Below are 115343 nucleotides of genomic sequence, written 5' to 3'. Positions count from 1 at the left end.
CGGAAAGAGGAGCTGTACGACAGCTTCCGGGATCTGATTGCGTGGATGCACACGGCACTGCGTTCCGGCTATTCCATGGAAAATGCAGTGCTGGAGGCGGCAGGACAGCTGGAACAGTCGCTGGGAAAAGAAAACATTCTGGTACAGGAACTGCGCCGGATGCGTCATAAAATGATGATTTCCGTGCCGGTGGAACAACTGTTTCAGGATCTTGCGGTGCGAAGCCGCATTGACGATATTGCGACGTTTGCAAGTGTACTGGTGATTGCGAAGCGGACAGGAGGAAATGTCTGCGAGATCTTTCAGAATACGTGGGATATTTTCTGTACGAGAATTGACACGATGCGGGAAATCCGTGCGGGCGTTTCTTCCCGGCGGTTCGAGCAGAATATTATGAGTGTTGTGCCGTTTGGAATTCTGGGATATGTACAGCTTTCCTTTCCGGAATTCTTAAGTGTGATGTATGGGAATGTAATCGGAGTTTTCTTCATGAGCGGATGCCTTGCCGTGTATCTGGCAGCATGGGTGCTTGGAAAGAAGATTCTGGACATTGAATTTTAAGAAGCAATTGAAGTTTAAAAAGTAAGACTGCGAATCATAACGATTCGTCCGCAAAAAAAGGGAGGAATCAAATGTTGTGGATTTGTCTGACCGCATGGGCGGGGCTGTTCATCTGGTATTTCCGGATGAGAAAAAAGGCGGAAGATCACAAATTGGTGAGACGGATTTTCTGCCTTGCAGCGACAGGGTTTATAGCGGGCACTGCACTCTGCCTTCCGATCGGAGTGCGAAAAGTTTCAGGAGATGAAAAAGCGGAACTTCAACTGGAACGGGGTGCCTTAGGCAGCCAACCGACAGAGGAAAAACTTGAGGTTTCTGTTGGAAATCAGAAACCGGAAAGAATTACACTGTCTGTACCTGCAAGAGCTTACAGCGCAGAAGAGATAGAAGAGGCGTTCAGTGCGGCGATAGAGGCGCTGGATGAAATCATCTTAGGTGAGAATCTGTCTTTTCATACGGTAAACAGAAACATGGATCTGGTTACGGAAATACCGGGAAGCCCGGTGGCGCTTAGCTGGGAAACAGACAGGCCGTTGTTGATTGACAGCCGGGGTTTGCTGTCAGACGAGATTCCCGAAGAAGGAGTGGAGGTTACGCTGAAAGCGGAACTGGAACTTCAGGGGGAAACAACAGAATATATACGGAAGGTTCAGGTCTATCCACCGGAGATAAAAGGGCGGGATGCGGTTCTTAGGGCACTGAAAAAAGCAGTGGAAAAAGAAAACGAAGCGCATCCCGAAGAAACAGCCTATTATCTGCCGGAGACACTGAACGGAGAAACTGTAACATGGTCAAAAGTGCCGGATCTGACAGGTCTGGAACTTATGGCACTTGCCGCGGCGGCAGGAGCAGTCTGCTGGGCGGCAAAAGGAAGGGAACAAGAAAAAGAAAGGCAGAAAAGAGAAGAACAGATGCTGCGGGATTATCCCGAAATTGTCAGCAAAATGGTTCTTCTTCTGGGTGCCGGGCTTGGGATGCGGAAAGTACTCGAGCGGATTGCAGTGGATTACCGGAAAAATCTGGCGCTTGGCGGGCAGAAACGTTTTGCCTATGAAGAGATTGTATTTACCTGCCAGGAGATGGAAAACGGTGTTTCCGAGCAGGAAGCGTACCAGCGCATGGGAATGCGTATGGGAACCGGAGCGTATCGTTCCCTTGCTGTTCTGCTGACGCAGAATCTGAAAAAAGGCAGTAAAGGACTGCTGGAATTATTGAAACAGGAATCGCAGGAGGCCTTTGAGGAGAGAAGAAGGCAGGCGAAAACAACAGGAGAAAAGGCATCGACAAAGCTTCTTCTTCCGATGGGCATGATGCTTGCGGTTGTATTGGTCATACTCACGGTTCCGGCATTTTTGTCCTTTTATGCATAGGGGATGTTTTTATCCCCACAACAGCTGGTAAAGAGAGGGAGGTGGGAATTATGAAGCTGATATCGGAGTTCTGGAAAGAGGAAGATGCGGTGGGTGTTGTGGAAGTGATTCTGATTCTCGTTGTGCTGATCGGACTCGTACTAATCTTTAAAAAGCAGCTTGTGAGTCTGGTCAACAGTCTGATGGAGAAGGTCACAAACCAGAGCAACACCGTATAAACGGGAAAATGTCCAATACGGAACTCCAAAGAAAAATTTAGAAGCCGGTACGGACCTATATGTCATTTGCATATCTGTGTCTCGGTATATCCTTTATCCGATCCACGGCATCTAAAGTTCGAAAAAGTAAAAGTAAAGTGGAAGGAGCTGTATCCCATGAGGGAAAGAGAAAGACAGAAAAGATGGGCAGCCGGAAGCATAACAGCATATTTGTGTCTCGTTCTGATACTGATGCTTTCCCTGATTTCCGGGACAATTGCGTCGGTGCGAAATGCCCATGCACGGGTGATGACGGCCTGCGCAATGGAACAGGGACTGTATTCTCTGTTTGCCGGGTATGACAGAACACTGCTGGGACAGTACGAGCTGTTTTTTTATAACGGCGGGGATAAGAGCGGTGTCTGGAAACCTGAAACCATGAGCAGAAAAGTCGCAGAAACTGCGGGAGAAGTTCTGTCCCCCACTGCATCGGGGATGGGAATTCTATCAGGCAGTTTATCTGGCGGACAGGTTACAGAAGTTTATCTCGGCGGCTATCGTCTTGCGACAGACGAGGAGGGAAGTGCTTTCTCCCGTCAGATCTGTGAGGCAATGAAAGCCAGCCTTGGAACTTATGGAATACAGCAGCTTTCCCAGAAATTAAGAGGAGAACAGGAAACCGTGAAACGTCAGGAGGACGGACAGAGCGGTTACGAGGAAGAGGAGGTTTTAAAACAGTATGAAGAATCCAAACAGTCAGAAGAGGGAACAGAAAAAACAAAAGGTGAAGGAGAATCTGGAAACGGCACGCCTTCGGAACCGGATCAGAAGCAGCCGGTACCGGAAGATTTTGTGAATCCGATTGAGGTCATTCAAAAAGTAATGAAAATGGGAATTTTAGGACTGGTCCTCCCGGAAGGGCAGGCACTGTCGCAGGGGGAAACGGATGTATCGTTTCTTGCATCAAAACGGGAGCTGCAGAGCGGGTTTGGCATGGCAGAGTGTGGAAAAGAACTGAGCTTTGTGGATAAGATACTTTCGTCCGAATATATTCTGTGGAAATTTCCGTGCTATACCAGCAAGGAGAAGAAGGAAGGGCTGCAGTGCCAGGTGGAATATGTGCTCTGCGGAAAAAACAGTGATCAGGATAATCTGGCGGGAACCGTGAACCGTCTGCTGGCGCTGCGGGAGGCGGCAAATCTGGTGTATCTGGCGAAAGATGCGCAGAAGCAGGGCGAGATGGAAGCAATGGCGGGGGTAATTGCCGCGTCGTTTGGAGTTCCGGCGGCGATGCCGGTTGTGAAAATGGCACTTGCCGTGTGCTGGGCATTTGCAGAAAGCATTCTGGATCTGCGGGAACTGCTGGATGGTGGAAAAGTAGCACTGTTCAAAACGGCAGAATCGTGGCAGCTTTCTCTGGAACAGCTTCCGAAACTGCTGGAAACAGGGGATCAGAGCAGAAAAAATGCACCGGGCGGCATGGAGTATTCCGATTATCTGCGGCTGCTTTTGATGCAGAAATCGGGAAAAGCGGTAACGTTTGGAGCGATGGATCTGGTGGAATACAATATGCGGACAGAACAGCAGCAGCCGGGTTTCCGACTGGATTGCTGTGTCGATGAACTGGAAGCCGGTTTTACGGCGGTAATTGGGAAACGAGAGTATGAGATTACGAGAAATTATGGATATGAGATGCAGGGAGCAGCCTGAAAAATGGGATGACTCCGGCAGGGATACAAAAGGGTGTTCTTCTGAACGGCACATTTATTTCTGGAACCTTATCAAAAAACTTATCCACTCTTCCGGGAATTTTTATAAATCCGGATCAGGAGAGCAGCCTTTTGTAAAACGAAAATGGAACAGGGCAAGCCTGACGGTGGAAGCTTCACTGGCACTTCCTGTTTTTCTGATCGCGGTTCTTGTGTTATTAAAAATCGTGGATCTTTACCGGCTGCATGGAATGCTGACGGTATCTCTGCAGGAGTCCGCGCGGTATCTTTCCGTCTGTGCCTACGCGGTGGATGAGACGGGAAAAGAAACGTATGAAATACCAGAAACGGCTGCGTGCATTGCTTATGCAGAAGCAAAGATTCCAAAAGAAATCCGCGAAAATGGAATGGTGACACTGGCAGGAAGCCGTGTGAAAAATGGATGGCTGGAACTGAAAGCGATTTACTGGCCGAAAATGGGAAACCGCCTCGTTCCGGTGCGGAACCGGGGAATTGCAGCGTGTGCGAAAGTGCATCTGTTCTGCGGAAAGACAGAAGAGGAGGCGGATGAAGAAGAGGGCGAAGCAAAACAGATGGTGTGGGTGACTGAGAACGGCAGTGTGTATCATACCGATTCGTCGTGCAGTCATATCAATCTTTCGATCCAGGTTTCCTCACCGGGTGCGCTTGCGTGGAAACGGAATCAGGATGGAGAAAAATATAAGGAATGCGAACAGTGCGTGGGAAATGGCGCTGCGGGTGCGGAAGTTTACTATACGAAATACGGAAACCGGTATCATAACAGTCTTTCCTGCAAAGGGCTGAAACGTAAAGTAAAACTTGTAGCACTGGAACAGACGGATGGACTGCCGCAGTGCTCGAAATGCGCGAAAAAGGCGGCGTAAGAAAGCCGGATATGAGCAGAGCAGGTGTCTTCTTTCCGGGTGAGACTGGAAAGAAGGACGGTAAACAGAAACTCGGGTTTGCGGAAAGGAGGCCGCGGCTGTGTATCAGGAAGAAGTAAAGAGTGCAATTATATTGCTGTATCTGGGGATTCTTGCCGGAATGGATGTGAGGAAACGGCAGATCAGCCTTGTCCTGACCGGTGTTTTATTCCTTGCAGGCATTGGATGGCAGATTCTGGTGGAACAGACATCGTGGCTGGAATGGCTGCTGTCCCTGCTGCCGGGAGCAGGATTTCTGACGCTCAGTTATATATCACGGGAACAGGTGGGATACGGGGACGGCCTTCTGCTTCTGACGGTTGGAATCTGGCTGGGATTTGGGCAGACATTCGGCGTTCTGACGCTGGGACTCATTCTCTGTTCGGTACTCTGCGGAGTCCTTCTGATGCGGAAGAAAATACGGAAACAGGATTCCATACCGCTGGTGCCGTTTCTGCTGCTTGGATTTGTGGGGAGGTGCGGAATGCTTTGAAAGTGAAAATGAGAAAAGCAAGTATTACGGTAGAGGCAGTTCTGGTCGTGCCGCTTGTTCTGATGGTGATTTTTCTTCTGCTGTCGCTGACCTTTTTTGTACACGCACGGAGCTGGTATACATTTGCGGCATATGAAAGCACAATGCTTGCCGCCAGTGAAGGCCGTCTGTCTGTGGAAAAAGGAGAGGCAGCCGCCCAAAGCCGGATGGAATGGTGGATTTCCCAGATACCGCTTCCGGCTGAACCGGTGACCGTACAGACGGAATGCAGAGAAAAAGAGATTCAGATAAAAGCAGAAGGAAACATTCTGCCAATCTGGAGCCGGAACGCGTGGGAATATTCGGTTTTGAGTGAAAGCAGGAGAAACAATCCGGTGAAAACGATCCGGAAGATACGGGCAGTAAAACAGATCTGGAACCAGAAGTAAGGACGGAAGCGGAGAAATGCAGATTGATTATAAAAGAGATTTGAATCATACATATGTTATTTTACAGGAGGAAAAAGAGCCGGACACGGCGTCGTATCAGATCCGTATGCTGCTGACAAACACAATCCCAGGGCTTTTGGACTGCAAAATCGGGAAAATGGATGATAAAACATTGTTTTACTATGAGGTGACATCAAGGCAGTCGCTTCAGAGTGTGTTTGAACAGCGCTCGATTGGGGCGGAGGCGCTGCGGAAACTATTTGAACAGCTGCTGGATCTTCTCGAAGAACTGGGGCAGTACCTGCTTGCACCGGACGGCCTCGTTCTGCAGCCGGAGCTGGTTTTTGCAGATGCAAATCTGGAGAACTTTTCCTTCTGTTATCTGCCGGGAAAGCAGGGACACACAGGCTGTTTTCAGAAGCAGATCCGGGAGCTGATGGAATATCTGCTGCCGAAGCTGGATCACCAGGAGCAGGATGCGGTAGTACTCGGGTATGGACTGTATCGGGAGATTTCGGCGGAGATCTTTTCGGTTGAGATGATTCAGGCACTCTTATATCAGACAGGGAAAGAGAAGAAAGAAACGACGGAGCAGGAGGGAAAAGAGCGTCCTAGGGAAGAAAATCCGCCTGTACAGATGGAGGAAACACTTTGGGGAGAACAAGAAGCGGAAGCGGCGGAAAATTTTTTTGTGGAAGCGGAGGAAGAAAAGGATGAAGGACGCTGGAAAAATATTGTGGAAGCAGTGATCTGCATCGGATTTCTGGGAGGTGTGCTGGCACTGCGGTGGACACAGGCCGAAACTGTTTGGTATCTGGTGCTGGGAGGAGCGGCGGCTGTTGTGGGAATTGTAAGTCTGGCATTGGAACTTGCCAGCCGATGGAAAAAGCGGCAGTCGGGAACAGAAACAGGAAGCTATGGGAAGGCCGCAGGAATCCGGAAACAAGGAGAAACAGGAGATGTATTTTCGGAATATCAGAATCGGAAGGGCTTAAAACAGAAAGATGGAACATGGAATCCGAAAAGCGATACAGAACAGCAGGGATGGAAAAGGGATTCCTCAGTCGAAAAAGAGAAAACATGGGAAAAGAATGAAGAACAGGAAAACAGAAAGATGCACAGCCTGATGGAATTGGAGGGGCATGAAGAGGATCTGTTTGGAAAAACGGAACTGCTGACCAGCCCGGAGGATGAGGGAAGGGCATATCTGATTCCGATAGATCCGATTGATCTTCCGCTGATTCCGATTGAACGCGGAAGCACATTGATTGGAAAACTGTCAGCGGCGGCAGATGTAATTCTGCCATACCGTACGGTAAGCCGCCTTCACGCAAAGCTGGTCAGTACAGAAGAGGGAGATTATCTGCTGGATCTGAATTCGCGGAACGGAACAACGGTGAATGGCGTTCCATTGATGGGCGAGACAAAAAAGAAGCTGGAGGATGGAGACGATATCTCATTTGCCGGGAAGAAATACCGGTATAAGGCGGGAGAGAAAAACAGAAATTAGAGAAAAATGACGCATTACACTTTTTCGATTTGGAGAAAGCGCTGGATGCGTTATTTTTAATATGGCAGAATGATCAAAGAAAAAAGTTATGCGAATGAAACAAAAATATTATAGAAAAGAAAATTATGCATAAAATTAAAAAAAGAAATAATGTAAAAAATAATGTCATAAAACGTCGAAAGCCGTCGTGAAGCGTCAATAATTGTCGAAAAACGTTTATCAAAAAAGAAAAAAATTTGACGATTTCTTGCATTTACAAGTGAATTAAATTATAATAAAAAAATAGCACAGATAAGGAAATGATGTAATGGAAGAACAAAGGAAAAACAGTTACGATCCGAACGAAGATATCGTGGACCGTATGTGGAAGAGGTCAAAAAACAGCATCAATCTGGTCATCGTTGTATGCAATATTCTGGTATTCCTTGCAGTCACACTGACCGGAGGGACAGAGAGCTCCAGACATATGATGGACTGCGGTGCGGCGTATGCGCCGCTGATTGAGAGCGGAGAATACTATCGCCTGTTTACGAGTATGTTTCTTCACTTTGGCATCCAGCATCTGATCAACAACATGCTGCTTCTTTTGTTCCTTGGGGATTACCTGGAACGCGCAGCTGGAAAGATCCGTTATCTGGTCATCTATATGGGCGGCGGACTCGTCGGAAATCTGTGCTCGTATCTGCATGAACTGTTCCTGATGAAAACAGGGGAAGCACCGGCAGTTTCCGCCGGCGCTTCGGGAGCGATTTTTTCTGCAGTCGGAGCGATGCTTGTTCTTCTGGCATTTCGGAAAGGAAGGCTGGAGGATCTCACCTTCCGGCGGATGGCCGTCATGGCTGTCCTTTCGCTGCTGGTCGGATTCCAGTCTTCAAATGTGGACAACTTCGCACACATCGGCGGTTTTTTGGCAGGTGCAGTCCTGATGGCGGTTCTCTATCCGGGAATGGCAAGGATCAGGAAAAGGGGAAAACGACCGTAAAGGTGCTTCCTTCCCCGGGCACGGAAGAAACGGAAATCGTGCCGTCGTGTGCAGTTACAATTTCCTTGCAGATGGCAAGTCCAAGGCCGGTTCCGTTTTTCTTATGTGTGACAAAAAGGTCAAAGAGAGTCGGCAGATCCTCGGCGGGGATTCCGCAGCCAGTGTCCTGCACACGGATGGTCAGAAAGTCACCGTCGAAACAGAGAGAGATTTTGATCGTTCCGCCGGAAGGCATTGCTTCCGCCGCATTTCGGATCAGGTTCAGAAAAAGCTGACGAAATTGCGTGGTATCAAGGGCAAAGCGCGGAATGGCAGATTCCTTGACAAGTTCAATGGAAACCTGTTGTTTTTCGAGGAGAACGCCGGTATCGGCACAGAGATTCTGGAGCAGAAGATAAGGATTCACGTAAGCGCGTACCGCCCGATATGAATGATTATAGCAGGAGAGCTCATCGAGCAGGGAGTTCAGAAAAGCCATATTTTCCTGGATTTTCTGAAAATAGAGATCGTTGGAAAGCTCCGGATGCGCTAAAAGAAGAAGCTGATGAAAGCTGTGGATAACCGCAACAGGATTTCGAACCTCATGTGAAATCCGGGAAATCATAGCGTGACATTCTTCCGATAAGCCCTGTGAATTGGTTGTTGGTTCTTTTGACATAGCCGTATCCTCCTTATGATGCGTAGGTAATGATTTTTGATTAGGCAAAAGTTTAGCATTGAAAAGGGGGAGCGCGCAACAAAAAGCGTTCTGCATTATTTGACATTTTTCGACAAATAGTGAGAAAATAGAGTTGTTCGGAACCGTGCAGAACGGGATTCTGAACAACAGAAAAATTAAAAAAAGTAAAGGAGAAAAAGATCATGGATTGTATTTTTTGTAAATTAGCAAACGGAGAAATTCCAACCGCGACACTGTATGAGGACGATGAGTTCCGTGTCATTCTGGATCAGGGACCGGCAACGAAAGGACATGCGCTGATTCTTCCAAAACAGCATTTTGCAAACATTTATGAAATTCCGGATGAAACCGCAGCGAAAGCAATGATTCTCGGCAAAAAAATGGCAACAGCCATGACGAAAGCGCTTCATTCCGATGGCTTCAATCTGGTACAGAACAATGGTGAGGCAGCAGGACAGACGGTATTCCACTTCCATATGCATCTGATTCCAAGATATGAAGGTGACAATGCCGGTATTGCTGCATGGAAGCAGGGAACTCTCGAGGATGCGGTAAAAGAGCAGATCATTGAGAGCGTGACGGCAGAGCTGAAGGCCTGAGAAAAGGCTGGCAGCAGCCAGAAAAAGAATCAATGACAGACGAACAGGGGCGGAGAACAATGGACAAAAATAACTTTTCAGAAATATATAAAAAGTATGTAATGACAGCCTATTCAGCCGCAATGCAGGTGGTGCACAATGAAGCCGATGCGGATGATATCGCACAGGAAACGATGGTGAAACTGTACCTGAATATTGATGCGCTGGATGAAGACAGAGTAGAAGGCTGGGTCCGTGTCGCTGCAAAGAATCTGGGAATTGATTATCAAAGAAAAACACAACGTTTTGACTGGAACGAACTGGATGAGGATCTTCGGGCGGAAGAGATGGAACTTCCGACGCTTGCAGAGGAAGAAAAGCAGGAGAGAAATCATTTTTTTCAGGAAGTGATGGATGCACTGAAAGATCATGATGAATCGGGTTATTATATTACGCGTGAAATCAAGGTGCATGAGCGTTCGGAAAAGGAAGTAGCATCCGAAATGGGTATCACCATCGGAAATCTGCGGGTGAAAATGACCCGGACGAAAAAATGGCTTTGCCAGCACTTTGCTGACAAAGCCAGAGAAAGGGGATTTCTGTAGTTACTATTTGCGTTCGCATTCCTGGATCAGGGAAAGGATGCGGCCGATGGAATCGGTGTGGCTGCTCTTCTTCATCGCATTGATGTAGGTCTGACGGTTTTCGTAAACCTCACGGATTGCGGACTGAAGAGTCTGCGCATTCACGGATTCTTCTTCCAGAACTTTACTGTAACCCTGACGCTCAAAGGAACGCGCATTTAAAATCTGGTCTCCGCGGCTGGCATTGGCAGAAAGCGGAATCAGAATGTTTGGTTTTGCCAGAGCACTGATTTCGCAGATCGCATTTGCGCCGGCGCGGGAGATGATCAGATCTGCTGCGGCGAAGAGATCCGGGAGCTCATCTTTGATGTACTCGAACTGAACGTAACCTTCGGTACCATTTAAGGATGCATCCAGTTTATCTTTACCGCAGAGATGAATCACCTGGAAATCTTTCAGAAGTTCTGGTAAAATAGAACGGACCGCATGATTGACAGCGACGGAACCGAGGCTTCCTCCGATGACGAGAATAACCGGTTTTGCGGCATTGAATCCGCAGAACTTCAGGCCTTCCCGTGCATCGCCGGACAGCAGTTCCTGGCGGATTGGCGTTCCGGTCAGAACGGCTTTGTTTTCCGGGAGACATTTAACGGTTTCCGGGAAATTACAGCAGACCTTTGCAGCGGACGGAATACACAGCTTATTTGCCAGGCCAGGCGTCATATCCGATTCATGGATGAGCGCCGGGACTTTACATGCTTTGGCGGCAAGGACAACCGGTACCGAAACGAAGCCGCCTTTGGAGAAGACAACGTTTGGTTTCAGCTTTTTGAGCAGTTTTTTTGCTTCAAAGTAGCCTTTTACGACGCGGAATGGATCGGAAAAGTTTTTCGGATCGAAGTAGCGGCGCAGCTTTCCGGATGAAATTCCGTAATACGGAATGCCGAGATCTTCGATCAGCTTGCGCTCCATACCGTCGTAGGAACCGATATAAGAGATTTTATAACCTGCTTCCTTTAATTTTGGAATCAGGGCAATATTCGGGGTAACATGGCCGGCGGTACCTCCGCCTGTCAGAACAATATGCTTCATGAGAATTCCTCCCTGGAATTTGATAATATCATTTGGCTTTTATTATCCCCTCAAGAAGAAAAAAAGTCAAGAGCGGTTACAACATGGAAAATGCCGAGGAACGGAAGAAGATGAAAAAGATAGAAAAAGAAGAACAGCTGAAAAAGAAACTGGAGCAGACGATGGAAGAAAAAATGGCTGCGGATTCGAAAACGGTGGAAGGGGAATCGGCAGTTGTAAAGGCAGAGGAAGGAAACACAGCAACAGAACAGGAGCCGGAGGCTGCGCCTGCACTTTCAGAGGAAGAACTGAACGCAATGTACGAGCGCTTCCAGCAGCGACTCCAGAAGGAAGGACTCGCGGACGCGGAAGGCAACCCGACAGAAAAAACACTGGAGATCCGCCGCCAGATCGTGGAGAGAAAGGCAGAACGCGAAAAGCAGGCGGAGAGACAGAAGAAGATTGCGAAGAGAGCGAAAACAACAAAACACTGGGTACGGACGGCAAAGGCAGCTGGTGTTGTGTTGGTTGTGGGGGCGTGCGTTTTTGGAGCGAGTATGACGAGCGAGGCGAATCGGATTCGGTTGGTGGAGACGATTAGTGGGGTTCGGAATTCGGGTGATGTGACTTGGACAGATAATGGTGAAAATCGAGATGATTCAGAATCTAATTTTGAACAAGCGAAGACAGAGATTGTAGAAAAAATTCATATTGCAGTACCAGAATTCTATTATATTCCGGAAGGTATGGAGTACAAGGATTTTTTTATAGTACCGGAAGCACAAATGGCAGTAATTAAATACAAATATAATGAAAATTTTGTATATTTTCATTTGTTGGGGAATGAAAAAGATTTGTCGCAAGGAAATTGGAAGGATAGGGAAAAAGTTCAAATAGAAACTTTAGATGATGTGTTAGATGTTGAGATGGGAACAATGTCTGAAAATGAGGAAGAAAATTATTATGCGGTTTGGAAATATAAAGATGCGTATTATGAATTAAGTGGACAGATAGAAAAGAAAGAGCTAGTAAAAATTTTAAATGAAATGCAGTATAATTTGTAATCATTTTTAAATGTGTACGTATATATAATGTAGATGAGGACGAGGGGAAAGAGGAAGTATGAAAAAGGTTATGAATTTAAAACACTTACTCTTTTGCATGATGCTCGTCTTAGCGATGTCATTGAATGTAGTAAATGTAGAAGCAGATGCTTTGGATTATCTTGGTGATACAATTGATGGATCTGTATTGACAAACGATTTAGAATCAAGCGGTGATTATCAGAGTGTAGCAAGAAGTACATATCTGCATCAGGGATTTGTTAGGATTACGAATAACGGAAATGGTTATGTTGGAATTGCTGCTGGAACGGAATGTAATGTTACATGCAACACTGTGAAATTGAATGTTTACTTAGAGCGTTCAAAGGGTGATGGTAATTTTTATAGCTATGAAAAGTGGGGAAAAGTGGACTATAACACTGAGAGTTTGTATATGGGAACACAAGTAAAGGTAGAAAAAGGTTATTATTATCGTTTACGTGGTTATCATTCATGCACTAAAAATGGTGTTACTGAAAATGGCGGAAGTTCAACTAATGGTATCTATATTGGATAATTAAAATTCTATAAAATCAATAGCTTCGAACAAAGGCACAAGTGAGTAGTGTAAACAAACGGAAACAATTTTTAGCCCAGTAGTTCACCACCTCCCTCCCCCTTAAAAAACCGGGGCCAGTCCCCTATAGAAACCTTATAACAATGAATATATTAAGACGAAAACGCAGATCTTTCAGGATTTTCAACGCGTCGAAATTCCTTTTTCCAACCACAATACAGATCTGAGTCATCATGTGTTACTATGTTCAGCGTGTGAGTGATCATACGGAACATCGGCTGGCCCCGATAAGTGAGGCATCGGTATTACTGCAGGAATACCGGTGCCTCTTTTCTATGCACTTCCGGCGGCCGATGCCCATAATTGAACAAAAATATCAAGATTGTTGTGCAATCTGCCTTAAAATTCCGTTGGAATCTGCCAGGTATTATGCTATAATAATCAAAAAAGAGAGAATAAGCATAAAATACAAAAGAAATTTCAGATTATTTTCGCGGACAACGCGTCAAAGACCATGCTGGCATGAGAACTTGATGACTGCTGGCCGCGATAACGGGCCAAACGCATAACGCGTGTTTTGACCCGTAGTGACAACATTTTGTCCCCGAACAAAACGGGAGAACAGGAGGCATCTTATGCGTCTTACATTTCTTGGAGCAACACATGAAGTGACGGGCAGTTGTTATTATCTGGAGGCTGCCGGAAAGAAGTTTTTAGTGGACTGCGGTATGGAACAGGGACCGAATATTTACGAAAACAAACCAATTCCGGTCCCGGCATCCCAGCTTGATTTTGTATTGATCACGCACGCGCACATCGATCACACCGGAAATCTGCCGCTGTTGTATGCGCACGGCTTCCGCGGCCCAATCTATATGACTCCGGCGACGGTAGCGCTTTCGGACATCATGCTCCGGGACAGCGCACACATTCAGCTTGCCGAGGCCGAGTGGCGGAACCGCAAGAACCGCCGGGCGGGAAAAGAAGATTACGTCACACCATACACAATGGAGGACGCCCTCGGCGTGATCCGCTTGCTGGAGGGCATTCCGTATCATCAGCGTGTGACACTATCGGACGGCATTCAGATCCGTTTCCTCGATGCCGGTCATCTGCTCGGTTCCGCATCCATTGAGCTGTGGCTGACAGAGGACGGTGTGACGAAAAAACTGCTCTTCTCCGGCGATATCGGAAATATCCATCAGCCGCTGATCAACGACCCGGAGTACCCGGAGAGCGCTGATTACGTGATTATGGAATCCACCTACGGTGACCGGAGCCACGGTCCGAAACCGGATTATGTACCGGAGCTGGCAAAAATCATTCAGGAAACGCTCGACCGCGGCGGCAACCTCGTGATCCCGTCGTTTGCTGTTGGAAGAACGCAGGAGATGCTGTACTTTATTCGTGAAATTAAGGCAGAACATCTGGTTCACGGCCACGGCGAATTCCCGGTTTACGTGGACAGTCCGCTTGCCGTTGAGGCAACCAATATTTTCCGCGATCATCAGAAAGAGTGCTACGATTCCGATGCGGCTGCGCTCCTTGCGCAGGGCATTAATCCGATTCTGTTTCCGGGCTTAAAGCTCTCGATTACATCCGATGAGTCGAAAGCCATCAACTTCAACGAAACCCCGAAGGTCATCATATCCGCAAGCGGCATGTGCGATGCAGGCCGAATCAAGCATCATCTGAAGCACAACCTCTGGCGGCAGGAGAGCACGGTTCTCTTCGTCGGCTATCAGGCCGTCGGTACACTGGGACGGGCGCTGATCGGAGGCGCGAAGGAGGTGAAACTGTTCCAGGAAGAGGTTCATGTGAACGCGCACATCATCCAGTTTCCGGGCATGAGCGGCCACGCAGATCAGGAAGGACTGCTCAAATGGGCGGGCAGTCTGCAGGCAAAACCGGACCGCGTTTTCGTAACGCACGGCGAAGATAAAGTGACGGAAATTTTTGCAGAAAAACTGTGGGACGAATTCCGCTACCCGGCGATGGCTCCGTTCTCCGGCACGGTATTTGACCTGAAAGAAAATGAATTCATCGAAAAAACCGTTGGCATTCCGATCCAGAAGGAAACAACGGCAAACGCAGGAACACTGCGCACGAGAAGCAGCGGAAATGCCGTCTTCGATCGTCTCGTTGCGGCTGGTCAGCGGCTGCTCACCGTCATTACAAGAAACAAAGGCGGTGCTAACAAAGACCTTTCGAAATTTGCCGATCAGATCAACAGTCTCTGCGACAAATGGGACAGATAAAGCAGTCCGGTGGCTGGAAGAAAGACTGTGCTATTAATATAGAAGAAAAACCGGAAGAAAGCAGGCGGCAGGGAAGCTGTGCTGCATCAGAAAAGAAAAAACAGAAGTGGATAAATTACAAACTCCCCGGGGTGAGCATTCCCCGGGGAGTTATTATAATAAAAAAGAGCAAGCGTAAAAAAAGTTATTTCTGGATAGCCTGTTCCAGCGCTTTTGCAAGCTGGTCTGGACATGATGTTCCGCGTCCGTTGCAGTCGATGCCTTTCATGCGGGAGATGGCTTCGTTTACGTCCATGCCCTCAACGAGTCTTGCAACACCCTGTGTGTTTCCGTTGCATCCGCCTACGAACTGTACGTTGTGTACTTTACCGTCTTCTACCTCAAACAGAATTTTTCTGGAACAGGTACCTTTTGTTGTATATTCCATCGATAGGATCCTCCTTTGTGAATAAAAAATTAGAACATTATCGTGAACTTTAGCCACGATAATTCTTCGGTTCCTGCTATTATACCATAGATTACGAAAACAGCAAAGAAAAAAGATACCACAGATCCCAAATTTATTGTATACTGTAACAGGAATTACAAAGAAACCAGAAGGAAAAGAAAATGGACTCCCGGAGTTTTCCGTTCTTACTTTAGCGGCTGACCGCTGACAAAAATGATTTCATAAAAGCAAGAACAGAAAGAATCGGAGAGTACATGTAAAGTTATTGGAGGATATCATAAACATGAAGTTAATTGGAATTATCGGTGCAATGGAAGTTGAAGTTGCAAGCTTAAAGGAAATGATGACGGATGTTACAATCCGCACGAAAGCATCCATGGAGTTCAATCACGGTTACCTGAACGGAAAAGAAGTGGTTGTTGTGCGCAGCGGAATCGGCAAAGTAAATGCCGGTATCTGCACCCAGATTCTTGTAGATGATTACGGCGTGGACTGTGTCATCAACACCGGAATTGCAGGCTCCCTGCGGAATGAAATCAACATCGGCGATATCGTCATCTCGACCGATGCTGTTCAGCATGACATGGATGTGCGCATCTTCGGATACCCGCTCGGCGAGATTCCGCAGATGGGTGTTTTAAGCTTCCCGGCAGACGAGCACCTCGCAGAGGTGGCAGAGGAAGTCTGCAAGGAAGTCAATCCGGAAATCCAGGTATTCCGCGGACGCGTGGTCAGCGGTGATCAGTTTATTTCCAGCAAAGAAGTGAAAAACCGTCTGATCGAGGAATTCAACGGTTCCTGCGCCGAGATGGAGGGCGCTGCGATTGCGCAGGGCGCTTATCTGAACAAGATTCCATACGTCGTACTCCGCGCCATCTCCGACAAAGCAGACGACAGCGCAACAATGGACTACCCGACCTTTGAGAGCGAGGCAGCCCGCCACTGTGTCAACCTGCTGCAGGAAATGGCAAAACGCCTGTAATCTAAAAAAAGCAAGAAGAAAAAATCGACAAACGGGCAGGCGAAAACCAGCGAAACCACGCGAACCGGCACGAAAGCAGTCCCCTGAAGGAACGAAAAATAAAAATTCACGCGAAAAAGCACAGAATCACAAAGAATTTGACGAACGTTTTTTGTTTCCAAATTTTTCCGGCGGTGCTATACTGTGGCACATCGGAGGAGGAGACGTCCTTCTGTCCGATATGCCAGCGGAAGAATCCTGTGCGCGCAAATTCTGCCGCGGCATCCGCCGATGCACCGCAACGGAAGCACCGGCATATGATCATGACAGGCAAATTCAAAAATCATCAGGGGGAATAAGAATGCTGGAGTTTTGTGTGAAACAAAATGTGTTCTTATACGCAATGATAGCAGCAGGAATCGCCGGTGTGTGGTGCCTGTTCTGGAATAACCGTTTCTACACCCGGGCCATCCGCGATCTCGGAAGGCTGAAGGAACCAAAGTCGAAATGGACCAGGTCGGTGCTGGAAACGTGTCAGAGAAAAGCGCATCCCTTTTCGAATGCCGGGGCGTTTATGCGCAGCCAGATTGCACAGGGCAGGTCAGCGGGAATGGCAGTCCCGACGCTTCTGCGCGGAAGCCAGAATATGATCCTCACGGTTCTGGCGCTGTCGATTCTTTCGCTGTGGGCGATCTACCGATACCGTTATGGAGAGGCGGAGCTGATGCGCTACCTCGGAACGGGCATCGCGCTCGCCGGAGGCCTTGTCTTTTTCCGGCTCTGTCTGGATTTCGGCGGAAAAGAGGAAATTCTGCTGAACGGCTGGACAGACTATCTGGAAAATGAGTTTGCAGCGACGAAACAGAGTGCGGTGCTGGAAACCGTACAGCAGACCGAATGGCAGCCGGTGCAGGCGGAAACCATGGCACAGGCAGGAACCGGAGCGGCGAAAGCAAAACCGCAGACTGCGGGAAGCGAGTCCGCCAAAGAGCGGAATGAACTGTTCGCAGACCCGGAAAAAGAAGCGAGGATTTCGAAAGTCAGGGAGGGCATCCGCCAGACCGCCGCGGCCGAGAGCAGGTTTGCCGGAATGCTGACGCCCGAGGAAGAGAAGCTGATGAGGGAAATTATCAGCGAATACGTGTAAATACCAGGGGATCAGGCCGGGGAGCATGGCATATCGACATGACCATATTTCCGAATCGGCAGTCCGCAGGTATCTAAGATAAAAATATTTCAGGCAGTGCTGTCTTTCAAAACAGACAGGCGGCACTGCTTTCCCGGATAAAGCAGAATCATCATCTGCAAAAGGAGGAACCAACATGAGACTTGTAATTCTTGAGGCAGAGTCACTGGGAAAGGACATGGATCTGTCCGGCTTTTCCCGTTTTGGAGAAGTGACAGTATATGAAAAAACAACGGAGGAGGAATGCCCGGAGCGTGTGCGGGAGGCGGATATCGTCATCTGCAACAAGGTGCGCATGTGCAGCCGCACCCTGTCCGGCGCGGAGAACCTGAAACTGATCTGCGTCACCGCGACCGGCATCAACAACATCGATCTCGATTATGTGAAGCGCCACAACATCGCCGTGACGAACGTCGCCGGCTATTCCACCGTCAGCGTGGCCCAGCACACCTTTGCGATGTACTTCTATCTGGCAGAAAAACTCCGTTATTACGATGATTACGTAAAAAACGGCAGCTACGCCGCCAGCAGTCTTTTCACCTGCATGGACAGACCGTTCACCGAGCTGGAGGGCAAGACGTGGGGCATCATCGGCCTTGGCGCGATCGGCAGAAAAGTGGCTTCGATTGCACAGGCATTCGGCTGCCGTGTGATCTATTACTCCACCTCCGGTGCACACGATGATCCGGACTACGAGCGGGTCGATCTCTATCGTCTGCTGAAGGATTCTGATGTGGTTTCCATCCACGCCCCGTTAAATGAGGCGACCGAGAACCTGATGAATATCGAAACGTTTGCCAACATGAAGCGGAACGCAATTCTGATCAACGTCGGCCGCGGCTCGATCGTGAATGAGCGTGACCTCTGCTGTGCCCTGCGCGAGGGCCTGATCGCCGGAGCAGCGCTCGATGTACTTTCCAGCGAGCCGATCCGCAGTGACAGTCCGTTGCTGAAAATGGCGGACGACGACCGCCTGTACATCACGCCGCACATCGCCTGGGCATCGAAGGAAGCCCGCACGCGCCTGATCGGACTGGTGCAGAAAAATATTGCTTCGTACCTGGAAGGCGGCATGGAAAACCGCGTGGTATAAAAGGGGTACAAAGCCAGGGACAAAATACATAAAAAGAGCCGGACATCCGACGGAACCGCAGAGGGGACTGTAAGAACAGCCGCTCCCAAGTTCCGCCGGATGCCCGGCTTTTGCATTTGCTTTATTCGCTGCAAAAACGAGAGAACATTATTCCTCTGTAATCTGAATTTCCAGATAATCAAACTCCAGCGATTCAATAAAATTATCCTGTGTGAACCGCGTTTTCGATCTCCGTTTAAACTCCGAAATATTCGTATCGAGCCAGATCGGCTTCGCCAGATTCCAGGCATCACAGATTTCATCGAGCGCACGGAAGACCTTGTGCGTTCTGGTATCCTCATCGTCGATGCAGACGGTAAGATCCTGAAGAATATGATTGTTTTCCACTAATTTTCCCCACATCTGAAACATATTAAAAATCCTCCTGAAAAGTACAAAGTGAACAGTGCATTTGGAACGACCGTGTTAATCGCTGGTAACGGTATGCAGTTCTTTAAAATCCTTCGGCGAGATCCCGTACTCTTTTTTAAACGCGCGGTAAAAACTCGAATAGTCGTGAAATCCGAACAGCAGATACACCTTTGTGACCGGTACATCGCCGAGCAGCGCTTCACGGCACCTTGCCAGCCGCTTTTTGGAAATGTACTGGTGGATCGACATACCGATTTCATCCTTGAAAACGTGTGCAATGTGATATTTGCTCACAAAAAGTTCCGCCGCCAGCCGTTCGAGCGACAGATCCTCGGACAGGTGCTCATCAATATAGAAACAGAGCTGTTCATACAGCGAGAGCTGTGCTTTCCGGGTGAGCGGGTGATGCTGCTCATACACCGTTCGGTTGATCTGCATCAGCAGGTCGCTGACGTAGAGAAAAATCTGCGTCTCTTTTCCAAAATGATCGGACCGCATTTCTTCGATCAGGCGGATGGTGCGGTACTGGATCGTGTTGAACTCGACGGAATCGAGCGGGAACAGATATTTCTGATTTTCGGCAGCGTATTCCATCAGGTAAACGTAGTCGGCGGAACGGGCGCGGAGCTGTTCTGCAAAAGCGGCGCTGACCCAGAACACAAAGCGGCGGTACGGCACAGACAGGTCGTGCATCACCAGATGATGCGGCACGCCGGGCGGAATCAGAAGAAGATCGCCGGGCGTCGGTGTGTAGAGCACTCCGTCGATTTCCAGTGAGATCGCCCCTTCGAGAAAGAGATAGAACTCATAATGCGTATGCGTATGTTCTTTTACGCCGGGCACATCGTCGGTGCTGTAATAGTATAACTCAAACGTATCCGAAATCATGTACTGCCGGGTGGCAAATTTCGTCTGCAGTTTTTCTTTCATAATAAAAGCATCCTTGCAAAAAAATGATATTTTTGAACCATAACAACAATTCCCAGCATATCACAAAACAGCAAGTTTTACAATGTATTCGGCAATCCGCACAATAGAAAAAAACAATTTGTCCGGTTATGATACAAGGGAATAAAATAAAAACAGAATGCAGAATAAATTTCAGATAAAGATCAAAACGGAGGAACAGCTATCATGAATCAGATTCTCGAACAGCTTGGAACATACGGCATTGTGCCGGTTGTCGTTTTACAGGATGCAGCAAAAGCAGAGCCGCTTGCCGAAGCTCTCTGCAAGGGCGGACTTGCCTGCGCCGAAGTGACCTTCCGCACCGATGCGGCAGAAGAATCCATCCGCATTATGAGCGAAAAATTCCCGGAAATGCTGGTGGGAGCCGGAACTGTGCTCACAACTGAGCAGGCGGACCGCGCCGTGAAAGCCGGAGCAAAATTTATCGTCAGCCCGGGCCTCAATCCGGAGGTAGTAAAATGGTGCCAGGCACACGAAGTACCAGTGATCCCGGGCATCGTGACCCCGACGGAGATGGAGCAGGCGATCGGTCTTGGGCTCACCATGGTGAAATTCTTCCCGGCAGAACCGGCAGGCGGACTGAAATACATCCGTGCCATCGCAGCACCGTACACCATGATGAAATTCATGCCGACCGGCGGCATCAACCCGCAGAATGTAAGAGAATACCTGGCATACGACCGCATCGCAGCATGCGGCGGAAGCTGGATGGTAAAAAATACGATGATTGAAAACAACGAATTCGACCGCATCGAAGGGCTGGTGAAAGAGGCGGTTGAGATCGTAAAGGAAAGCCGGACGTGACGACATCCTTCCCGCAGCCGCTGGGCACCGACCGTTGACCTCGAGCGTGATCCGAGATGGGGAAGAAACGAGGAGGGCTACGGCGAGGACCCTGTGCTGACCGGAAAAATGGCCGGCGCTTACATCGAGGGAATGCAGGGCGACGATCCAAAATATCTGCGCTGTGCATCAACCCTGAAACACTTCTATGGAAACAACACCGAGGTCGGCCGCGGCTGGAAGAACTCTTCGATTGACCCGCGGAATAAATACGAGCTGTATCTCGAGCCGTTCCGCAGATGTATTGAGGAGAGCGGCGCAGAGGGCATCATGACGGCGTACAACAGAATCAACGGCACCGTCGGCGGAATGGTCCGGGAAAACATGGAAAACTCGGAATCCGTCATCATGAAACAGGCGGACCAGAAGATGTATGAAAATAAAAAAAGTTCACGGTGAATCGCCGCAATGGATTGTCCCCGCGGGTCTTTTCGTGGTACAATGAAACATAACCGATAAAAAGAAAAACGAGGGCAGAACATGAACGAATTATATGAAATGATTGAAAAGAAAATCAAAGAATCCGGCTATCCGCGGCCGATTTCGGGAAGCGATGTTTACGATGACATCTGCGACCAGATCGAGGGAAAAGAGAACGGTTCCTATGTGGTATTATCGAAATTTGATGATGATGTGATTTTCGAGTACCACATCACGGTGATGGATGATGAATTCAACCTCGGCGTGCTGACGATGCGCACCCCGGAGGGCGTGTTTGAGGCTGATTTTGACCAGTAAAAGAGAAAAGAAAGAGGTTGTTACTTATGCCGAATGTTGAAAAAATCACAAAACAGACGGAAAATCCGTTCGTAAATCTTTACCTGGTGGAAGGAACAAACAAAGTAAACCATCACTTCCGCTATTATGTGGCTTCCCGCGCAAAATCCATCGAGCAGATGAAGATCAAAACAAGAAAAAATACGCCGGACGGCGTGCTGATGTACAGTTTGTACGGGGAAAAGCGCGACAAAATTGTTCTGGTGCGCCAGTACCGCGTTTCTATTGACGACTACATCTATGAATTCCCGGCAGGGCTGGTAGAACCGGGCGAGGAGTTCCACGAGGCCGCCGTGCGCGAGATGCATGAGGAGACTGGTCTTACGTTTCACCCGTTGAAAGTAGATCCCTGCTACGAGAAACCGTTCTTCACCACAATCGGCCTGACCGATGAAGCATGCTCTGCCGTTTACGGCTGGTGCGAGGGCGAGATCAGCCGCAAATACCTCGAAGAGAGCGAAGTGATCGAAGTTGTCCTTGCTGACCGCGAGGAGGCAAAGAGAATCTTAAAGGAAGAAAATGTAGCGATTATGTGTTCTTATCATCTGATGCATTTTATTCATGATGAGGAGCCGTTTGCATTCCTGAAATAAGTGGGGGGAGCCAGAAAAACACAACCCCTGGAAGTTCTTAGCACGAACTGCCAGGGGTTGTGTTTTTCTGACTCCCATTTACGTTGTGGGGGACGGGAGGGTGAGGACTCAGGTGTAGTATTGGGCCTGGGTTTCGTAAAGATTGGCGTAGATGCCGTGGTTTGCGAGGAGGGTGTCGTGGGTTCCGTCTTCGGCGATGCGGCCGTGGTCGAGGACGATGATGCGGTCGCAGAATTTGCAGCTGCTCATGCGGTGGGAGATGTAGACAGCGGTTTTGCCGGCGGTCATCTGGCTGAACTGTTCGTAGATTTCAGCCTCAGCGATCGGGTCGAGGGCTGCGGTCGGCTCGTCGAGGATGACGAACGGGGCATCCTTGTAGAGGGCGCGGGCGATGGCGGTGCGCTGGGCCTCGCCGCCGGAAAGGTCGACACCGGAGCCGTTGTTGTTGTAAAGGCGGGTGCGGACGCCCTGCGGGAGTTGCTGTACACGGTCGGTGAGACCGACTTTTGCAAGAGAGGATTGCAAAGCAGCTTCATCAATCTCGGTTCCGGCGGCGATGTTTTCGTCGAGCGGGAGGGAAAACAGGTGGAAATCCTGGAAAACGACGGAGAATGCCTGCGTGTACTCTTTGTAGCTATATTTGCGGATGTCAATGCCATTCAGGGTGATGTAACCTGAAGTTGGCTCATACAGGCGGCAGAGCAGCTTGATGAGTGTTGTCTTTCCGGCTCCGTTACGGCCAACGAGGGCGGTTTTGTCGCCGACGGCAAAGGACAGTGTCACATGCTCGAGCACCGGAAGATCCGTGCCGGGATAGGAGAATGAGACATCGTGGAACGCAAATTCGTACTGGCCGTCGTCGCGTTTCTCAATCGGCAGTGTACCGTCGTAGGCCATAGACGGCTGCGCGATGAAATCCTCATAGGTCGAGAGATAGGAATTGATATAGTCGAACTCCGATCCGGTTGCGAGAAATGTCTGAAGATCACTCATGGCGCGTGTCACGGAACCGGCATACAGAAGAACATCCCCGATGGGGAGAACGCCGTACAGAGCCCTGGCGCCGATCACAAGGTACGCAGCGAAATTGGAAAGGAGCGAAAGCAGCGCGTTTTTTCCGTCTGTGATGGCGGAGAAGCGGGCGAAGTCGAGGTACATCGGCAGGAAATGTTCCATGGCCTTTCCAAACTGTGTGTCGAGAAAGTGATCAAAATGACCGATGCGGATATCGTCCGCGCGCCGTTCTTCCAGCGTCGCATTGGCGAGATAATTGGCAACCGAGTTGGAATGGTCGTTGCCCTGGTTCAGCTCTATCTTTTTCTGTGTACTCTTGCGGTTGATGCGGGAGGAAAGTGCAAGCTGCACACCACAGAGCAGGAGCAGTGCAAGCATCGAAAACGGCGAGGTGAAAAAGTTCTTCCTGCTGCTGTCGGACAGAAGAAACAGACGGAGCAGGAAAAACAGGGCATAGAGAACCGAGAGCAGGGAAGTGATCAGCGTATGAATGACAATGAGCTGGTCACCCACATTTCCCGATCCCATGGAGGAGACGTTAGTGCGCCGGATGGCATCCATCGTCTCTGTTTTTTCGAATTTCTCAAACTCCAGCTCCAGCGCCTTTGCGGTGATTTTCTGTTCCGTGCGTGCAAGACAGAGTTCTTTTTGGCCGTCGAGATACTGACGGCAGATTTTTTCAAACAATCCCAGCCCATACTGCGTAAGCAGAAAGACGACAACCGTATACAGACAGGCGCGGTACGACTTTGCAAGCAGTAAATTCAAAATTCGCGCCGAGAAAAACAAGGAGAGATACGGCAGCGTTGCAGCTGCAAAAGCGCTTCCGAGAAGCCAGAACAGCACGCGGTGATTGCCCTGGCTCACCATAGTTAAAAAGCGGCAGATGGCATGAAACCGTTCTTTCATTTTCATCAGATATCTTCCTCCGTTTCCTGATAATACTGGCTCTGCACCTCAAACATATGCGCATACGATCCGCCAAGGGCAATCAGCTCATCGTGGGTTCCGCATTCTTTGATCTTTCCGTTTTCGAGAAACAGGATCGTATCGCAGAAGCGTGTCGATGCAAGACGGTGTGAGATGAAAAGCGCAGTCTTATTTTTCAGCAGTGTGCTGTAGGTTTCGTACATTTTATTTTCCGAGATTGCATCGAGCGCAGCCGTCGGCTCATCGAGCAGGAGCAGATGGCAATTTTTATAGAGTGCCCGCGCCATCATCAGTTTTTGCATTTCACCGCCGGAAAGCGTAATGCCGTCGTCCGCCATATCCTTGCCAAGATAGGTTTCTTCTTTCTGCGGCAGACTTGCAATTTTTTCCCAGAGTCCGGCGCGGATGAGTGCTTCTCGGCAACGGTTACGATCGGTCTCTTCCAGTGGGGAGCAGCTCACATTTTCTGCAATCGAAAACGAGAGTGCAAACGGGTCCTGAAAGACCGCCGCGATTGCTTTGTAATACTGTGCCGGATTCAGACTGCCAAGGGGAATGCCGTTGATGGTGATATTCCCTTCCGTTGGCTGATATAGCCCGCAGATCAGCTTGACAATAGTGGATTTTCCGGCGCCGTTGATGCCGACAAGTGCCGTATGCTCGCCCGCATGGAGTGTAAAACTGACATCATCGAGGATCCTTTTATCGCCGCCCGGATGGGAAAACGAGACGTGGGAAAAGCAGATTTCCAGCGGTTTTTCTTCCGCAAGTTCCGGCCGGAACGGCAGCGTGTGGCCTGCAGGGAACGGGAGATCGAAGAATTCCCGCAGCCAGCGGATCTGCTCGAGACAGAGCACGGATTTGGAGAGCGCGGCGGTGATCTCGTTAAAATATGAAGAAAAACCGGAGACGGCACCGAGCGCAAGCACAAAGCCGGATACGGTCATCGTGCCGTGGGATAGACGGTAAATCAGAAAGCCATAGCAGATTCCGTCGCGCAGAAGCTGTAGTGTAAGTGTCAGCAGATCATTTGCAAAGTAGGCGCTGCGGATGCGGAACAGAATTTTCTGATACCGCTTGTTGAGCTGGCGATAAACACCATCGAGCCATCCGTTCAGCTGATACAGACGGATATCCTTTCCGGCGGATGTGTTGTACGACTGTTTCTGGAAATAGCGCTGCGATACTTCAATTTCAGACAGATCGTCTCTGCGGCGGACTTCGTAAGAAGACGCGCGGCGGTAGCTGAGAAACTGCAGAACCGAGAGCACAAGCAGCAGAAGAATGATAGCCGGATGGACGGTTCCGATCAGTCCTGCGTAGAGAATCAGCCCAAGAAACGAAGAATAAATTGTGACATCGTATCGGAACATGCCTTCCACGCCGACCCAGTTGCTGCAGGTGGCTCCGACGGCTTTTTCGGCGAGCTGCAGCGTTTTTGGTTCTGTCAGAACCGCATAATCTATCTGCATGAAATGACAGAGAAGGCGGCGCGTAAAAAAGCCGGTCCGGAATTCGGTATACTGCCAGGCGTTCCGCGATTGCAGAAAGGTGTGGCTGACAAAAACAACGGCATAGCAAAGAAAGAGAACGAGCGTTCCAAGTGCAAATCCGGAAAAGCCGCTGCTCTGTTCCAGAAACAGGAGAATCCCGGCAGGAAGCAGAATCCCGAAAAAGCCGGTGAGCACCTGTGAGACGATTTCGAGTGCCTGAAAGAGAAACGGCTTTTTGCTGTAATGCCACAGCTCCCGATGAATATAAATGTAGTTAGACCATAATGAATACATAAAGACCTCCTCTGTCACATGTCTTTCGTGAACTGTAGTTATCCTACCATATTCATGCAAAACACGGGGGAAAAGTACGTAAATGGAACAAAAAAGAACGCGAACAGCAAAAAAAGTGTTCACGTTCTGCAAAATTTCTCTGTAGAATCATCGGACAAAATCAAAAAATCCTGGAAAGAGCTTTTTACAGCGGCAGCATAATCTCCGTCACGAAAACGCCGGGCTCGTTCTGCCGGTTGATATATCCTTCGTACTTTTCCACAACAAGATTGATCCGTTTCAGCCCATGCCCGTGATTTCCGCGCTTCGTGGTGATATACTCGCTGTCCAGCTTCCGCACAGTATCCTTTGTTGCATTCGTAACGGAAATATACAGCTGGTTTTTCAGCACACCAATATAAAGCCGGATATAGGGATCCGCAAGTCCCTCGCATGCTTCCACCGCATTGTCAATCAGATTTCCGATCAGCGCGCAGAGATCAATATCACTCACCGTAAGATTGGCCGGGCAGGCTGCCTTGTAATCCACGCGGATGCCGTTCTTTTCGGCGAGTGAAATTTTGGAATTTAAAATCGCATCGAGATTCACATTCCCCGAGTCGCAGAGCTGGTTGACCTGATCGAGATCATTTTCGAGCAGCCCGAGATATTCCTGCAGCTTATCATACTGTCCCATCTCAACATATGCCTTCATTGACTGCAGATGATTGTGGTAATCATGGCGCCAGCCGCGCATTGTCAGATAGATATTCTGCACTTCCTCGACCTGGCGGGCGAGAAGCTGGTTCTGGTATTCGATATTTTTGCGTTCCAGATAATGGGATAAAAATGGAATGTGCGCCATGAAACATCACCTCGGTTCGTTCGGAATTGGAAATTAAAAAATGCAAAACCTTTAAAACGCATTCGGCCGGTAAAACTGCAGGAACGCATGGTTGAGTGATGCATAGCATCCGCGGCTGACCGGAATTTTTGTTCCGTCCGACAAGAGACATTCCGTCCGCGTGATCCGCTCCACATGAGCGAGATTCACAAGATAACTCCGGTGTGCGGCCGCAAAACATTCCCCCGTCTCACCAGAAGCCTGCCATGCGGCAGAAAGTTCTTCGCGGAACTCCGACAGATTTTTCTTAAAAGTTTCCATTCCGGCGGCTGTATGCAGCGTCAGATAATGATTATCGGATTCCACAAAAAGCAGGTCGGAGAGAAACAGCTTCTGCGTCTCCCCGCCAAGTGAAAGCAGCAGATGCGGCTTTTCCTGTCCGCGCATCGCCTGCAGCTCCTCGAGCAGCGGAAACAGTGTATCCTCTGTCACCGGCTTTAAGAGATACCGGAACGCCTGCACCTCATATCCTTCGAAAACATATTCTTTATGATTCGTCAGAAAGAGAATCGGCACCTCACTGTCCGTTTCACGGATTTTCCGCGCCAGCGCCATGCCGTCCATTCCGCCGAGATCAATATCGAGAAAGATGAGATCGAACGGATACGAGTCAGGGTACTGGAACAGAAAAGCAGCGGAGTCTGAAAAGGCTTCCACGGTAAGAGGAAGCCTTTTTCGCTCCGCAAAGGTGTGGAGCAGCAGTTCCATCCGGGAACGCTGCGCCGGTTCATCTTCGCAGTAAGCAATTCTCATGTCATTCACCTAAACATTTTTTGAAGAAGTTATCGTAAACGGTAATCATTTCCTCGGTCCAGAACGCTGCTCCGCCGTGGTCTGCGCCGCGAAGAAGATACAGCTGTACATCTTTTCCGGCATCCTTTAATGCGTGGTAGAGATCGACACTCTGCTGGCAGAACACCATCGTGTCCTTCGTGCCGTGTGCGATCAGCATCGGCGGGAAATTCTCGTTCACGTATGTTTTGGAGCAGGCTGCCTTAGCCTCCTCAAGATGCTCGGTGATGTCATAGCCCATCAGCATGCCCTCCGGGCTGTCCGGTTTCTGATGGTTCAGCGTTATCGGATAGCCGTACGGCAGTGTCACATCAACAGCTCCGTACAGATCGATAATACCGCATACCTCGCAGCTTTCCTCATTGATCGGCTCGTCAAGTTTTCCGCTCTTTGCGGTCATGCCGGCAACGGAAGAAACCTGTCCGCCGGAAGAATCTCCCATCAGGAACATCTGCGATGGATTCAGCTTGTATTCCTCCGCATGCGCACGCAGAAAACGTACCGCATTTTTCGCATCGATGATCTGTGCCGGGAAATGCGCGATGCCGCTGTGACGGTATTCCACGATGGCAACAACGTAGCCGCGCTGTGCGAGGCGGGCGATCATGCCGACTTTCTGATAGACATACTGTTTCATCCAGGCAGATCCCTGAATAAATGTGATGCACGGCCAGGTGCGCTCCGGGTGCGCCATCTGGAATGGTGTGAAAATTTCCAGATGAAGATTGTGCGCCTCGTCGTAGACAACTTTATGCGCATAGCGGATCTCCATTTCCTCTCCGGTCACTGAAATTTCCACGGCGCCGTCTACCGCGTCTGTGTAGTCCGGCATTGTCTCATACGTGTAGTTTGATGGTTCAATGATCATGTGTAAAAACCTCCTTTTTCAAAAACCCATTTTTCGGTCCGAAACAGCAATCCACAGGATTTACGATTTCTTCGACTCCTCATATGATTTTAACTCAGAAAGTGCCTCGCCTGCAAGTGGATACAGTGCAATAATGTTGAAAATTGTCATCAGTCCGATGCCGACATCACCAAGATCCCACACAAAAGTGTATGCGGCAATACCGCCGATAAACAGCATCACAAGTGCAAGAACCTTGTAAGCGGTCTGGAAACACCACTTGTCACCGAACAGGTAGGCAACGTTGCTTCTTGCATAGAACAAAATGCCGAGGAACGTGGAAAAGCTGAACAAAAACAGCGTAAGTGCGATAAAAATCACACCGAATTTTCCCAGATGATACTGCATGGCGGTCTGTAAGAGATCCATGCCGGAAAGGCCATCAATCAGATCCTTTGGTGCGAGCAGCATGATCATTGCGGTGCAGCTGCAGATGACGATCGTGTCAACGAAAACGCCGAGCGCCTGTACAAGGCCTGCTTTGGCCGGGCGGTCACATTCTGCGGCGGCAGCGGCGCATGGAGCGGAGCCGGAACCGGCCTCATTCGAAAACAGACCACGCTTTACACCGTTCATCAGAACAGCACCAAAACCGCCGGCTGCCATCTGACGAAGTCCGAAGGCTTCCTCAAAAATGCGTGCAAACACAGAAGGAATCTGACGGAGGTTGACTGCGATGATAAACAGTGTGATAAAGAAATAGCAGACTGCCATGACAGGAACTATAAAATCCAGCACCTTTACGGTTGCATTTTTCCGCAGTACGATGATTGCAGAAAGAATCACCAGCATGATACTGGTGTAAAGCGGCGGAATGGAAAATGCATTTTTAAAAGAAGAAGCCACGGAGTTGCTGATTACCTGACTGATACCGCACCAGCAGATCAGACCGGCAATGGCAAACAGAACAGCCGGCAGAACGTATCGTTTTTTCTTCTTGAGGTGGTCTTCAACCAGATCGTGAATGTAGTAGGCAGGACCGCCGCGGTAGCCGCCGTACAGAGGATCTTCTTCTTTGTGAAGCTGTGCGAGCGTAGCTTCGATAAACGCGGTAGACGAGCCGATGATAGCCGTCACCCACATCCAGAACACAGCACCTGCGCCTCCGGCGGAGACTGCAGCGACAACGCCGACCAGATTTCCCATACCGACACGCGTTGCGGTGGAAACGATCAGTGTCTGAAAAGAAGAAAGGCTGCTTTTTTCATTTTTCTTTTCCGACAGGGCACGGATCATGTCCGGGAACAGACGGATAGGAAGAAAACGTGTCCGGATCGTAAAATAGATGCCGGTTGGGATCAGCAGAAGAATCAGAAGGGAGATTCCGAGACTGCCGCCGCCCGGGAGCGGAATCGTAAAAAGATCGCCCCAGAGAAAGTTGTAGACTGTGGTGATGAGATTGACAATCATGTTTTCAAAAACCCTCATTTCAAAATATTTGCGGCACTGTGAAACGTCAAAGCATAAAAGCACCGTTACCTGCTATTATATCGGTTTCTGTTTGGAATGTAAAGAAGGGAAGAGAAAAGATAAGAGGCAAATATCAGCTTTTTCCGAAACCAGAAAAAGTTGATATCTGCCTCTTAAAAATTTTTCAGTCGTATCAAAAGATCAGCCTGCGAGATGCAGCATCTCGATCAGGAACAGCCAGCTCAGGCCATAGAATGTAACGACAGCGACAAGGTCGTTGACCGTCGTGATGAGCGGACCGGAAGCAACCGCCGGATCGATGTGGATCTTTTTGAAGAACAGCGGAATGCAGGTGCCGACGGCACTGGAAATCAGCATTGCCAGCAGCAGTGCGATGCCGATGCAGGCGGAAACGGAAAATGCGAACATCATGGTCTTTCCCTTGAATAAGAAGATGAAAAGTCCGATGACAGCAAAGGACAGAACACCAAGCAGAAGACCATTGCAGAAACCGATGCGCATTTCCTTGAAAACAAGCTGTAATTTCTGTTTTCCGGTCAGGGACTCATCCATCAGGACACGGATGGTAACAGCCAGGGACTGGGTACCAACGTTTCCGGCCATGTCGAGGATCAGGGACTGGAAGGTCATGATGATCGGAAGGGTTGTGACAACCTGTTCGAAAATACCGACTACAGAAGAAACCAGCATGCCAAGACCGAGCAGGATGATCAGCCATGGAAGACGTTTTTTCATACTGTCTTTTAACGGCTCTTTTAAATCCTCCTCTGCGGTCAGACCTGCGAACATCGCGTAGTCCTCACCCATCTCATCATCAACCAGGTCGATGATGTTTGATGATGTGATGACACCGAGCAGGCGGTTGTCATTGTCGAGGACCGGAATAGAATCCTCGGAATAATCCTTCAGTTCTTCGATACACTCGTTGATCGGCTCCTCTGCATATACGTACGGGTAAGAAGTTACGGTCAGATCCTCGAGCGTCTCGTCGCGTCTTGCGATGATCAGGTTTTTCAGATCGATCGCTCCGTAAAATTTCTGCTGCGCATTGACAACAAAGATGGTAGAGATGTTGTCGTTCTTTGCGGCCTGATCGATCAGGCTGCTCATCGCCTGTTTGACATTCAGATCCTCGCGGATGATGATGCAGTTTGTCGTCATGCGGCTACCGATTTCATCTTCATCGAAGGAGGCGATCATCTCAATATCGTGGCGTACTTCCGGATCGAGCAGTTCGATCAGAAGTTTTTTCTTTGCTTTGTCGAGTTTCTGCAGAACCTCGGCCAGTGCATCGGTCTCCATTTTGGAGAGGATGGAAGCGGCTTTTTTGACATCCATCTCTTCGAGGTACTCGGCTACGTTGTCGGATTCAGCATACTCAAAAATATCGGACAGCATGTCCGTGTCCAGAATGCGGTACAGTTTGCATCGCTCCGGAACCGTTAAAAGCGGCAGAACATCTGCCAGGTCATTTTCGTGGTAATCTTCCAGGCGGCTGCCCATGACAGCCGGAGAAGAGTTACTGCGGATTGTATCCAGGATCTCCTGGGTATAATCCTGTACTCGTTTTTCCATTTTTTCGTTATCCTCCATTCTTTTTTTTGACAGCAGAAAAAAACATGCGTGCTGTCGGTGCGAAAAAGCATGTTGGAACCCTCACAGGGCAGTAAAAGCACACGAAAAAAGAACCAGAGAATTACGTTTCAAAACTGGTTTGGATCATGTGTCTTACTTCGGGTTTTCATAGGATAAGAAGGGAAAATATTTAAGATTAAAGCAGGACAGAAGGATGGCCGTCATCCTGCATATTTTCCGGTTCCCGTCCTATGCTGGTACTTCGCCCATGAGAATCACAACTATCCATTCTGTTCACCTGCCTTTTTTTAGAAATTTTTTGATCAAACAGCCGTTTTTGCCGGTCTGTTTCGCTTGAAATACGGGATTCAAAAATCATCCCTCAAGTATTCTAACTGCTTTCCAGAAAAAAATCAATTCCTATTTTGGTAAAATTTTCGCAACATTCTTATCTCGTTTCTGTTTCTCCTCGTAAAGCATTGCATCCGCATGCGCGAGCATCTCCGGAAGTGTGGAATCCATGTCTTTCGGAAGCAGATAAAAGCCGGTGGAAACGGTAATATTATATGCTTTTTCGCTCGTTCTATTAAAAATGTCGAATGCGGAGTGCAGCGTCCGGTACAGATCCCTGGACATTGTTTCGTCGGAACACGGAACAAGACATGCGAATTCATCGCCGCCGATGCGTCCGCAGACACCGCGTTTGCCGATGGAATCCTGCAGAAACTGTCCGACAAGGCGGATGGAGAAGTCCCCTTCTTCATGCCCGTACCGGTCGTTGATGATCTTTAAATTATTGAGATCCGCATAGACGGCAAGCAGGATGTGCTAAGAAAATAATTGCAATTGTCTAAAAAATGTTTGAGCTCTGAATTCACAGACAAAACTTTATAGAAACTTAAGATTTTCCTTTGCGGACCTAAAGATTCCTTTGGTACAGTAAGGATGAAAACAAAAGACATCTGGCAACTTGAGGGAATTTGCGGTACAATCATCTTTGAATCATGTGGGAGGTCCGGCGCGGAAAAAAAGTGCCGGAAAAGAAAAAATGAAAGGTGGAGAAAGAAGAAATGTACAACATTTTAGTATGTGATGATGATAGAGAGATTGTAGACGCCATTGAGATTTATCTGACCCAGGAGGGCTATCATGTGCTGAAAGCATATGACGGCATGCAGGCCATCCAGATGCTCGAGAGGGAGGAGATTCAGCTGCTGATTATCGACGTCATGATGCCGAAACTGGACGGCATCCGTGCGACGCTGAAAATCAGGGAAAAGAGCAGTATTCCGATCATTATTCTGTCCGCAAAATCAGAGGATGTGGACAAAATTCTGGGACTGAACATCGGCGCGGATGATTACGTGACGAAGCCGTTCAATCCGCTCGAGCTGGTGGCGAGGGTGAAATCTCAGCTGCGGCGCTACACGAAACTTGGAAATCTTCCGGCGGACGACGGAGAAAATGTGTATCAGGTCGGGGGTCTTCTCGTCAACGACGATTTAAAAGAAGTCAGCGTCGAGGGCGAACCAGTCAAACTGACCCCGATCGAATACAATATTCTCCTGCTGCTGGTAAAAAATCCAGGCAAGGTATTTTCGATTGAACAGATCTACGAGAGCATCTGGAACGAGGAGGCGATCGGTGCGGACAACACCGTTGCGGTCCACATCCGTCACATCCGTGAGAAAATCGAAATCAACCCGAAGGAGCCGCGCTATCTGAAAGTTGTATGGGGAATTGGGTATAAGATTGAGAAACAATAATAAGGAGTGAATAATTGTGAAAGAACGAAAACTCTACAGCCTGACGGGGAAGCTGATCGTTTTTCTTCTGCTGATCGTTTTTGCCGCCAGTGCGCTGTTCGGGGGCATTCAGACACTGATGCTTTCCAGCGTCGGCCTGACGCCGAATGCGGCAGCAAAAAAGTATGCGTTTGAAGAAACCACCGCATGCGGCACACTGGTGCAGCGGCAGCTTCATAACGTCATGAGCTACTATAATGATATGAGTAAATTCGGCACAAACGGTCGATACGACGGAACAAAAGAGATTGATTACCGTGCCTTTGCAACCGATGGAGAGGGAAGCGGCGGGATAAGTACAACGTACACCATTGACCAGCTTGTCAAGATGTACGATGACGGCAGCAGCGCAGACCTCAATGAGGTGGCAGCGTATACTGCGGACAATTATGCGACGAACGATGCCGGAATTGACAAAGAAGCCTATCTTGCATACGAAGATGGAACTGACGTGAGCCAGGAAACAGAAGAGACGGATGTAGCCGCACTCACCGAAGAAGTGAGCGCGGCAGATGCAGAGACGTTTGACAGCTTTTCCCCGGACGGCGAGGTCTACTTTCCTTCCGATAATGCAGTGAAAAGCCTGAAAGAGAAAAAAATTGATCCTGCTGATGTTTCCTCCCAGTTTTTGTATCTATACGATCAGGGAATGAGCCTGGAAACGCAGAAAACGAAAGCGGGAACGTACCTCTATGAGTACGCGGCGGCAAATCTGAAAAAGGTATCCATCCGCGATCTGTATATGACACTTTCCGGGGTCACGGAAGAAGTTGCTGCTTTTAAAAACCAGGAGAGCGGCATCAGCGTCGATGCGGACGATGCCAATCTCTGGTACTGTCTGGAGGATAAAGAAGGAAATATCTATACGAATGTGGATTCCTGGAAAAATGGTTACACAACAGCCATTGCGCAGAAATCGCCCTATCCGTTCGCCTTTGCTGTTGACCGGACCGGCGGTGCCGACAAAGTCCGTTCTTATGCAACAAGAAAAAACAGCCCGGCCGTGGAAGCAGCGAGAAGCTATCTGCTGAACAATCAGATTGCAGATAATTATCAGAAGATCTTTGTTGCACTGGATCCGGATCTGGCAGCAAGCGACTATTTCTCCCAGTACAGTGAGATCTACAGCCAGTGGCTTCCGAAAATGCAGCTCCTTCTTCTGATGATTGCAGTTGGCGGAATCGGAACGCTGGTCTGCCTGGTCCTGTTCACACTGCAGGCAGGAAGAAATGGAAAAAACAAAGAAATCCGCCTTTACTTTTTCGATCAGTGGTACACGGAAATCGCAGCTGCAGCCGCCATCCTGATTGTGATGGGAGCAGTTGGAATCGTTGCTGTCTGCATCGAACTTTCCTATGGCGGCGTTCATTATATCCAGAATTTTGACGGAAACTACATCTACAGCGGATCCTATGGAAATGAAGCAGATACATGGCGAAGCCTGGTGGCCGCATCGGGCATCCTCGCCGGATTTCTGATCACACTGATTCCGTACTGCTCACTGGTGCGCCGGATCAAAGCACGCAACGTCTGGAAACAGTCGTTTTTGTACTGCGTCGGCCACCGGATCGTGTCTGCCGGAAGAACCTTCTATGAAGGCAGACAGGAGTCGGAGCGAACGATCCTTATGTTCTGCGTTTTCTGCGGCGTGCAGATCATTCTCTGCTGCGGCTTCGGAATGTTCGGCGTATTCCTTACTCTGGTGATGGATGCCGCAGTGCTGCTTCTTCTGCTGCGCGAGGCATCCGGAAGAAAACAGATTGAACATGGCTTAAAAGAGATTGCTGCGGGCGATCTGGATTACAAGGTTGACCTGACGGAGCTGCAGGGGGAAGACAACCTTCAGCTTGCCGGAATTGTCAATTCGCTCGGAGAGGGAATGAAAGCGGCAGTGCAGGAGCAGATGAAGAGCGAGCGCTTAAAAGCGGATCTGATCACCAACGTATCCCACGATATCAAGACACCGCTTACTTCTATTATTAATTATGTCGATCTGCTGAAACGGGAAAATATTGAAAACGAGAAAGCGAAAGATTATATCCGCGTACTCGACGAAAAATCACAGCGCCTGAAACAGCTGACGGAGGACCTTGTCGAGGCATCGAAGATCAGCTCCGGAAATATTAAACTGGAATTCATGAACCTGAACCTGAATGAACTGGTACAGCAGGTGAACGGAGAATTTGCGGAGCGGTTCGAAGGCCGCAATCTCGACCTGATCTGTATTCTCCAGCCGGAACCGCTTCTGATCCGTGCGGACAGCCGCCGCATCTGGCGCGTGCTTGAGAACCTGTACGTAAATGTCTGCAAATATGCCATGCCGGGAACACGGGTTTATGTGGATGCCATCAAAAAAGACGGAAAGATTCAGCTCTCGATTAAGAACATTTCCGAGAACCCGCTGAACTTCCAGGCAGATGAACTGACGGAGCGTTTTATCCGCGGCGATGTCAGCCGGAGCACCGAGGGCAGCGGCCTGGGTCTTTCAATCGCAAAGAACCTAACGGTATTGCAGCATGGAAGCTTCAACATTTATCTGGACGGCGACCTGTTCAAGGTTACGATTACGTTTGATGAAGCTGTAAAGGAGAAAAAACCGATGCCTCCGATGATCGTACCGGAAGCGGTACAGGAGGAAGCACAGCAGGATGCCTGAGAAGTGTTGAAAAATAAAAGAGAATAGAAAACGACAACTCCCCGCCGGGAAACACGCAGCAGATGCGGTTCCCGGCGGGGAGTTGTTTATGAAATGCAGTTTATTTATTCGTTTGTTTCGTCTGTTTCTGTCTGTTCAGCCGGGCTTGCAGATTCCTCTTCCGAAGCAGTTTCTGCAGCATCGGTAGTTTCAGCCGGAGCAGCGTCATCGGAACGTTCAGTCAGCGGGCTTGGTCTGTCCATTGCTTCGAGTGCCCGTAAGGATTCTTCTTCCGGTGTCAGAACCTCGTTTTCTTCCTCAGGCATATAGAATGGGAAGATTTTGTTTACGAAGAACCAGGAGCATCCAAGCGCTACCGTGGAAAAGCCCAGAAGGAACATCAGAAGAATCAGATAGCTGACAATCTTTGTCGTGGAGAATACATAGATCAGCAGCGGACAGAGATTGACGAGCAGGATCATGATGGTCCACGGCAGGTGGCGGATTGCCATCAGGATGGAGTTCTTGATCGTGTTTTTTACAGTATTGTCAAAGCGGCTCAGTACCGGAAATACATAGGAAAGTACCATGGCCTCGAAAAAGATCAGTACCAGGAAAACAAAACGCAGGTAGGTGATGGTACCCGGCATTCTCATGACCAGCAGAAGATCAAGAATCAGAACAATCAGAACCGCCAGCAGGATGAGCCAGATGGCAGTTGCCTGCTTGAAGTTTTCGCGGAAGGATTTCCAGTAGGTACGGAAGATATACGTCTCCTCATTTTTGATCATCTTCAGCGTGACGTAGTACATTGCTGTGAAATTGGCGCCGATTGTCACAATCGGGATACACATAATAAGGAAAATAATGTTCAGCATCATCAGGTCGAAGACACGGCCCATAATCTGCGAGAACTTACTGTCCAGGCTGAAAAAACTCATAATTTGTTCCTCTTTTCTGTTGAATTAAGTGTGCCGCCGATTAACGTTCCGGCTGGCAGACATCATAGAAAAGTATAGCGAATTTTTCAGAAAAATGCAATGAAGAGAATATAAACTTTTCGTTTCGTCATTTTGTATAAGAGTGAACATTTTGTTTGTGCAAAGTGGACAGAAGAGAACGGTTCGAGAAAATCCGAAAGCAGAATTGCCAATCTGCCGGAGGAAAGTTTGTGTAATTGTGGCATGGTCGAATGCGGGTAGAAAAGGTATACTAATCCCATAAGCAAGAGAGATGCAAATGCAAAACTCATAATAAAACGCATGATGTTCATTTAGGGAGGATTCAAAAATGGCAAGTTTATCTTTACAGCACATTACAAAAAGATATCCGAACGGTTTTGAAGCAGTAAAAGACTTCAACCTGGAAATCGCTGACAAAGAGTTTATCATCTTCGTAGGACCATCTGGATGTGGTAAATCTACAACACTTCGTATGATCGCAGGTCTTGAGGAGATCTCCGATGGTACTCTGAAAATTGACGATAAAGTAGTAAACGATGTAGAGCCGAAAGACCGTGATATCGCAATGGTATTCCAGAACTACGCTCTGTATCCACACATGACCGTATATGATAACATGGCATTCGGTCTGAAACTGAGAAAAGTTCCGAAAGATCAGATCGACAAACAGGTTAAAGAAGCAGCTAAAATCCTTGACCTGGAGAAACTGCTTGACCGTAAACCGAAAGCTCTTTCCGGTGGTCAGAGACAGCGTGTTGCTATGGGACGTGCAATCGTACGTGATCCTAAAGTATTCCTTATGGACGAGCCTCTGTCAAACCTGGATGCAAAACTTCGTGTACAGATGCGTACCGAGATTTCCAAACTGCATGAGAGACTGGGCGCTACCATCATCTACGTAACACATGACCAGACCGAGGCTATGACACTTGGTACCAGAATCGTTGTTATGAAAGACGGAGTTGTTCAGCAGGTAGATACCCCGCAGAACCTGTACAACGCACCGGGCAACCTGTTCGTTGCAGGATTCATCGGATCTCCGCAGATGAACTTCCTGGATGCAAAAGTAAAAGTTAACGGAAACGACGTTACTCTTACTGTTGGTAAATACAACATGAAACTGCCGGCTTCCAAAGCAAAAGCTGTTATCGACGGCGGATATGACGGAAAGACCGTTGTTATGGGTATCCGTCCTGAGAACGTACATGATTCTCAGATGTTCATCGAAACTTCCAAAGACAGCGTAGTTGAGTGCAAGATCAACGTATACGAGCTGTTAGGTGCAGAAGTTTACCTGTACTTCGATTGCGAAGGCTTCCCAATGACAGCCCGCGTAGATCCTCGTACAACTGCAAGAAGCGGTGATACCGTTAAATTTGCTCTGGATATGGAGAAAGTTCATCTGTTCGACAAAGAGACAGAGATCACCATTACCAACTAATCCATATGAACATCAGCGCGTATGCGCAAACATAGAGAAAAGGATCGGCATCCGTTCGGATACCGGTCCTTTTTGCATATGCACCGCCCTCCTTTTGCGAAGCAAAAAATAGTTGCCAATGAGAAAAAAATAAGCTATAGTTATAGATAAGACGCACCCTGGAGTAAAATACGCCAGGAGAAAGGAAGTGGCAGATTTGGTATCAAGTCAGGTATTACAGAAAACCCTTGATGAATTAAGAAATATTACAAGAATTGATTTATGTGTGACGAATACGGATGGTGTTCTGCTGGTGACCACATTCCCGGAAACCGCGATTGATGCAGAAAGCATCCGTTCTTTTGTATTATCCGCTGCGGACAGCCAGATTGTACAGGAATATCATTATTTTAAAGTATATGACAACCAGAATGTGGAGTATATTCTGATTTCTAAAGGAAGTAGCGACGATGCATATATGATCGGAAAGGTTGCCGTATGTGAGATTCAGAATCTTATCATTGCATACAAAGAGCGTCTGGACAAAAACAACTTTATCCAGAACCTTCTTCTCGACAATCTTCTTCTGGTGGATGTCTACAACCGCGCGAAAAAGCTTCGCATCGACACAGATGTGCGCCGCGTTGTTTACATGGTAGAGACGAAGCTGGAAAAAGACATCAGCGCACAGGAGACAGTAAAGAGCCTCTTTGCTTCAAGACCGAGAGATTTCATCACCGCGGTCGATGAGAAGAGCATTATTATTGTAAAAGAACTGAAAGACACCGACACCTTCGAGGATATGAACCAGACCGCAAGAATGTTGGTGGATATGCTGAATGCGGAGGCCATGTCCCAGGTGCGCGTTTCCTACGGAAATCCGGTCAACGAGATCAAGAGTGTATCGCGTTCTTACAAAGAGGCGAAGATGGCACTCGAAGTAGGAAAAATTTTCTACGCAGACAAAAACGTGGTACCATACAACAACCTCGGCATCGGCCGTCTGATCTATCAGCTCCCGATTCCGCTGTGCGAAATGTTTATGACCGAAGTCTTCGGCGAAAATCTGCCGGATACGTTCGATGAGGAAACACTGACCACAATCAATAAATTTTTTGAAAATAACCTGAATGTGTCCGAGACATCCCGTCAGCTCTATGTACACAGAAATACTCTGGTGTACCGTCTGGAGAAGCTCGAGAAGAGCACAGGACTCGACATTCGTAAATTTGACGATGCGCTGACCTTTAAAATTGCCATGATGGTCGTAAGCTACATGACGTATATGAACAACAGCGAAAATCTGTAAAACCGTTCAGAGCCGTACAGGATTGCGGGAGTGCAAAGCACGGAGCAATCCGGGTATCGAAGGGGTCAAAAGACTTTTTGACCCTAACATTTTATCAACAACAAGAGGAGAGGAACGACATGATTGAATTACTGAACACAGGTGCATACCTTGTCAACGGAATCGATATCATCCCGGATACAGAAGAAGGCCGCGCGGAACTCAAAGCGCGTACCGGCGCTGTGCCGTGTCCGGCGGATGCTGCAAAAGAAACCATTGCCTATGGAATCTTAAAAGACCACAATGTTTCCGGCAACATGGAAAATCTGCAGATCAAATTTGACAAACTTACATCGCATGACATTACTTTTGTTGGAATCATTCAGACCGCGCGCGCGTCAGGACTGGAAAAATTCCCGGTACCGTACGTGCTGACCAACTGCCACAACTCCCTTTGCGCAGTCGGCGGAACCATCAACGAAGATGACCACATGTTTGGTCTTACCTGTGCGAAAAAGTACGGCGGCGTCTATGTACCGCCTCATCAGGCAGTAATTCATCAGTTTGCCCGCGAGATGCTTGCCGGCGGCGGAAAAATGATCCTCGGATCCGACTCCCACACCCGTTACGGTGCACTCGGAACCATGGCCATGGGCGAGGGCGGACCGGAACTGGTAAAACAGCTTCTCTCCAAAACATATGATATCGCTATGCCGGGAGTGATCGCAATTTACATGACAGGCGCACCGCAGCCGGGCGTAGGACCGCAGGATATTGCACTTGCCATCATCGGTGCAGTCTTTGCAAATGGTTACGTAAAGAACAAAGTTATGGAGTTCGTAGGACCTGGCGTATCTTCCTTAAGCGCAGATTACCGGATCGGTGTGGACGTTATGACAACCGAGACAACGTGTCTGTCCTCCATCTGGAGAACCGATGAGAAGATCAGCGAGTTCTATCAGATCCACGGCAGAAGCGCAGATTACAAAGAGCTGAATCCTGGCGCGGTTGCTTACTATGACGGCGTTGTAAAAGTAGAACTCGACAAGATCAAACCGATGATCGCGATGCCGTTCCATCCGAGCAATGTTTATACCATTGAAGAGCTGAAAGCAAACCTCGATGACATCCTGAACGATGTAGAGAAGAAAGCAGCCATCAGCCTCGACGGAAAAGTTCCGTTCACTCTGAAAAATAAAGTACACGACGGAAAACTCCTGGTAGACCAGGGAATCATCGCAGGATGCGCCGGCGGCGGATTTGAGAACATCTGCGACGCAGCCGATATCCTGAAAGGCCACAGCATTGGCGACGATGCGTTCACCTTAAGTGTTTACCCGGCAAGTACCCCGATCTATATGGAGCTGGCAAGAAACGGAAAACTGGCAGATCTTTTGGAAACCGGTGCGATCGTAAAAACCGCATTCTGCGGACCGTGCTTCGGCGCAGGCGATACTCCGGCAAACAATGCGTTCTCAATCCGTCACTCCACCAGAAACTTCCCGAACCGCGAGGGATCCAAGATCCAGAACGGCCAGATTTCTTCCGTTGCCCTGATGGATGCACGTTCCATTGCAGCAACCGCAGCAAACAAGGGATTCCTGACTGCAGCAGATGAGTTTACCGGAACGTATACCAAACCGGCATACCACTTCGACAAGAAGATTTACGAGAACCGTGTCTTCGACAGCAAGGGCGTGGCAGATCCATCTGTTGAAATTCAGTTCGGACCAAACATCAAAGACTGGCCGGCAATGCCGCAGCTTGCTGAGAACCTGATTCTGAAGGTTGTCTCTGAGATCCATGATCCGGTTACGACCACCGACGAGCTGATTCCATCCGGCGAGACTTCGTCCTTCCGTTCCAACCCGCTTGGACTGGCAGAGTTTACCCTGTCCAGAAAAGATCCGGCTTATGTGGGACGTGCAAAAGAAGTACAGGTTGCAGAGAAAGCCATCCAGGAAGGAAACTGCCCGGCAGAGGCACTTCCGGAACTGAAACCGGTCTTTGCAGCCATCCATACCCAGTACCCGGATATCGACAAGACAAACGTCGGTGTCGGATCCACCATCTTCGCTGTAAAACCGGGCGACGGCTCTGCGCGTGAGCAGGCAGCTTCCTGCCAGAAGGTATTAGGCGGCTGGGCAAACATCGCCAACGAGTATGCAACGAAGCGCTACCGCTCCAACCTGATCAACTGGGGCATGCTTCCATTCCTGATCCCGGAGGGAGATCTGCCATTTACAAACGGAGATTACATCTTTGTACCGGAGATCCGCAAGGCAGTGGAAGAGAAAGCCGATGTGATCAAAGCGTACGTTGTAAAAGACGGAGCACTTGTTCCGTTCGAGATGACGTTAGGCGCGCTGACCGATGATGAGAGAGAAATCATCCGCAAGGGATGCCTGATCAACTATTATAGAGGATAAGTATTTGAGAAAGAGCTGTGTGGCAGGAGAAAAGTCTGTTTCATAGCTCTTTTTCTGCGCACTTATTTGAAATAAAATATCAGAAAACAATATAAAATTCAGAAAATAAACACAATAATTAAGAAAAGGAAAAGTGATATAAAAAAACAGTAAAAATATTTTAAAAATGTGTTGACAAATGCTGGCGGATCTGTTATATTAAAATCACAAAGAAACAAGAAAACAAAAACCTAACCAAGAGGTACAAAGAGAAAGACTTGGGACCCCCTTTTCAAGAGAACAAACCATTTTCATAGAAAGAGACGAGAAATCTTCTATAGAAGAATGGAAAAAAAGGGAAAAGGAAGATGTTCTTAAGATGAGAGACTTCCGAAAGGAAAGAAAACCTGAGATAAAGATCCATACAAAAGAAGTTCGAAAGAAAACCTTTTGATAAACATGAGATCAGAGCAGATCTTAGGAAATCCTAAGGAAAAGATTTTCGGAGTGGAAATCTTAACCACAAAGGAAAAGCCTCTGAAAAAGAACATCTTCCCGAAAAAAAGAAAATCTACAACAGGGAAATGGAAGAGAAACGATCTTTGAAATATCAAACGAAAGCGAAAACAAAGATCACAGATCGGTAAAGAAAGAAAACCAGTGAAAATCCTTGAAAGTAGAGAAAAAACTGAATATGGAAAATAAAGAAAAAGCGGTCGCTGTATCAGAAAAAATGATTGGTATGGCGATCGCTTTCTGTGTTGTGTAATTCGTCCGCCGGGCATGTTTTTCTTGACAGATGCGGCGGAAATGGTGCATACTTCTTAAAGCATAACAGCGGAGAAATCCGTGTATCGAAAATAAGAAGTCAGAACAGGAGAAGAAAGTGGCTGGATTTTGCAGAGAAGATATTTTAATGGAAGATAACGATATTCTTGTTGTTCACAAGCACGCGGGTATGGCAGTGCAGAATGCGCGGATGGGACAGATGGATCTGGAGCATGCGCTGCTGAATTATTTGGCGAAGCAGACAAGGGCGGAAACACCGGGTCAGGCGCGGACTCAGATTCCATATCTGGCGGTCGTTCACCGGCTCGATCAGCCGGTTGAGGGCGTGCTGGTGTTTGCGAAAAACAAAGACGCCGCAGGAAAACTGGGACGGCAGGTGAAGGACGGGACGATGAAGAAAGAGTATCTCGCCGTCTGTGAGGGAAAAATCGAAAAACAGGGCGTGCAGAAGTTTGAGGATTTCCTTGTAAAAGACGGACGGAGCAACACATCCCGCGTCGTACAGCCAGGCACCGCCGGAGCGAAAAAAGCGGTGCTGGAATATGAAGTGATAAGGACACAGGAGAACCGAACCCTGGTGCAGATCCACCTCGGAACGGGCCGCCACCACCAGATCCGCGTCCAGTTTTCCCATGCGGGATATCCGCTGGCGGGGGATGCAAAATATGGGGCGAAAGAGAAAGGATCTCTGGCGCTGTGCGCGCATCATCTCGAGCTGAAGCATCCGCGGACAGGCAAACGGCTTTCGTTTACCGTAAAACCAGAAGGTGAAATCTTCCACAGCTTTGTGTAACTATTCAGAGCTATGTGAAATTGCAAAAAAAGTTCAGAAAATTATAAGAAAACAGGACTGGACTATTTTTACGGTTTGTGTATAATAGAGAAAGGTTATGTAACAAAACTGTAAAAAGTAATGGAAAATGATTCATCAGGCAAAGCAGAAAGGGAGAATTATGAAACGCAGAATGATTGCAGTACTGCTTTCCGGAATCCTGCTGTGCTCGGCAGCTGGATGCGGAAAAGAAGCAGTGACAGACAAGAGCACCGCAGCATCGTCGTCTCAGGAAGTGACAGAAACTCCGGCGGCAGAAGAAAGCCCGGAGGCCTCATCGTCCAGCGCAGATTCTACAGCAGAGTCAGCCAGTGCATCCACATCTTCTGAAAGCTCTGGAGATGAAGGAAAAGAAGCAGACAAAAAACGAATAGAAATCACCGTTCCGCACAAAGACGGCATGGAAGCATTGTACGACACCGTGGATGGACTTACCGTTGAAAAAGGCTCTTACATCGCCGTGGTTGCAAAAGACTTAAGTGCCGGTTTTTGGAAAGCCGTAAAAGCCGGTGCGCAGCAGGCACTTGACGATCTGAACGCCTCGCTTGGCTACACCGGAAACGACAAAGTTTATATGACATTTGAAGGCCCGGAAAATGAAAGTGACACCAACTCTCAGATCAATATCATCGACTCTGTCATTTCGGAAAATCCGGACGCGCTGATCCTTGGCATCATTGACCAGCAGTCGGGACAGGCACAGATGGAAGAGGCTTCCGACAGCCAGATTCCGGTCGTCATCGCGGATTCCGGTATCGAGAGTGATCTGATCACCTCGACATGTGCGACTGATCACGCAGCGGCAGCAAAGCTTGCGGCAGATCATCTCTGCGAGGCCATCGGCAACAGCGGAGAGGTTGCGATTGTTGCACATCAGTACAACACCGAGAGCAGCGTAGAGCGCGTGGAAGCATTTAAAAAAGAGATCGAAGAAAAATATACCGATGTGAAAGTGGTTCAGGTGAATTACGGAGATGGAGAAGAATCCATCGCGGACATGCTGAAAAATACACTTGAAACCTACCCGGCTCTGAAGGGCATCTTCTGTACGAACGAAGACATGGCAGACCAGACGCTGGATGCGCTGGCAGATATGGAAAATACTGAGCAGATTCAGATTGTCGGTTTTGATTCCGGTGAAAAACAGCAGAAAGCGATCCAGGAGGGACGCGAGTACGGTACCGTAACGCAGAATCCGTACGGTCTTGGCTATGCGGCAATCGTGGCGGCCGTCCGCGCGATTCAGGGACTTCCGGTAGATCAGAAGATCGATACGGGATATCAGTGGCTCGACAAAGACACGATCGATCTGGAGACAAATCAGAAGTATCTTTATAACTGAAAATCAGGATAAAAAATGAACCCGGCAGACAAGGGAATGTTCCTTTGCCTGCCGGGTTTTCTGCGCTGCAGTGCGGATTACGAGTTCTGATCGTCTTCGTAAATTCTCTGTACCTCTTCGGAAATCTGCTGCCGGATCGCGGAGAGATCGACATCCGGGATGCCGTCCTCGGTGATCTGCGGTTTGGAAGGAGAGGTATACGGCTTCGTGTCGCCCATGGAAGCTTTTGGGGATGTTTCTTCTTCGTCAAACTCCTCCGGAGCGGCCGGTTTTGCGGATGGCCGGCGGCGGATGATTTTCGGAAGATCTTTCTCATCGTCGTCATCGTCAGGTTCTTCCGGAACAAAACGGAAATCGTACATGGTGTTCTGCGAAACACGGGTACGGTTCGACGGTTTCTGATAGCTGCGGTACGGATCTCTTGCGTTGCCGGAAGAAGAGGAAGAGGAGCCGCGGCGTTTCTTTTTCTTCTTTCTGGATGGAAGAGGATCGAAACCGGATCTGCGCTTCCGTCTGGCGCGCGCTTTTGCACGGTGTTCGCGTTCTTCTTCGTCGTCATCCTCCCAGTAGTCCGCCTCTTTCCACGGTTTAAACTGGAAGAGCATGCCTGCTGCGGCGAGAATGGCAGAGACAATCCAGAACATCATGTTCAGATCGAGGTCCTTGAAGAAATATGCCATGCGGATCGTCGTGAGGGCGCCGCAGATGGAGGTGACCAGGATTACGGAAATGCGTTCGAACGGAACGCAGATCAGGCCGATCACGAAAGCGACGAGGGCGACGAGTCCATAACCTGTGGTATCGTTTGGATTAACGAGATGCCAGAGGCAAAAGCCGACGAGCCCGCAGATCAGAAGAAAAAGTCCGATCCGGTAGAGGACGAAGGCAATGATTGCGGTCAGAAGACCGGTGCCGACGGCAAGCGCCAGGGTGATCGTCGTGGTCTGATTCGTGTAGGTACCCGCTGCATAACCAGCGGCCGCGCCGAGAAAAAATCCGGGAATGACGCTCCAGAGTTTGCGGAGCGCATAGCCGAAGAAACAGTTCAGCAGGGCAAAAACAATCACAATCAGAAGAAGCTGCTGCTGGTAAACACCCATGACGTCCCGGACTTTATCGAGACCGCCAAGCAGCGTGTTGATGTTAAAAGCTTGCATATTCAGATTCATGATATTCACTCCTATATGATGTATCGGAAAAATAGATACAGGTTGTATTTTAGTACGGAACGGCGGTTTTGGCAAGTGAAATTGTGTTTGAGATCTGGAAAACGGCAGAATGGCGGCGGTGTGCATATGGTATAAGGAAGAGCAAAAAGGAAATAAAACAGGCATGAATCAGGATAGAGTGTATGAAAATAGAAGAAATTCCTATCAGGGAAACCCGATGGAGCGGCCAGAGCCGTTTTTTGCAGCACAGCCCTTATGGGGAAGAAGTATGGAGGAGCAGCAGGAAGCGCGGGAACGGCAGCGGATGCAGTCGTATTATTCCCGGACGGCATCTGATCTGCAGCGGCTGGTGGAGGCAGAGTGTGACCGCATGGATTACCGCGGCAGCATGATGTACGACGAATTCCCGGACCGGCTCATGATGGAGCACACCTGCCGGAATATCGCACGTCAGTACGGCAGGGAAAACGGCGGGAAGGATGAGAAAACGGCAGAAGAGGAACTGCTCGATTTGATCGGCGTTCTTTTTTATAATGAAATGTTCCGGAGGCGGAGCAGGAGGAAACATTATTACAATCTGTGGCTTTAAACTGCGCCATAAAGTAATAAGAGGGTAACACATTTTTAATAATTTTTCTGTTGTGGTTTTGCGGAAAACAGATTACAATATTAGCGAGGTTGTAAGGGGCTTTATTACACATGTTTACAAACGATTCAGGAAGTTTGGAGAGTATAAATGGAATTACAGAAATTATTACAGGATGAAATCCGGGAAGGGCTGTATCGTATCACGATCAGCGGCCCAAGAGGGGACAGTGAAGTGTCCAAAGTGAGAATACGCCCGGTTGAAATAAAAGGAAAACTGCTCTTTCAGTGCCAGGAGACTGTCGGCACGAAGGAGTTTCATAAAAATATGACAAAAGACGACGTGATCACCCGGATCAGCGACTGGATGAACGGAACCTTCAAGCAGATGCAGCTCGAATCCGACACCTGCACAGCATCCGTTCTGGTCAGCAAAAAGGGAACGATGACGATCAAAAAGAAACCGCATATGAAAGGAACCGGCAAACCCGTCAATCTGGCGCACAACCGGAAGAAACGGTATATTCTGGAAGAAGGAATCCCGGTTCCTTTTTTACAGGATCTCGGTGTTATGACAAAAGAAGGCAAAATCGTGCGGACCCGCTACGACAAGTTCCGCCAGATCAACCGCTTTCTGGAGTTCATCGAAGATATCCTGCCGCAGCTCCCATCGGACCGCGAGATCACGATTCTCGATTTCGGCTGCGGAAAATCGTATCTGACGTTTGCGATGTATTATTACTTCCGCGAACTGAAAAAACTGGATGTCAATATCATCGGACTTGACTTGAAAGAGGATGTCATCGCGATCTGCAACGGACTGGCGGAGAAATACGGCTATGAAAAGCTGCATTTCTATCAGGGCGACATCGCTTCTTATACCGGCCGCGACGAGGTCGATATGGTGGTGACGCTGCACGCGTGCGACACGGCGACTGACTATGCGCTGGAAAAGGCCGTCAAATGGAATGCAAAAGTTATTCTTTCCGTTCCGTGCTGCCAGCATGAGCTGAACCGCCAGATTGCAAACAAAGAACTGTATCCGATCATGGATTACGGCATCTTAAAAGAGCGCATGGCGGCGCTTCTGACCGACGGAATCCGGGCAAAGCTTCTGGAGAATGCAGGCTATGAGACACAGATTCTCGAATTCATCGACATGGAGCACACGCCGAAGAACCTTCTCATCCGCGCGGTAAAACGCCAGGAAGGCTCGAAAAAACTGCCGGAAGAACTGAAAGCGTGCATGGAAGCGTACCATGTGAAGCCGACACTGGCAGACCTCCTCACAGAAAAGGAGGAGCCGTGATGAATAAAAGAGCAGCAAGGATTCTGATCCTTTTTCTTGTTTTTGCCGCATCAGTCGGTGTGTTCACACACCTGATGAGCCACGAGACGACGGAGAATGCGACCGATCTGGACGCAGCGAGTCTTCCGGTGCTGTACATGAAGACCGCGGACATGACAGTGAACCGCATGTACGGATACTGCCAGGAGATGAACGGCGTAACGACAAGAGAAAACCTGACACCGCTGCCGATGGACCGTTCGCTTACGCTGGAAATTGATGCGAAGGGACAGAAAATTAAAAACGTGACCTATACGGTGGAAAGCACAGACGGCGGAGCGCTGATTGAAAACTCGGTGCTGAAATCGTTTGACGAGGACGGAAGCTATCTGAAAGCAGACTTCCAGTTAGAGACCGCGATTCTGATGAATCAGGAATATACGCTGAAGCTCGAGGTTGCCTACGGAAACGGCCAGTCTGCCTGGTATTACACCCGCATTGTACAGCGCAACGGCGTGGAGGTCGGCGATTATCTGGCCTACACGCAGATGTTTGCGCAGACATGCCTGGATAAAACGCAGGCGGAAGCGCTCGTTCCGCAGCTTGAGCCGGATGAGACGGGGGATAATTCTTCGTTCCTCAATGTCAACATTCATTCCAGCCTCGACCAGATTTCCTGGGGAAGCCTCGCACCGACGATCGTACAGCAGCCGGTGCAGCAGATCAAAGAAGCGAATGAGACGACGACCAGCATCACACAGGAGTACATGATCAGTGCGCAGGATGAGAACGGACAGACGGAGTATTATACCGTAAGCGAGTTCTACCGGATGCGAGAGTCCGACGGAGAGATTATTCTGCTGGACTTCGAGCGGAGCGTACAGCAGATCTTTGATCCGGAGCTTGGTGTTCTGACGAAATCCGGCATCAACCTCGGTGTGACCGGCGAGGATACCGAGTATGTGACGAATACGGCAGGTGATATTGTCGCATTTGTAGTAAACGGTGATCTCTGGTGCTACAACCGCAGCGCCAACAAGACGATCCGCGTTTTCAGCTTCCGTGAGAACGGCAGCATGGATGACCGGGAACAGCACGGAGAGCATGATGTCAACATTGTGCGTGTGGATGATGCGGGCGATGTGACGTTTGTTGTTTATGGCTATATGAACCGCGGAAACCACGAGGGTGAAGTGGGAGCAGCCGTTTACTATTATCGCGCCGAGCGGAATGTGGCAACCGAGGAGATTTTCGTTCCGGCGGATATTTCCTACGAGATGCTGAAAAAACAGCTCGACCGCCTCTCCTACGTCAACAAGCAGAGAGAGATGTATCTCTATCTGAATGAGAACCTGTGCAAGGTTGATATTGGAACCGGCACGACGACGGTGGTCCGGGAAAGTATCCCGGAGGACTGCTTTGTAGTATCGGAAAGCCAGGAGAGCATCGCGTGGATGGATGCGGACAATGCAAGCAGTGCGATGAACATCACCGTGATGAATCTGGAGAGCGGGGAAACGCAGCGCTTTGCGGCGGATGACGGACAGAAGATCCGGGCACTTGGCTTTATCAATGAAGACTTTGTCTATGGTATGGCAAACGACAGCGATATTTTAAAAGATATTTCCGGCAATGAAGTTTTCGCTATGCATACGGTGCGGATTGTCAGCATCGACGGAACCGTGAAAAAAGAGTATCACCAGAACGGCTATTATGTGACAGGCGTGTCGATTTCGGACGGCCTTCTGGAGCTGGACCGCGTGGTACGCCAGGAAAACGGCTATGCGGATGCGCCGGAGGATCACATCATGAACGGCGAGCAGCAGAGCCAGGAACTGGTGACGGGCCGCCTGGCAACGGTGGACGACAGAAGAGAGCAGCAGTTCCTTCTGGAATTCTCGACGAGCGGCAAAACACAGTCGCTTCTGACACTGACACCGAAATATATCTATTCAACCTTACGGACCGATCTTACGATGTCGTACGAAACAGGCAGCGCAGAGCTTTACTATGTATATGGAAAAGGAAAACTGATCGCCATTTTAAGCTCCCCGGCCGAGGCCGTACAGCTTGCCGATGAGAATGTCGGCGTTGTGCTGAACAGCAGCCAGTCCTATGTGTGGGAGCGCGGAAACCGCCAGCAGGGCATGCGCCTCGACGAGACAACGATGCCGTCGGGATTCCAGAGTGCATCTTTGGACGAAAACGTGCTGAAGGAGTCACTCGGTGATGATTACGAACTGCTGAACCTGACGGGCTGCACAAGAGAAGAAATTCTCTACATGATCAGCAGCGGCTACGGCGTTGTTGTAAAGACCGGCGAGAACGAGAGTCTGCTTCTGACCGGATACGATATTTTCGGAAATTCCTGGCTGTATAACCCGGCAACGGGCGAGACAACTGCACTTTCTGACGATGACAGCGATGCATTGTTCGCACAGAACGGCAATGTCTTCATCAGTTATATTAAAAAAGTAAAGATCGAGTGATTTGCGGGGTTTTCTAATGACGCAAAAAGTGCTAGAATAAAGAAAGCACTATGAATATTTAGGGAGAAAAAAGACAATGAAACTTACAACCATCCGAGAGATTTATAAAAACCGGGAAGCATACCTGGACAAAGAAGTAACCGTAGGCGGCTGGGTGCGCAGCGTACGTGATTCCAAAACCTTTGGTTTCATCGTTCTGCACGACGGAAGCTATTTCGAAACCCTGCAGATCGTATACCACGATGAGATGGAAAACTTCGCTGAGATTTCCAAAATGAACGTCGGCGCAGCCATCATCGTAAAAGGTACCCTCGTTGCTACCCCGCAGGCAAAACAGCCGTTTGAGATTCAGGCGGCAGAAGTTACCGTAGAGGGCGTTTCCGCACCGGATTACCCGCTGCAGAAAAAACGCCACTCCATGGAATACCTTCGTACCATTTCCCATCTGCGTCCGAGAACCAACACCTTCCAGGCAGTATTCCGTGTTCGTTCCCTCTGCGCCTATGCGATCCATCAGTTCTTCCAGGAGAGAGACTTCGTTTATGTCAACACCCCGCTGATCACCGGAAGCGACTGCGAGGGAGCCGGCGAGATGTTCCAGGTAACCACCATGGATCTTGACAATATTCCGAAAACCGAGGACGGCGCTGTTGATTTCACACAGGACTTCTTCGGAAAGAAGACAAGCCTTACCGTAAGCGGACAGTTAAACGGCGAGACCTTTGCACAGGCATTCCGCAATATCTACACCTTCGGACCGACCTTCCGTGCAGAGAATTCCAACACCACCCGCCATGCAGCAGAGTTCTGGATGATCGAGCCGGAAATCGCTTTCGCTGATTTGGAGGATGATATGGAGCTTGCTGAGGCAATGCTGAAATATGTCATCCGCTACGTTATGGAGCATGCACCGGAAGAAATGCAGTTCTTCAACAGTTTCGTGGACAAGGGACTGATCGAGCGTCTGAACCATGTCGTAAATTCTGAGTTCGGCCGTGTAACCTACACCGAGGCTATCGAGCTTCTGGAGAAAAACAACGACAAATTCGATTACAAAGTATACTGGGGATGCGATCTGCAGACCGAGCATGAGCGTTATCTGACCGAGCAGATCTTCAAGAGACCGGTTTTCGTTACCGATTATCCGAAGGAGATCAAAGCGTTCTACATGAAGCTGAACGATGACAACAAGACAGTTGCCGCTATGGACTGTCTGGTTCCTGGCATCGGAGAGATCATCGGCGGAAGCCAGCGTGAGGACGACTACGAGAAACTGCTTGGCCGTATGAAAGAGCTGGGACTTGCTGAGGAAGATTACGGATTCTATCTGGACCTCAGAAAATATGGTTCTACCCACCATGCAGGATTCGGACTGGGATTTGAAAGATGCGTCATGTATCTGACCGGAATGGGCAATATCCGCGACGTCATCCCGTTCCCGAGAACAGTAAACAACTGCGAGCTGTAATTACGAAAAGTGATATAGAAACTTAAAAAATACGGATGCCGGGTGCAGTGGAATCCAATGTGGATTTGGTGTGCCTGACGTCCGTATTGTAGTAATGGAGAAAATGAATCCAGAAAGGGGTATGCGCCTATGCGGTTTATTCATATTGCGGATGTGCATCTCGGCATGCAGCCGGATGCGGGATTTCCCTGGAGCGAGGAGCGAGGGGAGGCCATCTGGGAGAGCTTCCGGCGGATCATCCGCCTGGCCGGTCGGGAAAAGACGGACTTTCTGCTGATTGCGGGAGATCTGTTTCAGTGCCAGCCGCTTCTGCGGGAACTGAAAGAGGTTAATGATCTCTTTGCTTCCATCCCGGAGACGATCGTCGTGCTGATTGCCGGAAACCACGATTATGTGAAACGGGAGAGCTTTTACCGCGGTTTCGACTGGGCAGACAACGTGGTAATGCTCCTGTCGCCGGAGCCGGAGTGTGTTGAAGTCCCGGAGAAGAAGACGGCGGTGTACGGATGCAGTTACGACAAAAAAGAGATTCTGGAAAACCGGCTGGACGGCGTGCGGCCGGAGGGAAAAATGAAATATCATCTGCTGCTCGCGCACGGCGGCGATGCCCGCCACATGCCGTGGAATCCGGGCCGCATGGCGCAGGCTGGGTTTGATTATATTGCGTGCGGGCACATTCATAAGCCGGGGATTCTTATTCCCGACAAAATGGCATACGCAGGCGCACTCGAACCGACGGATGAGACGCAGTTGGGGCCGCACGGCTACATCCGCGGAACGGTGGACGAGCACGGCACGCGGATTCAGTTTGTGCCGTTTGCCAGATATGAGTACGAAGATCTGGTGTTGAACGTGACGGAGGATCTGACACAGTATGCGCTGGAGACGAAGCTGAAACAGGAGCTGGCGCTGCGGGAGGATGGGAAGATCCGAAAAATCATCCGCCTGAAACTTGTGGGACACCGTGCCGCCGAGCTGGAATTTTCTCCGAAACGGCTGCTGGACTGCGGCAGAGTCATCTCCGTGGAGGATGAAACACGTCCGGCGTACGATCTGGAACAGCTGAAGAAAACGTATGGCGCTAGTCTGATCAGCGCCTATATTGAAGCATTTGAAACAAAGACGGATGCGCAGTCACAGAAGGCGCTCGACTATGGTCTCGAGGCGCTGCTGGCGGCACGCAGGAACGGCTGAAAAAAAGATTGCGGGAGGTATAGAAGATGAAAATAGAAAAACTGGAAATCCGCAATTTTGGAAAAATGCAGAACCGCACGCTGGAATTTTCCGATGGGATTCAGCTCATCAGCGGGGAAAATGAGAGCGGAAAATCGACCGTCCATACCTTCATCCGCAGCATGCTGTTCGGCATGACACGCGGCCGGGGGCGGGCGGCAAAAAATGATGTCTACAGTCGTTATGAGCCATGGGAAAATCCGGCATACTATGCGGGAGAGATGGTGCTTGAAAGCGGCGGCAAACGGTTCCGTCTGACCCGGAATTTCGGGCGGCAGAACGCCAATGCAAAGCTGGTGTGCCTGACGGACGGCGAGGTGCTCTCCGTGGAGGACGGCGATCTTTCCATGCTGCTCGGCGGTGTCAGTGAGATTGTGTATGATAATACGGCTTCGATCGGGCAGTTAAAAGGAAGAACCGAGGAAGGGCTTGCGGATGAGCTGCGGAACTATATGGCAAATTACCAGGGGAGCAGCGATGGAGAGCTCGATGTGGCGGCGGCGCTGGATCTGCTGAAGCAGAAGAGAAAGCGCCTAGAGCAGGAACAGAAAAAGACGCTGGCGGGACTGGAAAAACGGAAGGAAGAACTTGAGACGAAAATTTCCGTTTTTACGGAGGAGTGCCGTCAGAGCGAGGAGAATCTGCAGCAGGCGAAAGAGCAGATGAAGCGGGATATTTATCAGAAGGATGTGCCGATCGAACGGGTGCGGAAGATGAAAAAAGAATCTCGGAAGAGCCGCAAATGGGGTGCCGCGTGCGTGGCGCTGGCTGGATTTCTCTTGTTCTTATGCATTCTGCAGTTCTTCCATATTGATTCGCTGCTGACGAGAACGGGACTCGGGCTTGCGATTGCGGCGCTCTTGTATCTGGCGTACAGTCTGTTCCGTCACCGGAAAACGGAGGTCGAGCAGGTCGTGACGGAGCCGGAGGAGCAGGCGATCCGCCGCCAGCAGTGGAATGTGGACCGCCTGAAGCAGGAGCTGGGGCAGAAACAGACGGTGCTGTCGAACCTGCAGAGTGAATACGAAGAGCTCTGCATTTTCATGACGGAAAAAGATCATCTGCAGGAAGAACTCGATGCGCTTTCCCTGGCGGGGGAGACGATCCAGAGTCTCTCCGTACAGATGCAGAGCCGGATCGGCGACCGCTTAAAACAGCAGATGTCAAAAACGCTGTCATCGCTGACGAATGGCCGCTATCTGCAGGTGAATATGGATGAGAATCTGCGGATCGGCCTTCACACCGCAGACGAATATGTGCCGCTTGAACAGGTCAGCCGCGGCACGATCGAGCAGGCGTACTTTGCGCTCCGCATGGCGGCGATGGATGTGCTCTGCGGCGAGGAGGAGCTGCCGGTGATTCTCGATGAATCGTTTGCGTTTTACGATGAAAACCGGCTGAAAGAAACTTTGAAATGGCTGGCGGAAAACCGGACGCAGGTGCTGCTCTTTACGTGTCAGAAGCGGGAGGAGGAAGCACTCTCGGAGATGGGAATTCCGTACCGGAAAATTGTGCTTTAAGTAATGCGGCTCGCAGAGAATCGGTGAGTTGTGGTTTGGAAATAAAGGAGAATAAAAGTTATGCTGACAATAGGATGTCATTTATCATCGTCCAAAGGATATCTTGCCATGGGAAAAGAGGCGGTGTCCATCGGGGCGAATACCTTTCAGTTTTTTACAAGAAACCCGAGAGGAAGCAAGGCGAAAGCCATCGACGAGGCGGATGTCGCAGCGTTTCTTTCTTACAGTAAGGAGCATGGAATCGAGCGCATTTTGGCACATGCGCCGTACACGCTGAATCCGTGCTCGAAGGATGCGCACACGAGAGAGTTTGCATGGATGACGATGGCGGATGATCTGAAACGGATGGAGTATACGCCGGGAAACTGCTACAATTTCCACCCGGGCAGCCATACCGGACAGGGGGCGGAAGAGGGAATCCGTCTGATTTCGGAGATGCTGAATGAAATTTTAAAACCGGAGCAGACGACCACGGTGCTGCTCGAGACGATGGCAGGAAAAGGAACCGAAGTCGGCCGCTCGTTTGAGGAGCTGGCGGCGATTCTGGAGCGCGTGGAATTAAAAGACCACATGGGTGTCTGCCTGGATACGTGCCATGTGTACGATGCGGGATACGATATTGTGGATCACCTCGATGATGTGCTTGAGAGGTTCGACCGCGTGGTAGGACTTTCGAAGCTGAAAGCGGTTCATCTGAACGACAGCAAGAATCCGTTTGAGAGCCATAAGGACCGCCATGAGAAGATCGGCGAGGGATCGCTGGGACTTGCGGCATTTGAGCGGATTGTGACACATCCGGCGCTGGCGGGACTGCCGTTCTATCTGGAAACACCGAATGAGCTGGACGGATATGCAAAAGAGATCGCGCTGCTGCGCGGGTTTGCGAAATAGAGGAAGAAGGTAAGAGAAAGTGGAAAACACGAGAGAGAAGAATAAAAGATCTGACGGAAGAAAAAAGACGTATTTCGACAGGGAAAATAAAAAGAAAGCTGTTCGTATCGAGAAAACAAAGAGCGTGGCACCGGAAAAAGGAAAGCAGAAAAAGAGTTCATCATCGTCGAAATGTCCTTATCAGAAAAAATGCGGCGGATGCACATATCTGAACCTCTCCTACGAAGAGCAGCTCGCGAAAAAAGAGCAGTTCCTGAAGAAGACTCTGAAGGGCATCGTCCCGGTCAAAGGCATGGTTGGCATGGAAAATCCTTATCATTACCGGAATAAAGTCAATTCCGCCTTTGCACGCAAAAAAGACGGAACGATCATATCCGGCATTTATGAAAAGGGCACACACAAAGTGGTCCCGGTCGATGAGTGCCTGCTCGAGGATCAGCGTGCCGATGCCATCATCCGCGATATCCGCAGTCTGCTGAAGAGCTTCAAAATCATGATCTACAACGAGGACAGCGGCTACGGCCTCCTGCGCCACGTCATGGTGCGCACCGGCTTTGCTTCCGGCGAGATCATGGTCGTCCTCGTCTGCGTATCACCAGTCTTCCCGTCAAAAAACAACTTCGTAAAGGCCCTGCGCAAATTCCACCCGGAGATCACCACGATCGTACTGAACGTCAACGACCGCACCGACAGCATGGTACTCGGAAAACGCGACATTGTCCTCTTCGGACGCGGCTACATCGAGGATGAACTCTGCGGCTGCACCTTCCGCATCTCCCCGCAGTCCTTCTACCAGGTCAACCCGGTTCAGACGAAAAAACTGTACGAAAAAGCCATCTCCCTGGCCGGCCTCACCGGAAACGAACGCGTCCTGGACGCCTACTGCGGAATCGGAACCATCGGCCTCATCGCATCCCGCGATGCCAGAGAAGTCATCAGCGTCGAACTGAACCCGGACGCCGTCCGCGATGCCGTAACAAACGCCAAACGAAACCAAATCAAAAACGTCTCCTTCTACCAGAACGACGCCGGCGCCTTCATGGTCTCCATGGCCGAAAAAGGCGAAAAAGCCGACATCGTCTTCATGGACCCGCCAAGAGCCGGCAGTGATGAAGCCTTTCTGTCCTCTGTCGTAACCCTTTCACCGAAAAAAGTGGTCTACGTCTCCTGCAATCCGGAGACATTGGCGAGAGACCTGCGGTATCTGACAAAACACGGATATAAGGCAGAAGAGGCATGGGGGTATGATATGTTCGCGTGGTCGGAGCATGTGGAGACGGTAGTCTTGATGTCAAAGAAAGAGAAATAAATAGCGAAAAGTAGCGTATTTACGGGCTTTTTTTGAGATTAGGCAATAGCTCATGAAAGTCCGTATTTCTTATATTGAAACATATCTACTGAAAAAACGGTCAAAGGGTTTAGGCTGTGGATTAGATGTTATGAAAAAGCGTTAAGCATGAATCAGTAAATACAAGGAGGAATTAATATGGATTGGGCTATATTGATATTTGAAATTTTATTGACAGTTGCAGTGTTTTTAATTGGTTTGTTTGTCAAAAATTATCTTCCTTCATACATGGATGAAAAAGGTAAGAATTTAGCAACTAAAGAAGACATAGAAGAAATTACAAGAAAGACCGAGGAAGTCCAGCAAGAGTTCCGTGAAGGATTTGAACTTTTTTCAAATGATGTAAAGTTCAAATATGATTTCTTTTATAAACAGTACTCTGAGTTATACTGCAAATTGTATGCGATTATTATTCAGTCTGAGTATGTTAGGCATTTTATAGAACTGACAGATAAAAGAAATATACCTTTTGAAGAGGCTCCTTTTTTAGAAATTACGCCAACACACAAGGAAACTACTACTTTCAATATAAGCAAAGCAAATGGTTCATCTGTTACAAGAAAAACAGAAGAGATTGAAACACCGATATCGCAGTTTAACAAGAAAGAGTTGTGTGATTACATAATAAGCAATGGCAGTTTGGCTTCACAAAAACTGTTAAAGCTTGCGGTTGCATATAGATTTGCCGCAGACCATTATTCGGGAAATGGTTCAGGTGGAAGTATTGATGTTAAAGATATTGCTGATGAAGAAGAATTCAGAATGATAAAAGATATAGTCGTTGCAATTGTGCAGGACTATAATCTGTTAAGAAAAGAATTGAAATTGGATTATAATGAAAACGAAATAAAGACTGGTATTCCAGAATTATAAATTAAAACCCTCTCAACCATCATGGCTGGGAGGGTTTCGTGCGTGTATGATGTTAATATAAACTTCACAATTTAATACTACATTTATTCTTGTAATACTACATTTGTTGTGATACATTATTACTACAAGGAGGGAGCTTGATGGATACTTATAGTGTTAAGGAAATAGCAGATATGCTAAATACAAATCCAGAAACCGTAAGAAGATGGATTCGTTCAGGTAAGCTAGAAGCAATTCAAGAATCGAGAAAAGGCGGAAATGTAGTAACAAAATCAATGCTTGATGCTTTTCTTAAAACCTCTCCAAAGTACGCCGGTATTGCTACAGGGTTATTGGCTTCGCCAGTCGGCTTAACAACAGCTACAGCTGCGATTGTTGGAGGCATTCTTGCTCAACAGCTTATAAAGAATGATGAGATAAAAAATGCTCACGTTAATACTTCAGAAATACGTAAGTTGTTGTTAGGCAATATCCAATCTTCCAAAGAAATTATTGCTAGAAAGAAAAAGAGTATCAAGCATCTTCAGGAAGAGATTGACGAAGAACAACAGCGTATTAATGAAGCAGAAAGACTTATAAAAGAGCTCGATGAAAAGACTAAAAGTCAAGAGGAGGAATAGTATGGCTCAGAATTGGGATTATGCAGAATTATCAAAAGATGCAAAAGTAGCAGGAGGCCCAGAAAAGTATGTTGAAATGCTGGAGCTTGCAAGCAAAGAGGCAGGTAAAATGGAGATGCTGCCTTGGCTTGGAGTAGCGGCAGTTGGTGCTTCATTATTGGCTGCGGCAACTATTAAAGTTGTTGACTATTTCAAATCGAGAAAGAAGAACAACGAAACCGAAATAGAAAAAGCAAAAGCAGAAATCATAAATGGTATTAAAGAATATGATGCTGCACATCCAGATGAAGAAGGAGGTAGCGAAGATGAGTGAAAGATTTCCGGGAATTGATTGGTACTGTGACCGTTGTAATGTCTATTTGAATGACCAACCGGGATTTGATGACCATCATTATGTGTGGAAGTGTACCGAATGTGGTCATAAGAATAGTATTTCCGCTGATGATATTTATGAATCAGAAGAAGACTTTAGAAACTATAACAAATAATTTAAGGGAGCGAAAAGATGACTAGAGAAGAATTAAAAGAACAGATTGATGAGCTTATGCGACAGTATGCTGATGAAGAAATTGATGGAGCTACATACGCACAAAAGATGATGGAGTTAACTTCATCTGCTCAGAACGATAACGATTAAACTTGATTATTCGATAATGTGCTGAGGTGGTCAAACTATGCCTTATAATTACAAGGGTGATTTGTACAAAAGAGAAATTGTAAAAAAACTGCAGGATATGGGACTAGATGTTAAAAGCGTAAATGCTCTAAACAAAATCATGGAAAAAATGGGATTGCTTATTCATTACGGCGATTGAACTTTATGAAAATGGTGGAGAGCTGTTCGGCTGGTCATGGGCAAAGAAAGCGACAGAAGAGAAACAGGTTGCTATTGAAACTAAGGTGACTGAATAATCATTATAGATGGAGGTATTGGATGCGTATCAGTTATAACCCGTTATGGAAAATGCTTATTGATAAAGGTATGAATAAAAAAGAATTAAGAGAACTTAGCGGAATCAGCACAGCTTCTATGGCGAAATTGGGTAAGGGAGAGAACATTACTACAGATGTATTACTTAGAATTTGCACGGCGTTGAATTGCCAGATTAGTGATATTTTAGAAACCCTGCCAGATGAAGAAACGGAAAAGAACGAAGAGCTCCGAGAAAAATAAAAGGGGAAAATAAATGTTTGATTTTGGTAATGCGAATGATGGCCAAAGACAAGCTATTTCTACTACAGAAGGTCCTGTTCTTATTACGGCGGGTCCAGGTACCGGAAAAACCTATACTTTGGTGCAAAGAGCTATTTATTTAATTGAAGAACGAGGCGTTAAACCAGAAGATATTTTTATTGCTACATTTACGGAAAAAGCAGCGAAGGAGTTAATCACACGTATCACAAACGAATTGGCGAGTAGAAATATTACAGTGAATGTCAACGAAATGTACGTGGGAACATTTCATTCTCTATGCCTTCGCATTATTAAAGATCACTTAGAGTATACAAGACTGAAAAAGAACTACAGACTTTTGGATACATTTGATCAGCAGTATTTGGTTTTTAGGAATATCTACAAATTCAGAACGATTTCTGGAATTGAAAATGTTATGCCAAAGGGTGGCGCTTGGAAATGGGCACAGGCAATCTGCGAATTTTCAAATAATTTGACAGAAGAGATTGTAGATATTGACGCAATGCTTAGTGATCACGATATGGAAATATCAGTAATTGCTAAAGTTGTAAACACATACCAAGCGATGCTTGATGAGGAAAATTTAATAGATTTTTCTGCTATTCAAACAGAGTGTTATCGACTGTTGACAGAGAACAAAGATATTCTTGAAGACTTGAGAAATTCGATTAAATACATAATGGTCGATGAATACCAGGATACAAATTATATTCAGGAGCAGATTATATTTTTGTTAGGGACCCACGAGAATATTTGTGTAGTGGGTGATGATGACCAGGGTTTGTACCGATTTAGAGGTGCAACGATACGAAATATACTTGAATTTCCATCTAAGTTCGATGTGGAAAAATGTCAGATAATACCGCTTGTGATCAATTATAGATCGGATAGCGATATCGTTGGGTTCTATAATAAATGGATGATTACCACGTCTGGATCAAAGTTCAAATTTGAGTGGGATAAATTCAGATATGATAAGAGAATCGTAGCTAACGAAACATCTAAAATAGAGAGTCCGTGTGTCGTGAAATTAGCGAGCAAAGACGATGAGGATGAATGGCATGAGAGAGTTCTTGACTTTATAAACAGGCTTAAGAATTCTGGAAAGATTCAGGATTATAATCAGCTGGCTTTCTTGTTCAGTTCGGTTAAGCATGAGCGGGTTATATCGCTGGCAAGATTTCTGGAGTCTAATCATATCAATGTTTATTCACCAAGATCAGATATGTTTTTCAGAAGAGAAGAGGTCATGCAAGCACTTGGGTGTATGATGCTAATGTTCCCTAATTACGTTAAAGGTCTAGAGAATGGTGAGTATAAATTTTTAGATAACACACACTACTTTTATTTTAGAGATTGTATAAAAGCAGCTAATGAATTTGTAACAAAGCCTGAGAACCTTGAACTTAAGAGATTCATCCGAGCACACGGGAAAGGACATGCTACGCTGGCTGCAAATTTATCAGGGACAACAGATTACACATATTCTGGATTGCTTTATAGGTTATTTATGTATAAGCCATTCAGTGACATTCTGGATACTGATATTGGCGTTGGTGTAGTGGATATCAGGCCTGCCAGAAACCTTGCAAAGCTAACGCAGATAATCGGGAAGTTTGAGTATCTTCACAATATAGATGTTTTGACAGGAAAATACATCATTAAGAATACAGAGCTGCTATTCAACATGTATATCAAACTTCTCTTTGATGGAGGAATTGCAGAATACGAGGATGACGAAGAGTATGCACCTACTGGTTGTGTTTCGTTCCTTACAATTCATCAATCAAAAGGCATGGAGTTTCCTGTTGTGTTTGTAGATTCATTAGGGAATGTTCCGAGAAAAAGCTATAAGGATATTCTGAATAAAATCGAAGAGAAGTATTATCATAGAGAGGCCTTTGAACCATATGATGAAATGAAACTCTTTGATTTCTGGAGATTGTATTATACAGCCTTTTCCAGGGCGCAGGATTTATTAGTGCTAACCTGCAACGAAGATAAGAAAACGCCAAGTAAGTACATTAAGGAAGTTTATGGCGAGCTTCAAAGTGTGGAGGCACTTGATCTTTCTGAGTTTACCTTTCATACAGTAAAGAGCGTGAATTTGAAAAATACCTTTTCGTTCACATCACATATTGCTGTTTACGAGACTTGTGCCCTTCAATACAAATTTTATAAAGAATTGGAATTTATGCCTATTCGTCAGGGAGCTATGTTATTCGGTACCCTGGTTCATGAAACGATTGAAGACGTACATCGTGCAGCACTTAGAAATGAGACCGAAAAAATAACTAAGGATAATATCACTAGTTGGTTTGACAGCAATTACATATCGCTTATCAAGACCGAACACGGCTATCTGGCCGAGGGACAGCGTAAAGCAGCTTTGAATCAGGTGCTTCGATATGTTGAAAGACAACATGGCAATTGGAGTGCCATACAGCAGGCAGAGGTCGATGTTAGCTTGGTGCAGCCGGATTATATCATTGAGGGAAAAATAGACTTAGTTAAAGGCGAAAACGGAACTGTTGAGCTTGTTGACTTTAAGTCGGAAAAAAAGCCTGACATAGAAAAAATGAGAGATCGATTGGAGCACTATAGAAGGCAGTTGCACATCTATGCCTATCTGATAGAGCAAAGAACCGGCCAGAAGGTAAGCAAGATGCACGTGTACTATACGGGAGAGGAAAATGGCAATCCCATGATCAGTTTTCCGTATACGAAGAGTGCGATAGATGGAACGGTGGCTGCGTTTGATGATACAGTCCATAAGATTTTGAAAAAAGACTTTAGGAGTTGTTCGAATGACCCCAAGACCTGTTCCAACTGTGACTTCAGGCATTATTGCCAGAAATAATTGAGAAGATTAAGACAACCTATGGAGGAAAATAAAAATGGATGAGCAATTGACTTTTGAATTTGCAGAGAGAACTACTATAAAAGGTTTCCCTGAACTTCGTTGGACCGGAAAGAGACCATATCGCTCCACACAGTATTACCCTGCACAGTTGCGCGAGCGTTATGGCGAGGAAAGGGACGGATGGATCAATAAGATATTTTGGGGCGATAACCTTCAGGTAATGAGTCATTTGCTTAAGGAATATCGCGGGAAGATTGATCTTGTTTACATTGATCCGCCCTTTGATAGCAAGGCTGATTATAAACGCAAAATAGCGCTAAAAGGTATTGGGAACACAACAAGTGATGCTACAAGTTTTGAGGAAAAACAGTATGGCGATATATGGACAAATGATGAGTATCTTCAGTTTATGTACGAAAGATTAATGATACTCAGGGAACTTATGTCTGATACTGCTTCTATTTTTGTTCATTGCGATTGGCACAAAGTTCATCATTTGAGATGTTTAATGGACGAGATATTCGGTAGCAATATGTTCTTGAATGAAATTGTCTGGCAGAGAACGCGAGCTGCACACTCAGATGCGACATATTTTGGAAAGGTTCATGACACCATTTTAGTATATAAAAAAGGTGGACAGGCAAAGTTTAATCCTTTGTATACGGAGCACTCTGAGGCCTATCTAAAAAGATTCACGAAGGAGGAAAATGGAAGGAAATATATGCTTGTTCCATTGCACGGCCCAGGGCAAGGGGTGGCAAGAAACTTTTTTGGAAAAATTATTGCACCACCGGCAGGACGTTGCTGGCCTGTGCAGTCTAAAATTGACGAGCTGATTGCACAAAATAGAGTTGAGTTGACTTCGAATGGTACGCCGAGTAAAAAAAGTTATTTGGACGAGAACAATGGAAACCCTGTATCAGATTGGTGGGACGATATTGTGCCGCTGAATCCGGTTGCAAGCGAAAGGACTGATTATCCAACTCAAAAACCGGAACAGCTCCTTGAAAGAATAGTTGAGGCTGCAACGAATAGAGGAGATTTGGTTTTTGACTGTTTTATGGGAAGTGGTACAACTCAATCGGTTGCTATGAAACTTGGCAGAAGATTTATAGGTGCGGATATTAATCTCGGTGCTATTCAAACAACAACCAAGCGACTTATCAATGTCGCAAGTGAATTAGATGGCCAGTTACAAGAGGAGATAAAATACACCGGTTTTGAAGTTTATAATGTAAACAATTATGACTTTTTCCGAAATCCTATTGAAGCAAAAAATTTGATTATTGAAGCGCTTGAAGTTCAACCATTTACTCAGGGGAATGTGTGGGATGGAGAACTCGATGGTCGCATGGTTAAGATCATGCCGGTCAATCGCATAGCTACCAAAGCTGATCTTGAGGAACTTAAGGCGAATCTTCCATATAAAACATATGAAAAGAGAAAAGAAGAGAATCCACGACAGCCGGTAGAACTAATAACAATCATTTGTATGGGTCATGAGCCAGACTTGAAGGCATCTTTAGAGCAATCTTTGTCCGAATATAAAGTTGATGTGCAGATAGTAGACATCTTACGAGATAAGTCTGAACTCCAGCTCAAGCGAGAGGCGGAGGCAGAAGTCGTTCGAGAAGGAAACAAACTTGTTATTCGCTCGTTCTATCCTATGAATTTGATGCAGAAGCTCTCTTTACAGAAAGAATATGTAGAGGATTGGAAGCAGCTTGTGGAATCTATTATGATTGATTGGAACTACGATGGAGTGGTGATGCAGCCGATGGTTACAGACGTACCGGATAAGAAAGAATTTGTTGCTGGTATATATGATATTCCGGAGGATGCCGGAACAATTAAGGTCAAGATTACTGACTTGTTATCCGAGTCTTTGGAAGTGGAGGTGTAAACCATGGCCAAAAAGTCTTCAATGACATTTGTAGAGGATTTTGCGTTCTACGAGCAGTTATGGAACTATTATGCTTCTAATAGAGGTAAAATCCGCTCCAGATATAATGACTTAACAAAGAAGTTCTTAGCCTATAATGACAGAAATGAAAACCCGGATGCTTTTTTGCGTACACCACAGTTTGAAGCACTTGAAATGTATGTGTTTATTAAGGAATTTATGAACAATGCCCATATGTTTCAGATGTTTGATGATTGGAGAAATCATAGAGACAAATTTTCAGATGTCTCATATTATACAATTCACAAACGTGGACAGATAACTTTACTGGACCTTGGGGACGAACAGAACGAAGCAATTTTTAAGCAAATGAAAAAATACAGGGAATCTTATCCTAACTATATTTATGCTTTGACAATGGGACTTGGAAAGACTATCCTTATGGGAACCTGTATCTTCTATGAATTCCTTCTGGCCAACAAGTATCCGAAGGACAAAAGATTCTGTCACAATGCACTTGTGTTTGCTCCTGACAAGACGGTGTTGGAGTCTCTTCGTGAAATTATGACCTTTGATAAAACAAAGGTCGTACCACCCGAATATGCACGCGTGTTAGATGCCAATATAAAATTTCATTATTTGGATGAGAGCGGAACTACTTTACAAACAATTGATGATTCAGACTTCAATATCGTAATTTCTAATAACCAGAAAATTATTGTCAAGAAAAAGAGGAAAGAGGATAAGCCTACCGATGTTTTATTTGGAAGCGACTCCCTCCTCGCTGATGTCTACGGCGACGATGATGATAGCGATGTGTGGAATGATGCAACGCTTATGGATAACCAGCGTTTTAAAAAACTGTGTCGTTTACCTCAGTTGGGTGTGTATGTAGATGAGGCCCACCATCTTTTCGGGGCTAATCTTGAGAAGGAATTACGTTCAGGAGGAGCAAATAAGACAACGTTACGAAACACCATCAATATGCTTGCAGAAGCAACATCGATAGTGGCTTGCTATAACTATACAGGTACACCATATGTGAAGAGGCAGGTGCTGCCGGAGGTCGTCTATGCCTATGGCCTTAGGGATTCTATAAGCCATGGATTTCTTAAGGATGCAGACCCTATCGGGTTTGATAATGTTAAGAATGAAGAGTTCTTAAAGAAATCTATTACTATGTTCTGGGAAAGATATGGTGGAAAAACCTATGAGGGATTACCACCTAAGATGGCCATCTTTGCTGCAAATGTAGCGGAGGCTACAGATGTTGTAAGGCCTGCTGTAGAGAAGATTTTAGGTGAGCTAAATGTATCGCTTGATACTATCCTTGTGAATACGGGAGATACGACGGTTACAAAAAACGACGATATAAGAGACTTCAACAATTTGGATGTTCTCGGAACAGAAGGTAGCAGGAAGCAGTTTATCGTTCTTGTTGAAAAAGGACGTGAAGGTTGGAATTGCCGCTCACTATTAGGAATAGCTTTATTCCGTAGTCCTAAGTCAAAGATCTTTGTGTTACAGGCCACGATGCGCTGCCTAAGAAAACTGACAGATGAGCAGCTTAAGGCGACGGTGTTCTTGTCAAAGGAAAATCTTGATACTTTAGACGAAGAGCTGCGCAACAATTACAACATGGAGATAAAGGATTTAGGACAATCTTCAGATAAGAAAAAGAATAGCTATAAGGTGCGTGTGCTTCCACCACCAAGAAGCATCAAGATGAAGCGCATCTGGCATGAGTATTCTCTGATAGAAAAAGAGTATTCAGAGCCGATTGATTTTAAAGTTTCGGAAATTGATGATGCTAAGTATGAGTCCAAGATGTATGAAAAAGGAAGTATCAGACTTGAGCTTTCAACCAAAGAAACTGTAATTGATGATATCAAAAATCAGATGAGATATAGCAGGTTTTCATTGGTTGGCGAAATTTCACGATATATGAACTTGTCGTGTGTTTTAATTAGTCGAATTCTTTCAGAGGCTATTGATGGATTTGACAACTTAGTTGAAGCAGTGAATAAGCATAACGAAGTATTGGATGATGTGATTATACCAAAAATCTTCAACACACTTTATGAGGTTAAATCTGAGCAGAAGAATGAGGATGTGGATGTAATATTACTAAAAGAGCCAAAAGATTCAGGATATTATGAGTTCTCTGCCGATGAGAATTTGGTGATAGAAAAAGATTATAATAGTTTTACTCCTGAGGAAATCAAGAAAAGTTTTCATGCAGATACATATTGCTTTGATTCAAAGCCAGAGAAGGAATGTTTCTTACAGTATATTTCAAGTAAAAAGGTCAAAGAAATATACTTTACTGGTATGTTTACGGCCAATCAAGGAGATTTATTTGTTCAGTATTATGATCCAGAATCAAAACGTATTAGGCAGTATTATCCGGATTTCTTGGCTAAGATGAATGATGGTTCATATCAGCTTATTGAGGTCAAGGGTGACAATATGATTGATGATGAAGTCGTAAAGGCAAAGGCAGAGGCCGCAGAAGAGATGTCAGTCGCAAGCGGTATGAAATATGTTATGGATGCGAGCAGTGTACTCATGAAGCAAAATGTATTAGAGCATCCGCCTGTGACATATTCCGAGGAGCCGTCACCTTTGCTTATGGTAGCTGAAGATCCCGTGCCTTACGGCAAGTAATGATTTTAGAAGGTTGCTACTGAATATAGATATAAAAGAGGAGGGCGTGAACATGCCAACAACAATAGAAGTAAATAAACAAAGCGTGGAGGCACTCCTGGGAAGCGGAAAATCAAAACCGTTTGTTATTCCTGAGTACCAGCGTCCTTACGCTTGGACAGATGAACAGGTAGAAACACTCTTTGAGGATTTGTGGGATTTTACTGCTACCAGTGGCGGTACAGAAAGAGAGAGTTCCTATTTCCTCGGAAGTGTGGTTTCTTACGAAAATGAAGATGGTGAGCAGGAAATAATCGATGGACAGCAGCGTATTACGTCTTTGTTTCTGCTGCTGCGTGCGATTTATACAAAGCTTATTGCTACACCCGCATCAGAGAGAACGGCAGAGGCCAATAACTTTATTGGAAAGATTGAGCCTACAATCTGGAGAACCAATAAACTGACCGGAACGGTAGATTTCAAAAATATTCTTTTGACTTCGTGTGTTGTGAATAACGAAGGAAATGAAATCCTGCGTTCAATCTTGGAAACCGGAAAAGCAGATGAGGATGCGAAAGATAACTATTCGAAGAACTATCGCCATTTTCAAGAATTGTTTGATAAGCATTCCACTGAGAATCCATTGATGGTATATCAGTTTATCTATGCGCTCCTGAACCAGGCTATTCTGCTGCCCATCACAGCAGATACCCAGGATACTGCGTTGACAATTTTCTCAACGTTGAATGATAGAGGTCTTCCTCTATCAGACGCAGATATTTTTAAGGCAAAGATTTACAACCAGCTTGAACCGGATGATAAGAAGGCATTTATCGATCGCTGGAAAGATTTAGATGAGCAGTCTACTGATGCGAATGAAAGCATCCAGCAGCTGTTCTACTACAATATGTTTTATTATCGCGCACTGGATAAGGATACGAAGACGACTACTCCTGGTGTCAGGAAGTATTATGCGGCTAATAAGTTTGAACGCTTATATAAGCCGGAATTGCTAGACACTCTCTTTGTTATCCTGAATCTGTGGAAGGTTGTAAACAAAGGAGAGGAACTTGAAGATGAAGCCTGGTCCAAGAATATTAAAATCAGGCAGACATTGGATATTCTGACTTCATATCCGAACGAGTACTGGAAATACCCGGTTGTTATTTACTATGTTTGCTACAGGAACGAAGAAAATTTTGAAACACGATTTGCTCGGTTCTTGAATAAGCTGCTCATGGAGCTGATGACAAAGTACTTGATGATACCGACAATTAATGCTGTAAAGCCGGATATCCTGAAGCTGAATTCTGCAATTGTGACATCGGATATACCTACGTTTGAGTTTAAGAGTGTCGATTTGACACAGCTGGAGCCGTATATCCAAAATCCGAATCGTAATGCAGTGCGTATGCTTCTGAAGACGCTTGCGTATGAACATCAGGATGATCTGCTTCCGGCTAAGTGGGAGATAGAGCATATCTTTCCGCAGAAGTGGCAGACGAATTATTTTCCGGATGAGCCAGACGCAACCATCAAAGAGAAAATTGAGCATATAGGCAACAAGCTCCCATTTGAAAAGAAGCTGAACATTGTCGCTGGTAATGGATATTTTGGCAAGAAGAAAAAAGAGTACACAGCTTCCAAAATTGTAATTACTAAGGCAATGGGAACTTCTGATGTAATGGATTGGAATCTGGAATCCATCACGAAACGTGATATTCGCGTATCTGATGAGGTTGTCAAAATCATGAACAGATGGAATAACGAATATTTAAACATTTCGATCAGCGAGGGTAAGATGGGGGAACCTTCTGAGGAAGAATTAGCTCAAATCGAGAAATTTAAAAAGAATGGTTGGATCTAGTGATATGAAGAAGGGAGGCATTCTATTTGGCAAAGAAAAAAGATGAGATAACCATCCGCTCAAGCGCAGCGGAGTACCTGACCTATGTTGCCTCTGTTGGTGATCAGCAGGACAGCGTAGAGATGCGCTATGAGGATGAGAATATATGGCTGACACAGAAGATGATGGCCACCTTGTACGATGTGGATGTTCGTACAATTAATGAGCATATCAAGAAGATTTATTCTGATTCAGAGCTTGAAGAAGATTCAACTGTCCGGAATTTCCGGATAGTTCAAACTGAAGGTTCGCGCCAGGTCACACGCGATACCAAACACTATAACCTTCAAATGATCATTGCCGTAGGCTTCAAGGTCAATTCCGAGCGTGCCGTACAGTTTCGTAAATGGGTAAACCAGATCGCCAAGGACTACACCATCAAAGGCTGGGTGATGGATGATGAACGGCTGAAACGAGGAACGTATCTGACAGAGAAGTATTTCGACGAGCAGTTAGAGCGTATCCGTGAGATTCGTGCCAGCGAAAGAAAGTTCTATCAGAAGATCACTGACCTGTATGCGACAGCCATTGACTATGACAAAAATTCTGCAACGACGAGAAGATTCTATGCGACCGTTCAGAATAAAATGCATTACGCAGTTCATGGACATACAGCAGCTGAGCTGATCGTAGAAAGAGCCGATCATACAAAGGAGCATATGGGCTTAACCACCTGGGCGGATGCTCCTGACGGAAAGATTAAGAAAAGCGATGTCACGGTTGCTAAAAATTATCTGAGTCAGGATGAAATGAAGCAGCTGAATCGTATGGTGACGGCATACCTGGATTTTGCGGAAAACATGACATTACGACATATTCCGTTTACGATGCAGGACTGGGAAAAGAGGCTCAACAGCTTCATCGAAATGTTTGATTATGGTATTCTACAGGATGCAGGCAAGGTGTCTGCGGAAATTGCAAAGCTTCATGCTGAGACAGAATTTGAAAAATACCGCGTGATCCAGGACAGATTATTCATGTCCGACTTTGATAGGTATATGCTGGAGTTGGAAGAAAGCGAAAAGAAATAGGGACAATATTTCAGGTCGAGACGGTGAAATCCGGCAACTCAACCTTGTCGAGTGTATGGGCTCATCTGAGATAATCACCGGCATGTTATGAGGATATAAGTCGACCTTCACTGTCTCAACTGTCGAGACAGTGGCAGGGAGCAGCAGTGTAGACTTGCCTTGCATTATATAGGTAGGAAGGACCTTATGCTGACTTGTTCCCATAGACTTCAATGGTTAAGACCGTGATATGAATGTCAAATTTGCCACAGATTGCATCGGTTTGAAGTCATGAATGCGCGGTTTCAGAAGGTGTGGACATGTTTCCGTTTTGACAGGATATGTTTCCGCGAACGGGCACAATACCTGACATCAATCAGAAGGTATCGTACCATGTGTAGACAATCTGTTTACTAACGCAAAAGAAGGCTTAATACAACAGAAGAAAACAATTTCGTGAAACAGACGAAGAGGCTTGTCTGAAAAAAGAAGGAATGAAAAAACAGGAGAGGAAAAAAGAAACATGGCAGTAAATAAAAATGGAATCGTAGTATTAGGAGCAGTTTTTGTGGATATCAAAGGTTTTCCAGAGGACATCTACGTCCCGGACGGCAGAAACGCCGGCCATGTCGAATACATCCACGGCGGTGTGAGCCGAAACGTGGTGGAGGATATCGCAAACCTGGAACTGCGCCCGACCTTCCTTGGAATCGCGGATAATACCGCACTCGGCGAGGATGTTGTGCGCAAACTGCAGCGCCACAAAGTCAATACCGAATACATGAAAGAAATCCCGAACGGTATGGGAACATGGCTTGCTGTCTTCGATCACAACGGTGACCTGGCGGGCTCCATTTCCCAGCGCCCGAACCTGATGCCGATTCTCGATATTCTGGAAGAAAACGGAGATGAAATTATCGAAAACTGCGATTCCATTGTGGCAGAGATCGATATGGACAAAGAGATCATCAAAAAGCTGGTACAGCTCTGTGAAAAATACGATAAAAAATTGTACGGCGTTGTCAGCAACATGAACATCGCAGTCAGCAGAAGAGATCTTCTGCAGAAATTTGACTGCCTGATCTGCAACCAGATCGAGGCAGGCGTTTTCTTCTCCGATGATTACAGCGAAAAAACACCGGCCGAGATGGAAAAGATTCTCGCCGAGCGTCTGAAAGCGGCAAATGTTCCGGCCATGGTCGTAACAATGGGCGGCGACGGAGCGGTTTATGCGGAAGTAGACGGAGAGAGCGGCTTCTGCCCGGCGCAGAAAGTACAGGTAAAAGATACAACAGGAGCCGGTGATGCGTTCTGCGCAGGTGTTTCCGCCGGTCTGACCTATGGAAAAACGATTGGCAAGGCAGTTGAAATCGGTACGCGTCTTGCTGCATCCGTCATCACATCGTCGGAAAATGTCTGCCCGCGCTTCCGCCCGGAAGAGTTCGGCATCGAGGCATAGAAGGGGGCAGAAATGAAGTTACTGTACGGAACCGGCAACCCGGCAAAACTCGACGCGATGCGTCACCGCCTTGCCGGTCTTGGGATTGAGCTGATCGGGCTGAAAGATCTTGGCGGTGTTAAGCAGCCAGAGATTATCGAGGATGGAAAAACGCCGCTGGAAAATGCCAGGAAAAAGGCGGAGGCGTATTTCAACGCGCTTCATATGCCGGTGTTCTCCTGTGATTCCGGTCTGTATTTTGACAACGTGGCAGAGGACGACCAGCCCGGCGTCCATGTGCGGACCGTGAACGGAAAGTATCTGTCCGATGAAGAAATGACCGCGCATTACGCCGCCCTTGCAGAAAAGTACGGCGGCCTGACGGGACGCTACAAAAACGCAGTTTCGCTGATTCTTGATGCGGACCACTGCTATGACGCGATGGACCCGTCAATGGAGAGCGCTCCTTTCCGCATGGTCAGCACACCCCATCCGATGAGCAAAAAAGGCTTTCCGCTCGACCGTCTGTCGATCGATCTGCGGACCGGAAAATATTATTACGATCTGAATGAGCAAGAAGCCGCGCTCGATCAGCTTGCCGTGGAAGACGGTTTTCTGCAGTTTTTTGAGCGGGCAATGGAGGAATACCATAAAATGGAACGATATGAACTTCGAACCATCCGCCAGGATGAAATGGAACAGGGCGTTGCCATTGAGCTGGCGTGCTTTCCGCCGAATGAGGCGTGCTCCGAAAAGAGCATGCGCGAGCGGGTGCAGTACGCGCCGGAGCTGTTTCTGGCGGCAGTAGACAAAGAAACCGGAAAAATCGCCGGAACGCTGAACGGACTTGCAACAAACGAGACAAAATTCCGTGATGCCTTTTTCGATGAAATCAGTCTGTACGACCCGACGGGAGAAAACGTCATGCTGTTGGGACTCAGTGTCCTGCCGGAATACCGCGGCCAGGGAATCGCCCGCGCGCTGATGGAAGAGTACAGCCGCCGGGAACAGAAAAACGGAAGAAAACAGCTCATTCTGACCTGCCTGCAGGATAAGGTGGAGATGTACAAAAAGATGAATTTCCGCGACGAGGGAATCTCCGCATCCACCTGGGGCGGCGAGGAATGGCATGATATGACGAGAAAATTAAACGATTAAGAAAATTTGCAGAGAAAATCTCTTGTGTTAAAGTTTGCTGTAAGCGTTATAATAAAGAAAATCAAGCAAAACAGGAGGAACAACCATGAGCAGAGTAAATTTTGGAGCAAAACCAAACATGTATCCACTTCCGGTTCTGATTATTGCAACATATGACAAAGATGGCAACCCGGATGCCATGAATGCTGCATGGGGTGTAGTCACAGATTTCAATGAGATCTCCATCAGCATGGGCGACCACAAGACAACAGACAACCTTGCCGCAACCGGTGCCTTCACCGTCAGCATGGCAACCGAGGATACTGTTGTTGGCTGCGATTACGTCGGCATCGAGTCCGGCAGAAAAGTTCCGGATAAATTTGCACGCGCCGGTTTCCATGCAACGAAGAGCGAATTCGTCAACGCGCCGCTGATCGACGAGCTTCCGATGGCACTGGAGTGCAAAGTGAAAAGCTTTGACAACGGCATTCTGGTCGGCGAGATCGTGAACGTCTGCGCAGACGAGAGCGTTCTGACCGACGGAAAGATCGACCCGAAAAAACTGAAACCAATCGCCTTCGACCCGGTCAACAACACCTATCTCGCCATGGGCGACAAAGTCGGCGACGCATTCGGTTCCGGAAAAGCCCTGAAATAAACACAGATGATGACATGACAGCGAATATGTAAAAATTTTATATATTCCCCTTGACAAACCGCCTCCATAGTCTTATGATATGTATAAATTATATATATAAATATTTTACATATCAGAAACTAACGGAGGTGGTTTTTTATGTATTTTCCGGTATCAGCACTGCTGATCGAATTTATGATCCTGTCGATTGTGAATCGGGAAGATTCTTATGGATATGAAATCAGCCAGACGATCAAACTGGTTGCAGACATCAAAGAGTCGACACTGTACCCGATCCTGAAAAAACTGGAAAAGGCGGGCTACGTGACGACGTATTCCGCAGAGTACCAGGGCAGAAAACGGAAGTATTATTCGATCACAGAAGCAGGAAAAACACAGATGGCGTACCTGCAGGGCGAATGGAAGTCCTATCGTGACACCATTGACAACATCATCGAGTGGAGGAAAAAAGAATGACGAGTGGGGAATATCTGAAACAATTGGAAAAGTATCTGAGGAAGCTTCCGCAGAGCGACTATGAAGATGCGATGGAATACTTCACCGAGTATTTTGCAGATGCCGGTCCGGAAAATGAGCAGGCCGTGATCAAAGAACTCGGAACACCGAAACAGGCAGCCGCCGAGCTGATGCGGAATCTTCTGGACAAAAAAGTAGATGAACGCGAGGCAATGGAAAAGGAAGAAAAACGGAAAGAGAAGAAAAAAACGACAGGCGCCAACATCGTCTGGATCGCGATTCTCGCCCTGTTTGCAGCCCCGATCGGAGCCCCGATTCTGATCAGCATTCTCATCGTTCTGCTCTGCGCGGCCCTCTGTGCGGCACTGCTTGATATGAGCGTCTTTCTGATTGCAGTTGTCGGCGTGGCCGCCGGAATTAAGATGCTGCTGCGCGGCATTCTGGCAGTCTCGGTTTCCTTCGGCGGATTCTGCTTTATTACCGGAATGGGCGTTTTCATGCTGGGAATCAGTATTCTGTGCGCGGTGTTCAGCGTATACTTTGCAAAATGGATGGGACGGCTGTTCGTGTGGTGTACACGTAAGGTAACGAAAAAAGGAGGAAGCAGATCATGAAAAAATGGACAAAAACAGCATTACTGACAGGATGTGCCTGCTGTATTGCCGGTGCAGTGCTGATGTTCAGCGGATGGGCAAGCGGCGGAAAAGCATACGCGGAAACGTATGATCTGAATGCGATGAGCGGTTCTGCGAAGAAGGAAGACGGCATTTCCACACAGGAAAAGATAAAACTTGATGATTTTGATGAACTGCAGGCAGACCTTACGATCGGCGACCTGAACATCCTTCCGTCCGGTGACGATTCCTGTTATCTCGCCTGGCGGATTCCGTCGAAAAAAGGAGAGACTGCAGTGGAATATCGCGTGCGGGACGGTGTTCTGAGCATCGAAGAGACAAGCGCAGTGTCCGATACGATTTACATTAATATTGACTTTACGGAAGAAATCTTAAGTGGCGGTAAACAGTCGGAAACAGGAGTGATTCTGTATGTACCGGAAAAGAAGGTACTGAAAAAAATAGAGGTAACGATGGGATTCGGTGATGTGCAGATGAATGGCATCCAGGCGGAAAGCGGAAGACTGCAAAATGCGGATGGAGATATCACACTTTTCGGATGTGACATGCAGAATATCAAATGCAAAGCAGATTACGGTGATGTGGAACTGAAGAGCGGAACGTGGGAGAATGGGTCGATCACGCTGGAGGATGGCGATGCGAAAATCCAAAATACGAAGCTTTCCGGAGACGTGTCGGTGGAAAACTCCTACGGCGATATTGAACTTGAACTGGGTAAAAAAGATCTGGAACGGCTGGAAATTACGGCAAAGACAGATTTTGGGGAGATCGATGTACCGGATACCATGGAGAATCTGATGCAGAAAGAGGAGGACGAGCAGAGCTTTTCTTATGTACCGGATCAGCCAGCGGGCAGAATCACACTGATGACAAAGGATGGTGATATCTCGTTGGAAAACGATTAAGCGTTTCTGAATGTTCAGGGACATATGAAATTCCAGAAAAATCGCAAAGCATGCCCGCATGAATGAGCGTTTTTGGAAAATAAGACAAAAGTGACAAAAACACAGGAGGCTGTTTGGATGGTTTCACCAGAAAAAGGGAAATGATCCAAACAGTCGCTTGTTTTTTGTACTTAAATTTTCAGCTTTTAACTTGATTTGTAGATTGCGGTGCTTTAAAATAAAAGTAATCAAGCATTGTGGAACGGGCTCCACAGACCGGCAGCGGGGGAAAAGCCGGAACGAGTCAGAGAAAACAGCCCAGTGTTAGAATAGGAGTTAGGAGAAACTATGGCAAGTATTAGAGATGTCGCGATCAAAGCGGGAGTGGGAATCGGAACGGTATCCCGTGCACTCAATGGGAGCGGGTATATTTCCGATGAAACAAAACAGAAGATTATGCAGGCGGTGGAGGAGCTGAACTACAAACCGAACGAACTCGCCCAGAACCTGTTCCACAACAAGTCCGGTTTTATCGGAATTGTTGTTACGAATCTTTCACACCCATTCATGGCATCTCTGGTCAAGCATGTCGAGAACAATCTGTACACAAATGGCTACAAGTGCATGCTCTGCGAGGTTGGGGACAACCCGAACCGCATCGAGGAATTTGTGGAAATGTTGCAGCGAAATGTCATGGACGGCATTATCTGCTGTGCGGATATTCCGTCTTCTGTCAGTCTGGCGGAAATTCACCGTCCGATTGTCATGATTGACCGCTACGTCACAGAGGGGATTCCGTGTATACATTCCGACCATAAGCGCGGCGGTGAGCTTGCGGCACAGGCACTTTTGAGCGCCGGATGTAAGAACGTGATCTATTTTACATCGAATGCAACAGAGCGCGGTTACTCGATGGACCGTTACCGACGGTTTGCAGAAGTCTGCAAACAGCATAAATGTAAAGTTACAGCGATTGATGCCGGAAGCAAGATTCTGAATTTTCAGAGCAGCCCGACGATCTGGAAAAAATACATCAGCCATTTTGATGGAATTGATGGACTCTTTACAGCCGATGTCACAGCGGCAGCGTGCATGAAGATGCTGCAGAAAAAAGGGATTAAGATTCCGAAAAAACTGAAGGTGGTTGGCTACGACGGCCTGGATTTTACCCGCTTTTTGACACCGGAGCTGACGACGGTCTGTCAGAATGTGCCGGAAATCGCAAAGCGGAGCGTGGACACAATCATCCGCATGATTGACGGAAAGAAGATTGAGGAGATGGAGCAGATTGTGGATGTGACCTTCCGAAAAGGAGAAAGTACCTGAAGATAACAAAACAGGGAATTACCGAATTTTGCATCATTTTCCGGGATTGCGATAGAACAGAAGAAGAACAGATATCAGAGACACTCGATCTGAAAAGAAAGGGTGTCTCTTTTTCATGTATAAAATAAAAATGAAATAAAACCAACTTATATACGGCAAAAGGGCAGAAAGACTGAGCAAAAGGATATGAAATCGCTGCTGAAACAGTTGCAATTGTCGAAAAAATAGTGAAAAACGGAAAAGTGGAACATATGGAACAGGAAAAGCATGGAACAGCGGAACATGTGGAACAGGAGAATGGGAGAAGAAAGAAGATAAGTGTGAATTTTATGAAAAACAGGATGCATATTGCACAAAAACACAAAATAAAAATTGTGAAAATATTGAAAATGACGAAAAAATATTGATGATTTGTTGACATTGGGCGAACTGCGTACTATGATACAGGTATGGAACAGGTTCCACAAGGCAAAGTGCCAAAACGGAAACGATGCAAATGTGGAACGAAAAGCGGTTGGTAAAGCTTTTAGAGAAATAAGGAGGGAACTATGAAGAAAAAAACGTCATCGCCGAAAACGGCAGAAAGTGGAAAATTGAAAAAAGCGCTCTCGTGCTGGCAGCTGTACATCCTGCTGATTCCTGCACTGATCTGGCTGATCGTTTTTGCTTACTATCCAATGTACGGCCTGATCATCGCCTTTAAAGATTTTAAAGGCCGCATGGGAATCATGGGAAGTCCGTGGGCAGATCCGATCTTCAAGTATTTCAAGATGTTCTTCAGTACCAGTATTGCCATGACGGCAATCAAGAACACGATCGTCATCAGTCTGGAGAGCCTGATCATCGGATTCCCGATTCCGGTTATCTTCGCACTCTTACTGAACCAGGTACAGAGAAGCGGACCGAGACGAATCATCCAGACCATCTCCTACGCACCGTACTTTATGTCAAACGTAGTTGTAGTCAGCCTGATTTCCGTACTGTTTTCCGCAAACGGTCTTGTAAACCACGCAGTTATGGGAGCCGGCGGAAAAGCAATCATGTTCACCAGCCTTCCGGAGTACTTCCGCAAACTCTTCATCGGAAGTAACATCTGGCAGACGATGGGATTCAACGCCATCATCTTCATCGCAGCACTGACCGCAATCAGCCCGGAATATTACGAAGCAGCAACGATGGATGGTGCTTCCAGATTTCAGAAGATCCTTTACATTGATTTACCTCTGATTATGCCGACCATCATCCTGATGCTGATCCTTCAGGTAGGTAACATTATGAACGTGGGATATGAGAAAGCTTATCTGATGCAGAACGGTACCAACACAACCGTCAGTGAGATCATTTCGACATACGTATACAAAGTAGGTCTCCAGACCGCACAGTACAGTTTTGCGACAGCCGTTGGCTTATTTAACTCCGTTGTAAACTTCATTATTCTGGTTATCACAAACGCAGTTGCAAAGAAGACCAGCGATATCAGTATTTTCTAAGAGTCAGGGGGCTTGAAAAATGGCAAATAATAACACTGTGAAAAAGAAAAAAGTAAAAATGAGTACGGGAGACAAGGTCTTTACCGTGATCAATACCGTCATCATGATCCTTGTCTGTATTGCAATTGTATATCCTCTGTATTACGTGCTTCTGGCATCTGTTACAGACCCGGTTGTTGTAAGCTCCGGTAAAATTCTTCTCTATCCGGAAGCGTGGTACACCAACGGATATGAAACCACACTGAAATACCAGCCGCTCTGGACCGGCTATGCAAACACCATCAAATATACCGTATTAGGAACGCTGATTTCCCTGGTCTGCACCATTCCGGCCGGCTATGCACTTTCCAGATACGATATGGTAGGAAGAAAACCGATTATGTTCCTGTTCACCTTCACGATGTTCTTCAGCGGCGGTATGATTCCGATGTACTTAACCGTACAGCAGCTGCACATCTACAACACAACATGGGCTATGGTCCTTCCGGTAGCAGTGTCCGCTTACAACCTGATCGTATGCCGCTCCTTCTTTGAAAGTGGTATTCCGGTCGAGCTTCTCGAAGCAGCAAAAATCGACGGCTGCAGCGATTTTGGATTCTTCTTCAAAATTGCAATTCCGCTGTCGAAAACGATCATCGCAGTTATGTGTCTGTTCTATGCAACCGCAATGTGGAACCAGTTCTTCAACGCACTGATGTTCCTGCAGGATGACAGCAAGATGCCTCTTCAGGTCGTTCTTCGAAACTTGGTACTGATGAACCAGTCCAACCAGATGGGAAGTAGTGCTTCTGAGATGGTAACAAAACAGAAACTGGCTGAGCAGTTAAAATACTGTGTCGTAGTTGTTTCCGCATTCCCGCTTCTGTGCGTATATCCTTTCCTGCAGAAATACTTCGCAAAAGGTGTTACGATCGGTGCAGTCAAGGGCTGATGCAGAACAGAAAATTTATTGTTGCAGAATTCATGGATATAGCAGACATGGTTTATGTGTAGGAATACAAAAATACTAACGTATTTCACTGCCGGAAAAGGCAGCAAAATAAAGGAGGAACAATATGAAGAAAAAAATCGTATCCGTATTACTGGCAAGCCTTATGGTAACCAGCATGCTCGCAGGCTGTGGAAACAGCTCCGGCAGCTCAAGCAGCTCCGGTGCAGGAAGCACAGGAGGAGACACCACCTCTGCATCCGGTACAGAAGCAGGTGACACAGGTCTCACAGCAGAAGAGCAGGAAGCAGTAGATGAGGGAATCATCCAGCTCGACGGTACCCTTCCGATCATCAAAGATCCGGCAAAATTCGAAGAGAAATACGGAAAAATTTCCGCTCTGATCGTAAACTCTGCAGACAGAACTGTAGAAGTAGGCGACCTGGCTATGTGCCAGAAATGGTTCGAGGACACAGGAGTAGAGTTTGACTGGCAGCCGATCCCGCAGGAGAGCGCAACAGAGAAAATCAATCTGATGCTTTCTTCCGGACAGGATCTTCCGGATGTATTCTGGAACTTCGGCGATGGTAAATCCGGAAACACCGTAGTTCAGTACGCAGACCAGGATGTATTCCTTCCGACCGAAGGCCTGATCGAAGAGTATATGCCGAACCTGAAAGCATTCCTCGATGACAATGAGCAGTATCAGCTTGAGATCACCGCTCCGAACGGCCATAAATATGGATTCCCGTACGTAGAGGAAATGAAAGGTCTTGTATTAACACCTGGACCATTCGTGATCAACAAAACATGGCTGGATAAAGTAGGCAAAGAAGTGCCGACAACCGTAGACGAGTGGGTAGACTGCCTGAAAGCAATCCGCGACGGCGGCGATCTGAACGGAAACGGCGAAGACGATGAAATCCCGATGGCAACCTGGTTCGGCGCAACCGATACCTTTGGTTCCTACAACCTGTTCTATCGTTTCACAGGTGCATTCGGATGCGCTGACTCCTACTGCGGAGGAAACTCCTATGCGGATCACTTAAGAATGGTTGACGGAAAAGTTACGTTCACTGCAACAGACGAAGCATTCAAGAAAACAGCAGAATTTTTCAACATGCTGTATGAAGAAGGACTGATCTGGAACGGTTCCTTCGAGGCAGATGAAAGTATGTCATTCAAATCTTCTCTGATCAAAGAGAATGTTGCAAAGATCGGTTCCTTCGGTGTTTGGGGCGATCAGGAAATTACAAACCAGGAAGTACATGATCAGTACGTAGCAGTTCCGAGACTGCAGGGCGAAGACGGTATGACCGGTTTCGAGTGCAACTACTCTGAGCTGCAGGATTCTTCCGATACAGCAATCACAACGACCTGCAAATTCCCGCACGTTGTTGCAAGATTTGTAGATTACATGGTAGGCGATCCGGAAATCTCTGTTACATCTAACTGGGGCGCAATCGGATACAACTATGAGAAAGACGAAGACGGCGTTCTTCGTACACCGCTCGATGAAAACGGAAACTACAAACCTCTGAATCCGGAATATAAGAACTTTGGTGAGGCTCGTGTAAACTCCACAACCTGCCGTGGTTCTATGATCGTTCAGAACGAGTACTATGACACCGTTTGCGGCTACACCTTCGATGCTGTAAAACTTCTCGAGATGCAGAAAGAAAACGGTAAAGATGACATCATGGAAGAGTATGACACCATTCCGCGTGTTCTGATGACCCAGGAAGAGATTCAGCGTCTGGCACAGATTCAGCCGACCGTCTCCGATATCGTTGACCGTTACATCACTACATGGGTAACCGGCGGCGTTGATGATGCAAGCTGGGAGTCCTATAAGACAGAGCTTGAGGGCGCTGGTTTGAGCGAACTGGTTGAGATTTACCAGGGCGCAGTAGATCGAGCAGCTTCTGCAGCAAACTAAAAATCGGGCGAAAAGCGATTACGAAAAAACAGTAACGTAAACGATTTGCAATTAATGTTCTATAACTAAAGAAATTCCAAATGTGGCCATGTTGTATCCCATATAACATGGCCATATTTAAAAAGAAGATTATTTCGTTCTTATTTCTTTTTTGTTGAAGTTCCAAATGGAAAAAGATAAAATAGGAAAAGAGAGAACAGGAAAAGAGGGATCCTATGAGTAAACAGGGAAAAAGAGATTTTAGACCGAACATTCATTTTACACCGGAGAAAAACTGGAACAACGATCCGAACGGACTGATTTATATCGATGGTATCTGGCATCTGTATTATCAGCATAACCCAAATGACGTTGTATGGGGACCGATGCACTGGGGTCATGCAGTATCGAAAGACCTGATTCACTGGGAGCATCTGCCGGTCGCCCTGTACCCGGATGAGATCGGAACGATGTACTCCGGAAGTATGGCATACGATGAAAATAACACCAGCGGATTTGCGAAATACGGTGAGAAACCGATGGTGGCTGTCTACACGGCGCACAATATGGAAACGGGCCTGGAGCAGCAGTGTATTGCATACAGCCTGGATCAGGGAAAGCATTTTGAAAAATATTATGGCAACCCGGTGATCGAAAACCCGGGCACACCGGATTTCCGTGATCCACGCGTCTTCTGGAATGACAAAAAGGACTGCTGGAGCCTTGTTCTGGCATCCGGCGACCACGCAGAGTTTTACGCATCCCAGGATTTGAAAAACTGGAAGAAAACAGGCGAGTTCGGTGTCGGTGTCAATAAAGTGCCGACTGTATGGGAATGCACCGATCTGATCCGTGCTAAAACAGGAAATGAATTTGACGGATTCAAATGGATTCTGATAGTCAGCATGATACATCCGGGAACCGAAGGCCGTGCCAATATACAGTATTTCGTCGGTGATTTTGACGGAGATACCTTCCAGTGCACCGAGATCACAGACGAGCCGCTGTGGATTGATTTCGGATTCGACAATTATGCCGGTGTAACGTATGGAAACTACGACCGTCCGGTTTACCTTGGATGGGGCGTTAATCCGCTCTACGCGAACTTTGTTCCGACCGGTGAGTATTCCGGTCTGATGACACTGCCAAGAGAACTTTCACTTTGTGAGACCGAGGAGGGCTACCGCCTGAAAACAAAACCGTTCGGGATCGATGAGTACCGTGCGGGTGCCTTCCCGATCGGAAATCAGAAGCCGCTGCTGACCGAGAGCTTTGGACTTCTCGTGCAGGGCAATTTCGGAAGAATTGCGCTGAAAAACAGCAGAGGTGAGGAAGTAGTCATCGAGGTAACGGTGGACAGCATCACGGTGGACCGCTCTAAGAGCGGCGACCTTAGTTACTTTGATGATGTAGATCCGAAGCTCTTCAAAAAAGAGGATCTGCTGGTATCTACAACAAAACGTTACATGCGCGGAAATGTCAACATGGAGATTATTTTTGACGTTTCCTATCTGGAGATTTATGCAGATGGTGGTCTGGAGACCGCTTCCGTATGCGTTTACCCGGATGCTCCGTATCAGGTGGTTTCCACAGACGGAGATCTGGAAGTGAAAATGTACACTATTAAAAAATAGGGGATGGAACATTTATAAACGGTAACGATGCAGCATGGCAGAATCGAGATGGGACTCTGAAGCGTTACTATAAATAAAAACGACGGATGTCTGCAAAGCCGATGGAAGTGGTTTTGCAGACCGTTGTTTATCTTGGGAGGTTTTACAAAAATGATGAAAAAAAGAGATTACAGACCGAAAATTCACTTTTCACCGGAAGAAGGCTGGATGAACGACCCGAATGGCATGGTTTATGTAGATGGCGTGTACCACTTCTTTTATCAGAAGTACCCGTATGATACCAGCTGGGGACCGATGCACTGGGGGCATGCAACATCCCGCGACCTGATTCACTGGGAGCATCAGCCAATCGCACTTTATCCGGATGAACTTGGATTTATCTTTTCGGGAAGTGCTGTGTATGATACGCAGAATTCTTCTGAGTATGGTACCAATGAAAATCCGCCAATCATTGCTATTTATACCAGCCATCACAAGGACGGTTTGGAACAGCAGAGTATTGCATACAGCAATGATAAGGGCCGGCATTTTGAAAAGTCATATCTGAATCCGGTCATCAAAAACCCGGGAATTTCCGATTTCCGTGACCCGAAAGCGTTCTGGAATCCGGTCAGAAGATGCTGGAGTCTTGTTCTTGCAGCGCAGGACCGTGTCTTCTTCTACGCATCCCAGGATATGAAAAACTGGGAGAAAACTGGAGAATTCGGACCGGAAGGAAACCATGTGAAGGGTGTATGGGAATGCCCGGATCTGTTCCCGATTGAGTATAAAGGAAAAAATGTATGGGTTCTCGTTGTCAGCATGACGAAAGCTTCCGAAGATGACCACTGCAAAATGCAGTATTTCCTGGGTGATTTCGATGGAGAAAAATTCCTCTGCACCTATCCATCCGATGAGCCAAGATGGCTGGATGAAGGCTTCGACAACTATGCAGCCGTTACATTCCAGAATGCGAAAGATGTTCTGCTGATGGGATGGGGTATGAACTGGCAGTATGCAGCGCAGACTCCGACAGAAGGGTACTGTGGACAGGCAACTCTGGCAAGAAAACTGTCCCTGACAGAAGTAGATGGTGCTCTGACCCTTGCGGCTGCTCCGGCCGGACTGGAAAAATTCCGCCACAGCAGCTATCCGATCGAGAATCACACAACGATCCGCACAGAGACCTTTGGACTGAAGGTTTCCGGAAAAGGAGATGCGAAAATCTGTCTGAAAAACTCAGTGGGACAGAAATTGAAGATTTATGTAACTGACACCAAAATCACGGTTGACCGTACCATGGCGGGCTACAAAGAATTCAGTGAGCACTTCATGACGGAAAAATATTCCATCAGCACCGCAGCGAGAAAGAAAGACGGAGCATGGAATCTGGAGCTTGTTTTTGATGTTTCCATTCTGGAACTGTTTGCTGAGGACGGCGTAGATGCTATTTCTACAGTGGTTTATCCGGAGACACCGTACGACCGTATAAGCTGGAAGGGTGATCTTTCTGTTGAACTTTACGAAATTGATGCATAAGGGCTGCGAGAAAGGGGAAAAGCAAAATGGGATACTTTAAAGATGTGACACCGGAATCAGCTGGAATCAGCTCCAAAGGAATTTTGAATTTTCTCGACCGAATCGAAGAGAACCAGATTGAGCTGCACAGCTTTATGGTGATCCGCCATGGACAGTGTGCAGCGAAGGGCTGGTGGAAGCCGTATGATGAAAAATTTCGTCATCCACTGTATTCGTTCAGCAAATCGTTGACAGCAACGGCGATTGGTTTTGCAGAGCAGGAGGGAATCTTATCGCTGGATGAGAAAATTGTCGATATCTTTCCGGACCTGCTGCCGGAAAATCCATCCGAAAATCTCAAAAAAATCACGCTGCATCACCTGTTGATTATGGGTTGTGGTCACGAGACGGAGATTATGGACAATTCCGAAAACTGGATTTCTACCTTTCTTCATCATCCAGTGCTCCATGAGCCGGGAACGTTTTATAAATACAATACAGCCGGAACTAACATGCTGGCTGCCGTTCTGAGGAAAAAAACGGGACAGAACGTCACAGAGTTTCTGAAATCCCGTCTGCTGGAGCCGCTTGGCATCACATCCCTTACCTGTGCGCTGCTCGGAGACGGAACGGAGCTCGGTGGAGGCGGTATGAAGATGGTGACGGAGGATATGGCAAAATTCACGTATTTTCTGTCCAGACAGGGCGAGTGGGAAGGAAAACAGCTGCTTCGAAAAGAATGGTTTGAACGCGCCTGCCGCAAACAGATTGAGACGGAGGGCGATTCGGAAGGCCACGTAAAAGACTGGGCGCAGGGCTACGGCTATCAGTGCTGGATGTGCCGTTATCCGGGCTCCTTCCGCGCAGATGGTGCGTACGGTCAGTTCGGCGTTGTGTTCCCGGATCTCGATCTGATTGTGATTCTGACAACAGCAACTGAGCAGACACAGGAGGAACTGAGCGCACTGCAGGAGGAACTGATCCCGTATGTGAAGAAAGAGGCAGGAGAGCTGCCACCGTCCCCACTTGCCGGTGCAGTAAAAGAGCGTACCGCAGATCTGGCTCTGCCGCCGCGCAGAGGAACGAGAAATCCGTTTATGGAAGAGAAGGTAAGCAAGCATGTTTATGTATCTGCCCCGCTGATGGGGAACCAGCAGCTGCCGGATTCCGCAGAAATTCTGATCGGCGGAAGCGGCCTGTTTTCGCTGGAGACAAGTCCGATTCAGGAGATGCGATTCTCCTTTGGCAGCGATAAGATGTACTGGAAAGTACAGGAAGGCGGGAAAGAAAAGGAATTTGTCCTCTCCATGCGCCGGGATTTTGCCTATAGTGAAGCGGATGGTCATATTTATGCTGGTTCTGCTGCATGGCGTACGCTAAATACGCTCGAGATGGAGATTCGGCGGATGGACGGTTTGAGTGGTGGTCGCATGATCGTCAGATTCCAGAAGGAAAATCTTCTGCTGGAGGCAGAGGATACGCTGATTAGTGTCGGTGGACTCGGTATTTCACCACGTCAGGCACTGACTGTATTTGGAATAAAAAAAGATTAAACAGGTCGAAAGAGAGAAAAACCGGCGGAATTTTCCGTCGGTTTTTCCATAACAGTGTGAAAATCCTGTAAAAAAAAAGAAAAACGATATGCAAAGCCGAACGGAAGAATTGCCAAGTCTCTCTGAACATGGTAAACTTTTACCTATATTGGAAAAGAATCGACACAAAATATCGAGATACAGGAGGCTCTATGTCAGTTTTTTCAGATTTATTATCCGAATATATCACCATGAAGGATGTCGGGGTTTACCCGCTTTCACAGTTCTGCGGACTCGATCGTTCTTTCATGTATAAGATCATCAATGGAAAACGAAATCCGTCCGGGGAGGATGTTGTGCGGAAGATGGCGCAGTTCATGCAGCTGACGCCGCAGGAAAAAATAGATTTCATGGATGCGTTTTACATTGCCCAGATGGGTGCGGAAGTTTATTACCGACGCAAATCAGTCGGAGAACTGATTGAAACGTTCAGCCGCCGCGAGGGGAAAAAGGAATATATCTTCCATGAGGCGGAGATTGCAAAACTGGAATTGAACGGGGGGGGGTAGCGGAGAGATTCCCTTTCGGGGCACAGTGCATGTGCGGCATGCAATTTTACAGTTGTTTTCCGGCGAAGCTGTAAAAGAAAACGGAAAAATTTCCGTTCTGGTCCAGCCGGACTTCGATTTTGCCATGGAACTTCTGCAGGTATTCGGGGAACAGAACCCGAATTTGACGATTCAACATCTGTTCTGCATGAACAACAACGAGAAGATGGTTTCGATGCGGAAAAATTACAACCTGAGTTGTCTGCAGAAAATTCTCCCGATCTGTGCCTGCGGCTGCGATTACCGTGCGCGGTACTACTACGACAATGTGACGGCACGGCTGAATGAGTTCCGCCTTTTCCCGTACCTCATCCTGACGGAGCACTGTGCGCTTGCTTTCAGCGCCGATTACCAGAATGCACTTTTGTTCCGGGAGGAGACGACGCTGCGGATGATGCGCGAGATGTTTGAAGGCTATTTCAAACAGTCGGAGCCGTTGTTTGAACGTCTTGACACGGTACAGTCCCAGCTTGGCTATACGGAAACACTGATTCGTCACTTTATCGCATCAGATTCCCCGCGGTATTTCTTCCAGAGAATGCCGTGTCTTTCCGGCCTTCTGACAGCAGAAATGCTGGAGCGCCATCTCGTAAAAGAAATGCCGGGGCGTGAGCAGATGATACGGGCGGTTGCACAGTACGCAAAGGTGATGCAGACACAGGTACTGGATAAAAAAACGACGATGTTTTTTTCAGAGGATGGCATCAAAAGTTTCCTGGACACGGGCCGCGTGGATGAGTATCCAAAAGAGTGCTATTCTCCGCTGGACTTTGACGAGCGTATTGCCCTGATCCGCCGCTTTCTGGCGCTGCGGGATCGCGCGAATCTTCGTATGATCCGGGAAACGAAAGAGAGAGCAGAGCATGCGCTGAATATTTCGGTCAATGCAAACGAGGGCTATCTTCTGTTCCAGACGCGGACAGAGCGGCTGATTTACCTCAGCATCCGGGAACCGAGCATTCTTATGGCATTCTACGATTACCTGGAATCCATGAAACCGGAAGAACTCTGCACGGAAGAGGAGATGCTGGGACGTGTCGAAGCCATTCTGCATGAATTTGTGGCTTGTCATTCCAGAGAAGGTTCGATATAATAGAAAAAAGGATATTTCCAAACCGGTCATCTCGGGTGAGTTCCGGTGTGTGTCTGCTGAAAAGAAGGCTGGACACACACCGGGCGGAAACCTGTGGATGACCGGTTTTGACTGTACGAAAAAGAAATGGGGGTTTTTACGAATGAGTGCAGAAAGTAAGACAAGAATGACGGAGGGCAGCATTTCGAAAAAGATGATTCTGTTTGCGATTCCGCTGTTTCTTGGCAATCTGTTCCAGCAGTTGTACAACACGGCTGACTCACTGATTGTAGGAAATTTTCTGGGAAGCAATGCGCTGGCAGCGGTCAGCTCTTCGGGCAATCTGATCTTTCTGATGGTTGGTTTTATTAACGGTATCGCAATGGGCGCCGGTGTCGTGATTGCAAGGTATTACGGAGCGAAAAACCGGGAAGATCTGCAGAAAGCGATCCATACGACCGTGGCGTTCGGCCTGGCGGCCGGTGTAGCGCTGACTGTGCTTGGCATGTATCTGGCGCCGAAAATCCTTGTGCTGATGGGAACACCGTCCGATGTCCTGCCGCAGTCCGTCGAATATTTCCGTACCTATTTTGCAGGATCTCTTGGTTTTATCATGTATAACATTTTCGTCGGCATCCTGCAGTCCGTTGGCGACAGCCGTCACCCGCTGATCTATCTGATCGTATCGTCGTGCATCAATGTTGTGCTCGACCTGCTTTTTATCGGAGGGCTTGGCATGGGGGTCGGTGCGGCGGCGCTTGCAACGGTCATTTCCCAGTTCACAAGCGCGATTCTCTGCATGATCCATCTGCTGCGGACGAAGGAAGAGTATCGTCTTCATATCCGCAAAATCCGCTTCGATGGCAGAGCGCTCGGTGAAATCATCCGCAACGGTGTGCCGTCCGGTTTCCAGAACTCGGTTATTTCGATCGCAAACGTTTTCGTGCAGACGAACATCAATGCATTCGGGAAAATGGCGATGGCAGGCTGCGGTTCATATGCAAAAATCGAGGGTTTTGCATTCCTTCCGGTTACATGCTTTACGATGGCATTGACGACGTTTGTCAGCCAGAATCTCGGTGCAAAACAGTATGACCGGGCGAAAAAAGGAGCGCGGTTTGGCATTCTCTGTTCCATTACCATCGCCGAGCTGATCGGGTTTGTGATCTATGCGGCCGCACCGACTTTGATTGCGGCGTTTAACAGCGATCCGGCCGTTGTCCATTACGGCGTGATGCAGGCGAGAACGATTGCACTGTTTTATTTTCTGCTGGCGTTTTCTCATTGCATCGCGGCTGTGCTCCGCGGTTCCGGGCACGCCGCGGTTCCCATGGTTGTCATGCTCTGCGTCTGGTGCCTGTTCCGCGTCAGCTACATTACCGTGACGGTCCGGCTGATCCCGGATATCCGCGTGATTTTCTGGGCTTACCCGCTGACCTGGAGTATCAGTTCTGTCATTTTCCTGTATCTGTTTTTGAAAGGAAAATGGGTATACGGTTTTGAAAAAGGAGGAAAACAAAGATGAACGCAGAATCGACGAGAGAAGCGCTTGATGTGGCATCGCTGGCGGGAGACATCCTGCTGGCGAGCGGTGCGGAAATCTTCCGTGTGGAGGAGACGATCGACCGCATTGCGCGGGCGTATGGCGTTGACTCCAGCGATGCGTTTGTGTTGAGCAGTGGTATTTTTCTGACAGCTGAGAGCGGAAAAAAGCAGGAATTTGCCCGCGTGCGTCACATTCCGCTGTCGGCGGCGCGGCTCGACAAGGTAACGGCAGTCAACCAGCTCTCCCGTGAAATCGAGGAGGGTCTGCACATGCCGAAGGAGGCGAAGGCCTGGCTGCTCGATATTCAGCGGATGCCGGACAAACCAAGATGGCACCAGGTGCTTGCATCCGGTGTCGGAAGCGCCTGCTTCTGTTTTCTGTTCGGCGGCGATGTGGTGGACAGCATGGTAGCGTTTCTGTCGGGCTTTGTTCTGTATTTCTATCTGCTGTACCTGCTGCGTGGCAGAATGTCAAAGATTGCGACGAATATTTCCGGCGGCGCGCTTGTCACGCTGATTGCCGTTTTTCTGTATCAGGCGGGGATTGGGCACCATCTGGACAAGGTCATCATCGGTTCGATTATTCCGCTGGTGCCCGGTGTCAATTTCACGAACGCCATCCGTGATATTGCGGATCAGGACTACATCGCTGGTTCCGTGCGGATGCTCGATGCGCTGCTTGTGACATTCTGTATTGCGCTTGGCGTCGGACTGATTATCACAGGATATCATCAACTGGCGGGAGGGCTGCAGCTATGAGTGATACCATTCGTTTAATTGCGGAATTTTTTGCAGCCTGCGTCGGAACGATTGCGTTTGCGCTGCTGTTCCAGGTGCCGCGGAAATACTACCTGTACTGCGGACTGGCAGGTGCCTGCGGCTGGATCTGCTATAAACTGATCCTCCCGCATACGACAGAGCCGGTATCCATCTTTTTTGCAACGGTGCTCGTCATCCTTCTGTCGCGCAGTTTTGCGGTGTACAAGCGCTGTCCGGTAACGGTATTTCTGATTGCGGGTATTTTCCCGCTGGTGCCGGGAAGCGGCATCTACTGGACTGCTTTTTACGTGGTAACCAATGATCTGGAGCGCGCCGGTGCAAGAGGATTTCTGACACTGAAGGATGCAGTTGCGATTGTACTTGGCATTCTCTTTGTTTTTGAGTTTCCGCAGAGCTGGTTCCGTAAGGTGTTGACAGACAAAAGCAAATAACCTATTATTGTAGTAGAGATTATAAACAAGGAGGAAGGAAAACAAATGGCATTGAATCAGTTTTCCAGAACACAGCTTCTGCTCGGACAGGAGAGCATGGATCTTCTGGCGAATGCAACCGTTGCCGTTTTCGGTATCGGCGGCGTGGGCGGCTATACCGTGGAGGCACTGGCAAGAAGCGGTGTCGGCCATTTTGTGCTGGTAGACGATGATAAGGTCTGCCTCACCAACATCAACCGTCAGATTATTGCGACGAGAAGCAGTGTCGGAAAATATAAAGTAGACGTAATGAAAGAACGCATTCTGGATATCAATCCGAAAGCGGAGGTAGAGGTATACAAATGCTTTTATCTGCCGGAAAATGCGGACGATTTTGATTTTTCGAAGTATTCATACGTGGTGGATGCTGTTGATACCGTGACAGCGAAGATTGAGATTATCATGCGCGCCAAAGCGTGCAATGTGCCGGTCATCAGCTGCATGGGAGCTGGAAACAAGCTGGACCCGACGAAGTTCCGCGTGGCGGATATCTATAAAACGAACATGTGTCCGCTGGCAAAGGTCATGCGGCGTGAGATGAAAAAACGCGGCGTGAAGAAACTGAAAGTGGTCTATTCAGAGGAAAAATCCCTCCGTCCGCTTGAGGATATGAGCATCAGCTGCCGGACAAATTGTATTTGTCCTCCGGGAGCTGCAAGAAAATGCACGGAGCGGCGTGATATCCCGGGCAGCGTAGCGTTTGTGCCGTCCGTAGCAGGACTGATTCTGGCGGGAGAGGTCATCAAAGATCTTTCCGGTGTCAGAGAGAGACGGCAGCTGCAGTAAAAAATAAGAATAAAAGGGACGAGCCCCGGAAAAGCAGTTGTGCTTTCCGGGGCTCGCCTTGTGTTTATGGAGATTTGAAATTTGAAAAATTACATTACGGCAACAACATCATATTCGGTGCAGCCTTCGGTGAGCGGAATCAGATTTCCTTCTACTGCGGTTCCGTTTACCGTGAGGGAAGAAATACCTTTCTCCCTGTGCTCCGGATTCTGGAAGGTGATGTTATACCATGCACCGCGGAAGTATCTGCGGATCTTGAACTCTTCCATATCGGACGGAATACACGGATTTAAGGTCAGTCCGTCGTAATCCGGCTGAATGCCGAGTATGTACTGGGAAACATTGACAAAAGTCCATGCGGCAGTACCGGTCAGCCAGGAGTTCTTTGCCTCACCGAAGTGAGCAGCGTCTTTTCCGGCGATCATCTGAGAGTAGACGTACGGCTCGGTGCGGTGGATCTCGCTGATGTCCTCAATGTAAGCCGGGCAGATCTTGCGGTACAGGTCAAATGCGCGGTTTCCGTGGCCGATAACGGTCTCAGCGATGGAGATCCATGGGTTGTTGTGGCAGAAGATACCAGCATTCTCTTTGTATCCCGGCGGATAGGAGGAAACCTCACCAAGATTCAGGTAATACTTGGTGTAAGCCGGCTGCAGAAGAACAACGCCGTACTTGGTTTCCAGAATGTTCTGGACAGAAGTCAGGGCTTTTTCTGCCAGTCCTTCTTTGACACCGATTTCAGCAAGAACACAGAAGCCCTGCGGCTCGATGTAGATCTTACCTTCCTCACACTCATTGGAGCCGACTTTTTCGCCTGCTGCATCATAAGCACGCAGGAACCATTCGCCGTCCCAGCCTGCATCAAGGACTGCCTGGTAAACTTTTTCGACTTCTTTTTCTGCGTAAACAGCTTCTTCCTCATTGCCTCTGCGGCGGCAGATGGCTGCGTACTCTTTGCCGTATTTTACGAACATAGCGGCGATGAAAATGGACTCAGCAACCGGTCCCTCGGAAGGTCCTGTTGTCTGGAACGGTTCGCCCGGCTCTGCAGAGAAGCAGTTCAGGTTCAGACAGTCATTCCAGTCAGCACGGCCGATCAGCGGCAGTTTGTGCGGTCCGAGATGGGTTACGGTAAAGTCGAAGGAACGTTTCAGGTGCTCCATCAGAGGCTGTGCCTTGGTGGAATCGTTGTCGAAATCAACCTGCTCATCGAGAATGGAGAAATCTCCGGTCTCTTTGATGTAGGCGGCGCATCCGGCAATCAGCCAGAGCGGGTCATCGTTGAAGCCGCTTCCGATATCCATGTTTCCTTTCTTGGTCAGCGGCTGATACTGGTGATATGCGCTTCCGTCTTCAAACTGGGTAGCAGCGATATCGAGCAGACGCTCTCTTGCGCGGTCCGGAATCAGATGAACGAAGCCGAGCAGATCCTGGCAGGAATCACGGAAGCCCATACCACGGCCGGTGCCGGATTCGAAGTAGGATGCAGAACGGGACATGTTGAAGGTAACCATACACTGATACTGGTTCCAGATGTTGACCATGCGTCCCAGTTTTTCATCTGCACAGGAGAGCGCATATTTTGCCAGCAGGCCTTCCCAGTAGGAAGCAAGCTCTGCAAGTGCTGCGTCAACCTGCTCGTCGGTCTGATAGTGAGAGAGCATCTCTTTTGCCGGTTTTTTGTTGATCACGCCAGGAGCTTCCCATTTGTCATCCGCTGCATTCTCACAGTAGCCGAGAACAAAGATAAAGGAGCGGGACTCGCCTGGTTTTAAGGTAACGTTGATGTGGTGGGAACCGATCACACCCCATCCGCTGGCGACGGTGTTGCCTGCAGTGCCGCGCAGAACGGTCTCCGGGCGGTCATTTCCGCGGTAAGCGCCAAGGAAAGCGTCGCGGTCGGTATCGTATCCGTCGATCGGGCAGTTGACTGCATAAACAGCGTAATGTCTGCGGCGCTCGCGGTACTCAGTTTTGTGGTAAATTTCAGAACCCTGAATCTCAACTTCGCCGATGCTGAAGTTTCTCTGGAAGTTGGTCATATCGTCCACGGCGTTCCAGAAGCAGAACTCTACAAAAGAAGTCAGAGCCAGTGTTTTTTCTTCGGTGCCGTTGTTGGTCAGCATGAGACGGTTTACTTCGCAGGAATCTGCCAGCGGAACAAAAGCGGTCAGTTCAGCGGCAACTAAGTTTTTGGAAGAAACAAAGCGGCTGTAGCCAAGGCCATGATGGCACTCGTAGGAATCGAGCGGCGTCTGGGTCGGCTGCCAGCCCGGGTTCCAGACGGTATCGCCGTCCTTGATGTAGTAGTAGCGTCCGTTCTGATCGAGCGGCGTATCGTTATAACGGTAACGGGTCAGACGCAGAAGTTTTGCGTCCTTGTAGAAGCTGTATCCGCCGCAGGTATTGGAAATCAGAGAAAAGAAGTTCTCAGATCCCAGATAGTTGATCCACGGAAGCGGAGTCTTCGGGCTTGTGATGACATACTCTTTTTTCGCATCATCAAAATGTCCAAATTGCATGTGTGATACCTCCTTCGTCGTACAATGTAATTTCATTATACAGCCGAAAAAAGAAAAAACTAGCAAGAATTTGCTAAAAATATAAAAAAACGCCGAAACCGTTTTCGTGACAGTTTCGGCGTTTGTGGATATTCACGAATTGTTCCGCGATTCTGCAAATATTCGGAATCCGCTGGCGCTACGTCCTCATGTTTGGCGGGTTCCAAATTCGAACGCTTTATCGTGCAAGCACGAACAGCTTTCGAACTTTGAACCCTGGAATATCAGATCTTCTCGTGATTCTTAAATTTCTTAATAACTTTCTGAATACGATCCGCCGGATCCAGCAGTCCGCTGATGGAGGCATCGTGATTCAGCTTGTCGATGATGAGAGCGATATATTTGCTCAGGTCGCAGCTGATGTAGTACTCGCGGGAGAGAAGCTCCGGTGTCTGGTATACGACGTTGGTGGTCAGAACTTTTGTGAAGAGTCCTTCCTCATAAGCCTTGTCGAATTTCTCCAGTCCGCTGGTGAACAGTCCGAAGGTCGAGCACATGTAGATGTTGCGTGCCTCACGATCCTTTAAGAGTTTGGCAACTTCCAGCATACTCTCGCCGGAGGAGATCATATCGTCGATGATGATCATATCCTTACCTTTGACATCAGCACCGAGAAACTCATGGGCAACGATCGGGTTGCGTCCGTCAATGATGGTAGAGTAGTCGCGGCGTTTGTAGAACATACCCATGTCAACACCGAGGTTGTTTGCCATGTAGATAGCACGGCCCATACCGCCCTCATCCGGGCTGATGACCATCAGATGATCCTTGTCGAGCTTCATATCCGGTGCATTGCGCAGGATGTTTTTGATGAACTGGTAAGCCGGCTGGATGGTTTCAAATCCATGCAGCGGAATCGCGTTCTGGACACGCGGGTCGTGAGCGTCGAAGGTGATGATGTTTTCTACGCCCATAGCAGTCAGCTCCTGCAGACCAAGTGCGCAGTCGAGAGACTCTCTTCCAGATCTCTTGTGCTGGCGGCTCTCATACAGGAATGGCATAATGACATTGATTCTGCGGGCTTTTCCACCGATGGCTGCGATGACACGCTTCAGATCCTGGAAGTGGTCGTCCGGAGACATGTGGTTGGTGTAGCCGCACAGAGAATAGGTCAGGCTGTAGTTGCAGACATCGAGCAGAATGTAGATATCGTCACCGCGGACAGATTCGTTGATGATACCCTTTGCCTCGCCTGAACCGAAACGCGGAACCTGAGACTGGATAATGTAGCTGTCACGCTCATATCCTTCATAGGCAGCGACATATTTTTCCGCAAATTCATTGCCGCGTCCCTTTCTCCAGCTGACCAGATAATCGTCGACCTTTTTTCCAAGTGCGGCGCTGCTGTTCAGCGGGATCAGTCCCAGTCTTCCGATTGGCAGTGTGTCAAAATGTCCTTCAGTTCCCTTACTCATGCTTTGGTTCCTCCCAAAAGTTTTTTCTGGATCCGAATATCGTTTCCAAAAAGTTTAATGATGGTGTAGTTACTTGAAATTCGTGAAAAGGTACGTTCCGAGTACGTCTCCATGAAGCGGTCAAGGGGCAGGTTCGTGGAGATGATCGTCGATTTCTTCCGCAGGATGCGTTCGTTGATGCAGAGAAAGAGCTGGGAAGAGACGAAGCTGTTGGTCAGTTCCGTACCTAAATCATCGATGATCAGAAGATCGCAGTCAAAGATATTGGCGTGAGCGTCTTTTGCTTCTTCTGAACTGGAAAAGGTGTAGCGTGCAAACAGGTCAAACAGATCAAATGCAGTAAAATAAATCACACAGAACGACTGCTCGATCAGTTCGCGGGCAATACAGTGCGAAAGAAACGTTTTTCCGACACCGGTGTCGCCGTAAAAGAAGAGATTTTCAAACGACGAGCCGAAATTGCGGACGAACGCCTGGCTTTTTTCGAGCGCGGCAGCAGCGGCCTCGCGGGAAGTGAGCGGTGTTCCGGTACTGGTCAGGCTGTCCGAGTAGTAATCCAGAGAGAACTGGCTGAAATTTTCGGCTTTCAGAAGCTCCTCCACGTTGGACTGCCGGTACAGAAGATCGACGGCAGCTTTTTTGAAGCAGGCGCATTTCTGCGTGCCGTTGATGTAGCCGGTGTCGCGGCAGAGCGGGCAGTCATACGTCAGCTCGAGATAGTCTGCCGGGTAGCCGTGCATGGAAAGGAGCGCCGCGCGTTCCTGGGAACGGTCACGGATGGCAGCATTCAGGTCGAGATCCATGGAAGCGTCTCCGTTCAGCATCGCTTTTGCTTTCCGAACCGAGAGGGATGCAATCTCGGCGTCGATTTCCGCAAGGCGCGGAATCTTTTCATAAGCAATGCGGATGTGCTCCTGCTGTTCTCTCTGGTGGCGGAGCTGCCGTTCGTTGTACATGCGCATAATCGCATCGTATTGCGGGTTTGTCAGTGCCATAGTTGTTTCGTCCTCCGGGCGTTATTTCAGAAGCTGTTCTTCTAACTTCTGGTAGTCGTATTCTCTCTGATGGAAATTGTTGAAGCGGTTACTTGAAGCAGCAGGAGCGGTTTTTCGTGCCGCATTCTGATCAGAAGCGGTTTTCTTCCTTTTCTGGTGCTCCGCATCGCGCTGTTCGACGTCTGCCATGGAGCGGACGCCCTGTTCCTTCCATTTGGAGAGAATGCCTTCCGCGTACTGGAAGCTCGGCTGGCCGATCTTGGAAACGGTGCGCTGACAGGCTTCGGTGATAAGATCAATCGTAAAACCGTAGGTATTCAGCCAGCGGTCCATCATCTCGGCTTCTTTTTCCACCGGTGCGCGGTTGCGGATGCCGAATGCTTTCAAAATTGTGTAGTAATGTTTGTTGAATGTCGTGGTCTCCTGTTTGGCAGAGGCAACATCGCGGATTCCGCTTTCCTGCCAGGCGAGTCCTACCTTTTTCAGGTAGTGGATGCTGGTGCTTCCCTTCGAAACACAGTATTCCACCAGGTATTCCAGAAGATCCGCGGAAAAGTGGAGATCATCATAGAAAAACATGATGCATTCGATTTCCGTTGGCGACAGAAGATGACCGAAATACGTCTGCGCAACGTAAAGAACGTGCTGCAGTTCTTCGCGGCTGCCGGGAGCGTGTTTTTTTTCTACTGACTGTCCGGAAATACCGGAACTGGAAAGATCATCTGCCGGAGAAGAGGCAGATGGGGCAGAAACGGCCGGCTGTGGTGATGGAGCCGGGGTCTGTTCCGTCTGCGGGATTTCAACGGATACAGCAGAAACAGCCGGTGCAGCCGCAATCGGGCCGGAAATCGAGGATTCCGGTGTTGGAAGGATTCCGCTTTCTTCCTTCCGGACAAGCGGCAGAAAGGCGATTCCGGTCGGAACGCTTTCCCCAGTGGTGTAGGAGAGCGAGAGGAGTCCCTGCTTCTCCCAGTATTTCAGCGCCCGGACGATATCGTTTTCCGTGCAGGAAAAAAAATCTGCCATCGATGACAGAGTGGAATCCTGCTGATGGTCTTTGACCAGCTTCAGCAGATAAAGGTACACTTTTACAAATTCTCCGTTGGCTGCGGGCATATATTGTTCCAGAAAAAGATCCGGCACAGCAGTCACACTGGCCAGGCAGTCATTGTTTAATGTCAGCATACTCAAAATTACACCATCCTGTTCTTATCGTGCGGCAGATTTTTACTTTTAGCGATCTGTTTTTTATTATACGTCTTGCCTTCTCATACACAACCAAGTATAACACAGTATTTTCGACAAGTGAATAGGTGTTTTGCGGAAAAAACATTCCGGGAAAAAGGCACGGTGGATGAAAAAGGACTGTGGACAATGTGGATAATGTGGAGAAATCCGTTTTGTGAAATATTATCATCTACCAAAAATGTTGAAAAATGGAGGAAAACAGGGAAGTATAGGACTTTCTGGTGATATCGTTATGTAAACAAAGTTATACACAGGAAATCCACATTGTGTGGATCGTAAAAATGTGTATAAAATTGTGGACAATGTGGATAACTCTGAAAACAGGCGAAAATACAGGAAAATAGCTGTGAATAAAAATGTGCGTAACTATTTGGCGAAAAGACAGATTGTGTGGATTCGGAGCAAAAAAAGACCCTGTGGAAAAAAGGAAAACTCCATTTTCCACAGGGAGCAGGTAAAGCGAAAGAATGATTTTATTTTTCGGAAGCAAGAAGCTCCTCACCGATTTTTACAACGTCTCCGGCACCCATGGTGATCAGCATGTCGCCCTCGGCAAGATTTTCGTTCAGATAGTTTTCGATTTCCGCAAAGGATGGGAAATATTCGCAGGCAGTGCCGAGTTTTACAATGCGTTCCTGGATATCTTTGGAGGAGATGCCGAGCGTATCGGTTTCTCTGGCTGCGTAAATATCGGCGAGAACCACATGGTCTGCCAGGGAAAGAGCGGCAGCGAAATCATCGAGCAGCGCTTTCGTTCTGGTGTAGGTATGCGGCTGGAAGACGCACCACAGTGTTCTGTGCGCACAGTTTTCAGCGGCTTCCATCGTTGCACGGATTTCGGTTGGATGATGCGCATAATCGTCGATCACCTTTGCTCCGTGGTATGTACCCTTATACTGGAAACGGCGGTCGGTTCCGCGGAAGGTGGCAAAGCCTTCGTGGATGGCGTTTTCCGGCAGCTGCAGTTCATCGGCCAGTGCAATGGCAGCCAGGGCGTTGGAAACGTTGTGAAGTCCCGGAACCATCAGCGTATAGCGACCGCGCAGCTCGCCACGGCAGATGCAGTCGAAGGACGGGTGATCGAACTCATCGTAGGTGATGTTGGCAGCGGTATAATCAGCGACAGCCTGATTCTCCAGCGCGTAGGTGACAACCTTACAGCCAAGACCTTCGGTCACGTAATCGTATTTCGGCGTATCGGCATTGATAATCAGCATGCCGTCGGTCGGGAGCAGACGGGCAAACGCACGGAAAGAGTGGCGGATGTCGTCGATATCCTTGAAGAAATCGAGATGGTCTGCATCCATGTTGAGGATAATGCCGATTTTCGGAAAGAAGCTTAAGAAACTGTTGGTATACTCGCATGCCTCGGTCAGGAAGGTTTCGGAATGGCCGACACGGATATTTCCGCCGATGGACGGAAGAATACCGCCGACAGAAATAGTCGGATCGCAGTCAGCGGCCATCAGAATGTGGGAGAGCATAGAAGTTGTTGTCGTCTTTCCGTGTGTACCGGAAACGGCGATCGGTGTATCGTAGTTGCGCATGATCTGTCCGAGCAGCTCGGCACGGGTCAGCATCGGAACACCGGCAGCTTTTGCAGCGGCAAATTCCGGATTGTCCGGATGGATGGCTGCGGTATAAACAACAAGGTCGGTTCCCGGAAGAATGTTTTCTGCCTTCTGACCGTAGAAAACCTGTGCGCCAAGAGAAGTCAGGTGGCGGGTCAGGTCACTTTCTTTTGCATCGGAACCGGAAATTGTAAAGCTTTCTTTTAAAAGAATCTCGGCAAGGCCGCTCATGCTGATGCCGCCGATGCCAATAAAATGTATATGGATTGGTTTGCTGAAATCTACTTCGTACATGGTATCTCCTTCAATGTGTCTTTTCACTGAAAATGGGGAAATTTTCTCAATACATATTTTTCAATTAATATAGGAAAGAACAGAACGAAATGCAGCGCCGGTTCCCCGGAATCCGGCTGGAACTGTTCTGGCTAATAGTATACACGTATTTGCCGGAAAAGTAAAAGAAAAAAAGCGGATGAATTCGAAAATGAAATAAAAAACAATGGATAAGTATTATAAACCAGAACATATGCAAAAAGAAATATTGCAAACTAAAATGAACGAAATGTAACAAAAACTGGTAAAAATAAATGAATACGCTGTCGAAAATTGTAGAAAATCATGATACGATTTTTGACACAAATAAAATGCATAGTCAAAATCAATAAAATATAAGATAAAATAAAAGAAAAATTATAAAAAATGTTCACAATGAGACGGAAGTGTGATATAATTTTAATTGTAGTTATCAAAGAAGTGCGTGGATATGAAAAACCAGAACCGACAGCATGGTTGCTGTTTCGTACACAGGGAGACAGGTGCTGTTTCGCTGCGTGAGAAAGTGATTCAGGTGTAAGTAGCCCCTTCCTGCAAGGCAAAGCCTGAAGGGGGGCAGCGAAGGTTACCGTTCGCGGAAAAGCGGTGAACGGTAAGCGTAGAACCGTACATTCTTACAGTTACTGCAAATCTTTAGATACGACAAGAGGTGATTGCATGATTAAGAAAGAGATGATAGCAATGCTGCTGGCAGGCGGTCAGGGAAGCCGTCTCGGTGTGCTCACGGAGAAAGTGGCAAAACCGGCAGTAGCATTTGGCGGAAAGTATCGAATCATCGACTTCCCGCTCAGTAATTGTATCAATTCAGGAATTGATACGGTAGGCGTACTGACCCAGTATCAGCCGCTGCGGCTGAACACCCATATCGGAATCGGCATTCCGTGGGATCTCGATAAAAACGAAGGCGGTGTAACCGTTCTGCCGCCATACGAAAAAAGTACAAGCAGTGAATGGTATACAGGAACAGCAAATGCAATTTACCAGAACATGGCTTATATGGAAACATACAATCCGGAATATGTTCTGATTCTTTCCGGCGACCACATTTACAAAATGGATTACGAGGTGATGCTTGACTATCACAAAGCAAATCACGCAGATGTGACCATCGCATGTATGCCGGTACCGATCGAAGAAGCGAGCCGTTTCGGTGTCATGATCACAGACGGAAACGGAAGAATTACCGAATTTGAAGAAAAACCGGAGCACCCGAGAAGCAACCTCGCTTCTATGGGCATCTATATTTTCAGCTGGAAAGCATTAAAGGAATCTCTGACAGCCCTGAAGGATCAGCCGAGCTGTGACTTCGGAAAACACATTCTGCCGTACTGCCGCGACAACGGAAAACGTCTGTTTGCGTATGAGTTCAACGGCTACTGGAAAGATGTCGGAACGCTTGGCTCATACTGGGAAGCAAATATGGAGCTGATCGATATTATTCCGGAATTCAATTTATATGAGGAGTTCTGGAAGATCTATACCAAAGGTGATATCATCCGTCCGCAGTATGTTTCAGGGGACGCTGTCGTCGACCGCTGTATTATCGGCGAGGGCGCTGAAATCTACGGAGAGGTACATAATTCCGTCATCGGTGCGGATGTGCGCATTGAAAAGGGTGTTGTTGTAAGAGATTCTATTATTATGCGCCACAGCACAATCGGCGAGGGAACCCAGGTCAATAAGGCCATTATTGCAGAAAACGTACATGTCGGCAAGCATGTTGTGATGGGCGTTGGCGAGGAAGCGCCGAACGTCTTAAAACCGAATATTTACGGATTCGGACTTGTGACCGTTGGAGAAAAGGCAGTCATTCCGGATGGCGTAACCATTGGAAAGAATGTCTGCATTTCCGGCGAAACTTCCCTTGAGGATTACCCGGATGGCACACTTCCGTCCGGCGGAGCAATTGTAGAAAAGGACGGTGAGTAATATGAGAGCATTGGGAATTATTCTTGCAGGCGGTAACAACAACAAAATGAGAGAGCTGTCCAATAAAAGAGCCGTTGCAGCTATGCCGGTCGCAGGCAGCTTCCGCAGCATCGATTTTGCGCTGTCAAGCATGGCAAACTCTCATATTCAGAAGGTGGCTGTCCTGACACAGTACAACGCCAGATCCTTAAATGAACATTTGAGCTCTTCCAAATGGTGGGATTTCGGAAGAAAACATGGCGGTCTGTTTGTATTTTCTCCAACCGTTACATCAGATAACAGCTGGTGGTACCGTGGAACGGCAGACGCGATCAGTCAGAACCTGAGCTGGCTGAAAAACAGCCATGAACCGTACGTAGTCATCGCATCGGGAGATGGCGTATACAAACTGGATTTCAATAAGGTACTGGAATACCATATTGCAAAACGTGCGGATGTTACCGTGGTATGCACGGATTCAAAGGAAGCAGATACCAGCCGCTTCGGCGTCCTGAAGATGAATGAGGACTGCCGCATCGAGGAGTTCGAGGAAAAACCGATGGTTTCGAGCTCCAACGTGATCTCTACCGGTATCTATGTCATCCGCCGTCGCCAGCTGATCGAAATGATTGAGCGCAGCGCACAGGAAGACCGCTACGACTTTGTAAAGGATATTTTAATCCGTTACAAAAACCTGAAACGGATTTACGGATACAAGATCAATACCTACTGGAGCAACATTGCTACCGTAGATTCCTATTACAGAACCAACATGGATTTCCTGAAACCGGAGGTAAGAGATTACTTCTTCGGACAGTATCCGGGCATCTACTCCAAGATCGACGATCTTCCGCCGGCAAAATACAATCCTGGCTGCACAGTGAAAAATTCTCTTGTATCCAGCGGCTGTATCATCAACGGACAGGTTGAGAACTCTGTTTTGTTCAAGAAGGTATATGTTGGAAACAACTGTGTGATTAAAAATTCTATCATCTTAAATGATGTATATCTCGGAGACAACACTCACATTGAAAACTGTATTGTGGAGAGCAGGGACACCATCCGTGCAAACTCCTATCACTGTGGGGAGGACGGCATCAAAATTGTTGTCGAAAAAAACGAAAGATACGCCATCTGATTATGGGGTGAAAGGGGCATAAAAGTTTATGAACATTACAGACGTGAGAGTACGCAAGGTAACAAAAGAAGGAAAAATGAAGGCGGTTGTGTCTATCACAATCGATGACGAATTTGTCGTACATGATATTAAGGTAATCGAAGGAGAAAAAGGACTGTTCATCGCAATGCCGAGCCGTAAGGCTACGGACGGGGAGTACCGCGATATCGCACATCCGATCAACTCCGGAACCAGAGAAAAAATTCAGACCATTATCCTGAAACAGTACGAACAGGCGATGGCAGAAGCGGAAGCAGAGGAAGCTGCTGCAGAGGCCTGAGCAAAAAGGAAGAAAGAATGCCCCCGGGCGGAAAACGGAAGTGGTTACGTTTTCCGCCCGGGGGCGTTTTTGTCAGTAAAAACAAAGATGACGATATACAAAAGTATATCGCCATCTTTTTATGAGGGGGGAGATAGTGAGTGGTTTATCAACTATCCGAGCTTTATTATAAAAGGAATATGTGAGCAAAGTGTGTCCAAATTCTAAAAGAAATGGAAAAAATATAAAGAAAAGAAGAAAAATTGTGGGAAGAGGTATGGACAGAAGAGAGAAGAGAGCGTAAAGTGAGAGAAAAATGTATCTTCGGAGTCTTTTTTTGTGCCTGTATTTGCGCGAGCTGAAAAATTCCGGGAGTACATCATAAAAAGAGGAGGAAACAGGATGAGACAGAAGAGAATCAGCGATTACGGATATCGGATCGGACATCATGAAAACGGACCGCGAAACAAAATTACGGATGTGCCCGGTGTGCGGGTAGGCCATGCGACGGTGGAAAGTGGAAATCAGCATACCGGAGTGACGGTGATTGTGCCGGGAGAAGGCAATCCGTTTCTGAAAAAGTACCTGGCGTCTGCCTATGTGCATAATGGTTTCGGGAAAACGTGCGGTCTTGTGCAGGTACAGGAGCTCGGAACTCTTGAAACGCCCATTGCCCTGACCAATACACTGAATGTCGGAAAAGTGGCGGATGCCATGATTTCCTGGATGATACAGCAGACCAAAAAAGAAGGGGAAGATGTTTTTTCTATCAATCCGGTTGTCGGAGAATGTAATGATTCGAGAATCAATGAGATTTGTAACCGGGTAGTGGGGGAAAAAGAGCTGTATCATGCACTGGAGCAGGCGGATACAGACTTTGCGGAAGGTGATATCGGTGCCGGAACAGGAACTATCTGCTATGGGCTGAAAGGGGGAATCGGATCAGCATCCCGCACGCTGGTGCTTGACGGAAAAACATATACCATTGGTGTTCTGGTACAGTCAAATTTCGGGGCAACCAGAGATTTGAAAATCAGTGGAAAACCGACAGGAGAGAAGATTCTGGAGCGGATCCGGAAGGAAGAATGCGGAAGCAGCGCCGAAGACCGGGGATCAATTATGACGGTTCTGGCAACAGACCTTCCGGTATCAGAGCGGCAGCTGTACCGGATTATCCGCCGCTGTGGAGTTGGAATCGCCAGAACAGGAGCCTACACCGGCCACGGAAGCGGTGAAATCATGATCGGATTTACAACAGCAAACCGCGTAGACACAAAGAGTACATGTGAGGTGGAAGTGTGTGCCCGGATAAAAGAAGAAAAAATCAACGAGGCATTTGAAGCAGCGGCAGAGGCTGTGGAGGAAGCGATCCTGAACTCTATGGTAACCGCAAAGGAAAAAAGAGGCCTGGACGGAGCCAGATACCGCAGCCTTGCAGAATTTCTGGAAATACCGGGATTTCTGAAATAAATTATTTTTCCAGAACCATACGCCCCAGCTCGGAAATTTCACATCCGCCTTTTGTCCGGTGCACGATGAGATAACCGGCGGAAGAAAGCTCTCCGAGTACGGTGCGCAGAGCCGCTTCGGATACAAAGGTTTCTCCGTCGGCCAGTCCGTTTTTGATTGCCAGGCGGCCTGCTTTCGGATGCGTCGATACGAAAGAAAGAACCTGATATTGAAGGGCGGTGAGGGAAACGTCAGCCATCTGGCGGGAGCGGAGGTACGTTGGCAGATCGGAAAGCTGCAGCTTATGGCTGCTGTACCGGGTAAACAGGCTGCAGGACAGATTGTACAGCTCATGAATATTTCCGGGGTACGCATATTCCTTCAGAAAGCGCAGAAGCCCTTCCGAAAAGATCCGGTCGCAGGTCATATCGGTGTTGTGGAAAAACTGAAGCAGAAAGTAATTGAGAAGATCGGGAATATCCTCCCTGCGTCTGCGGAGCGGGACTGTCTGAAGCTCTGAAGCACTTAAAAGGTGAAAAAGTTCCCGCAGGAAGGTTCCTTTTTCTACTTTTTTGTAAAGGTTATCATCCGCAATAGCAATGATCCGCACATCGAAACGGCGGGTTTCCGGTGCGGAAAAGAAGTTACCATGAACATTGGTAAGAACATTGACCAGCAGATCCTGAATGGAAAGCGGAAAACGGTCCACCTGGGAAAGAACGAGTGTGCCATGGTTGGTTTCGGCAAGAAGCCGGAGCAGGGAGGCTTCGGTCAGATCATTTCCCGGAGAATGAAGAACGGAAAACGGATAATGATGGCGGCGCGAAAAATTGTGGATCGCACGTGCGAGTGTCCTGCGCTGTGTACCGCTTTCTCCCTGGATCAGAATCGGAAAATCAAAAAGTGCAAGATGTCTGGCCTGCGCCATCAGATTCTGGACGGAATCTGCGTGGGACAGGGAAAGGGAAAAGGTACGGGAGGAAGCGAAAAAAGTGCTTTCTTCCGTTTTTTCGTCTTTCGATACCGACATTTCCATGGATCTGCTCTCGGGAAGAAACGCAAGAAAAACAGGCTCTGTATCCGGAAAAACCATAGAGAGAACGCTTAACGTGATCTGTGTTTTCTGATCCGAAAGGAGAATGGTCCAGTCACCGTTGCGGTCGAAAGCAGTGTCCGCGTAGGCAGGCGGAAGACATTCCGAAAAAGGCTGTCCTTCAAAGTTGGAGGAGGGAAGCGAGAAGGCATGTGCAAATTTAGCGTTCATGAACTGAATGCGGCCATCCGCACCAAACAGACAGATGCCAATGGGAAGAGAGAACAGGATAACCTGCATGAGCTGTTCGGTCTGTACATAATTTGTATAGTAGGTTTCTGAGGTTTTGACGGTGTGAAGAATCTGATTGACATAATTGCGCGATACACGGTTTACGGTCTGCAGAGGAATGTTGAAATATTCGCAGAGCTGTAAAATAGTGGAAATATCGATGATACGGTTGCCGATATCCAGTACATTGGGAATGCGGGAAGGAACGAGCTGCGGCTCGCCGGCGGTGATGGCAAACTGAATGTCAGACTCGGTATCCTTGCATCCGGGATAAAACGGAACAAAGTCATATTGGGTGATGCCGCATTCCTCAAGCTGGGAAATGATAGCGAGCGTGGAATATTTATCATCGTTTACCAGATAGACACGTTCGTGCGGCGGAATCTGAATGATTTTATCCAGGAACATGTGGTTGAAAACGCGGTCGCAGGGGAGCTGCAAAATGGAGGAGTCAAGGGTAAGCGGAAAGGTTTCCATGGCGCGGACGCTTGGAAAAAGGACGCACTGGTATCCCCGGAAGAGAGAAGGGTCTGTGGCCTGCTCTCTTAAAAGGGTATTGAAGGTGAGATATTCACCGAGCACGGAGTGAAGATAAGACTGAAATTCGGAAAGCATTCGTTTCCGGGAAGAAATGATCAATACGTTGCCAAGCTTTTGTTTTCTGTTCATAAAGGGACCTCTTTTCCTGCTAAAAAGTGGTAATGGGTTAAAAATTAGGATAATTATATCATTTTTGACGAAAATAAACAACCTAAATGCAAAAAGACAAAAAAGAAAAGAAAAAATCAAGAAGAATGCTTTGACATAGTGACGCATTACATCTATAATACCGATTAAGCAAAGGGGCTGTAAAAAAAAGGTAAGGCATCTTTGCTCTTTTTTATATCATGGTTCTGTTATCTGTGAAAAGAAAGAACAAAGAAAACAGCAACACTTGCAGAAAAGGAGGAGACAACAATGAAAAAAAGACATGTAATGCGTGCTCTGGTTGCAGCAGCAACGGCACTGGCACTGACAGCATGTGGATCGACAGGTTCTTCTGACACAAGTAAGAGCACATCAACAGCATCTGCTGCATCGACCTCATCCGGTTCGGAAGCAGATACGGAGAATACCATCACGATCCCGGCAGGCGAGTCGGTATCCCAGGATTCTGATGTTACGGCAATGGTAGCTGTAGACTTTACCACCATGGATCCGATGGATACTTCCGATACACTTTCCGGTGGTGTACAGCGAATGATGATGGACGGTCTGTTTGGATTCGATGAGAATATGCAGATCATTCCGATGCTGGCAACCAGCTATGAAGCAAATGATGAAGCAACCGAGTATACGATTCATCTTCGTGAGGGCGTAAGCTTTACCGATGGAACTCCGTGGAATGCAGATGCCCTGATTGCAAACGTAAATAAATGGGCAGACAAGAGCCTTGGACTGAAACGTACTACATTCCTCTGCAATGTTCTGGATCATGCAGAGAAGATAGATGATTATACCGTTAAAATTTATTTATCACAGTCATTCGGTGCTTTCATCAGCAACCTGGCACATCCGGCTACGCTGATCATGAGCCCGAAACAGATTGAAGCAGGAGAAGATGCCTGTGCACAGGCACCGGTAGGAACCGGCCAGTACAAATTTGTTGAGTGGGTTGCCGGTGACCATATGAAAGTAGAACTGAACAAAGACTGGTGGGGATATGACGCAGACGTCTGCGGCGGAACTGCTCTGGCAGATGCAGATGCAGGATTTAAGAGCATCACATTCAAACCGGTTGCAGAAAGTGCTACCCGTGTATCTGCAATTCAGGCAGGTGACGCACAGATTATGTGGTCTGTACCGACAGAAAGTGTTGACACCTTAAAAGGTGACAGCAACGTATCCGTTGGAATGGGCGACAGCATCGCCGTATGGTACTTCTTCATGAATACACAGAAAGCACCGTTCAACGATGTTAAGGTTCGTGAGGCAATGGCTTATGCAATCAACAAAGAGGCATATATCCAGGTCGTTATGAACGGTTACGGTTCTGTGGCAACTTCTATGGTAGGAGAAGAAGTACAGCACTACAAAGGAAATGATCCGTATTCCTACGATCCGGAAAAAGCAAAAGAGCTGTTAAAGGAAGCAGGATATCCGGATGGATTTACCACAACACTGATGTACAGCAACACGACAGCAAATCAGAAAAAAGCAGAGTTCTACAAACAGCAGCTTTCTGAGGTTGGTATTGATCTGGAATTGAACGGAATGGAAAATGCCGTTCTGAATGAAAAGGTTCAGGGAGCTGACTGCGCAGGAGCAGATGCCGAGGTAGACTGCTACTTAAGCGGATGGTCTACTTCCACCGGTGATGCTGACTGGGGACTTCGCCCGATGCTGGCAACCGAATCTGAACCGCCGATGAGCTACAACATCAGCTACTATGAGAATGAAAAAGTAGATCAGCTTCTCAAAGATGGTCTTGCAACAGCAGATGAAGACAAACGTGGTGAGATCTATGCAGAAGTACAGGATACTGTATGGAAGGATCTTCCGCTGCTCTGCATCGCAAGTGATAAAAACATCTGGGCAACCAGCAACAACATTACCGGAGTATATCTGTTAGGCGATGGAAGCATCGGCATGAGAAATGCCAGAATGGCAGCCGAATAACGGCAGACTGAAATAAGGATATGAAAAAGACCCCGGCGTCCTTCCATCAAAAGAGGGCGCCGGTTTCTTACAAACAGGAAAGCAGGCAGTGATCCGTGGGATTGTACCTGTAGGATAAGCATGAAAGTAGGAGATACAATATGCCAAAATATATACTGAAGCGTATTGTGGGTACGATCCCCACACTGATTATTGTTGTTACATTTGTATTTTTCTTTGTCCGCCTGATTCCGGGAGATCCGGCGAGACTCGTTGCAGGAGAGCAGGCAACACAGGATGACGTAGAGGCAGTAAGAGAAGAGCTTGGCCTCAATAAATCCATTCCGACACAGTATGTTACCTACGTGACAGGACTTTTAAAAGGAAATCTCGGAACCTCCCTTCGAACAAAGCAGCCGGTTACAAAGGAAATTGCGGGAAGATTCGGAAATACCGTCCGTCTGGCATTTGTCACATTGCTGTGGAGCTCGGTTGTTGGTGTGCTCTTTGGTGTGTGGTCCGGAACACACCGGGGAAAATGGCAGGATTATACCGGAATGACGATTGCGGTCTCGGGTATTTCACTCCCCTCGTTCTGGATCGGCTTTCTGCTGATTATGCTGTTTGCGGTAAAACTGCGAATTCTGCCGACAACAAGCGGAACAAGCCTGAAAAGTCTGATTATGCCGTCGATCACGCTCGGCGTCGGAATTGCAGCCGTGATCGCACGATTTACAAGATCCTCCATTATTGAGGTTTTAAAAGAAGATTACGTCAGAACAGCAAGAGCAAAAGGAATCAAAGAAAAGGTTGTGATCTGGAAGCATGTTTTCCGCAACTCCATGATCTCCGTCGTGACGGTTGTGGGTCTGCAGTTCGGCTTTCTGCTGGGAGGTTCTGTTGTCACAGAAACGGTATTTGCCTATCCTGGCCTTGGCTCCCTTCTGATTGAATCGGTCAATTACAGAGATTATCCGGCAATCCAGTCCCTGATTCTGATCTTTTCGCTGCAGTTTATCGTCATCAACCTGATTGTCGATATCCTCTATGCGGTTCTGAATCCGGAAATTAAACTTCAGTAGGAGATGAGTGGAATGAAAGAAAAGAAAAAAGTACAGACCGAGAACCAGGAGAGAATTAAAACTCCGTTTTCTGAGATGGTTCGAAAATTTAAAAAACAGAAAAATGCAGTAGTTGCGCTTTGTTTTATCATTTTTCTCATTTTCCTTGCGTTTTTCGGAAGCAAAATTGTGCCGTACGGAATCAATGAGTATGATTACAATGCGATTCTGCAGGGACCAAGTATGAAGCACCTGTTTGGAACGGATGAGTTTGGACGGGATCTGTTTTCCCGTATCGTCTGTGGAACCCGGATTTCACTTGCAGTCGGATTCGGCGCTGTTACGGTCGGTGCAGTCTGTGGTACCATTCTCGGACTTCTGGCCGGATATTACGGCGGATGGATTGATTCTATTATTATGAGAATCTGCGATGTCCTGTTCGCTTTTCCGGGACTGATTCTTGCAATCGCCATCGTGGCAATCCTCGGAAGCGGCATGACAAACGTTGTGATTGCGGTCGCTGTCTTTTCTACACCGACCTTCGCACGACTTGTCCGAAGCAAAACGCTGAGCCTGAAAAATTCCGTCTTTGTCCTGGCGGCACGGAACATCGGTGTTTCCGATGCAAGAATTCTGTTTCACCATATTCTGCCGGGAGCCATTCCGGACATCATTGTACAGTATTCCATGTCATTTGGATCTTCCATTCTGACAGCATCGAGCCTTTCCTTCCTGGGAATGGGCGCACAGCCGCCGACACCGGAATGGGGACTGCTTCTTTCCAACGGAAGAAACTATATGGCAAGTGCAATGTATGTGACGATTTTCCCGGGTCTTGCGATTTTCCTTACCGTACTGAGCTTTAACCTGTTAGGCGACGGACTTCGCGATGCACTCGATCCGAAACTTTCCGATTGATAAGGAGGAGCAGAAGTGGCTACTGATAACGTACTTGAGATAAAAAATTTACATACGTATTTCTATACCGATGGCGGCGTGATCAAAGCAGTAGACGGTGTCGATGTGGAGCTTCGACGCGGCGCAACGCTTGGTATCGTAGGCGAGTCGGGAAGTGGAAAGAGCGTGACATCCCTCTCTGTGATGGGATTACTGACCGGAACGAAAGGAAAAATTGCTGATGGCGAAATCCTGCTGGATGGCGATGACATTGTAAAGCTGACGAAGGAACAGCAGAGAAAGCTGCGCGGAAGCAAGATTTCCATGATTTTCCAGGAACCGATGACCAGTCTGAACCCGGTCATGAAGATTGGAGACCAGGTGGCAGAATGCGTTCTGCAGCACGAAAAAATATCAAAAAAAGAGGCACTGAAAAAGGCAGAGGACATGCTCCGGAAAACGGGTGTTCCGCGTGTGGAGCATATGATGAAGGAGTATCCGTTCCAGCTTTCCGGCGGCCAGAGACAGAGGGTCATGATTGCCATGGCGCTTGTATGCAAGCCGGAAATCCTGATTGCGGATGAGCCGACGACTGCACTGGATGTAACGATTCAGGCACAGATACTGGATCTGATGAATCAGCTGAAAAAAGAGACGGGTACATCCATCCTGTTTATTACACATGATCTTGGCGTTGTTGCAGAGGTCTGCGATGATGTTGCCGTTATGTACTGCGGCCGCGTGGTAGAGCGCGGAGATGTAAAAACAATTTTCGCCAATCCGTCCCACCCGTATACGAAGGGACTGCTGGGATCGATTCCGAGACTGGGAGACGCCGGAAAAGAACTGAAGTCGATTCCGGGTAACGTTCCAAACCCGAAATATATGCCGAAAGGCTGCAAATTTGAGCCGCGATGTCCATACGCTTCGGAAAAATGCCGCGAGGAAGAACCGGGATTTTTCCAGATCGAAGAAGGCCATATCAGCAGATGCTGGCTCTGCGAAAGCGGACAGCTCAAAACAGATCACGTAGAGAAGGCAGGTGACTAGGATGTCAGATACATTACTTAGAGTAGAGGATTTGAAAATTTATTATCCGGTTGCCGGAAGCGGATTTGGGAAAAAGGAATTCGTCAAAGCGGTAGACGGAGTTACCTTTGAGGTGAAAAAAGGAGAGGTATTCGGAATTGTAGGCGAGTCCGGCTGCGGAAAATCCACGCTGGGAAGAGGCGTCTGCAAACTGGAAAATCTGACATCGGGCCATGTGTATCTGGATGGAGAAGATATTACAGAGTACAATGACCGGAGAATGCGTTCCATCCGGAAAAAGGTACAGATGGTTTTTCAGGATCCGTATGCGTCCCTGAATCCACGGATGTCTGTTTTTGACATCATTGCAGAGCCGCTGCTGGTGCATCATCTGTATCAGGATAAAGCGGATCTGGAAAAGAAAGTGCTGGATCTTTTGCACCGGGTAGGACTGGATGACTACCATGCAAACCGTTATCCACATGAATTTTCCGGCGGTCAGCGTCAGAGAATCGGAATTGCCCGTGCACTTGCGGTAGAACCGTCTCTGATCATCGCAGACGAACCGGTTTCGGCACTGGATGTGTCTATTCAGGCGCAGGTTCTGAATCTTTTAAATGAACTGAAGCATGACCTGGATCTGACCTATATTTTTGTTGCACATGACCTGAGCGTTGTGGAATACATCAGTGACCGTGTCGGCGTTATGTATCTCGGCAATTTCGTGGAGGTCGGAGAAAAAGAGAAAATTTACAGCAATCCGATGCATCCGTATACGCAGGCACTGCTTTCCGCAGTTCCGGTTCCGGATCCGACGGCAAAAAGAGAAAGAATTCTGCTTGAGGGAAGCATCCCATCCGCCCACAAGCCGCCGACAGGCTGCAAATTCCATACCAGATGTCCAAAATGCATGGAATGCTGCAAAACACAGGCGCCGGAGCGGTATGAAGTGGATGACGGACATTACGTATATTGTCATCTTTATGATAAAGAAAGAAGGGAACAGCAGAAATGAAGCTTTTTATCAGTGCAGATATCGAGGGCTGTGCCGGAGTGGCACTGACCGATGAAACACATAAGAAGGAAAGCGTATACCAGAGATTTGCAGAGGAGATGACCGAAGAGGTCGTTGCGGCATGCGAAGCAGCACATGAAGCGGGCGCGGATGAGATTGTCGTAAAGGACGGTCACGGAGATGCATCCAACATTGACCCGCTGAAAATGCCGGAGTATGTCACCCTGATCCGGGGAAAGAGTGGTCATCCGTATAATATGATGTATGGTATCGACGACAGCTATGACGGCGTACTGTATCTTGGATACCATGCACCGGCAGGAGATCCCAATTTTTCGATCAGCCACACATCGACAGGAAACAGCCTGTATATTCATCTGAATGGAAAAGTGATGAGTGAGTGCATGCTGAACAGCTATACAGCAGCATCACATCACGTACCGGTGCTGTTCCTTTCCGGAGATGAAGAGATCTGCCGTCAGGCCAAAGAACTGATTCCGGGCATTACGACAGTGGAAACGAAGCATGGTGTCGGTGCGGCAACGTGGTGCAAAGCGAAAGGAAAAGTGATCTCCGAAATCCGGGAAGGGGTAAAAAAGGCAGTTGCTGGACAGAAAAAAGAGTGCCAAGTGGCCCTTCCTGAGCACTTTACGTATGAGGTAACCTATAAAGACTGGAAAAAAGCGTACACGATGTCGTTTTATCCGGGAATGCAGAAGGTAGATACCTTTACAAATAAGCTGGAGACAGATCGCTGGATGGATATTGTCACAGCACACTGCTTTGTTGTATATTAAGAATATAAATCTGACAGAAACCCAAAGAAAAGAGGATAAAACAATGGATATAGAAATGTTTGGTAAGCTTTCCGATGCATTTGGACCAAGTGGATTCGAGGAGGATGTCATCCGTACCATAGCAGATTACTGCAAAGAATTTGATGTAGAAAATGACGCAATGAATAACCTGTATGTGCGGATGCCGGGAACAAAGCAGGATTCCCGTCCGGTCATCCAGCTGGATGCCCATCTGGACGCATGCGGTTTCATGGTACAGAATATCCAGGACAACGGATGCCTTGGCATTATCATGCTTGGCGGCTTTCATCTGACCAGCCTTCCGGCACATGCGGTATGGATCCGCACCAGATCCGGAAAAATGGTACATGGTATTATCTGCGCAAAACCGGTTCATTTCATGACAACAGCGGAACGCAGCAGTCAGACTCTGGAAATTGAAAAAATGTATGTGGATGTCGGAGCAACCAGCCGCGAGGAGGTTGAAAACGTTTTCGGAATCCATATCGGTGATCCGATGATGCCGGATGTAACCTTTGAATACGATGCAGAGCATGAAATCTGCTTCGGAAAAGCATTTGACAACCGGGCCGGCTGCGCATGCATCGTAGATACGATGAAACAGCTGGAAAAGGAGCAGGCTTCTCTTGCGGTTAATGTTGTCGGCGCCTTTGCGGCGCAGGAGGAGGTCGGAACCCGCGGTGCTGTGGTAACGAGCCAGATTGTAAAACCGGATCTTGCCATTGTATTTGAAGGATCTCCTTCCGATGACTTTTTCATCAGCGCAGGACAGGCACAGGGCTGCATGAAGAAGGGTGTTCAGATTCGTATCCTGGACAACAGCTATATTTCCAATACGCAGTTTATTTCACTGGCCGAGGAAGTGGCAGCAAAATGCGGAATCAAATACCAGGAGAGTGTAAGAAGAGGCGGAAGTACAAACGCAGCAAAAATCAGCGTGACAGGAAAAGCAGTTCCGTGTCTGGTGCTTGGTGTTCCATCCCGCTATGCGCACAGCCATTACAATTTCTGCGCAAAAGAAGACCTGGAGGCAGCAAGCGCAATGGCAGCCAATGTCATTCGTGCTTTAGATGAGGAAAAGATCCGTCATATCTGCCATCAGGATGTACTGTAAAATATTCGATAACGAAAGAAAAAGCATGCCGGAAGCGGGTTCACAGGAAAGGTGAAGCCGTTTTCGGCATATCTGGTAAAAAAGGAGAGTTTACAAGTGAGAAAACCGATCATTGGAATCTTGGGAAATACGTATAAAACACAGCCGGGACTTTTTTCAAGTGCGGAGAGAATGTATGTCAACAGCGATTATATCGAATCAGTTCTGAATAACGGCGGAATTCCTATGGCAATTCCGGCAGTTACCATGAAAGCGGATCCAGAAGGCATACTTGCTGTGTGCGACGGAATTCTGGTTCCCGGCGGAGAGGACTTAAATCCGTGGTATTATGGGGAAGAGCCAAAACCGCAGATCCAGACCATCCGCCCGGAGATCGACGAGGCATGGTTTGCACTTGGACGGGCAGCAAAAGAGATGGGAATGCCTATGCTTGGCATCTGCAAAGGAATTCAGTTTTTAAATGTCCTGTGCGGCGGTGATCTGTACCAGGATATCTATACACAGAAGGAAACCACAATTCTGCATCTGCAGTCCCTGGAGCGGTCTTATCTGCATCACCATGTGGAAATTAAAGAGGGAACCCATCTGGCAGAAATCCTCGGGGCGGGAACCCATGCGGTAAACTCCATGCATCATCAGGCAGTCCGTACGCCGGGAGAGGACATCGTGGTTTCAGCAACGGCGCCGGATGGAACCATCGAGGCGATAGAAAGCCGCAACGGACAGATTGTGGCTGTACAGTGGCATCCGGAAGGGCTGATCCACTCAGCGCCGGAGATGAACCGCTTTTTTTCGGATCTGGTAGAAAGAAGCAGCAGATACAGAGAGAAAAGGTAACGATTTGGAGCTATGTAAAAGGAAAGAAAAACCGGGATGGGACTTTTGAACCGTTACGAAAAAATAAGAATGGATAAAGATGCGATTCCAAAAGCAGAGAGCAGGAATCGTTCGGGAGGCAAAAAAAGAATGAACAGAACAATAAGAGTATCGGCGGCAGGTGATATTCTGATTATGAAACGGCTTCTGCCGGGATATCAGGATGTTTTGCCGATTCGCGAATTTCTGATGCAGGGAGAGGTTCGGATGGCGAATCTGGAAACAACGATATCGGACGGCAGCTGTTACGCATCGGCGTATTCCGGCGGAACATGGCTGACTGCAGATGCGAAGTGTCTGGAAGATACCCTGCGTTACGGTTTTAATTTTCTTGGGATTTCGAATAATCATACGATGGATTATTCCTACGAAGGACTTGCATCTACGATCAGCGAACTGAAAAAAAAGGATGTGGCATATGCCGGAGCAGGCAAAAATCTTTACGAAGCATCGCGTCCTGCCGTTCTGGACACAACGGCGGGACAGATTGCGGTGATTGATATCTGTTCTACCTTTGAAAATGCAGCCAGGGCGGGAAGCCAGACGGAACGGCAGCCTGGCAGGCCGGGCTTAAATCCGTTGCGCTTTTCGGAAAAATATACCATTACGGAGAAACATGCGCAGGATCTTGCGAAGATTGCAGAGGTGACCGGAATCAACGGACTGCGGGATCTGCACCGGCAGGAGGGATTTATCGCTCCGCTTCCCGAGGGCGTCATGGAATTTGGCGGGAAAATGTTTGAAATCAGCAAGGACGGAACAGAGGGAAGAAGCTCCAGCCCGAATCCGA

101 protein-coding genes and 1 pseudogene (2 of these 102 cut by a window edge) are annotated in these 115343 nt (G+C 47.8%); 81 read left to right on the top strand and 21 right to left on the bottom strand.

What is annotated here, in order from left to right; genetic code table 11:
• The 9 genes from DXB83_RS09910 to DXB83_RS09870 all read left to right on the top strand — a co-directional run.
• Nucleotides 1-561, top strand: the 3' portion of a protein-coding gene (locus DXB83_RS09910) for a type II secretion system F family protein (RefSeq protein WP_055226606.1). Its footprint begins 240 nt before the window's first position; only the last 561 of its 801 coding nucleotides appear in the window; its start codon lies beyond the left edge, outside the window; the stop codon is at nt 559-561.
• 71 nt (nt 562-632) lie between these two features.
• The gene (locus DXB83_RS09905) at nt 633-1931 is read left to right on the top strand and encodes a type II secretion system F family protein (RefSeq protein WP_055219115.1); all 1299 of its coding nucleotides are present in this window, start codon (nt 633-635) and stop codon (nt 1929-1931) included.
• 50 nt (nt 1932-1981) lie between these two features.
• Complete coding sequence (locus DXB83_RS09900; RefSeq protein ID WP_022461946.1) at nt 1982-2149, top strand: Flp1 family type IVb pilin; 168 nt, start codon at nt 1982-1984, stop codon at nt 2147-2149.
• 156 nt (nt 2150-2305) lie between these two features.
• On the top strand, nt 2306-3838 hold the full coding sequence (locus tag DXB83_RS09895; protein ID WP_117804845.1) for a DUF5702 domain-containing protein: 1533 nt from the start codon (nt 2306-2308) through the stop codon (nt 3836-3838).
• Nucleotides 3792-4742, top strand: coding sequence for a TadE/TadG family type IV pilus assembly protein (locus tag DXB83_RS09890; protein WP_147342475.1), 951 nt, complete (start codon nt 3792-3794; stop codon nt 4740-4742). Before DXB83_RS09895 ends, DXB83_RS09890 begins: the two co-directional genes overlap by 47 nt.
• A gap of 100 nt (nt 4743-4842) precedes the next feature.
• A complete protein-coding gene (locus tag DXB83_RS09885; protein WP_022461943.1) occupies nt 4843-5274 on the top strand; it encodes a prepilin peptidase in 432 nt (143 codons plus the stop codon).
• A 2-nt stretch (nt 5275-5276) separates the two neighbouring features.
• Entirely contained in the window at nt 5277-5702 is a 426-nt protein-coding gene (locus tag DXB83_RS09880) for a TadE/TadG family type IV pilus assembly protein (protein WP_226906365.1), read from the top strand.
• Nucleotides 5703-5718: 16 nt separating this feature from the next.
• Nucleotides 5719-7212, top strand: a complete 1494-nt coding sequence (locus DXB83_RS09875) for a DUF6382 domain-containing protein (protein ID WP_117804843.1) — start codon at nt 5719-5721, stop codon at nt 7210-7212.
• 307 nt (nt 7213-7519) lie between these two features.
• Entirely contained in the window at nt 7520-8194 is a 675-nt protein-coding gene (locus DXB83_RS09870) for a rhomboid family intramembrane serine protease (RefSeq protein ID WP_243002061.1), read from the top strand.
• Here DXB83_RS09870 and DXB83_RS09865 read toward each other — a convergent pair.
• Nucleotides 8169-8852, bottom strand: a complete 684-nt coding sequence (locus tag DXB83_RS09865) for a two-component system sensor histidine kinase NtrB (protein WP_055219129.1) — start codon at nt 8850-8852, stop codon at nt 8169-8171. The genes DXB83_RS09870 and DXB83_RS09865 overlap by 26 nt on opposite strands.
• A gap of 203 nt (nt 8853-9055) precedes the next feature.
• Between DXB83_RS09865 and DXB83_RS09860 the strand changes: the two genes are divergently transcribed.
• Nucleotides 9056-9472 carry an HIT family protein gene (locus tag DXB83_RS09860; RefSeq protein ID WP_172680766.1) on the top strand — a complete coding sequence of 139 codons (417 nt, stop codon included), beginning with the start codon at nt 9056-9058 and terminating at the stop codon, nt 9470-9472.
• A gap of 59 nt (nt 9473-9531) precedes the next feature.
• Nucleotides 9532-10056 (top strand): RNA polymerase sigma factor, encoded by a 525-nt coding sequence (locus DXB83_RS09855; protein ID WP_158568377.1) that lies wholly within the window; start codon nt 9532-9534, stop codon nt 10054-10056.
• A gap of 3 nt (nt 10057-10059) precedes the next feature.
• Here DXB83_RS09855 and DXB83_RS09850 read toward each other — a convergent pair whose 3' ends face one another.
• Entirely contained in the window at nt 10060-11127 is a 1068-nt protein-coding gene (locus DXB83_RS09850; RefSeq protein WP_055219136.1) for an undecaprenyldiphospho-muramoylpentapeptide beta-N-acetylglucosaminyltransferase, read from the bottom strand.
• A 110-nt stretch (nt 11128-11237) separates the two neighbouring features.
• On the opposite strand from DXB83_RS09850, the gene DXB83_RS09845 reads away from it, so the two are divergent.
• The 3 genes from DXB83_RS09845 to DXB83_RS09835 all read left to right on the top strand — a co-directional run bounded on the left by DXB83_RS09845 (nt 11238) and on the right by DXB83_RS09835 (nt 14984).
• Nucleotides 11238-12170: a DUF4367 domain-containing protein gene (locus tag DXB83_RS09845; RefSeq protein WP_158581105.1), complete on the top strand. Its 933-nt coding sequence runs from the start codon at nt 11238-11240 to the stop codon at nt 12168-12170.
• A 58-nt stretch (nt 12171-12228) separates the two neighbouring features.
• On the top strand, nt 12229-12726 hold the full coding sequence (locus DXB83_RS09840) for a DUF6147 family protein (RefSeq protein WP_118697528.1): 498 nt from the start codon (nt 12229-12231) through the stop codon (nt 12724-12726).
• 635 nt (nt 12727-13361) lie between these two features.
• Nucleotides 13362-14984, top strand: a complete 1623-nt coding sequence (locus DXB83_RS09835) for an MBL fold metallo-hydrolase RNA specificity domain-containing protein (protein WP_022461365.1) — start codon at nt 13362-13364, stop codon at nt 14982-14984.
• 184 nt (nt 14985-15168) lie between these two features.
• Here the strand turns inward: DXB83_RS09835 and DXB83_RS09830 are convergent, their stop codons facing one another.
• The gene (locus tag DXB83_RS09830; RefSeq protein WP_022461364.1) at nt 15169-15411 is read right to left on the bottom strand and encodes a TIGR03905 family TSCPD domain-containing protein; all 243 of its coding nucleotides are present in this window, start codon (nt 15409-15411) and stop codon (nt 15169-15171) included.
• Nucleotides 15412-15715: 304 nt separating this feature from the next.
• Between DXB83_RS09830 and DXB83_RS09825 the strand changes: the two genes are divergently transcribed.
• From DXB83_RS09825 to DXB83_RS09810, 3 genes are all read left to right on the top strand, one after another.
• Complete coding sequence (locus tag DXB83_RS09825) at nt 15716-16414, top strand: 5'-methylthioadenosine/adenosylhomocysteine nucleosidase (protein ID WP_118697527.1); 699 nt, start codon at nt 15716-15718, stop codon at nt 16412-16414.
• A 340-nt stretch (nt 16415-16754) separates the two neighbouring features.
• Entirely contained in the window at nt 16755-17540 is a 786-nt protein-coding gene (locus DXB83_RS09815; RefSeq protein ID WP_118697526.1) for a hypothetical protein, read from the top strand.
• 175 nt (nt 17541-17715) lie between these two features.
• Entirely contained in the window at nt 17716-18672 is a 957-nt protein-coding gene (locus tag DXB83_RS09810; RefSeq protein ID WP_022461361.1) for a D-2-hydroxyacid dehydrogenase, read from the top strand.
• 147 nt (nt 18673-18819) lie between these two features.
• Here DXB83_RS09810 and DXB83_RS09805 read toward each other — a convergent pair whose 3' ends face one another.
• The gene (locus DXB83_RS09805; protein WP_055219147.1) at nt 18820-19083 is read right to left on the bottom strand and encodes a hypothetical protein; all 264 of its coding nucleotides are present in this window, start codon (nt 19081-19083) and stop codon (nt 18820-18822) included.
• Between the two features lie 54 nt (nt 19084-19137).
• Nucleotides 19138-20013 (bottom strand): AraC family transcriptional regulator, encoded by an 876-nt coding sequence (locus tag DXB83_RS09800; RefSeq protein WP_055265553.1) that lies wholly within the window; start codon nt 20011-20013, stop codon nt 19138-19140.
• 204 nt (nt 20014-20217) lie between these two features.
• On the opposite strand from DXB83_RS09800, the gene DXB83_RS09795 reads away from it, so the two are divergent.
• The 4 genes and pseudogenes from DXB83_RS09795 (at nt 20218) to DXB83_RS09780 (ending at nt 22265) form a co-directional block, all read left to right on the top strand.
• Nucleotides 20218-20856 (top strand): bifunctional 4-hydroxy-2-oxoglutarate aldolase/2-dehydro-3-deoxy-phosphogluconate aldolase, encoded by a 639-nt coding sequence (locus DXB83_RS09795; RefSeq protein WP_118697525.1) that lies wholly within the window; start codon nt 20218-20220, stop codon nt 20854-20856.
• A 30-nt stretch (nt 20857-20886) separates the two neighbouring features.
• A pseudogene (locus DXB83_RS09790) lies at nt 20887-21294 on the top strand (glycoside hydrolase family 3 N-terminal domain-containing protein); the annotation flags it as partial.
• 81 nt (nt 21295-21375) lie between these two features.
• Nucleotides 21376-21633, top strand: coding sequence for a hypothetical protein (locus DXB83_RS09785; protein ID WP_022461406.1), 258 nt, complete (start codon nt 21376-21378; stop codon nt 21631-21633).
• A 26-nt stretch (nt 21634-21659) separates the two neighbouring features.
• Nucleotides 21660-22265: an NUDIX hydrolase gene (locus DXB83_RS09780; protein WP_055219153.1), complete on the top strand. Its 606-nt coding sequence runs from the start codon at nt 21660-21662 to the stop codon at nt 22263-22265.
• A 108-nt stretch (nt 22266-22373) separates the two neighbouring features.
• Here DXB83_RS09780 and DXB83_RS09775 read toward each other — a convergent pair whose 3' ends face one another.
• From DXB83_RS09775 to DXB83_RS09740, 8 genes are all read right to left on the bottom strand, one after another.
• The gene (locus DXB83_RS09775; RefSeq protein WP_118697524.1) at nt 22374-24194 is read right to left on the bottom strand and encodes an ABC transporter ATP-binding protein; all 1821 of its coding nucleotides are present in this window, start codon (nt 24192-24194) and stop codon (nt 22374-22376) included.
• Complete coding sequence (locus tag DXB83_RS09770) at nt 24194-25996, bottom strand: ABC transporter ATP-binding protein (protein WP_118697523.1); 1803 nt, start codon at nt 25994-25996, stop codon at nt 24194-24196. The genes DXB83_RS09775 and DXB83_RS09770 overlap by 1 nt, the downstream gene beginning before the upstream one ends.
• Before the next feature lie 184 nt (nt 25997-26180).
• The gene (locus DXB83_RS09765) at nt 26181-26840 is read right to left on the bottom strand and encodes a sensor histidine kinase (RefSeq protein ID WP_055219159.1); all 660 of its coding nucleotides are present in this window, start codon (nt 26838-26840) and stop codon (nt 26181-26183) included.
• A 51-nt stretch (nt 26841-26891) separates the two neighbouring features.
• Nucleotides 26892-27632, bottom strand: coding sequence for a LytR/AlgR family response regulator transcription factor (locus DXB83_RS09760; protein ID WP_118697522.1), 741 nt, complete (start codon nt 27630-27632; stop codon nt 26892-26894).
• Nucleotide 27633: 1 nt separating this feature from the next.
• Nucleotides 27634-28539 (bottom strand): alpha/beta hydrolase, encoded by a 906-nt coding sequence (locus DXB83_RS09755; RefSeq protein WP_118697521.1) that lies wholly within the window; start codon nt 28537-28539, stop codon nt 27634-27636.
• A 60-nt stretch (nt 28540-28599) separates the two neighbouring features.
• On the bottom strand, nt 28600-29988 hold the full coding sequence (locus DXB83_RS09750; RefSeq protein ID WP_118659534.1) for an alanine/glycine:cation symporter family protein: 1389 nt from the start codon (nt 29986-29988) through the stop codon (nt 28600-28602).
• 201 nt (nt 29989-30189) lie between these two features.
• Nucleotides 30190-31584, bottom strand: coding sequence for a magnesium transporter (gene mgtE, locus DXB83_RS09745; protein ID WP_022461398.1), 1395 nt, complete (start codon nt 31582-31584; stop codon nt 30190-30192).
• 420 nt (nt 31585-32004) lie between these two features.
• On the bottom strand, nt 32005-32406 hold the full coding sequence (locus tag DXB83_RS09740) for a GGDEF domain-containing protein (protein WP_179962752.1): 402 nt from the start codon (nt 32404-32406) through the stop codon (nt 32005-32007).
• Between the two features lie 248 nt (nt 32407-32654).
• Here DXB83_RS09740 and DXB83_RS09735 point away from each other — a divergent pair, with 248 nt between their 5' ends.
• Both DXB83_RS09735 and DXB83_RS09730 read left to right on the top strand, forming a co-directional pair.
• Complete coding sequence (locus DXB83_RS09735; protein ID WP_022461396.1) at nt 32655-33350, top strand: response regulator transcription factor; 696 nt, start codon at nt 32655-32657, stop codon at nt 33348-33350.
• Between the two features lie 16 nt (nt 33351-33366).
• Nucleotides 33367-36045 carry a sensor histidine kinase gene (locus DXB83_RS09730; RefSeq protein WP_118697520.1) on the top strand — a complete coding sequence of 893 codons (2679 nt, stop codon included), beginning with the start codon at nt 33367-33369 and terminating at the stop codon, nt 36043-36045.
• A gap of 104 nt (nt 36046-36149) precedes the next feature.
• Here DXB83_RS09730 and DXB83_RS09725 read toward each other — a convergent pair whose 3' ends face one another.
• The gene (locus tag DXB83_RS09725; RefSeq protein WP_070100805.1) at nt 36150-36965 is read right to left on the bottom strand and encodes a YesL family protein; all 816 of its coding nucleotides are present in this window, start codon (nt 36963-36965) and stop codon (nt 36150-36152) included.
• A 349-nt stretch (nt 36966-37314) separates the two neighbouring features.
• Between DXB83_RS09725 and DXB83_RS09720 the strand changes: the two genes are divergently transcribed.
• From DXB83_RS09720 to DXB83_RS09700, 5 genes are all read left to right on the top strand, one after another.
• A complete protein-coding gene (locus DXB83_RS09720; RefSeq protein ID WP_055219170.1) occupies nt 37315-38427 on the top strand; it encodes an ABC transporter ATP-binding protein in 1113 nt (370 codons plus the stop codon).
• A 196-nt stretch (nt 38428-38623) separates the two neighbouring features.
• Nucleotides 38624-39715 (top strand): PucR family transcriptional regulator, encoded by a 1092-nt coding sequence (locus tag DXB83_RS09715; protein WP_117762063.1) that lies wholly within the window; start codon nt 38624-38626, stop codon nt 39713-39715.
• A gap of 119 nt (nt 39716-39834) precedes the next feature.
• Complete coding sequence (locus DXB83_RS09710) at nt 39835-42123, top strand: hydratase (RefSeq protein WP_022461535.1); 2289 nt, start codon at nt 39835-39837, stop codon at nt 42121-42123.
• Nucleotides 42124-43018: 895 nt separating this feature from the next.
• On the top strand, nt 43019-43684 hold the full coding sequence (locus tag DXB83_RS09705) for an RluA family pseudouridine synthase (protein ID WP_117802482.1): 666 nt from the start codon (nt 43019-43021) through the stop codon (nt 43682-43684).
• Nucleotides 43685-43844: 160 nt separating this feature from the next.
• The gene (locus tag DXB83_RS09700) at nt 43845-45065 is read left to right on the top strand and encodes an ABC transporter substrate-binding protein (RefSeq protein ID WP_158565876.1); all 1221 of its coding nucleotides are present in this window, start codon (nt 43845-43847) and stop codon (nt 45063-45065) included.
• A gap of 77 nt (nt 45066-45142) precedes the next feature.
• Here the strand turns inward: DXB83_RS09700 and DXB83_RS09695 are convergent, their stop codons facing one another.
• Nucleotides 45143-46234: a TM7S3/TM198-like domain-containing protein gene (locus tag DXB83_RS09695; RefSeq protein WP_022461538.1), complete on the bottom strand. Its 1092-nt coding sequence runs from the start codon at nt 46232-46234 to the stop codon at nt 45143-45145.
• Nucleotides 46235-46397: 163 nt separating this feature from the next.
• On the opposite strand from DXB83_RS09695, the gene DXB83_RS09690 reads away from it, so the two are divergent.
• The 40 genes from DXB83_RS09690 (at nt 46398) to DXB83_RS09510 (ending at nt 90866) form a co-directional block, all read left to right on the top strand.
• Nucleotides 46398-46823 (top strand): hypothetical protein, encoded by a 426-nt coding sequence (locus tag DXB83_RS09690; RefSeq protein WP_082424871.1) that lies wholly within the window; start codon nt 46398-46400, stop codon nt 46821-46823.
• A gap of 147 nt (nt 46824-46970) precedes the next feature.
• The gene (locus DXB83_RS09685) at nt 46971-48128 is read left to right on the top strand and encodes a class I SAM-dependent methyltransferase (protein WP_117802485.1); all 1158 of its coding nucleotides are present in this window, start codon (nt 46971-46973) and stop codon (nt 48126-48128) included.
• A complete protein-coding gene (locus tag DXB83_RS09680) occupies nt 48128-50596 on the top strand; it encodes a hypothetical protein (protein ID WP_118640936.1) in 2469 nt (822 codons plus the stop codon). The genes DXB83_RS09685 and DXB83_RS09680 overlap by 1 nt, the downstream gene beginning before the upstream one ends.
• 76 nt (nt 50597-50672) lie before the next feature.
• Entirely contained in the window at nt 50673-52064 is a 1392-nt protein-coding gene (gene asnS, locus DXB83_RS09675) for an asparagine--tRNA ligase (protein ID WP_117762055.1), read from the top strand.
• A gap of 129 nt (nt 52065-52193) precedes the next feature.
• Nucleotides 52194-53258, top strand: coding sequence for a metallophosphoesterase family protein (locus tag DXB83_RS09670; protein WP_118640938.1), 1065 nt, complete (start codon nt 52194-52196; stop codon nt 53256-53258).
• A gap of 26 nt (nt 53259-53284) precedes the next feature.
• On the top strand, nt 53285-54817 hold the full coding sequence (locus DXB83_RS09665; protein WP_118640940.1) for an ATP-binding protein: 1533 nt from the start codon (nt 53285-53287) through the stop codon (nt 54815-54817).
• A 60-nt stretch (nt 54818-54877) separates the two neighbouring features.
• Entirely contained in the window at nt 54878-55708 is an 831-nt protein-coding gene (locus DXB83_RS09660) for a deoxyribonuclease IV (RefSeq protein WP_117509937.1), read from the top strand.
• A 19-nt stretch (nt 55709-55727) separates the two neighbouring features.
• The gene (rlmD, locus tag DXB83_RS09655) at nt 55728-57017 is read left to right on the top strand and encodes a 23S rRNA (uracil(1939)-C(5))-methyltransferase RlmD (protein ID WP_118697518.1); all 1290 of its coding nucleotides are present in this window, start codon (nt 55728-55730) and stop codon (nt 57015-57017) included.
• A 177-nt stretch (nt 57018-57194) separates the two neighbouring features.
• Entirely contained in the window at nt 57195-57929 is a 735-nt protein-coding gene (locus tag DXB83_RS09650) for a hypothetical protein (RefSeq protein ID WP_055226668.1), read from the top strand.
• Nucleotides 57930-58069: 140 nt separating this feature from the next.
• Nucleotides 58070-58549, top strand: coding sequence for a helix-turn-helix domain-containing protein (locus tag DXB83_RS09645; RefSeq protein ID WP_055226670.1), 480 nt, complete (start codon nt 58070-58072; stop codon nt 58547-58549).
• A 1-nt stretch (nt 58550) separates the two neighbouring features.
• Nucleotides 58551-58862 (top strand): hypothetical protein, encoded by a 312-nt coding sequence (locus DXB83_RS09640; RefSeq protein ID WP_055226672.1) that lies wholly within the window; start codon nt 58551-58553, stop codon nt 58860-58862.
• Complete coding sequence (locus tag DXB83_RS09635; protein WP_055226675.1) at nt 58855-59037, top strand: Sec23/Sec24 zinc finger-containing protein; 183 nt, start codon at nt 58855-58857, stop codon at nt 59035-59037. Before DXB83_RS09640 ends, DXB83_RS09635 begins: the two co-directional genes overlap by 8 nt.
• 17 nt (nt 59038-59054) lie before the next feature.
• Nucleotides 59055-59186 (top strand): hypothetical protein, encoded by a 132-nt coding sequence (locus DXB83_RS17020; protein WP_256359661.1) that lies wholly within the window; start codon nt 59055-59057, stop codon nt 59184-59186.
• A 37-nt stretch (nt 59187-59223) separates the two neighbouring features.
• Nucleotides 59224-59364, top strand: a complete 141-nt coding sequence (locus DXB83_RS16455; protein WP_156327538.1) for a hypothetical protein — start codon at nt 59224-59226, stop codon at nt 59362-59364.
• A 119-nt stretch (nt 59365-59483) separates the two neighbouring features.
• On the top strand, nt 59484-59723 hold the full coding sequence (locus DXB83_RS09630; RefSeq protein ID WP_055226677.1) for a helix-turn-helix domain-containing protein: 240 nt from the start codon (nt 59484-59486) through the stop codon (nt 59721-59723).
• A 13-nt stretch (nt 59724-59736) separates the two neighbouring features.
• Complete coding sequence (locus DXB83_RS09625; protein ID WP_118697517.1) at nt 59737-62604, top strand: ATP-dependent helicase; 2868 nt, start codon at nt 59737-59739, stop codon at nt 62602-62604.
• A gap of 37 nt (nt 62605-62641) precedes the next feature.
• Nucleotides 62642-64510: a site-specific DNA-methyltransferase gene (locus tag DXB83_RS09620; RefSeq protein WP_055226681.1), complete on the top strand. Its 1869-nt coding sequence runs from the start codon at nt 62642-62644 to the stop codon at nt 64508-64510.
• A 3-nt stretch (nt 64511-64513) separates the two neighbouring features.
• A complete protein-coding gene (locus DXB83_RS09615) occupies nt 64514-67177 on the top strand; it encodes a TnsA endonuclease N-terminal domain-containing protein (RefSeq protein ID WP_118697516.1) in 2664 nt (887 codons plus the stop codon).
• 52 nt (nt 67178-67229) lie between these two features.
• On the top strand, nt 67230-69023 hold the full coding sequence (locus DXB83_RS09610; protein ID WP_118697515.1) for a DUF262 domain-containing protein: 1794 nt from the start codon (nt 67230-67232) through the stop codon (nt 69021-69023).
• A 26-nt stretch (nt 69024-69049) separates the two neighbouring features.
• Nucleotides 69050-70093, top strand: coding sequence for a virulence RhuM family protein (locus DXB83_RS09605; RefSeq protein ID WP_118697514.1), 1044 nt, complete (start codon nt 69050-69052; stop codon nt 70091-70093).
• A 502-nt stretch (nt 70094-70595) separates the two neighbouring features.
• Nucleotides 70596-71531 carry a carbohydrate kinase family protein gene (locus DXB83_RS09600; RefSeq protein WP_118697537.1) on the top strand — a complete coding sequence of 312 codons (936 nt, stop codon included), beginning with the start codon at nt 70596-70598 and terminating at the stop codon, nt 71529-71531.
• A 12-nt stretch (nt 71532-71543) separates the two neighbouring features.
• Nucleotides 71544-72668, top strand: a complete 1125-nt coding sequence (locus tag DXB83_RS17190) for a non-canonical purine NTP pyrophosphatase (protein WP_118697513.1) — start codon at nt 71544-71546, stop codon at nt 72666-72668.
• 85 nt (nt 72669-72753) lie between these two features.
• Entirely contained in the window at nt 72754-73305 is a 552-nt protein-coding gene (locus DXB83_RS09590) for a flavin reductase family protein (RefSeq protein ID WP_055219194.1), read from the top strand.
• Between the two features lie 138 nt (nt 73306-73443).
• Nucleotides 73444-73761: a PadR family transcriptional regulator gene (locus tag DXB83_RS09585; RefSeq protein WP_022461550.1), complete on the top strand. Its 318-nt coding sequence runs from the start codon at nt 73444-73446 to the stop codon at nt 73759-73761.
• Nucleotides 73758-74375 carry a DUF1700 domain-containing protein gene (locus tag DXB83_RS09580; RefSeq protein WP_118697512.1) on the top strand — a complete coding sequence of 206 codons (618 nt, stop codon included), beginning with the start codon at nt 73758-73760 and terminating at the stop codon, nt 74373-74375. Before DXB83_RS09585 ends, DXB83_RS09580 begins: the two co-directional genes overlap by 4 nt.
• Entirely contained in the window at nt 74372-75301 is a 930-nt protein-coding gene (locus DXB83_RS09575) for a DUF4097 family beta strand repeat-containing protein (RefSeq protein WP_022461552.1), read from the top strand. The genes DXB83_RS09580 and DXB83_RS09575 overlap by 4 nt, the downstream gene beginning before the upstream one ends.
• A 327-nt stretch (nt 75302-75628) precedes the next feature.
• A complete protein-coding gene (locus DXB83_RS09570; protein ID WP_118697511.1) occupies nt 75629-76606 on the top strand; it encodes a LacI family DNA-binding transcriptional regulator in 978 nt (325 codons plus the stop codon).
• Between the two features lie 251 nt (nt 76607-76857).
• Nucleotides 76858-77013 (top strand): hypothetical protein, encoded by a 156-nt coding sequence (locus DXB83_RS16450; protein ID WP_158565053.1) that lies wholly within the window; start codon nt 76858-76860, stop codon nt 77011-77013.
• A gap of 141 nt (nt 77014-77154) precedes the next feature.
• Nucleotides 77155-78096: an ABC transporter permease gene (locus tag DXB83_RS09565; RefSeq protein WP_022461554.1), complete on the top strand. Its 942-nt coding sequence runs from the start codon at nt 77155-77157 to the stop codon at nt 78094-78096.
• Between the two features lie 19 nt (nt 78097-78115).
• The gene (locus DXB83_RS09560) at nt 78116-79027 is read left to right on the top strand and encodes a carbohydrate ABC transporter permease (RefSeq protein ID WP_082426161.1); all 912 of its coding nucleotides are present in this window, start codon (nt 78116-78118) and stop codon (nt 79025-79027) included.
• A gap of 124 nt (nt 79028-79151) precedes the next feature.
• Nucleotides 79152-80963 carry an extracellular solute-binding protein gene (locus DXB83_RS09555; RefSeq protein ID WP_022461556.1) on the top strand — a complete coding sequence of 604 codons (1812 nt, stop codon included), beginning with the start codon at nt 79152-79154 and terminating at the stop codon, nt 80961-80963.
• 215 nt (nt 80964-81178) lie between these two features.
• Nucleotides 81179-82576, top strand: coding sequence for a glycoside hydrolase family 32 protein (locus tag DXB83_RS09550; protein WP_022461557.1), 1398 nt, complete (start codon nt 81179-81181; stop codon nt 82574-82576).
• A 150-nt stretch (nt 82577-82726) separates the two neighbouring features.
• The gene (locus tag DXB83_RS09545) at nt 82727-84094 is read left to right on the top strand and encodes a glycoside hydrolase family 32 protein (protein ID WP_117802615.1); all 1368 of its coding nucleotides are present in this window, start codon (nt 82727-82729) and stop codon (nt 84092-84094) included.
• Nucleotides 84095-84120: 26 nt separating this feature from the next.
• Entirely contained in the window at nt 84121-85626 is a 1506-nt protein-coding gene (locus DXB83_RS09540) for a serine hydrolase domain-containing protein (RefSeq protein ID WP_022461559.1), read from the top strand.
• Between the two features lie 191 nt (nt 85627-85817).
• A complete protein-coding gene (locus DXB83_RS09535; protein WP_055219208.1) occupies nt 85818-86174 on the top strand; it encodes a helix-turn-helix domain-containing protein in 357 nt (118 codons plus the stop codon).
• A gap of 31 nt (nt 86175-86205) precedes the next feature.
• Complete coding sequence (locus DXB83_RS09530; RefSeq protein ID WP_147345107.1) at nt 86206-87306, top strand: hypothetical protein; 1101 nt, start codon at nt 86206-86208, stop codon at nt 87304-87306.
• A 142-nt stretch (nt 87307-87448) separates the two neighbouring features.
• Entirely contained in the window at nt 87449-88810 is a 1362-nt protein-coding gene (locus tag DXB83_RS09525) for an MATE family efflux transporter (RefSeq protein ID WP_055226900.1), read from the top strand.
• On the top strand, nt 88807-89589 hold the full coding sequence (locus DXB83_RS09520) for a threonine/serine exporter family protein (RefSeq protein WP_055226708.1): 783 nt from the start codon (nt 88807-88809) through the stop codon (nt 89587-89589). Before DXB83_RS09525 ends, DXB83_RS09520 begins: the two co-directional genes overlap by 4 nt.
• Nucleotides 89586-90041: a threonine/serine exporter family protein gene (locus DXB83_RS09515; RefSeq protein WP_117761736.1), complete on the top strand. Its 456-nt coding sequence runs from the start codon at nt 89586-89588 to the stop codon at nt 90039-90041. The genes DXB83_RS09520 and DXB83_RS09515 overlap by 4 nt, the downstream gene beginning before the upstream one ends.
• Nucleotides 90042-90086: 45 nt before the next feature.
• Nucleotides 90087-90866, top strand: a complete 780-nt coding sequence (locus DXB83_RS09510) for a tRNA threonylcarbamoyladenosine dehydratase (protein WP_055226710.1) — start codon at nt 90087-90089, stop codon at nt 90864-90866.
• Between the two features lie 89 nt (nt 90867-90955).
• On the opposite strand, the gene DXB83_RS09505 is transcribed toward DXB83_RS09510, so the two are convergent.
• From DXB83_RS09505 to murC, 5 genes are all read right to left on the bottom strand, one after another.
• Complete coding sequence (locus DXB83_RS09505) at nt 90956-93388, bottom strand: GH36-type glycosyl hydrolase domain-containing protein (protein ID WP_118697509.1); 2433 nt, start codon at nt 93386-93388, stop codon at nt 90956-90958.
• Between the two features lie 263 nt (nt 93389-93651).
• A complete protein-coding gene (locus tag DXB83_RS09500) occupies nt 93652-94842 on the bottom strand; it encodes a ribose-phosphate pyrophosphokinase (RefSeq protein WP_022463223.1) in 1191 nt (396 codons plus the stop codon).
• Entirely contained in the window at nt 94839-95837 is a 999-nt protein-coding gene (locus tag DXB83_RS09495; RefSeq protein ID WP_055219220.1) for an ATP-binding protein, read from the bottom strand. Before DXB83_RS09495 ends, DXB83_RS09500 begins: the two co-directional genes overlap by 4 nt.
• Nucleotides 95838-95858: 21 nt before the next feature.
• Nucleotides 95859-97022, bottom strand: coding sequence for a DnaD domain protein (locus DXB83_RS09490; protein ID WP_117509923.1), 1164 nt, complete (start codon nt 97020-97022; stop codon nt 95859-95861).
• 536 nt (nt 97023-97558) lie between these two features.
• Nucleotides 97559-98950: a UDP-N-acetylmuramate--L-alanine ligase gene (gene murC, locus DXB83_RS09485; RefSeq protein WP_055219224.1), complete on the bottom strand. Its 1392-nt coding sequence runs from the start codon at nt 98948-98950 to the stop codon at nt 97559-97561.
• A gap of 696 nt (nt 98951-99646) precedes the next feature.
• Here murC and DXB83_RS09480 point away from each other — a divergent pair.
• The 4 genes from DXB83_RS09480 (at nt 99647) to DXB83_RS09465 (ending at nt 103803) form a co-directional block, all read left to right on the top strand.
• The gene (locus DXB83_RS09480; RefSeq protein WP_117509922.1) at nt 99647-100918 is read left to right on the top strand and encodes a glucose-1-phosphate adenylyltransferase; all 1272 of its coding nucleotides are present in this window, start codon (nt 99647-99649) and stop codon (nt 100916-100918) included.
• 1 nt (nt 100919) lies between these two features.
• Nucleotides 100920-102035, top strand: a complete 1116-nt coding sequence (gene glgD / locus DXB83_RS09475; protein ID WP_055226716.1) for a glucose-1-phosphate adenylyltransferase subunit GlgD — start codon at nt 100920-100922, stop codon at nt 102033-102035.
• Nucleotides 102036-102063: 28 nt separating this feature from the next.
• Nucleotides 102064-102354 carry a septation regulator SpoVG gene (spoVG, locus tag DXB83_RS09470; RefSeq protein WP_022463229.1) on the top strand — a complete coding sequence of 97 codons (291 nt, stop codon included), beginning with the start codon at nt 102064-102066 and terminating at the stop codon, nt 102352-102354.
• A 381-nt stretch (nt 102355-102735) separates the two neighbouring features.
• Nucleotides 102736-103803: a P1 family peptidase gene (locus tag DXB83_RS09465; RefSeq protein WP_118697508.1), complete on the top strand. Its 1068-nt coding sequence runs from the start codon at nt 102736-102738 to the stop codon at nt 103801-103803.
• Nucleotide 103804: 1 nt separating this feature from the next.
• Here DXB83_RS09465 and DXB83_RS09460 read toward each other — a convergent pair whose 3' ends face one another.
• A complete protein-coding gene (locus tag DXB83_RS09460; protein WP_158581104.1) occupies nt 103805-105775 on the bottom strand; it encodes a sigma 54-interacting transcriptional regulator in 1971 nt (656 codons plus the stop codon).
• A 288-nt stretch (nt 105776-106063) separates the two neighbouring features.
• On the opposite strand from DXB83_RS09460, the gene DXB83_RS09455 reads away from it, so the two are divergent.
• The 9 genes from DXB83_RS09455 to DXB83_RS09415 form a co-directional block, all read left to right on the top strand.
• Entirely contained in the window at nt 106064-107764 is a 1701-nt protein-coding gene (locus DXB83_RS09455) for a glutathione ABC transporter substrate-binding protein (RefSeq protein ID WP_118697506.1), read from the top strand.
• 140 nt (nt 107765-107904) lie between these two features.
• Entirely contained in the window at nt 107905-108825 is a 921-nt protein-coding gene (locus tag DXB83_RS09450) for an ABC transporter permease (protein WP_022463233.1), read from the top strand.
• Nucleotides 108826-108837: 12 nt separating this feature from the next.
• On the top strand, nt 108838-109722 hold the full coding sequence (locus tag DXB83_RS09445; protein WP_055265632.1) for an ABC transporter permease subunit: 885 nt from the start codon (nt 108838-108840) through the stop codon (nt 109720-109722).
• A 15-nt stretch (nt 109723-109737) separates the two neighbouring features.
• On the top strand, nt 109738-110751 hold the full coding sequence (locus tag DXB83_RS09440) for an ABC transporter ATP-binding protein (protein ID WP_055219240.1): 1014 nt from the start codon (nt 109738-109740) through the stop codon (nt 110749-110751).
• A gap of 1 nt (nt 110752) precedes the next feature.
• Nucleotides 110753-111745, top strand: coding sequence for an ABC transporter ATP-binding protein (locus DXB83_RS09435; RefSeq protein WP_055219243.1), 993 nt, complete (start codon nt 110753-110755; stop codon nt 111743-111745).
• Nucleotides 111742-112542, top strand: a complete 801-nt coding sequence (locus tag DXB83_RS09430; protein ID WP_055219245.1) for a M55 family metallopeptidase — start codon at nt 111742-111744, stop codon at nt 112540-112542. Before DXB83_RS09435 ends, DXB83_RS09430 begins: the two co-directional genes overlap by 4 nt.
• Nucleotides 112543-112585: 43 nt before the next feature.
• Nucleotides 112586-113677, top strand: a complete 1092-nt coding sequence (locus tag DXB83_RS09425; protein ID WP_117802602.1) for a M42 family metallopeptidase — start codon at nt 112586-112588, stop codon at nt 113675-113677.
• A gap of 96 nt (nt 113678-113773) precedes the next feature.
• Entirely contained in the window at nt 113774-114514 is a 741-nt protein-coding gene (locus tag DXB83_RS09420) for a gamma-glutamyl-gamma-aminobutyrate hydrolase family protein (protein WP_118697505.1), read from the top strand.
• A 129-nt stretch (nt 114515-114643) separates the two neighbouring features.
• Nucleotides 114644-115343 carry the 5' portion of a CapA family protein gene (locus DXB83_RS09415; protein ID WP_158581103.1) on the top strand. Its footprint extends 611 nt past the window's final position, so only the first 700 of its 1311 coding nucleotides appear in the window; the start codon lies at nt 114644-114646; the stop codon falls past the right edge of the window.

This window comes from Blautia sp. OM06-15AC (assembly GCF_003481425.1).
GTDB classification, from domain to species: Bacteria; Bacillota; Clostridia; order Lachnospirales; family Lachnospiraceae; genus Fusicatenibacter; species Fusicatenibacter saccharivorans.
This window is presented reverse-complemented; position numbering and strand designations above follow the sequence as displayed.

What these genes read in the sequence shown, in the direction of transcription:
- DXB83_RS09890 (WP_147342475.1), top strand. Translation starts at nt 3,792, where the DNA reads ATGAGATTACGAGAAATTATGGATATGAGATGCAGGGAGCAGCCTGAA.
- DXB83_RS09575 (WP_022461552.1), top strand. Translation starts at nt 74,372, where the DNA reads ATGAAAAAATGGACAAAAACAGCATTACTGACAGGATGTGCCTGCTGT.
- DXB83_RS09640 (WP_055226672.1), top strand. Translation starts at nt 58,551, where the DNA reads ATGGCTCAGAATTGGGATTATGCAGAATTATCAAAAGATGCAAAAGTA.
- DXB83_RS09570 (WP_118697511.1), top strand. Translation starts at nt 75,629, where the DNA reads ATGGCAAGTATTAGAGATGTCGCGATCAAAGCGGGAGTGGGAATCGGA.
- spoVG (WP_022463229.1), top strand. Translation starts at nt 102,064, where the DNA reads ATGAACATTACAGACGTGAGAGTACGCAAGGTAACAAAAGAAGGAAAA.
- DXB83_RS09795 (WP_118697525.1), top strand. Translation starts at nt 20,218, where the DNA reads ATGAATCAGATTCTCGAACAGCTTGGAACATACGGCATTGTGCCGGTT.
- glgD (WP_055226716.1), top strand. Translation starts at nt 100,920, where the DNA reads ATGAGAGCATTGGGAATTATTCTTGCAGGCGGTAACAACAACAAAATG.
- DXB83_RS17020 (WP_256359661.1), top strand. Translation starts at nt 59,055, where the DNA reads ATGACTAGAGAAGAATTAAAAGAACAGATTGATGAGCTTATGCGACAG.
- DXB83_RS09645 (WP_055226670.1), top strand. Translation starts at nt 58,070, where the DNA reads ATGGATACTTATAGTGTTAAGGAAATAGCAGATATGCTAAATACAAAT.
- DXB83_RS09805 (WP_055219147.1), bottom strand. Translation starts at nt 19,083, where the DNA reads ATGTTTCAGATGTGGGGAAAATTAGTGGAAAACAATCATATTCTTCAG.
- DXB83_RS09830 (WP_022461364.1), bottom strand. Translation starts at nt 15,411, where the DNA reads ATGGAATATACAACAAAAGGTACCTGTTCCAGAAAAATTCTGTTTGAG.
- DXB83_RS09555 (WP_022461556.1), top strand. Translation starts at nt 79,152, where the DNA reads ATGAAGAAAAAAATCGTATCCGTATTACTGGCAAGCCTTATGGTAACC.
- DXB83_RS09465 (WP_118697508.1), top strand. Translation starts at nt 102,736, where the DNA reads ATGAGACAGAAGAGAATCAGCGATTACGGATATCGGATCGGACATCAT.
- DXB83_RS09660 (WP_117509937.1), top strand. Translation starts at nt 54,878, where the DNA reads ATGCTGACAATAGGATGTCATTTATCATCGTCCAAAGGATATCTTGCC.
- DXB83_RS09450 (WP_022463233.1), top strand. Translation starts at nt 107,905, where the DNA reads ATGCCAAAATATATACTGAAGCGTATTGTGGGTACGATCCCCACACTG.
- DXB83_RS09540 (WP_022461559.1), top strand. Translation starts at nt 84,121, where the DNA reads ATGGGATACTTTAAAGATGTGACACCGGAATCAGCTGGAATCAGCTCC.
- mgtE (WP_022461398.1), bottom strand. Translation starts at nt 31,584, where the DNA reads ATGGAAAAACGAGTACAGGATTATACCCAGGAGATCCTGGATACAATC.
- DXB83_RS09425 (WP_117802602.1), top strand. Translation starts at nt 112,586, where the DNA reads ATGGATATAGAAATGTTTGGTAAGCTTTCCGATGCATTTGGACCAAGT.
- DXB83_RS09490 (WP_117509923.1), bottom strand. Translation starts at nt 97,022, where the DNA reads ATGCTGACATTAAACAATGACTGCCTGGCCAGTGTGACTGCTGTGCCG.
- DXB83_RS09630 (WP_055226677.1), top strand. Translation starts at nt 59,484, where the DNA reads ATGCGTATCAGTTATAACCCGTTATGGAAAATGCTTATTGATAAAGGT.
- DXB83_RS09670 (WP_118640938.1), top strand. Translation starts at nt 52,194, where the DNA reads ATGCGGTTTATTCATATTGCGGATGTGCATCTCGGCATGCAGCCGGAT.
- DXB83_RS09870 (WP_243002061.1), top strand. Translation starts at nt 7,520, where the DNA reads ATGGAAGAACAAAGGAAAAACAGTTACGATCCGAACGAAGATATCGTG.
- DXB83_RS09705 (WP_117802482.1), top strand. Translation starts at nt 43,019, where the DNA reads ATGGAAGATAACGATATTCTTGTTGTTCACAAGCACGCGGGTATGGCA.
- DXB83_RS09835 (WP_022461365.1), top strand. Translation starts at nt 13,362, where the DNA reads ATGCGTCTTACATTTCTTGGAGCAACACATGAAGTGACGGGCAGTTGT.
- DXB83_RS09665 (WP_118640940.1), top strand. Translation starts at nt 53,285, where the DNA reads ATGAAAATAGAAAAACTGGAAATCCGCAATTTTGGAAAAATGCAGAAC.
- DXB83_RS09720 (WP_055219170.1), top strand. Translation starts at nt 37,315, where the DNA reads ATGGCAAGTTTATCTTTACAGCACATTACAAAAAGATATCCGAACGGT.
- DXB83_RS09695 (WP_022461538.1), bottom strand. Translation starts at nt 46,234, where the DNA reads ATGAATCTGAATATGCAAGCTTTTAACATCAACACGCTGCTTGGCGGT.
- DXB83_RS09760 (WP_118697522.1), bottom strand. Translation starts at nt 27,632, where the DNA reads ATGAGAATTGCTTACTGCGAAGATGAACCGGCGCAGCGTTCCCGGATG.
- DXB83_RS09545 (WP_117802615.1), top strand. Translation starts at nt 82,727, where the DNA reads ATGATGAAAAAAAGAGATTACAGACCGAAAATTCACTTTTCACCGGAA.
- DXB83_RS09500 (WP_022463223.1), bottom strand. Translation starts at nt 94,842, where the DNA reads ATGAGTAAGGGAACTGAAGGACATTTTGACACACTGCCAATCGGAAGA.
- DXB83_RS09580 (WP_118697512.1), top strand. Translation starts at nt 73,758, where the DNA reads ATGACGAGTGGGGAATATCTGAAACAATTGGAAAAGTATCTGAGGAAG.
- DXB83_RS09515 (WP_117761736.1), top strand. Translation starts at nt 89,586, where the DNA reads ATGAGTGATACCATTCGTTTAATTGCGGAATTTTTTGCAGCCTGCGTC.
- DXB83_RS09855 (WP_158568377.1), top strand. Translation starts at nt 9,532, where the DNA reads ATGGACAAAAATAACTTTTCAGAAATATATAAAAAGTATGTAATGACA.
- DXB83_RS09610 (WP_118697515.1), top strand. Translation starts at nt 67,230, where the DNA reads ATGCCAACAACAATAGAAGTAAATAAACAAAGCGTGGAGGCACTCCTG.
- DXB83_RS09680 (WP_118640936.1), top strand. Translation starts at nt 48,128, where the DNA reads ATGAATAAAAGAGCAGCAAGGATTCTGATCCTTTTTCTTGTTTTTGCC.
- DXB83_RS09600 (WP_118697537.1), top strand. Translation starts at nt 70,596, where the DNA reads ATGGCAGTAAATAAAAATGGAATCGTAGTATTAGGAGCAGTTTTTGTG.
- DXB83_RS09550 (WP_022461557.1), top strand. Translation starts at nt 81,179, where the DNA reads ATGAGTAAACAGGGAAAAAGAGATTTTAGACCGAACATTCATTTTACA.
- DXB83_RS09635 (WP_055226675.1), top strand. Translation starts at nt 58,855, where the DNA reads ATGAGTGAAAGATTTCCGGGAATTGATTGGTACTGTGACCGTTGTAAT.
- DXB83_RS09815 (WP_118697526.1), top strand. Translation starts at nt 16,755, where the DNA reads ATGCTGGAGTTTTGTGTGAAACAAAATGTGTTCTTATACGCAATGATA.
- DXB83_RS09520 (WP_055226708.1), top strand. Translation starts at nt 88,807, where the DNA reads ATGAACGCAGAATCGACGAGAGAAGCGCTTGATGTGGCATCGCTGGCG.
- DXB83_RS09860 (WP_172680766.1), top strand. Translation starts at nt 9,056, where the DNA reads ATGGATTGTATTTTTTGTAAATTAGCAAACGGAGAAATTCCAACCGCG.
- DXB83_RS09770 (WP_118697523.1), bottom strand. Translation starts at nt 25,996, where the DNA reads ATGTATTCATTATGGTCTAACTACATTTATATTCATCGGGAGCTGTGG.
- DXB83_RS09785 (WP_022461406.1), top strand. Translation starts at nt 21,376, where the DNA reads ATGAACGAATTATATGAAATGATTGAAAAGAAAATCAAAGAATCCGGC.
- DXB83_RS09750 (WP_118659534.1), bottom strand. Translation starts at nt 29,988, where the DNA reads ATGATTGTCAATCTCATCACCACAGTCTACAACTTTCTCTGGGGCGAT.
- DXB83_RS09460 (WP_158581104.1), bottom strand. Translation starts at nt 105,775, where the DNA reads ATGAACAGAAAACAAAAGCTTGGCAACGTATTGATCATTTCTTCCCGG.
- DXB83_RS09865 (WP_055219129.1), bottom strand. Translation starts at nt 8,852, where the DNA reads ATGTCAAAAGAACCAACAACCAATTCACAGGGCTTATCGGAAGAATGT.
- DXB83_RS09755 (WP_118697521.1), bottom strand. Translation starts at nt 28,539, where the DNA reads ATGATCATTGAACCATCAAACTACACGTATGAGACAATGCCGGACTAC.
- DXB83_RS09850 (WP_055219136.1), bottom strand. Translation starts at nt 11,127, where the DNA reads ATGAAGCATATTGTTCTGACAGGCGGAGGTACCGCCGGCCATGTTACC.
- DXB83_RS09840 (WP_118697528.1), top strand. Translation starts at nt 12,229, where the DNA reads ATGAAAAAGGTTATGAATTTAAAACACTTACTCTTTTGCATGATGCTC.
- DXB83_RS09905 (WP_055219115.1), top strand. Translation starts at nt 633, where the DNA reads ATGTTGTGGATTTGTCTGACCGCATGGGCGGGGCTGTTCATCTGGTAT.
- DXB83_RS09590 (WP_055219194.1), top strand. Translation starts at nt 72,754, where the DNA reads ATGAGCAGAGTAAATTTTGGAGCAAAACCAAACATGTATCCACTTCCG.
- DXB83_RS09685 (WP_117802485.1), top strand. Translation starts at nt 46,971, where the DNA reads ATGGAATTACAGAAATTATTACAGGATGAAATCCGGGAAGGGCTGTAT.
- DXB83_RS09710 (WP_022461535.1), top strand. Translation starts at nt 39,835, where the DNA reads ATGATTGAATTACTGAACACAGGTGCATACCTTGTCAACGGAATCGAT.
- DXB83_RS09505 (WP_118697509.1), bottom strand. Translation starts at nt 93,388, where the DNA reads ATGCAATTTGGACATTTTGATGATGCGAAAAAAGAGTATGTCATCACA.
- DXB83_RS09690 (WP_082424871.1), top strand. Translation starts at nt 46,398, where the DNA reads ATGAATCAGGATAGAGTGTATGAAAATAGAAGAAATTCCTATCAGGGA.
- DXB83_RS09780 (WP_055219153.1), top strand. Translation starts at nt 21,660, where the DNA reads ATGCCGAATGTTGAAAAAATCACAAAACAGACGGAAAATCCGTTCGTA.
- DXB83_RS09875 (WP_117804843.1), top strand. Translation starts at nt 5,719, where the DNA reads ATGCAGATTGATTATAAAAGAGATTTGAATCATACATATGTTATTTTA.
- DXB83_RS09495 (WP_055219220.1), bottom strand. Translation starts at nt 95,837, where the DNA reads ATGGCACTGACAAACCCGCAATACGATGCGATTATGCGCATGTACAAC.
- DXB83_RS17190 (WP_118697513.1), top strand. Translation starts at nt 71,544, where the DNA reads ATGAAGTTACTGTACGGAACCGGCAACCCGGCAAAACTCGACGCGATG.
- DXB83_RS09455 (WP_118697506.1), top strand. Translation starts at nt 106,064, where the DNA reads ATGAAAAAAAGACATGTAATGCGTGCTCTGGTTGCAGCAGCAACGGCA.
- DXB83_RS09700 (WP_158565876.1), top strand. Translation starts at nt 43,845, where the DNA reads ATGAAACGCAGAATGATTGCAGTACTGCTTTCCGGAATCCTGCTGTGC.
- DXB83_RS16450 (WP_158565053.1), top strand. Translation starts at nt 76,858, where the DNA reads ATGGAACAGGAAAAGCATGGAACAGCGGAACATGTGGAACAGGAGAAT.
- DXB83_RS09445 (WP_055265632.1), top strand. Translation starts at nt 108,838, where the DNA reads ATGAAAGAAAAGAAAAAAGTACAGACCGAGAACCAGGAGAGAATTAAA.
- DXB83_RS09650 (WP_055226668.1), top strand. Translation starts at nt 57,195, where the DNA reads ATGGATTGGGCTATATTGATATTTGAAATTTTATTGACAGTTGCAGTG.
- DXB83_RS09725 (WP_070100805.1), bottom strand. Translation starts at nt 36,965, where the DNA reads ATGAGTTTTTTCAGCCTGGACAGTAAGTTCTCGCAGATTATGGGCCGT.
- DXB83_RS09560 (WP_082426161.1), top strand. Translation starts at nt 78,116, where the DNA reads ATGGCAAATAATAACACTGTGAAAAAGAAAAAAGTAAAAATGAGTACG.
- DXB83_RS09525 (WP_055226900.1), top strand. Translation starts at nt 87,449, where the DNA reads ATGAGTGCAGAAAGTAAGACAAGAATGACGGAGGGCAGCATTTCGAAA.
- DXB83_RS09615 (WP_118697516.1), top strand. Translation starts at nt 64,514, where the DNA reads ATGGCCAAAAAGTCTTCAATGACATTTGTAGAGGATTTTGCGTTCTAC.
- DXB83_RS09810 (WP_022461361.1), top strand. Translation starts at nt 17,716, where the DNA reads ATGAGACTTGTAATTCTTGAGGCAGAGTCACTGGGAAAGGACATGGAT.
- DXB83_RS09735 (WP_022461396.1), top strand. Translation starts at nt 32,655, where the DNA reads ATGTACAACATTTTAGTATGTGATGATGATAGAGAGATTGTAGACGCC.
- DXB83_RS09775 (WP_118697524.1), bottom strand. Translation starts at nt 24,194, where the DNA reads ATGAAAATGAAAGAACGGTTTCATGCCATCTGCCGCTTTTTAACTATG.
- DXB83_RS09765 (WP_055219159.1), bottom strand. Translation starts at nt 26,840, where the DNA reads ATGGCGCACATTCCATTTTTATCCCATTATCTGGAACGCAAAAATATC.
- DXB83_RS09620 (WP_055226681.1), top strand. Translation starts at nt 62,642, where the DNA reads ATGGATGAGCAATTGACTTTTGAATTTGCAGAGAGAACTACTATAAAA.
- DXB83_RS09625 (WP_118697517.1), top strand. Translation starts at nt 59,737, where the DNA reads ATGTTTGATTTTGGTAATGCGAATGATGGCCAAAGACAAGCTATTTCT.
- DXB83_RS09435 (WP_055219243.1), top strand. Translation starts at nt 110,753, where the DNA reads ATGTCAGATACATTACTTAGAGTAGAGGATTTGAAAATTTATTATCCG.
- DXB83_RS09800 (WP_055265553.1), bottom strand. Translation starts at nt 20,013, where the DNA reads ATGAAAGAAAAACTGCAGACGAAATTTGCCACCCGGCAGTACATGATT.
- DXB83_RS09845 (WP_158581105.1), top strand. Translation starts at nt 11,238, where the DNA reads ATGAAAAAGATAGAAAAAGAAGAACAGCTGAAAAAGAAACTGGAGCAG.
- DXB83_RS09585 (WP_022461550.1), top strand. Translation starts at nt 73,444, where the DNA reads ATGTATTTTCCGGTATCAGCACTGCTGATCGAATTTATGATCCTGTCG.
- asnS (WP_117762055.1), top strand. Translation starts at nt 50,673, where the DNA reads ATGAAACTTACAACCATCCGAGAGATTTATAAAAACCGGGAAGCATAC.
- DXB83_RS09535 (WP_055219208.1), top strand. Translation starts at nt 85,818, where the DNA reads ATGTCAGTTTTTTCAGATTTATTATCCGAATATATCACCATGAAGGAT.
- DXB83_RS09825 (WP_118697527.1), top strand. Translation starts at nt 15,716, where the DNA reads ATGAAGTTAATTGGAATTATCGGTGCAATGGAAGTTGAAGTTGCAAGC.
- DXB83_RS09565 (WP_022461554.1), top strand. Translation starts at nt 77,155, where the DNA reads ATGAAGAAAAAAACGTCATCGCCGAAAACGGCAGAAAGTGGAAAATTG.
- DXB83_RS09900 (WP_022461946.1), top strand. Translation starts at nt 1,982, where the DNA reads ATGAAGCTGATATCGGAGTTCTGGAAAGAGGAAGATGCGGTGGGTGTT.
- DXB83_RS16455 (WP_156327538.1), top strand. Translation starts at nt 59,224, where the DNA reads ATGCCTTATAATTACAAGGGTGATTTGTACAAAAGAGAAATTGTAAAA.
- DXB83_RS09430 (WP_055219245.1), top strand. Translation starts at nt 111,742, where the DNA reads ATGAAGCTTTTTATCAGTGCAGATATCGAGGGCTGTGCCGGAGTGGCA.
- murC (WP_055219224.1), bottom strand. Translation starts at nt 98,950, where the DNA reads ATGTACGAAGTAGATTTCAGCAAACCAATCCATATACATTTTATTGGC.
- DXB83_RS09510 (WP_055226710.1), top strand. Translation starts at nt 90,087, where the DNA reads ATGGCATTGAATCAGTTTTCCAGAACACAGCTTCTGCTCGGACAGGAG.
- DXB83_RS09895 (WP_117804845.1), top strand. Translation starts at nt 2,306, where the DNA reads ATGAGGGAAAGAGAAAGACAGAAAAGATGGGCAGCCGGAAGCATAACA.
- DXB83_RS09480 (WP_117509922.1), top strand. Translation starts at nt 99,647, where the DNA reads ATGATTAAGAAAGAGATGATAGCAATGCTGCTGGCAGGCGGTCAGGGA.